The sequence below is a fragment of the Flavobacterium sp. J27 genome, assembly GCF_004303025.1.
Classification (GTDB): Bacteria; Bacteroidota; Bacteroidia; order Flavobacteriales; family Flavobacteriaceae; genus Flavobacterium.
In genome coordinates this window covers 198,185-305,089 of sequence record NZ_PJQW01000006.1, presented here as the reverse complement: position 1 = coordinate 305,089, position 106,905 = coordinate 198,185, and the positions used below count along the sequence as shown (strand labels likewise).

The following is a 106,905-nucleotide window of genomic DNA, read 5'->3' as shown; positions in this document are numbered from 1 at the left end:
CAACTGTATAATTTTGACCTGCTGTTACATTGGTAAAAGAATAGCTCCCTGAACTATTTGTGGTTGTCGTAGTGGATGTTCCATTTCCAGTTAAGGTAATTGTTATTCCAGATAATCCTGTAGTACCATTTTTAACAGAACCAGAAATAGCATACGTTGGATTAGTTTGATTTGAACCAGTAATACTAAAAGTAGTATTCGCTGATAAACTACCATTAGCAATTGTTGTAGTTTGTGGTGTAAAATTATAACTGTTTTTAGTATATGTAATTACATAACCAGAATTAGTTGCTGTATTAGGAAACTGTACATTTCCGTTAGCATCAGAAACTTGAGTTACACTAGTAGTTGTCCCTGCTTTTGTTAAAACCGTTGTAACTCCAGAAATAGGTGTATTCGCATTATCTTTAAATACAACAGCAACATTAACCGTTGCAGGAGGGTTTACATTCGTTGAGAAAGTCGTATTAATTTGTCCTAATAAAGCTGCTGGTTCAGGGCTTCCAGGTCTAGTATCCTGCGATAGTTCCCAAATCATAGCCCCTCCAAGGTTTCTTTGTTTTATGTATTTAGCTTTTTCATCGATTGACACCTTATCGTCATAAGTTACAAATTGATGTGTTGTAGCATTATATAAATAAGGTACTTTGGCAGTATTATCCCAATACCTTACCCAACCGGCACTTGTAGAAGCTGGTAAAACACTTGAAGAATTTGAAGGATTAAGAAAATGATGTCCTGTGGTTCCGCTATTTCCAGCTAAATCACAAAATTCGACACTTCCTGTAAATTCACAAAAAGCATTATCCCATGTTCCTTGAGGTGCTTGAGGGTTTACACAGCTTCCCGTTGTTCTTGGAGCTGCCACAAACAACCCAGGTAAAGAAGGAATGGTTCCATTATTAGCTACCGAATTAAAAATTTTCCCATAAAAAGGAATTCCCATGACCAATTTATCATTTGGAATAGCTAGTGTATTTAAATAAATATTAGTCAAATGATCTAACGATTCATTATTTGTATTTAAAGGGTCATTGGTATTTCCACTTCCATATAAAGGTGCGTTATAACATGTTTTATCGTACCAATTCCCTCCAAGGTCATAACCAAAAAAAGTAATAAAATCACAATAGGTTGTGATATCATCTTGCATCCCAAATTGTGCTTTATTTCCAGGCCCAATAAATTGATTAGGAACATGAACAACATTATTACCAGCAGCAATTGAGATAATCTTATTTGGCATAGCCAAACGCATTTCTTTTAAAAGATACACTAGATTTTTGTGATCATTAGGAGTATGAGGTTGTGCAGGTGGTGTTATTCCTCCAATTACTTCAGTTCCATCTATACCTCCTATAATTGGAAATTCCCAATCAATATCAAAACCATCAATAAAAGGATACGTTGTTAAAAAACTAGCCATATTTTGCGCAAAAGCAGTTCTTGCAACAGGAGAAGCTGCAATTCCAGGTAAATCTTGAGATTTTGTCCATCCTCCAATGGAAATTAAAATTTTTAAATGAGGATAGGCTTGTTTCAATTGCATTAAATCATAAAAGTTTCCTTTAGGAGTAGCATTCCAAGGTGCTCCACCTTCGGTGTGCTCAAAATCGGCATAAGTGTCTAATGATTTGATTTTAGCATTTTGTGGATTTGCTGGGTCAAATTCGGTTCCAAAAAAGGCATACATTAAATGGGTTAATTTATTCCCATCAATTTTGTTTACATTAAAATCTCTTGCATAAATTGCCCATTGTGCATAATAACCGACCACTTTCTTATTGTGATTGGGCTGTGCATGCATCAACAATGGGCAAATTAAGAAGAAACTTAATAGATAATACAGATTTCTTACCATTTTGTTTGTTTTTTGTTAGTATTTTGTTTGTTTGCTTCGATTGTAGACTATTACAATCAATGTGAATATACAATGGAATAAAATCTTGAAAAAAATTAATCAACCAAACGCATAAAAAATTAAACCAACAACAAAAAACAATCAATATTGTGTAATTCTGCTTTTTCTGAGTATTATTTTAGATTTTCTAGTAACTTTTTTAATCCAATACAAACAGCTAATTCTACATCGGCATGTTCTTTTGAATTGCATTTTTCATATAATTGATTTACATAAACTGAATCATATTTTTTATTATTATGAATAATTTGCAATAATTCCTCTGATAAAAGACTTAAACTTTCCGAAAGAGGCAGTATGGGTTGAATTAATGGTGCATTATCACTTAAAAGCAATAAATTTTGATGTGTTGCTTTCCATTTTTTTAAGAAATCGGTTATTTCTGTTATATGCTTAGGATTTTTATCATTTACATATTGGTTTACTGCCAAATTAAAAAGTATGGCTTCTGGAGCATCAACCGTACAAGCATCTGCAAATAAACTTAATGGAGAATACATTTGATATTCTGTTCCTCCCTTATTACGTGTATAAATTTTTAAAGGTTCGCAAAGATTTGAAAAACTTTCTAAGGCACTAATATTTTGATAGTTTGCAATATTTCTTAAAATGACTGTTTTATTTCTAATATGTGTAATCCCTAACTCTTCTAATCTATTCGAAACAGAGGTAAGTCTTTTATTCATATTTTGGATATCAGGATTACTTGGATAAGACCAAAACAATTCTGCAATGGCAATGGTTCTAGGCCAAATTCTAGAATCTATATTTTGAGCATTTACGAGTTCACTCCACATCGTTGCTTCACCTCCCAAAATATTTTCTCTCTCATTTTCGGTTAATTGAGCTTCTTTTGGAATAATCGGAGCTGTATAATGCTCATGTATACTTTGCATTAAATCGATATAAAAACCATTAGACAAAATGGTTCTATACCCATTTTTTACAGCATCTACCATAGATTTTCCAGCAGTTGAACCTTCATTTGACCCTTTCCAAGAATGAATTATGGTTGTTTTGGGCATTTTTTCGTTCATAATTTCTTCCCAACCCACAATTTCTTTGTTATGTTTTTTCAACAAAGGAACCAATTGTAAAGTAAAATAACTTTGCAATTCGTGATTGGTTTTAAAACCATTTTTCTTTTTAAATTTTTGAATCATTGGGTTATCATCCCAAGCTTTTCCTTCATTTTCATCTCCACCAATGTGAAAATATTTGCCTGGAAACAAAGTACAAACCTCATCAAAAATTTCGCCTAACACACGATACGTTTCTGGGTTAGAGGGATCGAGTGTAGGTCTAAATACTCCTGCATTTCTTTCAATACTATAGGTAGAACCATTTTGTTCTTTTGGGTCTTTTTTATAATTACTCCCTATTTCTGGATAAGCGGTTAAAATAGCACTCGCATGTCCTGGCACATCTATTTCAGGAACAATTAAAATACCTCTCTCATCTGCATATGCAATAATATTTTTTATTTCTTCTTGTGTATAATAAAAACCATCCGAAGCCAATTCAGAGAGTTTTTTTCTACTTTTTAATTCAATTCTCCAGCCTTGGTCGTCTACTAAATGCCAATGCAACACATTTAATTTTACAGCAGCCATGGCATCTAAATTTCTTTTAATTACAGCTACTGGTTGAAAATGTCTAGCAACATCAATCATTAACCCTCTCCATTTAAAAGTAGGTTTATCGGAAATAGAAAGAGTAGGAAAATAAAATGTAGTTTCAGTATTTTGAAGCAATTGCAATAAAGTTTCTAATGCATGTAATGCTCCTAAATCGGTTGTCGCATTTATTAGTATCTTTTCTGAAGTAATTTCTAATGAATAACTTTCGTCTTCATACAATCCTACTTGTCCTTTTTGCTTACAATTAATTTGCAACTGGGCTGTTGGTTCATGATTGATTTGAGTAATAAAGCCTTGTTTAAAAAACAGTCCTGTTCTTCCATCTAATCTTCTCAAAAAATTAGTAGAAGCTGTAAATAATCTAGGATGAATATCTCCAGATAGATTTATTTTAAAGTCTTTATCAATGGTAAATTGGCCTTGATTTAATTTTATTTTTTGTGGCCAAGGCATTAAGTTGAGTTGGTCAATTTGGGTTTGTGAAAAAACATTCCAACTGAATAAAACGAAAAGGATAATACGTGTTAAATTCATTTATTTTTTGTAATTTAAACTATTGGTATTCTTTTTAAAAGTAAGTAATTAAATTTCGGTTTTTATATATAAACTGTTAAAAATGAGAAAGAAGAGAATGAAATAAATCATCCTCTTCATCTCTCACCCTAACTCAAATAAAATATTAATAATCAAATTTTTTAAATGCTTCAATGGCCTCATACTCTGCTAATCCGAGTGCATCATATAGTTTGGCTGTGTTTTTATTTCTATCTTCTGCTCTCACCCAAAACTCCCTAGAATCATTCCCTTGGAACATTACCCGATCTTTTTGAGATTGATGAAAAAGAATAGCGTGTCTTTTTAAAAGTACCTCATCTGGACTTAAAGGTACTGCCATGTCTATTTCATGAATATCCCACTCATGCCAAGCTCCTCGATATAACCACAACCAACAATCACTCATATAACGTTCTGGTTTTAAAATTTTTAACGCAGTAAAAATAGCATTCAAACAAACTTCATGTGTACCATGAGGATCGGCTAAATCTCCAGCTGCAAAAACTTGGTGTGGCTTAATTTCTTGAATAATATTTTTCACAATAGCTATATCTTCCTGACCTAGCGGGTTCTTTTTTACCTGTCCTGTTTCATAAAACGGTAAGTCTAAAAAATGTACATTTTGATCTTTTAAACCAATATATCTTGTGGCTGCATATGATTCTCTTCTTCTGATTAATCCTTTTAATTTTCTAACTTCAGGAATATCTATTTGATCTTCATTTTTATGACGTAAAAAATTAATGATTTTAGAGAAGTCGACTGAACATTTTTCTTCGGTTACAAAATCATTACATACTTCCGCAAATTTCATAGCTTCCTCATCCGTAACAGCAATATTACCAGAAGTTTGGTATACCACATGAACATCATGCCCTTGTTTGATTAACTTAGAAAAAGTTCCTCCCATAGAAATAACATCATCATCTGGGTGTGGACTAAAAAGAATGACCCGTTTTTTTTCAGGAACTGCTCTTTCTGGTCTATGTGTATCATCTGTATTAGGTTTTCCGCCTGGCCAACCCGTAATAGTATGCTGTAAGACATTAAACATATTAATATTCAAATTGTAAGCAGAACCTTCTTGTGCTAACAAATCTGACATTCCATAATTGTTATAATCTCTATCTGTAAGTTTTAAAATAGATTGATTTGTTTTCTCACATAACCAAACGATAGCTTTACTTTTCAATTCTTGTGTCCAGATACATTCCCCTACCAACCAAGGTGTTTTAAATCGAGTTAAATCGGCTGCGGCAGATTGATCTAAGACAAAAGTAGCATTACTATGATTCTGTAAAAAAGTAGCTGGAACTTCTGAAGTGATATCACCTTGAACTGTTTCTTTAATAATAGAAGCTTTATTTTGCCCCCAAGCCATTAAAACAATACGTTTTGATCTTAAAATGGTTGAAACTCCCATTGTAATTGCTCGTTTAGGTACGTTATCTATACCATTAAAATCAGAAGAGGCATCTGAACGTGTAATATGATCTAAAGTAATGATTCTAGTTCCAGAATTCACATGAGAACCGGGTTCGTTAAAACCAACATGCCCTGTCCTACCAATACCTAATAACTGAAAATCAAGTCCACCTGATTGTTTAATTTTCATTTCATAATCAATACAATACTGATTTAATTCATCAAAAGGAACTGTTCCATCAGGAATATTGATATTTTCAGGTAAGATATCGATATGATTGAATAAATGTTGGTGCATAAAATAATGGTAGCTTTGCTTATTCTCTTTATTCATTGGATAATATTCGTCCAAATTAAAAGTAATTACATGGGAAAAACTCAAGCCTTCTTCTTTATGCATTCGTACCAATTCTTCATATACCTTTATGGGAGAAGAACCAGTTGCAAGACCTAAGACACAGGTCTTATTTTTTTCTTTTTTTGATCTAATTAATTGCGCTATTTCTTGAGCAACAATTTTAGATGCTTCCATAGAATTTTTAAAAATTTCGCAATGAATTTTTTCAAATCTTGTTTCTTCAAATTTTCCAGCGCTTTTATAGCTTATATCGCGACTAATTTCTATAGCACTTTTCATTATTTATTATATTTTATTAAAAAAATTATTGCTGTTGTAATCTGGTTTTTCAAACATTTAATCTCTTTTTCTTTAAAAATTTGGTCCTGTGGTATCCCACCAAAGTCTTGTTCCTCCATTATCGGCACCTCCTAATTGTGATACTCCGGTAGCCACACCTCCAGAATTATTACTAATTTCTGATTGCGCAAAATTAATTCTTCTTGGGCCTAGCTGAGAGTCTATAGTTCCTCCACTATAATTCACTAAGGCAGGGAATAATTTAGGATAACCGGTTCTTCTGTAATCAGTCCAAGCTTCTTGACCTTCTGGGAAACCTGCTATCCATTTTTGAGTAATAATTTTCTGTAATTTTATTTCATTGGTAGCTAAATCATCCCAAGCGACAGTTACATTATTTACTCCTAAAGCGTTATTCACAGGAAAATTAGGATCGACATAATCTTGTGCTGTTTTCACATTATCAGCGATGTAAGTTGCTGCTCCAGAAGCGCCATGCTGTTCAAAAGATAGAGCGATACCTTGTTCGTAAAAAGATTGTGCTGTTCCTCCCATTGCCCAACCTCTTAAAGCTCCTTCAGCTCTTAAGAAATAGGCTTCAGCTGCTGTCATTAATACAATTTCATTAGAACGAACCACATTACCTATTCCAGAAAAATCTTGATGATCTGCTTTCGCTACTAAATCTATGGCTGTTCTAACTCCTTTGTATTCGCCAGGAAATTCAGTAGATAAATCAAAATAAGACGGTAATCTTGGGTCGTCATATCCTCCCATGATAGATTCCATATCGGCAGACATTCGAATATCTAACCAAGAATCACTTATTGTTGCTATAGGATTAGTGTAAACAGGTGATACCACTTTAAAGATATCAGCATTAGTTGTCATTACTCCAAACTCGTGAGCTATTGCTTTTTCAGCTTCAATTTTAGCTAAAGCGGGATTAATTTTTACAATATGCATAGCTAATCGCAAGCGTAATGTATTGGCAAATTTTACCCATTGTTTATAATCTCCTCCATATCCAGACAAATCTGTAGCCACAAAAGTAGATGGTTCACCTGCATTATATCTGGTAGTTAATTCTGCTACTGCAAAATCTAATTCTTCAAACATTTGGTTGTAAACTTCCTCTTGAGAATCGTATTCAATAGTTGTATCTAAAGACCCAAAATCAGAATAAATAATTGGTCCAAAAATATCTGTTACACGATGCATCCCTTCTACCTTTAATATTAAAGAAAGTGCATAAAATTGATCGTACCTATTTTTTGATTTATTAGCAATATCATAGGCGTTAAACATCACATTTCTATAAGCATAATCCCAAATAAATCCGTTCCAACCATTCACTAAAGAATAGGTTGTATTATTAATATTTCCCGCAAAAGGAGTAGGTGTTGCCATATAACCAGACCAAATATCTGAGTTTAAACCTTGTTGTAATTGATATACCCAAACTGGATCTAATACCTGAAGATTATTAAACATAGGTATAAAACCACCTTTAATATGGTTAAAATCTTGTTCAAAAAGTAGTGGTGTAATTCCATTTGGATTAGTATTAATTTCTTCAAAATTACTAGTACATCCCACTACAGTAAGTAAGGATACCAATAGTGTTTTTTTTGTTATATTATAAAGTTTCATTGTGTTTGTTTTAGAAGGTTACATTTAAATTAATTCCTATACTTCTTGTAGAAGGTAAACCGTAAATATCCACACCTTGTAAACCTTCACCCGTACTTAAAGCAATATTAGGATCAAATGGTGCGTCTTTGTAAATGAAAAATAGATTTCTTGCGATTAATGAAACAGATGCTTTGTCTAAAAATGGCAGTAATTTTGTACCAATTGTATATCCTATAGATACTTCTCTAACACTTACATTTGTAGCATCATATACATATTCACCTGAAATACCAGCTCTACCACCTACTTGAGTATAATAGGACTGTGCACTCACACTTGTTACGGGAACACCGTCGCTAGCACGAACACCATTAATTTGTACACCACCTGCATTTCTTGCATCTCCAGAAGCTTTAGAAACCCCAAAAGCATCATTTTGAGCTTGTGTTAAACTCATCACTTCTCCTCCAAAACGTCCATCTAAAAGTATATTTGCTGTGAAATTTCCAAATTTGAAAGTATTAGAAAAACCTAACATAAAGTCTGGATTAGCATTCCCAACCTCTTCAAAATCAGTTCTCTGAAAAGTTCCATCATCATTTAATAAAATTCTTCCTTGACTATCTCTTTTAAAATTAATACCTTCTATAACTCCGAAAGGTCTTCCTTCTATTAAAGAATATCGATAACTATTTACTCCTGGATCGGTTAAATTTAATCTGTTTCCTAATACGGCAGGTATACCATTTACTTGATTTGTATTCTTTGAAAAGTTAATGGTAGTATCCCAAGAAAATCTATCATTTCGAACAATACCTCCTGTAATAATAGCTTCTACCCCTTTATTCTTAATATTACCTGCATTAAAACCATAAAATAAAACCCCTTCAACATTTGCAGCTGGAGCTACTACCTGTAGATATTGATTCTTAGTTTCTGAATTATAATAGGATACTTCAAATCCTAATCTGTTATTAAATAACCTCCACTCAGTTCCAATTTCAAACTCTGATTTAAGTTCTGGTTTTAAAGTAGTTCCTGTTTTAACGCCAGCAACTGGTGTATAGGTAGTACCACTTCCCGGAAAATAATAATTTGTTCTAGAATTAACAAAAGAATATACATCGTTTCCTACTTGAGCATAGGTGGCTCTTACTTTTCCAAAATTTATAAAGTCTGGCATTTCTGTCATTTCGCTTATTATTCCAGTTACTCCAACAGATGGATAGAAAAATCCAATTTTATCTGAATTTACTAAAGCTGAAGACCAATCATTTCTACCCGCTACATCTAAAAATAACATTTCTTTATAACCTAAAGTAGCGACAGCAAAAACGGATTGAATTTCTTTTCTTGAATCTATGGTTTGGTAGTTACCATTATTATTTACAAAATTGTGTAATGTAAACCAGTTCGCATATTGTAATCCTGCACTAATACCTGAATCTAAACCCGTTTTTTGATTTATCATCGTATTAGTAATACTAGTTCCTATGTTTGCATTTAAACTGAAATCTGGATTAAATTTGGTAGTAATTGTAGCAATTAAATCGGCATATCTTTGTGTACTAACGGCATTTTCATTGATATATCTACCATTAATATGTGATAAAGTTCCTTGTGTAGTAGCATAAATTCTTTTATCAAATTCGCTAGTAATTCTATTATAGCTATATCTAGAAGCAATACTCAACCAATCGTTTACTTTATAAGATAATGATAAAGCACCATTAAAAAAATGATTCTCATCTTCTGATTTATTTCGGTTAATTGCCCAATATGGGTTTTGCATGATATCTCTATTGGTCATCCAATTTTGAGCCATTAAATTTCTTGTAGGATCAAAAACTTCAAAATTATTTTTATAATAATTAAAGTCATATCCTCTTGGCATTAAGTATACTCCTGTAAGTGGATTAAAGTAAAAACCGTTAACAGGTTTATTTGTAATTTTTTGTGAAGTATAATTTGCATTAGCTGCAAAAGTAAGTTTCTCATTGAAAAATTTAGCTGTTTGTCGAATTCCGAAATTGTTTTTCTTTAAATTATTTTCTGGAATAATACCTGATGAATTCACATTAGCAAAAGAAAAAGCAGTAGAAGAGTTTTCGGAAGCCATACCATAGCCTACAGAAGTTGTTTGCGTAACAGCCGTTTCAAAGAAATCTTTTACATGGTCTCTTGTTTTTTGAGCTGCACCCCAAGTTTCATCTGCCCCTGGTGCTGCAATATAATCGGTTTGAAATTCTGGTAGATAAGCTGCCGTTTCAAAAGTAGTAACAGATGCAGCTGTAATATTTGCTTTACCAATTTGTGGTCTTTTTGAAGATAATAAAATAACACCATTAGCTCCTTGACTTCCATATAAAACGGAAGCGGCTGCGCCTTTAAGAACGGTCATTCCTTCATAATCATCTGGATTAATTAAAGAAACCACATCTCCACCATCTTTATTTCCTCCTGCTAAGCTTCCGAAAGTATCATTTGGTTGTCCTGCACCAGCATTTAACATGGGAATACCATCAATTACATATAAAGGCTGGTTATTACTTACCGAAGAGTTACCTCTGATCACAACTTTAGTAGAACCACCTGTTCCTCCTGAACTTTTACTAACGGTTACTCCAGCCACTTTACCCGCAATAGTGTTCACAATGTTAACATCTCTTACACGAGTAAGTTCTTCGGCCTTTATTTCTTGAGCCGCATAAGTCAATGATTTTCGAGTTTTTTTAATTCCAAGAGAAGTTACTACCACTTCTTTTAAATTATTAGCATTTGATTCTTTTAACTGAATTTTAATTTCGATTTGGTCTCCAACAATTACACTTTGTGTCTCATATCCAATATAAGAAACAAGCAATGTTTCTCCTACATTGACTTGAAGTGTAAATTTGCCATCAAAATCTGAATCAATTCCTCGAGAAGTTCCTTTAACAATAATATTTGCTGAAGGCAATGGAATGCCTTGCAAGTCGGTCACTATACCATTGATTGTTTTTGATTGTCCAAAAGAATATTGGGCAGTAAAAACAATCATAAAAAGTAGCACAATTTTTTTCATTAAGTTGATACGTTTATTTGTTAGTTAATACTGTAAATTTATTTGGATACATTCTACTAAAAAAATATATTAAACAAACGACAAATTACATTCAACAAACGACAAAATTTAATCAACAAAGTGTATTCCTTTTCTTTTTAAGAACACTAAAATTCAAGTTTTACAACTAAAAAAACATCTTTTTTTATTGTTTTTTAATCACAAATCAAAATATTTTTTTATAAAATATGCTGTTTTTTACAAAATTTTAACTAAAATTGTGAACTTCAACAAAACAAACAGATTTACAAACTATTACAGTGAATAAAATTAATTTTGACATTAAACCTTCCTATCATTTTTGGTTTTGGGGTTCTTATTTTGTTTTAAATACCTTTAGATGGGGAGCCTATTTTAATGATTATGAATATTCATTTAAATCTAATTTAATTGAATTTGCTTTACATATTCCTTTAGTGTATTTCAATCTTTTTTATTTAGTACCAAAATTTGTTATAAAATCAAAGTATTTACAATTTAGCATTTGTCTTTTAATTAGTTTGTTTGCCATTTATTTATTAAAAACGGGACTAACTTATTATCTGATTTCTGAAAATATTTGGCCTGAAGCCAATAGAGAATACCATCCCTTTGATACCAATCATATTTTAGCGGTTTGTATAGGCGAATTGTATGTTTTATCAATGGCTTCCTCAGTTTATTTTACATTAACTTGGTTAAAAGAAAGGGAGAGAAATAGAGCGTTAACAGAAAGTCAATTCAAAATCAAATTAAAATATTTAAAAACTCAAATTCAACCGCATTTCTTTTTCAATACATTAAATAATTTATATTCTTTGTCGTTAGCTTCTTCTGATAAAGTTCCTGTAGTTATTTTAAAACTTTCAAAATTAATGGAATATGTCCTTTATGATATTAAAGACACTAAATTTGTCCCCTTAATTAAAGAGATTGATTATATTGAAAATTATATAGAAATTGAAAAACTTCGTTTTGAAGAAGTAGATGTTACGATTAATATAGATTCGGATATAGAAAATGTGAAAGTTCCCCCTTTGTTATTCATTTCCCTCATAGAAAATGCTTTTAAACATGGCGGTGTAAATAACAAACATTTGAAGATTAAAATCAATTTTAGAATGGACAAAAATAATAGGCTTCATTTTGAAATAATAAATAATTTTGTATCTTCACAAGACCTCAACTCTAAGAAAGGAATTGGTTTACAGAACACCAAAAGTAGACTAAAATTACTATTTAAAGACGATTTTATTTTGGACCAAAAAGTAAAATTCAATTATTTTATTATTCTCTTACAAATACCTGTTTATGAAAATTAAATGTGTCTTAGTAGATGATGAACCCTTAGCAATTAAAGTACTTCAAAATTATTTTATTAATTTTCCTGAATTTGAAATTGTAGGTGTTTTTTATAACTCATTAGAAGCTTTAGAATATATTAGAAATAACCCCGTTGATGTGGCATTTTTAGATATTAACATGCCTGTTATGAGTGGTTTTGATTTGATTCGTTTAATAGATACTAAAGTGGTAATTACAACTGCTTTTAGAGAATTTGCTGCCGAAAGTTATGATTTAGATGTGGTTGATTATTTGGTTAAACCCATACCTTTATCTCGTTTTGTAAAGTCTATTGGCAAAATAACAACCGAATTAGATGCAAAAAATGGTATTAAACAAGAAACTTCAAAAACAGATCATCATATTTTTATTAAATCTGATAAAAAAATGATTAAAGTTTTAATTGAAGAAATTCTTTTTATTGAAGGAATGAAAGAATATATTAAAGTGGTTACAGCAGATAAATCATATATTACTTTAAAATCTTTAGCTTCTTTATCGGAAGAGTTACCAATGGATAAATTTATTCGTATACATAAATCTTTTATAATTGCAATAGATAAAATAAAATCGATTGAAGGAAATCGAATACAGATTTTAACTCATAAATTGCCTATTGGTAGAAATTATGGAAAGGATGTAAAAAATAAAATCTTAAATACTTAAAAATAAAAAGCAGTGTATTATATTGACACTGCTTTTTTATTGATTATGGTTTATTTTTTTATGAAACGTCTTTCTTCTTTTTTCTCTTCATTTTCTAACACAAGACTATAAACTCCTGGTTTCAAATGCGCTACATCAACTGTTTGCCCTTTAACATTTATATTCATTACGGTACCGTCTTGGACATTTGTAATTGTAATTTTTGAATTGGTTATATCTGTATTAAAATGGATTGTATTTTCCACTGGATTTGGATAAATAACTAATGCTTTTACATCATCTTCATTTGAAGAAAGATCAGTTCTAGAAGTAATGGCTCCTACTCTAGTAATTCGAATCCAATTTAAATTTACACCACTACTCTGAATATAAATTCCAAAATTATAAGTTCCTGCGTTAACATTTACTGTATGAGAAACCGTTTGCCAATTTTGCCAGCCTCCTGTATTAGGTACAGCTACACTTCCTAAGGGAATAGAGCCTGCATTTAAATCAGCAGATAAAGCGGCTCCATTTACTGCGCTTGCCACTCTGTATTCTATTAAATAGTTTCCTGAAGAAGGAAAAGTAATACCATTATAAGCCATCCAATCTCCTGTATCTGCATAACCTACATTTAGACCACCACCAGTATCTGTAGTTGGTTCAGTTTGAACCCCATTCATAGCACTATAATTTTCAGCCTGAATGAGTATAGAAGAACCTGAAGTGGTTGCTCTCACACGAACAGAAGTAGCCACATCGTTAAAATTATTATCCACCAAACACGTATCATCTGAACTTACAACTATTGAATTACCTGTAAAGTTATCATTCGCATAAAGTACTATTTCATAACCACTTTGGACTTTCACTGATGATATATCGTTATCTAAAATACCTCTAGCCTGTAATTGATTCAATGTATAATTTCCTTCTGGTAAAGCAATAGCATATCCACCATAATTACAATGTTTATAAACAGTTGCCACACCATTACTTGGTGGGCTTACTCCTTTTTGATACACTCTAACATAATCGATAAGCATTCTTGCTGGAAAACCATTATTATCGATGTTAAATCCTGGCCAGTTTCCACCAACTGCTAGGTTCAGTAAAATAAAAAAGTTATTATGAAATTCACTTGTCCCATTAACTCCACCAGCAATATTTACTTCATGATATTTAACACCATCAACAAACCATTTGATTAAATTTTCATCCCATTCCACTGTATATAAATGATAGGTCGTTATATTGGTATCGGTATAACCTGAATAAGAAGCATGACCATTTTGTTCCCAATGGACAGTTCCTACTACTTGACCGCCTCCATTAACATGCTCCATGATGTCAATTTCTCCGCAACTTGGCCAACCAACTGAGCTGATATTATCTCCTAACATCCAAAAAGCAGGCCAGATACCTTGAAAAGAAGGCATGGCAATTCGAGCTTCAATTTTACCATATTTCCAAGATTTTCTACCTTGAGTTTTCATTCTTGCAGAAGTATAGTTAGATCCTCCAAAAGATTCTCTCTTTGCAGTAATAACTAAATTACCATTTTCGACTGTTGCATTTTGTTGTCTATAATATTGTAATTCATTATTTCCCCAACCTCCATTTCCTGTTTCAAAAACCCAGTCTGGACCAATTCCATTTGTAAATTCGTCTTGCCAAACTAATTGCCAGTTTTGAGCATATAAAGCAGGTATAAAACAAAGGAATAATAAGGTATAGAAATTATTTATTTTTTTACATTTCATATTTAAAATTTTATATTTTTTGAAATAACAAAGCCCTAAAAAACAGTATTTAGGGCTTTTGTAAGATTATTTTTTCACAAACTTTTTAGTAATTCTGCTTTCTGGAGTATCAAAAACAATAACGTATATTCCTGAGGCTAATGCAGATACATCCAAATAATTCTCAACGGTTTCTGACATAATTATTGGTGTTCCAGCAAGGTTATAAACCGTTACTTTTACTTCTTTCATAGAAGTACTAAAATTCAATCCATTCTCTGTAGGATTTGGATAAAAGTTAAAATCAACTGGTTTTGCTTCTTCTTTTTCCTCTTGCATGACAACTGCTCTAGCGGCATTACTTACTTTAGTTATTCTAAACCAATTTAAGTTGACACCACTACTTTGAATATAGATACCAAAATTATAGGTTCCCGCGTTCACATTCACTGTATGAGAAATGGTTTGCCAATTTTGCCAACCACCCGTATTAGGAACAGCAACATTTCCTAATTGAATCGTTCCTGCATTTAAATCGGCAGACAACATCGCTCCATTTACAGCACTTGCAACACGATATTCTATTAAATAAGCACCAGAAGTTGGAAAAGTAATACTATTATATGCCATCCAATCTCCTGTATCAGCATAACCCACATTTAGACCTCCTCCTGAATCTGTAGTTGGCTCGGTTTGAATACCACTCATGTTAGAATAGTTTTCAGCTTGGACAAATATTGAAGAAGAATTTGTAGTGGTGCGCACTCTTATTGATGTTGTTGCATCGTTAAAATTATTATCTACCAAACAAGCATCATTTGCATTTATGGTTACCGCAGTACCTGTAAAATTATCATTTGCGTATAATACAATTTCGTAACCACTTTGCACTTTTACAGAAGAAACATCATTATCTAGAATTCCTTTGGCTTGCAATTGACTCAAAGTATAATTTCCAACAGGTAAAGACACAGCATATCCATCATAATTACAATGTTTATAAACCGTTGCAACTCCATTTTGAGGTTGGCCACCATTAATAACTTGGTCAATAGCCGTTAATAACGATTTTGAACCTACAGCATCTTGAGCCAATTGCCAAATCATAACTCCACCAGCGTTTTGTACTGCAAAAGTTGTTTTTTGCTTAATCGTTGGAATACCATTATAATAAATTGTATTGGCTACTTGATCTACATTTTCTGCACCTGGATAAGTATTTACAATATCGGCATAAGAAATACCTTGATTAGCAGAACTTCCAAAACCATAACCATAAAAAGGCACACCAATGATTGCTTTGTTACTTGGTAATCCTCTACCAGTCCAATAATTAAACTGATCTACCGCCATACTATAGGGAGAATGCTGTCCTGGATTGTTTGGATTCCATGGTCCTGTAGCATCATAAGCCATAATATTAATCCAATCAAAATAAGAAAAAGTATAAGAAGGTACATTGGCTCCACCATATCCTTGAGATAAAGCAGCTGTAATTTGTTTATTATTGGCATGCATACTATTAGCCAAATCAATAATAAAACTACCATAATCTCCATTAATAGCTGGACCTTCTAAATCTACATCTATGCCGTCAAAATTATGACTAATCACATAACTGGTTAATTTTTGTACGAATGAAGCTCTATTTCCAGCACTCATTTGATTGAAAAAATTATCACGAATAGCGCCTCCTTCAGAAATAGCTCCACCTCCAATAGAAACAAAAACTTTTACATTGTTAGCGTGAGCTTTTTGGATAATTGTATTATTAGCACTTTGAAAAGTTAGATAACCATTTGCATCTGGGTTTTCAAATGCAATATTAATATGGGTTAATTTACCGTATTGGATACTATTAGAAAAAGCATTTAAATCGATCCAATTAGGAACATAACCAATTACTTTTTTTTGTGCATAGGAAAAACTTATCATTCCTAACACTAAGATAAAAGCAAACTTATATACTAGTTGTTTTGATATTGCCATGATATTATGTATTGATTAAGAAATAAGAACCCCAGAAATCGAGGTTCTTATCTTATTTATTTTTTAATAAAACGTCTTTCCTCCATTTGACCATTGTTATCCACTAAAACGGAATAAATACCTGGTTTTAGGCTGGAAACGTCAATACTTTTACCATCACCTTTTCTAACAGGAATAAAAGTTCCTGTTTGCGCATCAACTAATGTTATTTTTGAATTTTGTACATCTGCAGTAAAGAATAATGTATTTTCTACCGGATTTGGATAAATCACAAACATTTCTTTAGGTTCTTCTGATGATTCAACTCTTGCAGCATTACCTACTTTAGTAATTTTAAACCAATTTAAATTTACACCACTACTTTGAATATAGATACCAAAATTATAGGTTCCTGCATTTACATTTACAGTTTGAGAAACCGTTTGCCAATTTTGCCATCCACCTGTATTTGGTATATTTACATTTCCTAAAATAATACTTCCTGCATTTAAATCTGAAGAAAGTACTGCACCATTAACAGCACTTGCTACTCTATATTCAATTAAATAAGATCCAGAAGTTGGAAAATTAATACTATTATAAGCCATCCAATCACCTGTATCTGCATAACCAACATTTAAACCACCACCAGCATCTGTAGTAGGTTCGGTTTGAATACCACTCATTGCCGAGTAATTTTCGGCTTGAATTGTAACACTAGAAGAACTGCTTGTTGCTCTCACTCGTAATGACGATGCTAAATCATTAAAATTATTATCTACTAAACAAGCATCATTACTTCCTACAACTATTGAAGAGCCATTAAAATTATCATCAACATATAGCACTATTTCATATCCACTATTTACTTTAAGAGAAGAAATATCATCATTTACAACTCCTTTAGCCTGTAATTGACTTAAAGTATAATTACCTGGTGCTAAACTTACTGCATAACCACCGTAATTACAATCTTTATAAACTGTTGCTACACCATTATTTGGAGGGATTGTTCCCGTAATGGTATAACTTCCTATTGATCCGTAAGCAGAATACCCTCCATAACCTGCATCACCAGCGCCTGTTCCATCAACACCAATATAATAGGTACCAGCCGCTAAATTTGCATTTAATGAAGCATTTAAAGCAAATGGATCTGAGTTCCAATACGTTCCAATTTGAGTTCCAGATGCATTAAACAGTCTTATTATTAAATGAAGATTTCCATTACTACTCACTGTATTGGCATTAATCACAACATTACCTCCTCCTGTAGTAAAAGTGAAAAAATCATAATCTGCTTCACTAGAGATAATTCCATTTTTTTGATTGATGCTTCCGTTTGAATTATAACTTAATGCTGCAGCACCGGAAATACCGTTACTGTAATCGTCACCTCTATAGCCAACACCAAATTTTGAACCTGCAATTGTAGCTACATCATCTTGTAAATTATTAGCATAATTATACTGTCCTTTACTCCATTGTACAACGGGTCTATAATATCCAGCTCCCATAATTGGTGCCCATGAAGTACCATTTATTCCAATAAAATAATCTTCTTGTGGATTTGTGCGTCCGTCGTGTCCTAAATCGAAAGTATGACCTATTTCATGAGAAGAAGCATCTCCACCCGATTTTCCAGAGGTAATAAATACCCAACAAGGTACATCGTTATCCCAGTTAAAAGAACCAATATAAGCCACACCTCCAGCACCTGGAGCAGCTGTATTTGTTGGTGTAACGACCACACGCATTCTTCTATTTCTAGGGTATGAATTAAATACAGATTCATTAGTGGTAACATTTAAATTAAAAGGTCTGTAGTCTTCAGAAACTACTTCCCAATGTTCTTGAACAGCAGCGTCACTCATTCCTGAAGGAGCGGCATTAATAGCGTTTCCATTATTCCATAAATTACCTGCAGGCATATAATATCCATCAAAATCTAATAATACACAACCAGCAGCACCAGGTAAACTTTGTAAATTAAGAAGTGCTTGAGTTATAGGTTCTGGTTCTGTAGCTTTATTAAAATTATTTGAGAGTTGTTCTCTATCTGGAAGATTTTGATAATTAACACAGATTAAACTATTAATATCTACTTCCTTTACAAAAGCATTTCCATTTTCAGAATAGTATTTATAGGCTTTATTAATTTCTTTAATAATAATATGTCCTTCTAATTCTTTTTTAGTAATATCGATATAAAAAGAGCCACCATTACTTATTATTTCTCCTATAATATATTCACTAGAAGCACTGGATTTTTGATAGTTAATTTTCCCGTTAAATGATTTATCGTTCGCAATTTTTAAAAGTATGTCCTTTTCATTTCCTTTTGCAGCATTAGTTGCTAAATTATTTTTTACATGGGATAGAAAAGTTTCATTTTTCCCTAATGAAGTTTGTGATATAGCCCAATTACAAAACGTAACCAAAGCTATAAAGCTAAAGTAAATTCTTTTTTTCATGTTTGTTTGTTTATTTGTTTATGTTAAGTTTTTTTAGATAGTTATTCTAAGAGAAGCATCATTTTTTACACATAGTTACACATTTAAAAAAGTTGAAAAATATTTTCTTGATTTAAAAAAAAAATCAATTATCTATATAAATTTATTGCAACAATTATTTTGAAAAAAATAAATTAAACGAACAGCATAATCTTTTCAACAAACAGCATTTTTCATTCAACAAAATGCTATTTATATTCAATTAAGGCTACTCAAAAAAAAAGACTTAAACTATTCATTTTCAAAACATTTTTCTTCTTCAAACAAAAGTATTATACGTTTAAAAATGATTCCTAATAAAAGCGCTCAAACTTACATTTAGTATCATTTGAGCGCTTATCAACCTTATTTTTTTATGAATTTCATTTCTGTTTTTACACCGTCTTTTTCAATAATAACTGCATAAATACCAGGTTGTAAATTTGAAATATCCAAACTATTTGCATCAGCTTTAGGTACTTTTAAATAAATACCTCTTTGAAAATCTGCCACCTGAATGGTTGCTTTATCTAAAGGTGTGCTAAAATGCAAAATATTTTCAGCAGGATTTGGATACATAGTTACTACTTCCTCTTTTTCATCAGAAGTAGATGCCATTCTAAGAGCGTTGCCTACTTTAGTTATTCTAAACCAATTTAAATTAACTCCAGAATTTTGAATAAAAATTCCAAAATTATACGTTCCAGCATTCACATTTACAGTTTGAGATACCGTTTGCCAATTCTGCCAACCTCCTGTATTTGGTATATTTATTGTACCTAATACAATAGAACCAGCGTTCAGGTCTGAAGAAATTTGAGCGCCATTCACGGCACTTGCCACTCGATATTCTATTAAATATGAGCCATTAGTTGGGAAAGTCACATTGTTATATGCCATCCAGTCTCCTGTGTCTGCATAACCAACATTTAAACCTCCTCCAGTATCTGTAGTCGGTTCCGTTTGAATACCATTCATTGCGGAATAATCTTCAGCTTGAATAAATACAGATGAAGTGTTTGTGGTTGTTCTAACTCTTACAGAAGTAGCTACATCATTAAAGTTATTATCTACTAAACAAGTATCATCTGAACCAACAATAATAGACGTTCCTGAGAAATTATCATTAGCATATAATACCACTTCATATCCATTTTGAACTTTTAAAGAAGAAATATCGTTATCTAAAACTCCTTTAGCTTGTAATTGTCCTAAAGTATAGTTACCCACATCTAATCCAATAGCATATCCACCATAATTACAATGTTTATATACCGTAGCTACACTTGGTACACCATATCCAAAACCACCAAAAACTGCTACAGCTTTAGTGGGCTGAGTAGTATGTAATGATGGCGAATGATCAGCTACATCATCATAAGCAAAACCATAAGAAAGGTTATCTACACTGATACCTGGTAAATGCCAAAATTTAGAATAATGATTCATTGGGTTAGCTTGATAAAAAGAAGGAATATTATGCCAATTTTGTTGACCAGGATTAGCAGTTGTTACATCTACAACATGTCTATTAATTGCAGCGGTAAGTTGGGCTTGAATTACTAAATCCAAATCACCATCAACTAATCTTCTGTCTAAAACCCCTTTACCTTCTAAAGCTTCCTGAGTGGATGGTCTATTTTGTACTCTTCCAGTTCTTCCGACAAAAGCTCCAGATTGCCCTACCATTTCTAATTGTTCACCAATAACTCTACCTTTGAATACACCGGCTTGTCCTGCATAAAAAATTAAATCTTGGGTTTTATATTTATTCCAAATGGCATCAATATAAGATTTTAAATAATTTGCATAAGGTCCAGGAGTTGTACCACCAGTTCCATCAGCAAAAGCTGGCGTTTTTGAAGGAGCAGTAATCTCTCCAGTTGTATTATTGACACATCCTTGAAATTCAGTAGGCACATTTGCTTTAAATGCGGCAACAATTTCGTCATGTTTTTTTAATTCACCTACTCTTTTATAGTAGCCATTACCATACAATTCTAATCCCATTGGGTATTTGTATGAATCAACACGTGTTGGATTACCAAAGAAGCCATATTGGTTATTTGTTAATTCAATCATTTCGTATAAAATGCCATTATTAGGATCGGTAGGATTTAATGGATTGTGACCAGCATAACCTGATGGAGCACCAGTTGATCCAAAGAAATAGAGATACATTTGGGAACCTTTGGAAATAAAGACTCTACATCCTGCTATAAGAGGTAGAGTAAATGTTTTATTAGGTATTTCGCTTAATTTAGTAAAACAATTAGCATACTTTCCGTTTCCTCCTGGTCCTTGATTTCCTCCTGGTGTAGGACCTTGAACTGTATTATAAGAAGAATTCATTGGGTAAACCTGACTGGTTTTAGCATCTACCCAAACATGAGCTCCTGTGTTGTAATTAATTCCGACAATGGCTACATACAAGTCGGAATCACTAAAAGTTGATGTGTTTTTAATTTCGAAGGGTATTGGACCTTGGCTATACCCTAAAGTAGTAATAAATAAGATGGAAAAAAGTTTCCAACTTAATAGATAAGTTTGTTTTGTTTTTTTCATGTTTTTGCTTGTTAACTGTTTATAAATAGTTTTGTTTACATATAAATTCTATTAATTAATAATGAATTTTTCTATTAAGAGGTTTCAAATTGAAACGTGACTTATCTTTAGAATAATAGCAATAATTCTTCTACAAAATCCTCCAAATCCAGCCTATTTATTTTATAAATAATTGGTTAAGCAAACACACACGAATTTATTGATATACCTTAATATAATCAATACGATATTCTTGTGGAAACACTGTATTATCAATTGCAGGTCCGCCAAAATTTCCTCCAATTGCCATATTTATCAAGAAATAAAAGGGTTGATTAAAAGGCCAAATGTTTTCGTCTTTCACATCTGGTTGAAATGTATATACCAAAGTATCATCTACATAAAAAGCAATTTTATCTTTATCCCAATCAATTGCATAAATGTGAAATCCTTCTTCTATATTGTCTATTTTTGTTTTCTTTGTATTAATTGTATTTCCATGACTATCTTGTGTGTGAAGAGAAGTAAACACATAATGTGGTTCTTTTCCGATATATTCTAAAATATCTATCTCACCACTTTTTGGCCAACCCACTTCCGAAATATTAGAACCTAGCATCCAAAATGCTGGCCATAAACCTGTTCCGATAGGTAACTTCGCTTTTGTTTCAATTCTACCGTATTGAAATTCTTTTTTATCTTTTGTAGTAATTCTGGTAGAAGTATACACTTTACCATCGAATTTGGCAGTAATTACCAAACATCCTTTCTCTAATTTATGATTCTCTTTAGTGTAAATTTGAGATTCATTATTTCCCCATCCGCAAATATTCGGGCAACCATTTCCTAATTCAAAATTCCAAACTGTAGTATCTAAAGCTTTCCCATTAAAATTTTCTTCCCAAACTAATTTTCTAGATTGTTTTTGAGCGAAAGCTATATTAAAAATGAACAGTATTAAACAAATTTTTTTCATTATGATATTACTTTAAAAATTGAATTTGATCTTCTAATGTATTGTCTGAACTACCCCCAATAAAAATTTTAAACGCTCCAGGTTCTGTCTCCCATTTTTTATTTTTGGTATAAAAAGAAAGAAGTTCTTCATTAATTTCAAAAGATATTCTTTTCGTCTCTTGAGGATTCAATTCTATCATTTTAAAATCTTTTAATTCTTTTACTGGTCTTGTATAACTAGCTACTAAATCTCTAATATATAGTTGTACCACTTCTTTTCCTTTTGTGTTACTATTATTTTTTAAAGTTATAGAGACGGTAATTTTTTCTCCATGTTGAAATGTTTTTTTACTTAATGTTAAGTTTGAATATTCAAATTTTGAATAGCTTAATCCATATCCAAAAGCATATAAAGGCGTATTTTTTTCATCTATATAATGTGACCAAAAAACACTTTCTGGTTCATTTAATACAGGTCTTCCTGTATTTTTGTAATTATAATATAATGGAACTTGCCCTACATTTCTTGGAAAAGTCATTGGTAATTTCCCGCTTGGATTATAATCACCATAAAGTACTTGAGCTATTGCATTACCAGATTGAGTACCTAAATGCCATGCTTCAACGATTGCTGGAACATTATCTTTAGCCCAAGGAATAGCTAACGGTCTTCCATTATTTAATACTAAAACAATATTTTTATTAACTTTATAAATAGCTTCTAGCAATTGTTGTTGCACACCAGGCAATCCTAAATCTGCTCTACTTCTTCCTTCACCAGTTTGTAAACCATGTTCACCCAAGACCATTACCACCACATCAGCATTTTTTGCAATAGTAATTGCTTTAGAAAATTCTGAGGTATCAGTTTCGTTAATTTTGGTTTCCCACATAAATTGTGTTCTACCCAAAGCAACATCAGCCCCTTTAGCGTAGGTAAGTTGGTTCCCCTCATAAGCATTCATTCCTTCTAAAACTGATACTGCAGTTTCATCATCTGCTCCAATTCTCCAACTCCCTAATGGACTTGTTTTATCGTTAGCTAAAGCACCAATTAATGCAATTTTTTTACCTGATTTTTGCAATGGTAAAAGATTATCATCATTTTTAAGTAAAACAATCGATTTTTTAGCGATATCTAAAACGCCTTCGTGGAATTCTTTTTTACCAACTGTTGCTTTTTCATACGCTTCATCACAATATTTATAAGGGTTTTCAAATAACCCTAATTCAAATTTTGTTCTTAAAATTCTTCTTGCTGCATCATCAACATCAGTTTCTTTTACCTTTCCTTCATCAATTAACTTTTTCAAGTAAGTAACATAAGCATAGGATTCCATATCCATATCGGAACCAGCATTCACAGCTATTTCAGCAGCGTTTTCGCTGTCTTTAGCATAACCATGTGCAATCATTTCATTAATAGATCCCCAATCGGAAACTATAAAACCATTAAAGTTCCAATCTCCTTTAAGAATATCTCTTTGCAACATTTTATTACCCGTTGCAGGAATTCCATTTAAATCATTAAATGAATTCATGAAAGTACGTACTCCTGCGTCAACAGATGCTTTAAATGGTGGTAAAATGATGTTTTGAAGTGTTTGCTCTCCTACATCTACTGTATTATAATCTCTTCCTGCTTCAGCAAAACCATAACCTGCAAAATGTTTTGCACAAGCTAAAACTGTTTTTTTAGAAGATAAATCTTCTCCTTGAAAACCTTTGATTCTAGCTTCAGCAATTTTACTTCCTAAAAATGGATCTTCCCCAGCACCTTCCATAACTCTTCCCCATCTTGCATCTCTAGATATATCAACCATTGGTGCAAAAGTCCAGTTAATGCCTACAGCTGCAGCTTCTTCAGCAGCAATAGCTGCCGAATTTTTAATAGCATCTAAATCCCAGCTGGCAGCTTCAGCTAGCGGAATAGGACTGATGGTTTTGTAGCCATGAATAACATCAAAACCAAATAATAAAGGAATACCTAATCTAGTTTCCTCTACAGCTATTTTTTGTAAAGTATAAACATCTTTAGCTCCTTTCACATTCAGCATAGAACCTACTAATCCTTTTTTTAAATCTTCATACTTTTTAGCAGCCTGACCATCTTTTGGAGCAGGACCAGTAATTTCCCAAAATCCATTATATTGATTCATTTGACCAATTTTTTCTTCTAAAGTCATTAATTTTAAAATAGAATCTACTTTTTGATCAATTAAATCACTTTCTTTAATAGTGGATGAAGATGTTTTATTAGTGGTAGTATTACAACCAACGAATAGTAAAAAAGAAACGATTAAAATACTATATGTAATAGGTTTGATTTTCATTAGAAATAGGTAATAATATTTCAATTCTTAAGAAAGCTAGTATAATACTAAACTCTCTTAAGATTGAAATGATAAAATATTTTTTATTATAAAGTTTAAATTATTGGTAAACTCTTACATAATCCACTTCCATAGAAGATTGCGTAAATGCTGGATCTATGGTTCCTCCAAATGTTCCTCCCATAGCTACATTTAAGATTAAGAAGAAGTCATGATTGAATGGTACTGAATTTGAGTTTGGCACTGAATGAAATAATACATCATCCACAAAAATTTGAATTGAAGTTGGACTCCAAATCGTTTTGTAAATATGGAATTCAGAACTAGCATTTGTGATAGTAGTTGTATTTCCATTTGCATTACCACCCGAATTACCAGGATAATGTAACGTTCCATGAATTACATTAGGAACATTACCTTTATGTTCCATAATATCAATTTCTCCACAAGCAGGCCATGAGAAACCAGCTTGATCGTAATTTGCACCTAGCATCCAGATAGCAGGCCAAGTACCGCCACCAACTGGAAGTTTAGCACGAACTTCGACTTTTCCATAAGTAAATTCAAATTTATTTTCTGATTTTAATCGTGCTGAATTATAGTCAGAACCCGATTTTATTGCAGTAATTACTAAATTTCCACCAGATACTACTGAGTTTGTAGCACTATTGGTATACGTTTGTGCCTCGGCATTTCCCCAGCCGCCAGCACCTAAATCATATCCCCATTTATTTGGATCTGGTGCTCCATCAACATCAAATTCATCAAACCAAACTAAATTAGTATAGTCTACCACTGGATTTTGTACAGGTTGTGTAGTTGTAAAAGTGTGATACCAAGCTAATGCTGGATCGTTCCCCATAATAGCTCTTACAACCATTCTATTTTCCGTAAGTGATAAAATTTCATAAGTACTTTGACCAATGTAATATCCCATAAATCCATTATCAGAAAAATTCATTAAAGTACCTCTTGTTTGAGTAGCGGCATTTGCATTCATTGTCACCACTGATTCAGAAGGACTTAAAGAAACGATTTTTACCCCTGAAGCATCATAATCATAACACATATCTGAACCAGCACTTCCTCCAACAACTCCTTCAAAAGCCGTATTAAAAAATGTCTTCCCTCCATTATCTAATTGATATTTTAATACATCACCATCTTTAGTAAATGTTAACACATTATCGTATAAACAACTAGAATCTGGACTAGCTGCTTTTTCCCAAGGGGCAGCTTGATACCAAAAACCAAAATAATTTTGAGTTTCATCAGTACTATTTGGTCCTACTCCTAAGTGACCAGGTTCAGAAGCTGACCAATACCAGTTTTTACTAGCTCCACCAGTTAAAAAGTCGATGGCTTCATCATCTGTAAAATCACTTCTAACTTCCACACTAATTGTTCCATTTGTTGCCACTCCACCTTTACCAGAAGCTACAACAGTTACATTATATACATTAATTCCTGTTTGAGTGAAACGCTTTTTATAAGTGCCGTTTGGTGCATTTTGTGAAGTTCCATCACTAAAAACAAATTTATAAGAAATAGCATTATTTGCATGAGCCGTAAAAGTAACTATTCCTGAACCATCACCATAAGGATTAGATGAGTCTTGCCCTTGTATTTCAGCTTGAATTACCAAATTTGTTGGAGCATTTATGTCTCCAAAACTTTTATCTTCTTCTTGACAACTAAAAGTTAAAATTAGTGTCAATGATAATAAAATATAATTTTTTAATTTGTTCATTTTAAGTCTTTTTTAGTTGGATAATTGTATATCATCAAAATAATAAGAAGCTCCAGTACCAGCATTTCCAAAATCGAAGAACACTACAACTCTTTGATAATTATTTGCATTATTGATACCTGTAAAATCATAAGTAAGTTCTTCCCATGTATTAGATTGGGTTGTAGTTGCATCTAATTCTGTATTAATGGTGGCACCGTTTGCTAAATTTTCTAGTTTTAATTTAACAACAATACCTGCTTGTGGTGACCAAACTTTCATTTTTATTTTTTGCATAGTTGCAAAATTGATTGGACTTCCTAACTCTATAAAAGAACCTGCCCATGTTTCTGCTCCATTAGCTTTTACAAGTTTTCCTACTTTTGAAGAGGCATTTATACCTGTAGCATCGGGATTATTATCGACTACCGTATTTGCTCCACCAAAATTATCAAAAGAATACGTTAAGGTTGCCGATTCAAAATCCAATGGTAATACAACTGATGGTGCTCCAGAGGTTAATTCGATATCATCAAAATAATAATCAGCTCCTGTTCCTGTGTTTCCAAAATCATAGAATATTACAACTCTTTGGTAATTATTTCCATTGTTAACTCCAGAAAAATCAAAAACTAATTCTTCCCATGCATTAGCAACTGTATTTGTGGCATCAACTTCTACATTAATATTTGAATCTAAAAGATTTTCTAATTTCATTTTAACAACAATACCTGCTTGTGGTGCCCAAGATTTTATTTTAATCTTTTGCATAGTTGAGAAATCGATAGGCTCTCCTAATTCGATTAAAGATCCAGCCCAAACCTCAGAACCATTACTTTTAGTTAAACGAGCCACAGTAGCACTACCGTTGTTTGCATCTACACTAGGATTAGCAACCACAACAGTATTAGCTCCTCCAAAACTTGCAAAATCATAACTTAAAGTAGCCGACTCAAACGTTATTGGTAATAAAACTGGATTAGTTATTGTAACATCTTCAGTATATTCTGTAGTAGCAACACCACCACTTAAAGCAACTACTCTAACAGTGTATGTTCCTACAGTTGCATAACTAAAATTTACTGTTTCACCTTGCATAAAATCTACAGGTACTTGATTTGGGTCTTCTCCAAAATAAACTTGAAAAAAGGTTTCATAATCTGCTGTAGCTTGTACAGTAATTGCTAAATTATTACCTGGTACATGAGCGATAACAACATCTAAATTTTCTGGTGCGATGAACGAAACTGTTAATTCTTGTGTTGTTTCAGTTCTTTTACCATCTAATGTTACACCTACAATTCTAACTTGATAAGTTCCTTCTGCATACACATGCTGTACAGAAGCGCCAGGATTAACATAAGCAGGGTCAGCGGTACCATCTCCAAAATAAATCTCATATTGAGAAACACCTTGTCCTGTAGGTAAAATAGTTACTTTACCCGAATTATCTTGCTTGATAGTCATTAAAGCAGCAATATTTTTAGGTGCGCTGATACTATCTAAATTTAGTGTATCATCATCGTTAGCACAACCTATAAAAAGTGCTAATACCAAAAGACCAATTACTATTTTTATTTTATTCATGTTAGTCAATTTTAATAGTTAGAATTTTGTTGCCAGTTTCCGTTAGAAAATTGAATTTCTTCAAAAGGGACAGGAAAAACTTCATTTTTATTAGCTGTAAATCCTGGAATAGTTCCTACTGCTCTATTCGTTCTTACTAAGTCGAAGAAGCGATGTCCTTCACCAACTAATTCTAATCTTCTTTCTTCCAAAATAAAATCAGTTAATGCAGCACCTGAAGCAGAAATATCATGATTTGTATCGCCAAAAGCTCTTCTTCTTACCATATTTAAATACAGTCTTGCTTTAGTATCGTCTATGCCTCCTCTATTAAAAGCTTCAGCTGCCATTAATAAAACATCAGCATAACGAATAGCTCTGTAATTATTTGGGTTCGTTAAATTTTGATCACCCACATTAGAATCTCCTTGACGTGGTAAATATTTACGATTAAAATAACCTGTATGCTTATATCCTTCACCGTAAGTAGCTCCAGTTGTGTTCGCCCAATCTACAATATTCAAAATGGCAATATCTCTTCTATTATCTCCTACTTCAAAGGCATTATAAACATCTGCTGTAGGCACATTAAAACTATAACCAGAGTCAAATAATGGCCCGTTATAATTTCTAATACCATTAAACCCAACAGCAACATTTCCTTCACTGCATTGTAAACATCCAAAACCTGCACCTTGACCATCAAAATATTGCACTTCAAAAACAGATTCTGGTCCATTTTCTGCATTATTTTCAAAAAGAGTTGAATAATCCGTAACTAGAGAATAGTTTCCATCTAAAATAACTTGTTCTAAAATAGTAGATGCATTTACAAATTTGTTTTGGTATAGATATACTTTTCCTAAAAGTGCTTGAGCTGCTCCTTTTGTCGCTCTTCCTTGTTGAGAAGCTACAGGATTTAAGTTATCAATTGCAAACAATAAATCACTTTCAATATTCGCATATACTTCTGAAACTGGAGAACGAGGAAGTGCTTCCACATCACTTGCATTAAATCTTTGATCCTCCTTAATCGGAATTGGACCAAACCATTTCACTAATTCAAAGTTATAGTATGCTTTTAAAAATCTTGCTTCTGCAATGATTTGTTCTTTACCGTCAAAATCGGTTTTATCTTTAAATTCTAGAATATAACTAGCTCTGTAAACTCCCGCAAACATCCAATTCCAAATATCCTTTAAATTTGAATTTACTGGAGTGTGAATCATTTCATCTATTTGTTGGAAACCAATTACATCCGTTGCACTTTCTCCTCCAGAAAGGGTATTATCTGAAGCAATTTCTCCTAATAATACATTTACATAAGACGATTGTAATATATCATATGCACCAATTAATGCTTTTTCATAGTCGTCTTTTGAATTGAAATAATTTTCCGAATCAATTGAATAAGGTGGTGCTTCATTTACAAATTCGTCCGAACATGCTGAAATTAATGACACTATTAATGTCAGAATAATTCCAATTTTTACTGTATATTTTTTCATAGTCATTTTTTTAAAAAGTAACATTTAATCCTAACATATAAGTTCTTGGAGTAGGATAAAAACCATAATCAATTCCCCCAGCAATTGGATCTCCACTATTCGCTGCAGGATCATACCCTCTATATTTTGTAAAAGTATAAACGTTATTTATAGAAGCATATAATCTTACTTTTGATAATTTAGAATGCTGAATAAAACTTGAGGGTAAAGAATATCCTAATTGTATGTTTTGAATTCTCAAGAAAGAAGCATCTTCCACAAAATAATCTGAAAAAACATTATTTGCAGAAGCTCCGGCTGTCACTCTTGGCACTTCATTAGAAGTTCCTTCACCTGTCCATCTATCTAAAACATAATTCAATTTATTTAATTTATTTTCCGTTCTTTCATAATTACGAATCATATCATTTCCTACAGAAGCATAAGAATAACCTACAAAATCAAAATTTTTGTAGCTTAAATTCAAATTAAATCCTAAAGTATAATCGGCAACTGGTTTACCAATAAAAGTTCTATCATCTAAATTAATTACTCCATCACCATTGATGTCTTTATAACGTATATCCCCAGGAACCGCTTCGGCACCTAATGCTACTTGTGATGGGTGTGCATTTACTTCTGCTTGGTTTTGAAAAATCCCATCGGTTTGATATCCATAAAACGCTCCAATAGTTTGTCCTACCTGCATTCTTGCTGGTGCTGGCTGTCCTACACCAAAAGCGCCTCTTTCAAGAAATCCAGAACCATTATTAACTTCTGTAACTTTATTGTTGATTGTAGTAATATTAAAACCAACAGCATAGTTAAAATCTTTAATATTGTCTTTATAGTTTAAAGCCAATTCAAAACCTTTATTTTCAACAGTACCAGCATTTATAGTTGGATTTCCAGAACCTGGTGCTGAACCACCTCCAATTCCTGAAACTGGTGTATTTGGAATCAATAAATCCTTTCTGGTATTATTATAGTAATCTGCTGTTATTTCTAATTTATTGTTAAACATTTTAGCATCTAATCCAATATCTAACTTAGTATCAGTTTCCCATTTAACATTTGGATTTGTAATCCCTCCTACTGCAACTCCAGTAGTTAAACTTCCATCAAAAATGTATTCCGCTTCACCATTTAATAAGGAACGAAATGCATCATTACCAATTGCATCATTTCCTAATGTTCCATAACTAGCTCTTAGTTTTAAGAAATTAATTTTTCCATCTTTATTAAAGAAATCTTCTTCAGATATAATCCATCCTCCCAAGATAGATTTGAAATAAGCCACACTATATTCTGGTCCAAACCTTGATGATTGATCTCTTCTAAAGATAAACGACAATAAATATTTTTCTCTGAAATTATAATCTAAAGTAGCAAACAATGAAGGTCTTTTGTATGGAGTAGCTTTATACGAACTATTTGTTTTTACAGGCTCCAACGGTAAACCATTAGCTAAAGCTATATCTGCATACTCCCAAGAATTATTAGGCACATCATAACCAGTAGCGAATAAACCTTCTCCATTGGCTTCATGTAATGTACCCCCTAAGGTTAATTTAAAATTATGATCCGTAAAAAGTGTTTTTTGATATTCAGCAAATACATCAAAAGTAAAATTACTAAATTTTTCTGCACTTTGATTTACATTACTCTGACTTACATTATTAAAAACTTTACCATCGCCATAGTCAACTAGCATATTAAAAGTCTTCCCTACACTATTTCCTCTTTGAAAACCATAACGTGAAGTTATTTTTAAATCACTAAATACTTTATATTCTAAGCTTATAGATCCATTTAAACGTTCTTGATTATAGCTATTGTAAGTGTTTTGAATTTGTGCCAATGGATTAATTACCTCTAAACCATAACCTGGTGTAGCTGGTACTAAAGTATAGTTACCACTAGCATCGTATACTGAAAATACTGAAGGTACATTAATTGCATTAAATAAAACAGAACCTAAGCCGTTTTCATTTAAGCCTTGTCTATTAAAATCGGTATAGATAAAGTTGGTTTTTAATTTTAAATTATCATATAAATCTACTCCAACAGCCACTCTTACAGTACCTCTATCAAATCCTGATTTATTTAAACCAACAATCCCTTCTTGATTAATTTTTGAAGCACTAAAAGCATAGGTAATTTTTTCAGAACCTCCTGAAATAGAAATATCATTATTGGTGATTGGAGCTCTATCAAATACTTCATCTTGCCAGTTAGTACCTACACCAAACCCACTAACATTAGGATAAGGCAATGTTAAACCAGCATTTGCATAACTTTCATTTAAAAGCAACGCATATTCAGTAGCATTTAAAACATTTAATTTTTTAGTGGTTTCTTGAAATCCTGTATAAGAATTGATAGAAATCTTTGTTTTAGAATTCTTTTTACCTTGTTTAGTAGTAATTAAGATAACTCCATTTGCTCCTTTAGCACCATAAACAGAAGCTTGCGCGTCTTTTAATACAGTATAAGATTCAATATCTGAAGGATTTAACAAATCCATGTTACCTTCATAACCATCTATAAGTACTAATGGTCCATTATCTCCATTTGAAGAAATACCTCTAATTCTAATATTTATACCTGCACCAGGAGCACCAGAACCAGAAGAAACATAAACACCTGCTACTGTTCCTTGTAAAGCCGATTCCGCTTTAATAGGTCGAAGATCTTCAATTACTTTACTATCAACAACAGCAACCGATCCAGTAACATCTTTTTTCGCTTTAGTTCCATAACCTACAACAATTATTTCTTCTAATGCTTTTAAGTCCTGAGTCATATTAATTTTTATAACTTCAGCTTTAGTTACTTTATATTCAAAATCTGAATAACCTACATAACTAAATAGTAAGGTAACACCTACTGGGACATTTGATAATGTAAAATTACCATCAAAATCAGTAGAAGTACCAATCTTATAGTCTTTAGCAAAGATGTTAACACTAGGTATAGGCTCTCCTGTACCCAAATCAAAAACAGTTCCAGAAACATCTACAGTTTGACTAAACCCAAAAGATGTTAATAACAGAAATGTAATTAGTAAAAAATTTGATCTCATAATTTGTTTCGGTTTATAAAAGCTAAAATTAAAAGAATGAATTAATAATAAATTTAAAATAACCTCAACAAAAAATATACACTACAAAAAAAATATATTTTTATTGCGTTATTGATAAAAAAACATCCTATTTTTAAGCATTCCGTAATCTTAAAAAAATCTTAAAAAAAGTAACGAAAACGTTGATGTTGTGGTAATGTATAGGTGTTTTTTTACTTGTATAGGTATTAAAAAGATAAGATGTACTCTACCAAACCTTGTTCATGTTCCAAATTCATCTTTTTACGCAACCTATACCTTTTTATTTCTACACTTCGTACAGAAATATTTAGCAACGGAGCTATTTCTTTAGATGATAAATTCAGTCTTAAATAAGCACATAAGCGCAAATCATTAGGAGTTAAAGTAGGATGATCTTGCTTTACTTTCTTTAAAAAATCGTTATCAGCATTATCAAAAGCTTCTTTAAAAATATTCCAAGAATCTTCTTTATTAATATTCTTTGTAATGGTTGTAATAACCGATTTTACACTTTTATTTGTAATTTCTGGAGCATTTTTTAAATCTTCTTTTATTAAAGACAGTAATTCATCTTTTTTAATCAAACTCATAGTAGAAACAGCCAATTCTCTATTCTTACTATCTACATCTTGCGCTAATTGTTCGTTTTTAATTTTCATCAATTGTTGCGCATTTTCTAATTCTTTTATTTCTAATAATAGATTGTTCTCTTCTATTAATTTTTGTTCTTTTTGTCGGTAATAATTTTTGTACGCTTTATTTATATAATAAGCCATAATTAACAATAACAAGGTATAAATAAGGAATGCTACATTGGTTAAATACCAAGGTTTTAAAATAGTAAATTTATACATAACAATGTCATCTGGTTCTGAATTTGCAATTTTAGCTCTTACTTTAAAAGTATAGTCACCCGGTGATAAATTTTTAAAACTGGAACTCGTTTTTGCAGACCATTCGCTCCATTCGTTTTGAAAGCCATCTAATAAAAATTGATATTCTGCGTTAATATATTTATTATATTCTGGAACCGAATAATTAAAAATAATATTATTCTCATTGTGTTTAAAAACACCATTTTCAACAATAGAGCAACTTATTAATTTTTCATTCAATTTATTAATAGCAATATTAGAAATGGAAAGTTTGTAATTTTTAAAAGTTAAATCATTCAAATTAATAGTATAATAACCATCTGTTGTACCTATTAAATAAGTAGAATTATAAAGTTGTGTAATATTTTCATAACCTAGCATGGAATTAGTTAACGAGGCTGGAATTGGAATTACATTCTCCTTTAATTGACTACTTAATTTACTCAATGAAAAATAATGGATGTAATTTTTTGAAAACAACCACAACCGGTTTGATTTATCTACAATTAATTTTCCAGAAGTATATTCATCTCTTTCAAAAACAGCACTTAAATTTTCATCTTTTACAAATTTTTTAGATTTTGGATTTAACTTATAAACACCTTCTTTATAAGCATAGTAAATGGAATTATTAAATTTAATTAAGCATGAATTCTTTCCTTTTGTAGGCGATGTATAGGTATAAAATGAAGTCGCTTCAGTATAATTTTTGTCTAATTGCAATCTAAAAACACCTTTATATTCATGACTAATATAAACTTCTAAAGCATTTGTAATTTCAAAATGTTTGGATGAATAATCAAACCCTTTTATTCTATGACTAAACCCCCATTGATTGTTTACCTTTTGTAAAATGGTTAAACCAATATAGTTTCCTTGTAATAACAAATCATTTCTATGAGGCACTTTTTCAAATTTCCAAGTACCTGAACCAGAATAAATAAGTTTTGCTGATTCATTTTCAATAATAAAAGTACCTATATTGTGTCCACAAAATAACGTATCATCGTTTTCAAACAAAGACCAAACCTGACCTTTAGTTCCTTCAATAAATTGAAAACCAGAAGTATCCTCGTTTTTTTTAACAAACAAACCTTGATTTGTACCAACATATAATTTGTCTTTAAAAACTATAGACGTATAAACAGTACCTAAAAAACCTGTATCATCTGAAAAACTTTTTATAGGAGATTGCAGATTTATACAGTTAATTCCATTATCTAAACCTATCCATAAATTTTTATCAATATCTTCATATAGAGACAAAGCCGTATTATTACTCAATCCTTTAGTTTGCGTAAGATGATATTTTATTTTTCCTTCACTATCTAGAATGAATACTCCATTAGAAACTGTACCAATTGCAAAATTACCATCAGATAACAACAAACTACTATATACGCTGCTAGACATTATTTCGTTATCAGAAGGCAAACTGTATTTGGTTATATTCCCTTGATCCAATTTAAAAAAACCTAAAAATTCGGTTTGAACCAATAATTGTTCATTAATAAAAAAGAGATTAACAATTTTATTCTTTAAAAAAACTGGATCGTCTGAAATTAATTTACTTTTTCCATTTTCTATTTCAAACAGTCCTTTATTGGCTACATGAAAATAGATAGCATGATTTACAATGTAGGATTTTATAATAGTTTCATTTTCTCTAATGACATTAAATTCTTCCGTTTTTGTATTATAAATATAGATCTGATTAAACGATTGAAAAATAATCCATTGCTCATAATTGAGTATATTCCAAAATTGCTCATCATCAATTAACTTCTCTTTTACTTTGGTACTCAAAGAAGTATAAACTAATTCATTTGTACTATTACGCGACCAATAACCAAACTCCATATAAGCTCCCGTATACACTTTATCATCTATAGCTGAAACTGAACGAATAATAGTTTCATTTGGAGAAGGGTATAAAACCCAATTAGCTCCATTAAATTCTAAAAGTCCTTCGTTATTCGCAAAAAAGACAGCATGATTACGATCTTGTGCAATCATCCAATTTTGGTTTCCAGCAGCATAAATGCTTTGTGGATATTTTACAATTGGAGGGAGCTCTTGCGAAAAAACAGATAGAAATGATAAAAAGAAGAGATATATTGTAACTTTCAAAATAGTATTTTTTAATCGTTTAAAATTGTAGTAATCAAATTAATTCATAAAAATATAAAAAAAGGCATGCTTTGCATACCTTTTTTAAAATTATTGATAAAGCACTTTACTTTTTAATAAATATTTTAGTAATTGATGTGTTTTCTGATAACAAATTAACAAAATACTGTCCTATTGGTAATGCGGTTACATCTAATGAAAAGGCACTACTTTCAACCTTTTTCACAAGTACACTCTGCCCTAATTGATTGTAGATTTTTACATCTTTTACAGGTGTTTCTAATTGAAAATTCAATGAATTTGTCCCTGGATTAGGATACATTTTTACTATAGATGATTCAAAGTCAGCAACATCTAACGCTGCTGATGTAAAATACACATTATCAAAATAAACAGTTCCAGGCGTTGCTGTTAAAACATCAAATTTATATTGAAACCAAGTGGTGGGATTAAAACCTAAATCTGTAAAATAAGACATCGGAATAGTAACACTTTTCCAAGTATTCTGAACAATTGCTTCTTGATCAGGTAATCTATAAACGTATTCTAAAACGGGACTATTAGAAATTAAATACAACCCAAAAGTAGTTGCATCACTAGTCCAATAATCAAAATGTACATATTGTGCTGTAGTAACATTTGTTTCATTATAACCGGCTCCAAAACCAGCTATAGCAAAATTAATTTTTAACGCATTATTTACATCAGGACCAGAATCTAAATCAACATCAGAAGCAGTTCCAAAAGAATATTGATAGGTATTAGGATAGCTTTCGCCATACATGCTAACTACAGTAGCTGGATCTGCTGTAGGTATTGGTGCTGGTCCTGAAGGCGTTGGTAATGGAGGTGGTGGAGCTACATTAGTTCCTCCTGCAAAATTATCTACCCAATAAGTATCGGTTTCATAGTTAGCAAAATCTGTAAAAAGAACCACCTTAGAATAATTTCCTAAACCACTTCCAAAATCTAAAGTAACTGATTGCCAAGAAGTCCCTGAAGTAGTAAAAGGTAATTCTACAGTAGATGGACCTCCTATACCTCCTTCAAATTTTAACAAATGATTTCCAGAAGTAGTACCATTCATTGGCTTAATCATAAAAGTGATGGTATTGTTAGCATCATCAGATAAATCCAAGTTTTCAGCCAGTTCTAATTGAGCAGTATCATAAAGTTGACCTCCACCCACTACTTGAGCTACCATATTACCAGAATCGTCTACTAAAGTAACATTACATCCTTCATAACCTGTCATTAAATCTAAAGGATCAGAAAAATCTAAAGGAAAAGATTGGGAATACCCTATAGTAATTCCTAAAATCATAATTAAAAGAGTAATTTTTTTCATAATATGTTTTTAAATTAGTTAAAAATTAAGAATAATTAAATTTAAAACTTAAGAGGTATGCTTTTACAAAATGATTGTTATAGAAACTATACAAAAAAACATTTATTTTTAACTCAACCTAAACCTTACAAAAATCTTGACAAATTGTGCTTTTATAGTGGCAAAAAAAAACAAAAAAAGCATACAACAACAAGTATTTACAACGGTTTCGTATAGGTATTGTATAGGTAGTTAAAACTTCGAAAGCTTCACATTATTTACATTTTTTTAAAATTTTGTTACTTCTAACAAAATGAACGCCATGCATGTTGAGAACTAATTATAGATTAATTATCTTTGCATTTCTTTACATTTTATCATGATAAAAACCGACTTTTCAAAACTAGAACCAAAGAAAAATATTCTTATTAAAGGAGCACAATTGCATAACCTAAAGAATTTGGATGTAGCAATACCAAGAAACAAACTAGTTGTAATTACTGGTTTATCTGGTTCAGGAAAATCTAGTTTGGCTTTTGACACCTTATATGCAGAAGGACAAAGACGATATGTAGAGAGCTTATCTTCTTATGCCAGACAATTTTTAGGTCGTTTAGACAAACCAAAAGTTGAATACATAAAAGGTATAGCTCCAGCTATTGCTATTGAACAGAAAGTAAACACCACTAATGCACGCTCTACAGTAGGTACTTCTACAGAAATATATGATTATTTAAAACTTTTATATGCAAGAATTGGTAAAACCTACTCTCCTATTTCAGGCAAAGAAGTAAAAAAAGACACTGTGACAGATGTAGTGCAAGACATTAAAACTTTTGAATTAGATTCAAAATGGCTATTGCTAGCTCCTATTCATTTAGAAAAAGGCAGACCTTTGGAAGATAAATTGAAGGTATTGCTTCAGCAAGGCTTTGCTCGTATTTTAGTAGATAATGAAATGGTTCGTTTGGACGAATTTACACCTACTACAAAAACCTTAGAAAAAGAACTATTTTTAATTATAGATCGTATTGTTGTAAAAGAAGAAGAAGAATTTTACAATCGATTAGCAGATGCCATTCAAACTGCTTTTTACGAAGGTAAAGGTGCCTGTTACTTACAAGAATTGGCCACTCAAAAAAGACATCATTACAGTTCAAACTTTGAATTGGATGGTATGACATTCTTAGAACCAAATGTTCATTTGTTCAGTTTCAACAATCCATACGGCGCGTGTCCAAAATGCGAGGGTTATGGAAATATAATTGGGATTGATGAAGATTTAGTCATACCAAACACCTCTTTATCTGTATATGAAAACGCTATTTTCCCTTGGAGAGGCGATAGCATGAGTTGGTTTAGAGATCAATTGGTAAACAATGCTTACAAATTTGATTTCCCAATTCACAAATCATTCTTTGAACTAACAAAAGAACAAAAGCAACTCATTTGGGATGGAAACAAATATTTTATAGGTTTACATGATTTCTTTACCGAATTAGAAGAAAAGAACTATAAAATTCAGAATCGTGTCTTATTATCTCGTTATAGAGGGAAAACCAAATGCACGCAGTGCAAAGGAAAAAGATTGCGTCCTGAAGCAAACAATATTAAAATTGCCAATCACACGATTACCGAATTAGTAGATTTACCTATCGTTAATTTAATTGAGTTCTTTAAAAAATTAGAACTTAATGAATACGATGCTAAAGTAGCCAAACGATTACTTATTGAAATCAACAATCGCTTAGGTTTTCTGGCAAATGTAGGTTTAAGCTATTTAACATTAAACCGAAATTCGGCTTCTCTTTCTGGAGGAGAATCGCAACGTATTAATTTGGCTACATCATTAGGAAGTAGTTTAGTGGGTTCCATGTATATTTTAGATGAACCAAGTATTGGATTACACCCAAAAGACACAGAGCGTTTAATAGATGTATTAAAGAATCTTCGCGATTTAGGAAATACCGTTATTGTAGTAGAACATGATGAAGATATTATGAAAGCGGCAGATATGATTATTGATATTGGTCCAGAAGCAGGTACTTTTGGAGGTCAATTAGTGGCGCAAGGTACTTATGAAGAAATCATAAGAGCAGATTCTTTAACAGCTAAATATTTAAATGGAAAAGAAGCCATTACTGTTCCTCAAAAACGCAGAAAGTTTAAAAATCATATAGATGTTATCGGAGCACGAGAAAACAATCTTAAAAATCAGGATTTTACTTTCCCATTAGATTGTCTTACCGTAATTACTGGTGTTTCTGGTAGTGGAAAAAGTACTTTGGTAAAGAAAATTTTATTCCCTGCTATTCAAAAAAAATTAGAAGGAGTAGGTGAAAAAGCAGGTCAGTTTACCGAGTTAAGTGGTAGTTTTGCAAACATTAAACATATTGAATATGTAGACCAAAATCCGATTGGTAGAAGTTCACGTTCTAATCCTGTTACTTACATAAAAGCCTATGACGACATCAGGGATTTATTTTCAAAGCAAAACATTTCCAAATTAAGAGGATATCAAGCCAAACATTTTTCATTTAACGTAGATGGAGGTCGTTGTGAAACCTGTAAAGGAGATGGTGAAGTAACTATAGAAATGCAATTTATGGCCGATGTTCACTTAGAATGTGAAACATGTAATGGAAAACGCTTCAAAAAAGAAATCTTAGAGGTTACTTTTGAAGGTAAAAATATAGATGATATTTTAAAAATGACAATTGATGATGCAGTAGCCTTTTTTACCCTTCACAAACAAACCAAAATTACTCAAAAACTACAACCATTACAAGATGTAGGTTTAGGTTATGTGCAATTAGGACAATCATCTTCCACTCTTTCTGGTGGTGAAGCCCAACGTATAAAATTAGCTTCCTTTTTGGTAAAAGGAACGATAAAAGATAAAGCCTTATTTGTTTTTGACGAACCAACGACAGGTTTACATTTCCATGATATTAAAAAATTGCTACAATCTTTTGAAGCTTTGCTAGAAAAAGGACATTCCATTATCGTCATTGAACACAATTTAGATTTGATAAAATGTGCCGATTATATTATTGATATTGGTCCAGAAGGGGGTGAAAACGGTGGTCAATTAATTGCTTTTGGTACACCCGAAGAAGTTGTTAAAAATAAGAATTCGGTTACAGGGAAATATTTGAAGGAGAAATTGTAATTTATAATAAATATTAATTCTAATGAAAACCCATATAATTTTCTTATATTTTTTATTCTTTTTAGTTAGTTGTAATAAATCAAAAGAAGATTTATCTGAAAAATTAATACAAAACTCTCAAAGAAAAAATTATATAGCGCTAGTTTGCGATGAGATTGAAAAAAACTCATTTGATTTAACAAAAAAAGAGGTTTTACAAACAGAAGAACTTTTGTCACAAGCAATAAAAGAATTAAACAAAAAGAGTAAAGAAAATGTTAATCCTTATGAAAAAGAATTTGAAATCGATTTAAGAAAATATAAAAGACAATTTTGTGCTTCAATCGATAAAAATGGAGATAAAACTGTATATGTATTAGGAATTAATGAGGATAACATTAAGAATAATAGTTGGGAGACAAAATGGTATAGAGTTGCTGGAGGAGGTAGTAATTATTTTCATGGTGGAATAAATTTAACCAAAAATAAATATTTTAGTTTTGGTATAAATGCTCCAAAATAAATAATTAAAATAAAAAAAGTAATATTAACCATTTGGAATTTAATGCTTTTCGAATTAACAAATTATCATATTGACAAATTGCTTTCATGAACATCAAATTACTAACCATCGGAAAAACAGATAATAAAAACTTACAAGCTTTAATTGATGAGTATACCAAGCGTTTAGGTTTTTATGTAAAATTTGATGTAGAAATTATTCCCGATATAAAAAACGTAAAGAATTTAAGTGAAGCCCAACAAAAAGAAAAAGAAGGCGAATTGATTCTTTCCAAAATTACAGCAACTGATCATTTGATTCTTTTAGATGAGAATGGGAAAACATTTTCAAGTGTAGGTTTCTCCGAATTTTTACAAAAAAAGATGAATGCAGGAATTAAAACTTTAGTCTTTGTCATTGGTGGTCCATATGGCTTTAGTGAAACTGTTTATAAACAATCGGTTGGAAAAGTCTCGTTATCAGAAATGACTTTTTCTCATCAGATGGTACGTTTATTTGTTATCGAACAAATTTACAGAGGATTTACAATTTTAAGAAATGAACCCTATCATCATCAATAAAAAAGTATCAAAGATAACTCCTTGATATCTATATTTTATTTTTTACAAATACATACTAATTGTCTATTTCACTCATTTTTTTTTTGCCAGTATTAATTTTTAACATATATTTAGCAAAAATAAATAACACTTAACCCAAACTGATAAAAGTTATGAAAAAAGTCATTATTGCCCTTGCATTAATCGCTAATTGTATTGCCTTTGCCCAAATTAAAGTGATTGAAACTACACCTGTAGTAAGATTAGGTTCCATTGGCCAAAATGATATGTTTATTCAAAATGAAGGTAATGAATATACGTTCTTCTACAAAAACGTAGAAAAAGAAGAAGAAACAAATACACGTTCTTTCTGGTTTAAAGATATTGATAATGATTTTGCTAAACTTCAAGAAATTATTGTTTCTGGTTTTAATGCTGATCCATTATTAGATATTAAACTAGAATTACCAAACCAGTTTGTTTGGTTACATTATTCTAAAAACTTAGATCGTACTTTTGTACAGTTTATGAGTAAAAACAAAAACAATGAAGTAACTGGTGTTTCTAAAGCATTTACTTTAAACCAAATCGATAAATTATTTGAAAAAAAAGCGGCTAATGGTAAAAACAAGAAAAAAGCTGACGATGTTATGTCGGAATTCAAATAAATAAAAATAGAATTTTAAATAAAAAAAAGGTATCAAAATTTTGATACCTTTTTTTATGTCTATAATCGACTTTTTACAATTTACAACCACACTCAGGCAACTGTTCTTCATCGTAAATGAATTCGTAAGAAGACAACTGAACCTTTTCTGAGGTTAATTGCCAAGCCAAAATCTTATTTTGCAAATAATCCTCATACGTTAGCCTTTTGTCAAAATTCAAATGAATAATAGTCGTTTTTCCACCACTCATAAAATCTGCAAAATCTTTAATAAAAGCAATAAATTCTTCTCTTTCAACATCATTTCCATCAACTGTTATTTGGTTATGCTTATTGAAATTAACCGTTAAGTTGAAATAGTTCAGATACAAATCACTATGCTCTTTAATATAAAATTTAGAAAAGTCTTTGTCATATTTATATTGTACATCGGTAAACGGTAAAAAGGCTAAATTTTTAGCAATACTATCAGAATAAGAAAACACATTCATCGCTTCCTCATTGGTATGACTTGCTCGTTTCTTTTTTGATTGTAGAACTTTAATTTCTGGAATAATTAAATACAACGGCAAACGCTTGTCAATGTTAAAAATCCAATTGGTTGTACTAATGCTGTTTTTAGCATTTACAGTTACCAAAGTATCCGTTTCATTAGTTTTATAAAAAAAATAAATCGGAGAATGGTCTTCAATAGTATTCATAACAGAAATATTCGCTTGTGGCAACAAAACGTCTTCTTTTTTACAAGAATACAAAAAAGTTATTATTCCAATAAGCAAGACACTTTTTATTACATTTGATTTCATAGGGTAATTGATTCTATTTTTAATATCTTTTTAGTTCTTCAAAAATGGTAATACATTCAATCGCTTCTTTAACATCGTGAACTCTTAAAATAGAAGCTCCTTTTTGTAAAGCAATAGTATTTATAACAGTCGTTCCGTTCAAAGCTTCTTTTGGACTAGTTTCTAATAATTTATACACCATTGATTTTCTAGAAATACCCACTAGAATAGGTAGTTCTAAGATACTAAAATAATTTAATTTTTTCACAATTTCATAATTGTGCGCCAGTGTTTTTGCGAAACCAAAACCTGGATCAATAACAAGATCATGAATGCCTAAACTTCTTGCTTTTTGTATCCGTTCTGAAAAATAAAACAACATATCTTTTACCACATCGTCATATTCTGTTAAAGATTGCATGGTTTGCGGATTACCTTTCATATGCATCATAATATAAGGCACTTGTAACTCCGCAACAGTTGATAACATATTTTCGTCTAACAATCCTGCTGCAATATCATTAACAAGTACAACACCGTTATTTACGGCTTTTTTGGCCACATTACTTCGAAATGTATCCACAGAGAGCACTATTTCAGGAAACTTTGCAAGTAACAAATCAATCATGGGTAACAAACGATTTATTTCCTCATTTTCAGATACAAAAGTAGCTCCAGGTTGAGTAGAATAAGCTCCTATATCTATAAAAGTAGCTCCGTCAAATAGCATTTTTTCTACCTGATCTAAAATAGCTTTATCATTTTTATACTTCCCGCCATCATAAAATGAATCGGGTGTTGTGTTTAAAATTCCCATTACTTTAGGAATACTTAAGTCTATTAAATTTCCTTTACAATTAATCGTCATAAAAGAGTTTACAGTTTATTATGAGGTTTTGTAACATAAAATAGAAAAATCTTTATATCGAATACTTCTATCTTAATACTATATTCTTTATTTTTGAAAAAATTTCATACAAATATACCGAATAAATGAAGAATACTTCACTACAATATGATACCATAATTACAATATGTCGCGATTTGTTTACCAAAAAAACAAAAGATTATGGAACGGCTTGGCGCATTTTACGATTACCTTCTTTAACAGATCAAATATTCATCAAAGCACAACGCATTAGAGGACTACAAGAAAATGAAGTTCGCAAAATTGATGAAGATGAAACTTCAGAATTTATTGGTATTATTAACTATTGTATCATGGCTTTAATCCAAATTGAGAAAGGCATTGCTACCCAACCTGATTTAAATTTTGAAGATGCCGTGCAATTATATGATACTAAAATTGCGCTTACCAAAAAATTAATGGAAGATAAAAATCATGATTATGGTGAAGCATGGAGAGATATGCGTGTGAGCAGTTTAACCGATTTAATTTTACAAAAATTATTACGTGTGAAACAAATTGAAGATAATCAAGGAAAAACGATTGTCTCAGAAGGTATCGATGCTAATTATCAAGACATGATTAACTATGCAGTTTTTGCTTTAATTCATCTAGGAAAAGCAGAATAATACTTCTTTTAAAGAGATTAACATCTTATTTACAAATTGCAACTTTGAAAAAAAGTAACTTTGAAAAAACACATTTCATGAAAAATATAATTACACAAACAGCCCGAATTTTAGTAGGCATATTATTTATAATTTCTGGTTTAATTAAATTAAATGATCCGTTAGGGTTTTCATATAAATTAGAAGAATACTTCAACGCAAACGTGCTAAATATGGAGTTTTTAATTCCGTTTGCATTAATAATAGCTTGTTTCATAGTCGTTTTTGAAGTCGTTTTAGGAGTCATGTTACTCATTGGATTTAAAACAAAATTTACGGTTTGGAGTTTACTTTTAATGATTGTTTTTTTTACATTTCTAACATTTTATTCATGGTATTTCGATAAAGTAAAAGATTGTGGCTGTTTTGGAGATGCTTTAAAATTAACTCCATTTGAATCATTTATCAAAGATTTAATTTTATTGTTTCTTGTTATTATCCTTTTCTTTGGACAAAAGTTTATCAAACCACTATTCGGTAAGTCCGCTTTAAATTTAACCGTTTTAGGAGCTTATTCATTATGTTTATTTATGGCTTTCTATGTATTACAGCACTTACCCATAAAAGATTTCAGAGCTTATAAAGTAGGAAACAATATTCAAAAAGGAATGGAAATTCCGGAAGGCGCTCCAAAAAGTGAATATGAAATGGTATTTATTTATAAAATAAACGGAGTAGAAACCGAAATTCCATATGCAGATGTAATGGACAATAAAGTGCCAGAAGGTGCCGAATTTGTGGACAGAAAAGATAAAGTCATTGTAGAAGGATACATTCCACCTATTCATGATTTTACAATTGAAAAAGACGGTGCAAATTATGTTGAAAGTATTTTGGAAGAACCAAAAGTAGTGCTACTAATTACTTATGATTTGAATAAATCAAAAGAAAAAGGTATGAAAAAATTAGAGGCTTTTAATCAAAAAGCAACCGCTAAAGGCTATCAAGTAATTGGTTTAACTGCTTCTGATGATGCCTTAAAAGAGGGGTTTAAAAAAGAATTTAACCTTACCTTTGACTATTATTTTTGTGATCCTACCACTTTAAAAACCATTGTAAGAGCAAATCCTGGAATCGTAGTTTTGGAAAAAGGAACAATTGTTCAAAAAGTTCATTTTAATGATATTGATAATATAAATTTATAATAATGAAATCCTTTATTTTTTTTATCTCTTCTTTCTTTTTCCTTTTAAGCTGTGAATCATCTACTTCAGATTGCACAAGCGATAGACATCCTTATATTATTGAAGAAAGGAATCTAACTAACGGTTTTGCAACGATGACCTATTCTGATACAATATCAGTTGGAGTAACAAATTCTGGTTATAGTATATACTCAATAAGTTCAGTCAAAACTACTGGTAATTTTCCTCCAGGTATTACTGTGACGTTTTCAGATACTAATATCTATTTTAATGGTACTCCAACCTCTTTTGGTGTATATGATTTTACAATTATTACAACTGTAAAATCAAACAGCAATGATACTAATACTATATTATGCAATAATTCAGTTAGCAGATCATATCAAATTACAATTTTTTCACCATGAAAAAGTTGGCCCTCTAACAAAATGATTGCTTTTTACTTTTAATTAACAAAAATAAAAAACGGAAACCTTACATTTGATTAAATAAAAATTTAAAATGAAAAAAATAATCGCATTATTAAGCTTAGCATTATTCATTACTTCTTGCTCAAATGCTCAAGATACTGAATTTAAAAAAGAAGCTTTAGAAAATGTAATGACAACCACTTCAAAAGAAACAATTACATTTAAAGAAATCTTAGAAAAATATAAAGGCAAAACAATAGTAATAGATGTTTGGGCTTCTTGGTGTCCAGATTGCATTAAAGGAATGCCAAAAGTAAAAACATTGCAAAAAGAATTTCCTGAAGCTACTTACGTATTTATTTCAATGGATAAAAATTATGACTCATGGCTAAAAGGCATTGAAAAATACGAGGTTAAAGGAGAACATTATCTTACTTCTGACGGTATGAAAGGGGTTTTTGGAACAGCAATACAATTAGATTGGATTCCTAGATATATGATTGTTAATAAGGAAGGGAAGATTGTCTTGTTTAAAGCCATTGAAGCCGATGACAATAAATTAATCAACACATTAAAAAAAGCAGTAATATAATTTTTACTCTACAATTTATAATACAAACTAAACTAAAAATAATGAGAAAAAATATTGTAGCTGGTAATTGGAAAATGCATAAAACACATACCGAAACCCTAGCTTTATTAGAAGAAATACTAAATAAAAAACAAGAAACAAAAGCAGAAATTATTGTTGCGCCTACATTTGTAAACCTAAAAGCAGCACAAGATAAAGTAGCAAATAAAGGGATTACAGTTGCTGCTCAAAATATGCATCAAGCAGAAGGTGGTGCTTATACAGGTGAAATTGCAGCAAGTATGCTAACAGATATTGGTATAAAAACAGTTATTTTAGGTCATAGTGAAAGACGTGCTTATTTCCATGAAACGGATGCTTTATTAGCCAATAAAGTAGATACCGCTTTAAAACATGACATGCGTGTTATTTTTTGCTTTGGAGAAGAATTAAAAGATCGTCAGGCTAACAATCATTTTAATATTGTAGAATATCAATTAAGAGACGGACTTTTTCATTTAGAGAAAAAAGACTGGATTTCAATTGTTTTGGCATACGAACCTGTTTGGGCTATTGGTACTGGGGAAACTGCTTCCCCTGAACAAGCACAAGAAATGCATGCTTTTATTAGAAATTTAGTGGCTAAAGTATATGGAAATGAGATTGCAGAAAACTTGACTATTTTATATGGTGGAAGCGTAAAACCAGAAAATGCAAAAGAAATTTTTTCAAAACCAGACGTTGATGGTGGATTAATAGGTGGCGCTTCTTTAAAAGCAGATGATTTCTTAACTATTGCAAACGGATTTTAAATCAATTATTTTTTATAAAAAATAAACCCTTGTTATGAGTAAATAATGAGGGTTTGTTTTTTACAACTTATAGCAAAACTTTTCTATATTGTAACAAAGCAAAAGCAAAAAAGTCTTATAAGAAACAACAAATATCATGAAAATTTCAAATGCAGTATTTCTCATATTTTGTATGCTTAGCTTTTCTAGCCTTTTAAGTCAAAATGATACGTTTACGGGTTATGCCATTGCTCAAGTGAATCAAGACAGCATTATCAACATAAAAACCTTTGGTTACGCTAATGTAGATGAAAAAAAACAATATAGCGAAAAAACTATTCAGCCCATTGGTTCGGTAAGTAAAACTTTTATTGGACTTGCACTACTTATCGCTCAAGAAAAAGGTATCCTCGATTTAGACACTAATATTAATACTTATTTGGATTTTAAAATTCAAAATCCACATCTCAAAGGTAACAATAGTATTACCTTACGCCATTTAGCAACTCATACTTCTGGAATAGTTGATAATGAAGCTATATATGATAGTATTTATTCTTTTACAACAATGCCCAAACACACTTTACAGGATTTTTATTACACTTATTTTTATAAAAATAAAAAAACAACCGCTACATTATTTAGCCATTATAAAGCAGGAAAAAATTATTCTTATAGTAATATTGGTGCCGCTCTTGCGGCTTACATACTTGAAAAAGCAAGTGGAATACCTTTTAATGAGTTTACCAAAGAACATATTTTTACTCCGCTACAAATGAAAAATACAGGTTGGTTTCATCATGAGATATCCTTAGATCAATTCGCTACTTTATATGATGAGCAAGACAAACCTTTAGCCTTGTATTCATATGACACTTATCCAGATGGTGGTTTAAAAACTACAATAACCGATTTATCTCTTTATCTTATCGAACTTATTAAAGGATATCATGGAAAAAGTAATTTATTAAGTGAGAAAGGATGGAAAACCTATTTTTCAAAAAACTTCACTCCTACTCAACTGCAACCAAAAAACATCACAGCAAAAGAACCTAATATCGGTATCTTTATTGTGTATTTCAAATCTGGGAAAGTAGGACACACCGGTTCCGATTTAGGAGCATCATGTATCATGCAATTTGACCCCAAAGACAATACAGGAAGACTTTTCATGGCAAATGAAGATATTACTTCACATAATTTGGATACTTTTAAAAAGCTTTGGAAAACAAATTAAAATGATTCTTTTTTGCATAAAAACAAAGATTATACTTAATTTTAGGCAAAACATTTACGCATGAAAAATCTATTTTTATTAATTACAATAGCCTGTACACTAACCGCTTGCCAATCTAAAAAAGAAAAAGAAACACCTATTATAGAAACAAAAGACACACTTACTACTACAATTACAACTCCTGAAATAACAGATACGCTAGAACTATTTTGGAAAGGCTATATTAACCAATCTATTCCAGTTTATTTACATTATCAGATAGAAAACGAAATTGTCGTAGGCGAAATTATATATCTTAATACGAAAGAAAAAAAGCCTATAAAAGTTATTGGTAACCTTAATTCAAATGGTAATTTTCGTTTATTAGAATTTGAACCTACAGGAAATATTACTGGAATTATAACGGGAAATATTACTTCTGAAAATCATTTTAAAGGCGAATGGTTTTCACCCAAAAGTCGTAAAAATTTCCCTTTAGATTTAACAGTAAAAGACACCAATCTAATCGCACAGAATATTAAAGCCAATACCAAAGAAATATTTGGCAATTACAGTTATGGTTACAGTGAAGCGGGTGCTCAAGGTAATTTTTCGATTGAAAAAATAAATGAGAATCAAGCTACATTTGAAATAAATTGCTTCACAAGCGAACCTGCTCGAAATATGGCTATCGTGGATAAAGATACTATCGCTCTTCCAAAATTAAGTTTTGCATATGCATTTCCTAATTCAGAGGAATGTGACTTTGAAGTTCAGTTTTATAAGGATTTTGTTCATATTACCTATACAAATGGCTATTGCACAGGTCAATTTGGTCACAATGCCACTATTGAAGGTATCTTTTTAAAAACAAAATAAAAACATGGAAAAAAATCTTACCTCATCAGTTATTTTACCTAAAAGTTTAAGGATTATTAAAGAAAAACTTTACGACGCAAATGATTTATAAATAACTAATCTTTCCCTAAATACTGAAGGAATAGATTATGGTGCTTGCACTTTTGAATTAAATGACAAAAAAATACAACACCGAGTAGCTAAAATTACTCCAACTAAAGTAGGTCAATTTGTAACTATTTGGAAAAGAAACCAACAAGGAATAACCGAGCCCTATCATGTTACTGATGCTTTAGATTTTATTTTTATAACTACAATTGAAAATGAAAAAATAGGTCAGTTTATTTTTCCAAAATCGGTTTTGGCTGAAAATGCCATTATATCTTCAGACCAAAAAGAAGGAAAACGGGGCATTCGTGTATATCCACCTTGGGGAGAAGTAACTAGTAAACAAGCTCTAAAAACACAGTCTTGGCAAACAAAATATTTTGTAACTATTAGAGAAAATAAAATAGATAACGCAACATTATTAACCCAACTTATCCCGAAAATAGGACAAGAATAACTGTTTTTTTTAAATTCAATAATTGATAATACATGTTAATTATACCTTTAAAAAAAGCATTTACGCCAATTTATTTGAATAAAACATATTGAAAATCAACAAAAAGTGTAACAAATTCGTTTTTTTGACGTCGTATAAGAGTACATTCATCAACAAAAAAACAAGCATGTTTCAATCTCTTTTATTTCCATTATTCTTTACTTTCTTTGGCAACCCAAATAGCGATACGATAAATACTTATTTGGAAAACTTACATAAAGAAGGTAAATTAAACGGAAACGTATTAGTTATAAAAAATAATAAAACCGTTTATGAAAAATCCTTTGGTTATACAGATGGAACCAAAACAAAACTTTTAAATAACAAATACAGTTTTAATGTGGGTTCTGTTTACAAAGAATTTCCAGCTGTAGCAATCATGCAATTAGAAGAACAAAACCAGTTAAAAGTAGATGATAAAATAGCACAATATATTCCAAATCTTCCCAAATGGTCTGAAGAAATTACAATAAAAAACCTTTTACAGTATTCTAGTGGATTACCTTTAATTAATTGGAATCGCTTTTTTAGTCAAGGTATTAATGTAAATTATGATGATGTCTTTAATGATTTACAACAACTAGACTCATTACAATTTCAACCTGGGACCAATTATTTATATTCTAACAACAACCCTATTCTATTGATAAAAATAATTGAGAATGTATCTAAAATGAGTTACGAAAATTACTTACAGAAAAACATTTTCAAACCTTATCATTTTAAAAATATTAAACTAAACGAACAATTTCCCTTTTCACGTAAATCAGAAATAGCCTTACCTTTTGATGCCAATTATAAAGAAGACAATTATAAAATTGCGATTAAAAACATCATCCTTACTGCAACAGCAAGAGATTTAGCCGATTGGTTTAAAAAATTAGATTCCTATGAAATTATTTCTCAAAAGTCGGTACAATTACTTTCTGAAATAGCCATTTTCGGAGATAATATTCAATCGCCATTAGGAAGTTGCGAATGGAGTAAAAATAAAATAATCTCTCATATGCATCATGGTTCTTCAGGAAATTATGAATGTATTGCCAAAAGATACAAACAAGATGATATTACCATCGTAATCTTAACCAATCAAAAGAACGGAAACGTTCATGATATTGCCGATTTTATTTACCAAAATCTAACGCATGACAATTAACCTTATTGTTATTAAAACCCATTTACTGCATCAAATTAAAGACCAATATGAAGCTTTAGGTATGTCGTTTTCATACCATAATCATGGCAAAGGTCCTTATCATTATGCTTCCGAGTTAAATGGTGTTATATTTGAAATTTATCCTATAACAAAACCAGAAGAAAAAACAGATATTTCTACTAGATTAGGTTTTGAAGTATCTCATTTAAATGAAATATTGCCACAATTGGAAAACGCTAATTGGAAGATATTATCTCTTCCAAAAGCAACTCCTTATGGTTACACCGCGACTATTCAGGATGTCGATGGAAGAAAAGTTGCACTTACAGAAAGTCATTCCTAATATCTCATTTTATACTTTTAGAGTAGAATAATTCTTATTTTCGCGATACAATTAATAGGTAAGCGTATGAAAAACCAGAATATATTTGAATCAAGCTATAAAAAAATAGGATTAGAACCTATTAACGAAACTACATTTACTAAAATTAATACCGAAGAGCAATACAAATCGCTAATTAAAATACTTTTTTTACCCAAAGGCTATACTTTAACAATAGATTTTACAACATATAAAACCTCTCAAGAATCTTTATTTTTTGTGAATACCAATCAATTCCTACAAATTCAAAAAACAGGAAAAGAAGCTGGCTATTTTCTTTTTTACAACCGTGACTTTTATTGTGTCCAAATTCACGATGCAGAAGTAGCTTGCGATGGCTTGTTATTCAATAATATTTATAACATGCCTATGACCGTTTTATCAGAAACTACACAAAAAAGAATTGTAAGTTTATTACAACAAATTGAAGAAGAACTAGAACTACAAGATAGTTCTGAAGAAGAAATGATTCGTATTTGTTTAAAACAAATACTACTTCGAGCAGCAAGAGCCTGGAAAAAACAACAATTAGGTCAAGAAATGATTAGTAATGATGTAGAAATGGAGTTTTTTAGACAATTTAGTTTATTGGTTGAAATTCATTTTAAAGAAAAACATACAGTTGCCGATTATGCTGATATATTACATATTGCTCCAAAAACCATTACAAATAAATTTAAAAAATTAGGCTTGGCACAACCTAATGAAATTATCAAAGATAGAATTATACTAGAAGCTAAAAGATTACTCATTCACACCACTATGACAGCAAAAGAAATAGCCTATCAGTTAGGTTATGAAGATCCTGCCTATTTCAACCGTCTTTTTACGCTTAAAGCTGGTGACAGTCCTGTTACCTTCAGAAAAAAATACAGTAACTCTATTTAAAAAAAACAATTTAATCAACAAAAAGAACCTTAAAAGGATATATTTTTCCATAAAAAGGAAAAATGTACAATTTAAAAGGAAATACAATGCTGTCTTTGTACCTCAAACTGTTAGATCTTTGTAGTGTTAAAATTAATCATTTAAAAACACACATTATGAACAGATTTGCAAAAGCCATTTGGAATGGTACAATTAAAGAAGGTAAAGGACATTTAACTTCACAAAGCACAACTTTAAATCAAACCCCTTATTCCTTTGTTTCCCGTTTTGATAATGGAACTGGAACCAATCCAGAAGAATTAATGGCAGCAGCACATGCAGGCTGCTTTACAATGAAACTAAGTTTAGACTTAACCACTGCTGGTTATCATCCTGATCAATTAGAAACTACAGCAGTAATAACTTTAGATAATGGTGTTATCACAAAATCAGCACTAACACTTCAAGCAAAAATTAAAGATATTTCAGAAGCAAGCTTTTTAGAAATTGCTCAAAAAGCAAAAGAAACCTGTCCGGTAAGTCAGGCTTATAATATGGAAATCAGTTTAGAGGCACATTTAAACTCTCAAAATTAATCGTAGTACAATTTAAAATTTAAAAAATGAAAACAACAATTATAGCAATAGCAAGCATGTTATCTTTAAGCACATTGTCGAGTGCACAAGAAAGAACCTTCAAAGGAGAAAATGACCCTTTAATTTTTACTTCGGTACAATCATTTCTAAAAGCAGTCAATTCTGGAACAGGGAAACCAATTGAAGCGTTAAGTCCTAACGACGCAAGACAAGTTTTAGTAGGCGCTCAACAATCGGTAACAGTAGATTATTCAGGCATTGAAGAAACAACGCGTACTATTTCACAAAATGGTTACCAAGTTCCTATTCACATTACAAAACCAAAAGGAGTGGCTAAAAATGCGCCTGTTTTTATTTTCATACATGGTGGTGGTTGGGTTTTAGGAGATTATCCAACACATCGAAGATTGGTACGCGACTTAGTGGTTCATAGTGGTGCTGTTGCTGTTTTTCCAGATTATACTCCATCTCCAGAAGCTAAATATCCAACGGCAATTAATGAAATTTATGCTGTAACCGAATGGGTTTCAAAAAATGGAAAAGACATTGGTGTGAACGGAAACAATTTAGCAGTTGTAGGAAATAGCGTGGGTGGCAACATGGCTGCAGTAACCGCATTAATGGCAAAAGATAAAAAAGGTCCAGAAATTAAATTACAAGTATTATTATGGCCTGTTACCGATGCAAATTTTGATAACGAATCCTATAATTTATTCGCAAACGGTCGTTTCTTAACTAGAAATATGATGCTTTGGTTTTGGGATAATTATCTTCCAGATGTGGCTAAGAGAAAAGAAAAATATGCTTCACCCTTGCAAGCTAGCATTAATGAATTAAAAGGCTTACCAAAAACACTCGTACAAACCGCTGAAAATGATGTCTTAAGAGAGGAAGGGGAAGATTATGCTAGGAAATTAGAACAAGCTGGTGTTGCTGTAACTTTAACTCGCTATAATGGACTTATTCACGATTATGGCTTATTAAATCCTTTAGCTGAAATTCCAGCAGTACAAACAGCCATTTTACAAGCAGCAACCGTAATAAAAGAAACTTTAAAATAAATACGGATAAAAAGGACAATGAGAATTGTCCTTTTTTTATTATTTTTTAATGAAACAGTGTAACTTAAAAATACATTATGATTTGAATTTCTTAACTTTGCACTATGCAAAGAAGTATATCTCAATATAATAGTGAATTAAAACTCAAAGGTTTCAATGTTTTTCAAATTGAAAAAGATGCCAATGCAACCAAAGTCTACAGTCGAAAAGATTTTTATAAAATCTGTTTAACTACTGGTAAGAGTCGCATCCATTATGCAGATAGAAGTTTTGAAGCCGAAGGAACTATTTTATTCTTAGGTAATCCCAATATTCCATATTCTTGGGAAACGCTTTCAACAAAATATGTTGGTTATACTATTTTATTTTCAGAGGATTTCTTTATCTCTGGAAAACACTCCATTAATCTACAAAAATCGCCTTTGTTTAGCGTAGGCGGCACTCCTATATTGGAAATATCAGAAACACAACGATTGTTTTTAAATGGTTTATTTGAAAAAATGATTGAAGAACAACAATCTGATTATAAGTTCAAAGATGATTTAATCCGTAATTATATCGACTTGATTTTACACGAATCTTTAAAATTAAAACCATCTGAGAATTTCAATCAAGAAAAAAGTAGCGCTGCTCGACTTACTAGAGTATTTATGGAACTTTTGGAAAGACAATTCCCTATTGAAAATCCAGAAAACCCTTTATTACTCAAAACAGCTAAAGATTATGCTGATGTACTCTCTGTTCATGTAAATTCATTAAACAGAGCGGTAAAAGAAGTTACTGGAAAAACTACAACAACCCATATTTCAGAACGAATTATAAATGAAGCTAAAGCTATTTTACAACATACCGATTGGAATATCTCAGAAATAGCCTATGCCTTAGGATTTGATTATCCAACTTATTTTAATAATTTCTTCAAAAAACAAACGGGTTTAAATCCTACTACTGTTAGAACTTCTTCTGTTTGATTTTCTTAATTATTAGATTGATTTCTATTATATAGTACATTGTTAACAAAAGTAGCTTTGCATTGTACAATTAATACCATACAAAATGAAAAAAGAACTATGGATAACAACATTATTTGTATTTGTTATTATAGCTTGTAATAATGGAAAAAATCAAGAAAAAATGGAAAATCAAGACACAGCTGTCCTCTATCCAAAAGGGCAAAAATTACCAAACAACTGGTTTAGCGGAAACGCTTTTATACATCCGCTATTGACGAAAGACAAAAACAATGAGTTTTCAATAGGAAGTGTCACTTTTGAAGTCGACGCAAGAACTCATTGGCATACACATCCAAAAGGACAAGTATTACTTGTTACTGAAGGCATAGGTCTATATCAAGAGAAAGGAAAATCAGCTCAAATTATAAAAAAAGGTGACGTTATTGTGATTCCTGAAAATATTGAGCATTGGCATGGTGCAACTGCAAACTCTTCCATGAAACATATTGCTATAACCAACTTCAAAGAAGAGGAACAAGTAACTTGGCTATCACCAGTATTAGATTCTGAGTTTAACACAGCAAACAAACAACTTTAATCTTATGAAAACGTATTGCTACTTACTCTTTACTTTTTTTTCACTTGTAACTATCTCATGTAATAAAAATGATAAAGAAAAACTAAATCAAAATAAAACAACAGAACCCATGAATACAATTAAAGAACACTATACTTTCGAATTAAACGAAAACGTATCCCGTAAAAAAGTAACGTTCAAAAATCGTTACGGAATTGAATTAGTTGGAGATTTATACTTTCCCAAAAATCAAGGAACAGATTTACCTGCGTTAGCAATTAGTGGTCCTTTTGGTGCTGTAAAAGAACAAGCATCTGGCTTATATGCTAACCAAATGGCACAACGTGGTTTTATAGTATTAGCCTTTGACCCTTCATATACAGGAGAAAGCGGAGGAGAACCTCGTCATGTATCATCTCCAGAGATTAACACTGAAGATTTTAGTGCTGCTATTGATTTTTTAGGAATACAAGAAAATGTTAATCGTGAAAAAGTTGGAATTATTGGAATTTGTGGCTTTGGCGGTTTTGCATTAAATGCTACAGCTGTCGACAAACGGGTTAAAGCTGTGGCTACGACAAGTATGTATGACATGTCTAGAGTAACCGCAAAAGGGTATTACGATTCAACAACTCCAGAACAACGTACACAAATGTTAGAGCAGATAAGTCAGCAACGTTGGGTAGATGCAAAAAATGGGAAAACAGCTTTATCTGGTTTAGGATTACCAGAAAAGATTGAAGGTGGAGAGCCCGAATTTGTAAAAGGATATTTTGATTATTATAAAACAGAAAGAGGATTTCACTCTAGATCCATCAATTCTAATAGCTCTTGGACCATAACGTCGCCTATTGCTCTAATGAATATGCCAATTATGACTTACATTAAAGAAATTTCTCCAAGACCGATTTTACTAATTGCTGGTGAAAATGCACATTCAAAATATTTTAGTGAAGATGCTTACAAAGCTGCTAACGAACCTAAAGAATTACTCATTATTCCTGGAAAAGTGCATACCGATTTATACGATCAAGTTGATGTAATTCCATTTGATAAATTGGAAACATTTTTTAAAAATAATCTTAAGTAAGAACCACACTTTTTCCCCTAAAATCAAAAACTCATTATTTTAATGAGTTTTTTTGTTTAAAAACAAAAAACAGATTTACTACAGATTGATTTTTGAAATTTGAAAAAAATTCAAGAATAATGTATTTCAAAATCAAAACCTTTCTACTATTTCTATTTACTGTTTCAACTGTTTTTTCACAACAGAATACTACAACCACTCTATCAGGAAAAATAATTGATACTAATAAAAATGAATTACCATATGTAAACGTCACTTTACATAGTGTTCCTAGCAATGATTTTATATCTGGAACAATTACAGATGATAACGGTGCTTTTTCAATTACTCCAGTTAAAAAAGGAACTTATAAAATTAAATTTACTTATATAGGTTTTAAAACCAAAGAAGAAACAATCTACATTGGTGAAGTTTCCGATTTTTTGGACTTAGGTAAAATTACACTAGAAGAAGATATTTCTCAATTACAAGAGGTTGAAGTAACCTATAAAAAAGATTAGTCAAAGTAATTGGTAATATTTAAAAAACACAAAAAATGAATCAATTTTACGCAATCGTATTTTCCTTTTTGTTTTTGATTTCTTGTAAAAACGAAGTTCAAACAAAAGAATATCAATTAGATACACAAAAAGATTCACTAACTAATGAAATCACTGAATTAAGCAAAAGTGGAATTTTCAATGGTTTTGCAGTAGCAATTGTTGATGAAAAAGGAGTTTTGTATCAAAATGGATTTGGATTTTCAGACATAAAACAAAATAAAAAATACACTGATTCAACGCTACAAAACATTGGTTCAATATCAAAAACTTTTGTAGGTATAGCATTACTCAAAGCTCAAGAATTAGGAAAACTAAAATTAGATGACCCAATCAATAAATATCTACCATTCAAAGTGGTTAACCCAAACTTTCCAGATAACGAAATAACCATCAGACATTTAGCTACACACACCTCAAGTATAGTTGACAACGACTTTTATTTAACGAAAAATTATTTTTTGAAAGAACATCAAGATTTAGATGGCGTTAGTTTAGTTTTTGATGAAATGCAAATGTTTAATCCTGCAGACTCTATTGTATCGATGGAAACCTTTCTCAAAAATACATTAATTAAAAACGGAAAATGGAATACAAATGAAACGTATTTAAAAAATAAACCTGGAGAAATCTACGAATATTCCAATACTGGAACTAGTTTGGCAGCATTTGTTTTGGAAAAAGCTACTGGAATACCTTTTGATAAATTTACCAAAGACTATATACTTGACCCTTTAAAAATGGAGGCTTCAGGTTGGCATTTTAGTGATGTTGATTTTAAAAATTATTCTAAACTCTATTCGAATCCAAAAACTGTTTTACCTTTTTATAGTATAGCTACTTATCCTGATGGAAATTTCATTACTTCTGTACATGATTTGAGTTTGTACCTCACCGAACTCATAAAAGGATACAATGAAAATGGAACAATTTTAAGTAAAGAAAGCTATAAAGAATTTTACCAACCTCAATTAGAAGCCCACAACTTTACCGAAAGAAACGAAAGAAACCCTTACAATGAAAGTTACAATGTTGGGATTTATATGGGGTTTGGCTATTCGGGATATATTGGTCATACAGGAGGAGATCCAGGAATCGCTTCCATGTTATTTTTTGATCCTAAAAATAATATAGGCCGCATTTTAATAGTAAACACCTCCTTTTCAGGTAAAGAAGGAAGTCAGGCGTTTTTCGGAATATGGGATGTATTAGAAAAGTATCAATCTAAATTAAAAAATTAAAAAAGAATAATCATAGTTTTATTAAATTCTAAGAACAAAAAAAGCTCCACAAAATGGAGCCTTTAAAAGTGAGTTATCTAATCACTATGATAATTTTGTCTAGTTAAGTTAATTGATTAACAGTTCAAAATTAACATCTACTCGAAATTGTATTGTCTAAAAATCTTAAAAATGTTATTCCATCTGTTTCCCTAAATTTACAAAGGAATAACATCGATTAAATAAGAAACACTTTTTCAAATCAAACTTTTAACTATCTGTATTCCAAATATATGAAATTATTTTATATGATTTACAAAATATGTAAGAAAAGTAAGGTTGTTGTTTTCTTAAAAAGATTTAATTTAAAAACTAATTTTTAAATGATAAAAAGATATAAACACCTATAATTATTCAAAAAAATAAATGCAAATATGTGCTAAAGAGCGTAAAAATTAATTCTTTAATTTAGGAATCGACTTTTTAAATGCACTTGGACTAACTCCTTTATATTTTTTAAAGGTTTTATTCAAATGACTGATGTCGTTGAAACCAAATTCATTAGCAATTTCTTGAATGGAAAGCGATGGCACTAACAAACGTTTTTCTATTAATTTAGCTCGATATTTATTGATATAACTTCTATAACTTATTTCAAAATTTCGTTTGAAATAAGCACTAAAATAACCTGGAGCAATATGAAAATGAGTAGCAATATTTTGAGCAAATAACAATTCAGGATTGTAAATATTTTCATGAATATAGGAAATTAACTCTTTCTTATCGGGATTTGTTTTATCTAAACGAATGCTAAACTTTTGGGCTGCTTCACGAATTAATCCTAAAATTGATAAGATTTGGTAATAAACTAACGGTGAGGAAGCAATATCGTTTCGGCAATTATAAGCTACAATATTTTCTACTGTATTTCGTAAAATGGAAACACAGGGTTCGTCCATTTTTAGCTTCACTTCTTTCAGCATTTTATTTCGCATAATATCTTCGGGAGAAGACAATAACAATGCATCTGGTCGATGCATTTTATGTTCTGAGAAATAACTGTCGGTAAATTTTATAAATGTAAAATGCGTTTGCTTTTTAATTTCAAAATAGTGCTGGTCTTCTGGACTTATAATAAAAATATCACCTATGTTATAACTAAATACGTTGTTATTTAAATGATGCAAACCACTTCCTTTTCTAATATACACTAATTCATAATAAGTGTGTCGATGACTTGGTAATGGAAAAATAGCAGCTTCAAAGTCATGAATTTCTATAGGTTCAAATAATGTTTTTCTCATAAAAATGTATCAAAAATATACAATTATTTATCGTAAAAGTACAAAAAAAATCTTGTTTTATTTTACAATTTTGCATTATAAAACTTTAAAAAAATGGATCAAACTGCCTATTTTTTTCTACATCTCCTAAAAGGTTTATTACTACTAGAACAAGGTTAGATTCACTAGCCTAAATTATAAAATGGTTGCTTTTCAACCTAATGATTATTCATTAGACAAAAATTTAATATTAAAAATTTAAAATGATAGATAAAAGAATTTTACCACTAGCTGTTGGTGGTTTAGGAATTGGTACTACCGAATTTACCATTATGGGATTACTACCTGATATCGCAAATGCATTACACATTAGTATTCCAGAAGCAGGACATTTTATTTCTGCTTATGCGCTTGGAGTGGTTGTTGGCGCACCTTTACTGGTAGGCTATTCTGTAAAATTTCCTCCCAAAAAAGTACTTCTTTGGTTAATGGTTTTGTTTACCATTTTTAATGGTCTATCTGCCATTGCGCCTAATTACATCACAATGATGTTCGCTCGCTTCTTATCTGGTTTACCTCACGGAGCATTTTTTGGTGTCAGTACAGTAGTAGCCACTCGTCTTGCTCAAAAAGGAAAAGAAGCTCGATTCATTTCTTTTGTATTTTCAGGACTTACACTTGCTAATTTAGCCATGGTTCCATTGGTAACATACATTGGACAAACCTTCCATTGGAGTTGGTATTTTGTTATTGTCGCTCTTATAGGCATCATTACGATGTTACTTATTTATCGCTACCTTCCTGAAATTAAAAATAAGGAAAACACCCAATTTGCAGAGGAATTACAATTTTTAAAAAATCCGCAAAGTTGGTATGTTCTATTAATTACAGCAATCGGTTTTGGTGGATTGTTTACTTGGCTGAGTTATATTTCTCCACTAATGACAAACATTTCTAATATTTCGGAAAGCAATGTAGCATATGTAATGATTTTAGCAGGTGGTGGTATGGTTATAGGAAACTTATTGGGTGGTTATCTAACAGATAAAATTGGCGTAGGCAAAGCGAGTATATTCTTATTATTTGCGATGATGCTGTCTTTGCTGTGTGTTTTCTTTTTATCCGAAAATACGACGATATCATTACTACTTACTTTTCTATGCGGTGGATTGTCTATGTCTTTGGCTGCGCCTGTAAATATCATGATGTTAAAAGCGGCACCCAATGCAGAAATGATGAGTGCAGCATTTATGCAAGCTGCGTTTAATGTAGCCAATGCTACAGGCGCTTATTTAGGAGGAATACCTTTAACTTTCGGATTTTCTTACGCATATCCTTCGCTTGTAGGTGTGGGTATGACTTTAACAGGATTACTCATTTGCATTATTTATGTTTTAAAATACAAACCCACACAAGTTGTACTTATCAAAAAATAAAATTATGACACAAAAAAATACTAAATACTACTGATTTAAAGGTTAATCAATAAAAAGAAACTGAATGAAAATGGATTGGCGATGTAGATTACATCGCCTTTCTTTTCCTATTATTTTCAGACTTAATTTGAACTTTTTTTGGTACAAAAATGAATCCTAAAAAGGGCTATTTTAAAATATAGAATATAACATTTAATATCGTGGTATAAAAATCAAAATTCGAAAATTTGCTATCTTTACAATTCATAGCAAATCTGTTCACAATTATAAAAGGCTAAACGTGAAAAGAAAAACCAAACAACATAAGAATGTTTTTTGATAATTTAGAATACATAAGCATAGAAAACCAAACCACTGATTTCCCAAAACATTTTCATGAAACGTTTTGCATTTCACTTATACACAACGGAATAGAACAAATAGAGTTTGAAAATCATAGTCTTTTTAGCGAAAAAGGAAGTATTTCAATTACCAATCCTTATGAAATACACGCAAACCCTTTGATAGATAAACATAATAACTTAAAATTTGATACAATTTATCTATCAAAAGATTTAATGAAATACCTCCTCAATGGAAAAAACATTACTTTTTTCGATAGAAAAATTAACAATGAAAATACCAACCTATTATTTCTAGAACTCAAAAAGGCGATGAATATTGGTAATCCTGAAATAATTGCATTTTTTCTAAAAAAATTCGTCAAGGCAATTCAATTACATTCATTAGAAAATGAAAATGACTATCCCGAAAACCTTTTTAGCGACTTCAACGAAATCAACCAGTATATTGAAGACCATATTAATCATAAATTTTGTCTAAACGAATTGTCTAAAATGGCAAACATTAACAAATATGGATTTGTAAAAAAATTTAAAGCTTCAACTGGAATGACACCCATGAATTATATTTTAATGAAGAAAATTTTTTCTAGTAAAATGTACATTACTCCTACTTCAGAACTTACCGAATTAGCTTACGAATACAATTTTGCTGATTTAGCACACTTTTCCAAAACCTTTAAACGGTTTATAGGTATTTCACCAAAAAAATATCAAGAAAATCTCATTAAAATTTAGTAATTGCCAAGATTATACAAGTGTCCTTTTAAACATACACCTACATTTGAAGAACATTCTATCCAAATGAAAAAAACAATTTACTTGTCAATCCTTTTTGTTATCTTATCTCATATCCTATTCGCCCAATCTATAGACAACTCTTTTTCGCAAAAAAAAATGCAAAAAGATCTAGAAGTGTTTAAAAACATTCGCATTTCAGCAAATTCAGGTTTATATAAATATCGAACAAAACAAGAAATAGATAGTATTTATCAATGGGCTGAAAAGCAAATTAGTCATTCCACAACCTATCGAGAATTTTATACTATTATTTGTCAACTAACCGATTTTGAAGGTAGTTTACATAATGACACTAAATTACCAGAAAAATATTTAAAAAACCTAAGAAAAGAAAGTTATGGATATTTTCCATATCCTATAAAATGGATTAATGGCAAATGGTTAATCAATTACGAAAAAGGTGAAATTCCACTTGGCTCAGAAATTATTGAAATTAACGGAATATCAATAGCAGAAATCATTCAATCTCTTTACAAATATTACACTACTGATGGTGAGAATACCACTGGAAAAAGAATTGGCTTGAGAACTCATTTTTCAAAATTCTACAGAATTAATTTTGGACAACAGGAAAAATTTAAGATTACCTTTAAAAGGCATCAAGCTAATATAGAAGAAAAAATAGATTTAAAAAGTTGTAGTTATTCAGAGTATTATAAACATTTTAACGAAAGATATTCAAAACCATATGATCAAATTTATTATGCTAACTTAAAAGAAAATCAAAAATATAAGTACAAACAAGTAGATAATTCAACTGGCATTTTAACGGTTCATACTTTTAATATGGGAAATGAAACAACGAATACGCATAAAAACTACCTAACCTTTCTGGATAGTATTTTTTATAAGATTAAAACCGAAAAAACACAAAACTTAATTATAGATATTCGTCAGAATGGTGGAGGTACCGATCCTAACGATTTAGTTACATATTCCTATTTAACCCAAAGGAAGTTCCAAGAAAACAAACAAGCTTGGATTAGCTTTAAAAAAATACCATATCTAAAATATATTTACACAAAAATTCCTCGTTTTTTAAGACCATTTGGTGTTATTGGATACAATAAAACGTTTCAAGAAGACTTTTATTTAGAAAAAGGGAATCATTTTTACCAAGGTCCGTTAAGTAGCGATCATCAAATAAGAGAACCTAATGAAAATGCTTTTACTGGAAACTGCTACCTTTTAACAAGTCCAGCTATCGCTTCAGCAGGAAGTTTATTTGCTGCAATGGTTACAGGAAATGAAAACACAACTGTAGTTGGAGAAGAAACAATGGGCGGTTATTATGGTCATAATGGACATACTCCTTTGGGATATATTCTACCAGAATCTAAAATTGAAACATTTTTTTCGGTTGTTAATTTAGAACAAGATGTTTCAAAAGATTCAAATCAAATATACAATAGAGGTATTATTCCTGACTACGAAGTTTCACAAACTTATGAAGACTTTCTTGAACAAAAAGACACCCAAATGGAGTTTGTTCTTAAACAAATAAAAGAAAAACTCGCAAAATAAAAATCCTTATCGAACAAAGCGTAATAGTATTCTCGCAGCCTTTGCCAATTTTAAATTAAAATGTATGGCAAAAAAGGAAAATAATAAAGTGAAAGCAACTTTTTACACCCATCTAAACTTCGACAGATTAGTACTTCATCTTACCATATATCAATGAGTTAATGCTAACTTTAACACTCCTATGCTGTAACGAACTCTCTTTGTAAAAGTCTAATAGAGTAAAAGATAAAATGAAAAATAGTAGAAGACTTTGGTTAAAACAAATAGGATTTGGAATTGCAGGTATTGGATTGGCAAATGTAAATTCTTATGCATCTCCTAGTGTATCAAAAGAAATTATTGATGCTTTTGAAAACCATAATAACTTAATTCATTTACGTTCAAATGAAAACCCTTATGGTCCTTCACCCTTGGCTAGAAAAATTTTAGCAAACAATTCAAATATCAGTAATAGATATAATTGGGATTTAGGAACACAATTAATTTCTGATATTGCTCTAAAAAACAACATCAAAAATGATACTATTTTATTGGGCGCTGGTTCTACCGAAATTTTAGATCTTGTTGCAAAATTTGCTTCTTTAGAAAAAGGAAACTATGTAATAGCCAACCCGAGTTATAATTATTGGACAGAACCATTAGCAAATTTAGGTTTACAAGAAAAAAAAGTACCTCTTACAGTTGATATGAAAACAGACTTAAACGCTATGATAGCAGCTGTAAATAAAGACACTAGACTGGTTTATGTCTGTAATCCTAATAATCCAACTAGTACCATATGTGAAAGAAATGAGTTAGTAGATTTCGTTGGCCAAATTCCATCTACTTCAATTATTTTAATTGATGAAGCTTATTTAGATTTTACAAATCAACAGTCTCTTTGCCCTCTTGTTGACAAATACCCTAATTTGATTATTGCAAAAACATTTTCAAAAATGTATGGATTGGCTGGAGCAAGAATTGGTTATGCTATCGCAAATAACAAAATGATTGCCAATTTAATAGCAATGCAATCCAATACAAATAATAGTGTGAGCGCTCTTTCAAAATTAGCTGCTATTGCGTCTTTGAAAGATGATCAATTTGTTTCCGATTGTCTTTCTTTAAATAAAACAGCAAGAGATTATACCATTTTTGAACTAACCAAACTTAACTGTAAATGCATGGCTTCAAATACCAATTTCATTTATTTTTCATTAGAAAATTATCCTCAGGATTATTTTAAAAATTTAGAAGAAAATAACATTGAAGGCACAAGAATATACGAACAAAATGGAAAGTGGACTAGAATAACTGTAGGTACTTTAGACGAAATGAAAAAATTTATCAAAGCATTACAATAAAAAACTACCATCAATATCTATTATAAACAGTAACTTTATTAATAATCTCTTTAAATTGAATTATTGCAATCCTTTTTTCGAAAAAATACCCTAATAACAGTCTAACTTATTCTATATTCTTCTCAGACTTACAATAATAAAATTAAAAAGAAAAAAGAAACATTAGTTTAGAAATATTTTCGTGTAAATGTAAATTTGGTTACTTATAATTAAATCATAAGTATAATTTTTATCTTTGTTTTTCATTCCAATTAATGAGAAAAATTAACTTCTATTTCAAAAAGGTAAAAACAACACATGCTTCTCGACACCATACTCGATACAATTTACCCATTATCTTCAACTTCAAAATTATTGTTCAAACAAATTAGTACCGAAGTTTCTTTTCCAAAAGGACACATCGTACTTAGAGCAAATAAAATGGAAAGTAGTATTTATTTCATCAAAAAAGGAATTGTAAGAATCTATACAACAACACTAGATAATGAAATTACATTTTTATTTTGTAAAGAAGGAGACCCTATCATTTCTATGAAAAGCTATGTTTTAAATGAAAAAGGTTACGAAGATATCGAATTGCTAGAAGAGAGTACCTTATACGAAATTAACGCAATAAAATTACAAGAATTATTTGAAAAAGACATTCAAATAGCCAATTGGGGTAGAAAATTTGCAGAAATCGAACTTATAAAAACGGAAGAAAGGCTATTGGCACAACAATTTAAAACAGCAACTGAGCGCTACAAAGAACTCTTAAAAAATAACCCTGAAGTAATTCAAAGAGTACAACTCGGTTATATTGCTTCCTATTTAGGTATTACGCAAGTAACTTTAAGTAGAATTAGAGCCGAACTAAAATAAATTATTTTTTAACATTTGTAAAATAACAATAGCTATCAAATAACAATCTTTGCAAAAAAAAGAAATGAACTGGGTCATTTTAATCATTGCAGGCTTATTTGAAGTGGGTTTTGCTTATTGCTTAGGTAAGGCCAAACAAACCACAGGAAATGAAATGTATTTTTGGTACATTGGCTTCCTTTTCGCTCTTTTTTTAAGTATGACTTTACTTATCAAAGCGACTCAAACTTTACCAATTGGAACTGCTTATGCGATTTGGACTGGTATTGGTGCAGTTGGTACAGTCTTAATTGGTATCTTTGTTTTTAAAGAACCTGCTACCGCTCTACGTATTTTTTTTCTTTGTACATTAATAGTCTCAATAATTGGGCTCAAAATGGTAACTGTTGAATAACTTACATCTAGAATGAATGTAAAGTATAGTAAAACAATTATTTTTCTTTTAAAATTAGAAATTTATAAATTTTAATTTCTTTACTATATACCAAAAAACAAAGTAAAAACAAAAATGTTGAATAAATAAAATGAATGCAACAGTAAAACAATATCTAGTAAGGACTAAAAACGCCTATTTTGAAAATAACGGTCAATCTATTGGAGAATGTTTTGAAAAAGTAATACACAGTGCTAAAAAAGAAGACATAGCAAAAGTAAAATTATATACATCGATCCATTATCAATTAAAAAACAGATAAAAAAATTAAAAAATAATGATAGAAATTGAAGAATATATAGATGGTTATGAAAAGACATTTTTAAAAAAAAATAATTTACAACCATGGGAGTTAATTAACGATTTGGACAACATATTACGTGAATGTTTAAAAACATTAAGTGACGAATATGTAATTGAAAATAACATTGCCATACACAAAACAGCGACAATTGAACAAGGCGTAGTTATGAAAGGCTCTATCATTGTTTCTAAAAATAGTTTTATTGGTGCAAATGCATACTTAAGAGGCCCACTTTTTTTAAGCCAACATGTTAAAATTGGACCAAGTTCAGAAATAAAACAATCTATACTTTTTGACAATACAACTGTTGCTCATTTTAACTATATTGGAAATAGTATCCTTGGTAAAAACATAAATTTTGAAGCAGGTTCCATTTGTGCTAATCATTATAACGAGAGAGAAAATAAACAAATTAAAATATTACATGACAGCAAAATAATAGAAACCAAGAGTGATAAATTTGGCTCATTAGTTGGAGATAATTCAAAAATTGGAGCCAATGCAGTATTATCACCTGGAACCTTGTTGAAAAAGAATAGCATTGTAAAGCGACTAGAACTTGTTGAACAGATTAAATAAATTCATTTTTTTTTGACAAAAGACAAATACAGGGTTAAAAATTCATATTACTTTAGCTGAATGAAAAAATTTTTTGACTATATCTTGCAATTTGGCAATTTAAACCAGCAACAAATAGATTTGATATCAAATAAGGCAAAACAAATACAACTTAAACGAGATGATTACTATTTAGAAGCTGGAAAGATTTCGCAACAATTTGGTTTTATAATTGAAGGGATTGCAAGGGTAACATACTATAATAATAAAAGTGAAGAAATTACTAAATATTTTATTGAAGAAAATAATATAGTTGTTGACTTAGAAAGTTTTGAAAATCAAATACCGTCTATAGCTTATGTGCAAGCTGTAACTGATTGTAAAATTATAGTATTCTATAAAAAAGACTGGCAAGAATTACTCAACACTATTGTGGGATGGGATTTAATTGTTCATAAAATAATTTCAAAAGCATTACTTCAAAAAGTGGAAAGAATTAGTTCGATTGTTGCACACGATGCCACAACAAGTTATTTGATTTTTTTAGAAAAATATCCAAATCTTGCCAATAGAATTCCTCTATCTTATTTAGCATCTTATCTAGGAATTACTCAATCTTCTTTAAGCAGAATTAGAAAAAATATAAGATAAAATGCTTTTTGCCAAATGGCAAATGTTATCATTTTTTTGCTTTTTAATTTTGTTTTTATAATTTAAAAAAAGAAATATGAAAACAGTATTAATTACAGGAGCAAATAGAAGTATTGGTCTTGAAACAGCGAAACAACTTTCTAAAAAAGGTTTATTTGTTTACTTAGGGAGCAGAAATATTGAAAAAGGAAATATCGTTGTGAAAGAATTATTAAAAAATGGATTTCATAATGTAAAAGCAATTAAAATTGATGTTACTAATGAAGAAACAATTTTAGAGGCTAAAAATATTATAGAAAATGAACAGGGTAAATTAGATGTTTTAATAAATAATGCAGGGATTAGTAAAGGATTTCCAGAAAGTGTTTTAACTACAGAAATTGGCGATATTCAAGAAGTTTTTGATACTAATTATTTTGGTACAATAAGAGTTACTCAGATATTTATGGATTTACTAAGAAAATCTGAAGCCCCAAGGATAAGTAATATTACGTCTGGTCTTGGTTCTTTAAATTTACATTCTAATCCCAATTGGAAATATTATAATGTAAAATTAGCAAGTTATGTTCCTTCTAAGGCACTTGTAAACACTTATACAATTTTACTAGCCTATGAACTTAAAGATTTACCTTTTAAAGTAAATGCTATTGATCCAGGTTATACTGCTACGGATTTTAATAATTATAGTGGTCCTGGTACGGTAGAAAGTGCAGCTAATTTTATTATAAAACATACTTTAACAAGCTATGACGCCCCAACTGGATTTTTCTTTAGTAATGATTTTGAAACAGAAATTAGTCCTTGGTAACATAAAATTTATAATTAATTATTCCCAAAAAGCATCTTCTTGTTTTGAATATTTTTTTGATAAAAAAACTGAATTGATACTTTTTGGGATATTACTTTGAGAAAAGTATTTAAAAATAAAGCTTAGCAATATTAATTAATGTTTTAATACGAAATAAATTTTTAAATTAATAATTAGCTTGTCCAATTTCTAGTCTATAAATTTTGTCATCTTTGTTAAGATAGAATTTAAAATAGGTTCTAAAATCGCCCCAAGTATCACTATGGAATTGTCCATAAATGTCCAATCCATTATTCTCTACTTTATCAATACTTGTAAAATATTCTCTGCCAATTGTCTTAGTTGAAAATTTAATAAAATCTCTAGGATTGCCATCATCTAGCAATTTTGCATCTGAAATAAAAAATGCCAACCAATTAATAGTATCCGCTTTTTTGCCAAGCTTCAAATGCTTCTTTAACTGTTTTATTTGTCAATTTTGTAGTATCCATTGCAGTTAATTGAATTTGATTTGAATTTTTTTTTTGACCACAGGCTAGGAATAAACCTGTAGTCAAAAAGAAGATTATATTTTTAATTTTCATGTAAATTAATTATTGAGTTGCACCACCATTAACTAACAAATGTTGACCATTTACAAATGATGATAAATCGCTCGCGAAAAATTCAGCAATATTTGCTACATCTTCCACTTCAGCTAATCGATTCATAGGACAACTATCTATCAACGATTTTCTTAGCTCTGGATAACTACCTGCTTCAGCAAATATACCGGAGTGATCAACGGCAAAAGGGATAATAGAATTTACTGTTACACCACGATGCCCAATCTCTTTTGACAATACATCAACCATATATCTCGGAGTTATTTTACTACCACCATATACTGCCATACCTTGTACGGGAAATGCAGTAGTACTTGAAGCTATGTAAATAATACGACCTTTATCTTCAACAGTTTTAGCAGCTTGCTGCATTGTAAAATAAGCTCCTTTAGTGTTGATAGAAAACAAACGGTCAAACTGTTCTTCGGTAAACGCTGTAACAGGAGTTTCTACCATTTCAATTCCTGCATTTGCCACAACAATATCAATTTTACCAAACGCATTAATAGCTTCATCAAAAAGTTTTTGAATATCTGCTACTTTACTAACATCAGCTTGAACAGCAATAACTTTAACACCCATGGCAGAAATGTTCGATACTACTTCATCAGCAGAAGCTTTATCTCTTGAATAATTGATTACTATATTAGCTCCTAGCGAAGCATAACGTTCTGCTATTGCCTTTCCTAAACCTCTTGCAGAACCCGTAATTAATGCTACTTTATTATTTAGTATTTTCATTTTTTTATCTATTAATTTTTGAAATATTTTTTGAAACAATTTTGAGAGAGGTATCATTTAACCAAGCAAATGTAAATCCTGCTACTATGGTTATGAGAAGTACAATCATAGATTCTATTTCAATTTTTGGATGAGCTCCAAATAGTATTATAAGTCCAATAAACCAAGCTGGAATATTGTTTAATCCCTTTATTTTTGTGAGAAATGCAAGAGAACCAATAAAAAGGAATACAGCCAATTGAAAACCAATACTCCCAAACCAATCTACAAAGATTTTACTTGATGTTTGTATAGCTATTCCCATTACGATTCCTAAGATTATCTGAATTAAAATTGGAATAGAATTTTTAATGGATTTTCCGAATAGGTAATAACTTACCCAAGCCAAAAATAAAACCCAAGTTTGCCATTGAAAAAGAAAAGAAATGGTAACTGCAACCGCTCCAAATAATCCTAAAATTATGGCGTTTATAAATGTTTTCATAACTAAATAAATTAAGACATTCCACCATTAACACCAATATTCTGAGCGTTAATCCATTTCGCTTCATCAGTCGCTAAGAATAATACAACGTTGGCAATATCATCGGTTTCACCAATTCTATTGAATGAAGAAAGAGCGGCTAATCTATTGATTACTTCTTCTGATTTTCCATTTGTAAAAAGTTCAGTATTTGTAGGACCTGGAGAAACAGAATTTACAGTAATCCCTCTGGAACCAATTTCTTTAGAAAAAACTCTAGTTAATTGCTCTACAGCTGATTTTGTAGCTACATAAGTACCATAAGTAGGAAGCATAATTCTATTTACAGAAGTCGAAAAATTAATAATACTACCATTCTCTGAAAGTTTGGTTGCCGCTTCTCTCAAGGTATTGAATACTCCTTTCACGTTAATATTGAAATGACGGTCAAAATCCTCATCGGTAGTATCTTTGATGAGTTTGTTAATCATTATACCCGCATTGTTTACCAAAACATCAATTTTACCATAATGAGCGATGCCTTCTTCAAAAAGACGTTTTACCTCTTCCGATTTACTTACATCAGCTTGGATAGCTAATGCCTGTCCTCCATTTGTTTTAATTTCATTGACAAGCTTCTCAGCAGGCTCTTTACTTCCAGCATAATTGATAATTACTTTTGCTCCAACAGTTGAAGCTTTTAGGGCAATTGCTGCTCCAATTCCTCTAGATGATCCTGTTATAAGGATAACTTTGTTTTTTAAATTATTCATATCTATTTGAATTTTATTAGGTCATTATCGACAGTACAAAATTGCAAATAGCCTATAAGGTAATCGTTGTAAGAATTAAAGATAAGATTGCAAAAATCAAAGATTATGATTAATTATCTGATTTTCTGTATTCTTCAGGAGTATTTTGGGTGTGTTTTTTAAAGTAATTACTAAAATGAGAGAGTTCTAAAAAACCTAATTTAAAAGCAATTTCTTTTACAGATAGTTCTGAATTTTTCAGAAGAGATTTGGACTCGATAATAATTTTATCTGAAATCCAATTACTTACAGACTTTCCTGTTTTACTTTTAATTACATTGTTTAAGTAGTTTTCATGCAGGTTTTGAAGATTAGCAAAATCTTTTACACGGTTTTGTTTATCTACTTTATCCGAAAGTAACTCTCTAAAATGCTGTTCTAAATCTTTTTTAAACTGCTTAACTATTCTTGAACTTTTATTTCCTTCGTATATTGGATTATAATTATTCCAAAAGGATTCTTTAATTTTTAATAACAAGATAACCAAAAAGTTACCTATAATCTTATTTTTAAAGGTAGAATTTGAAAGAAATTCCTTTTCAATCTGAAGATATATAGTTTCAAATTCATTGAAATCTTTTTCCTTTAAAGTTTGTGGATAAACAGTTTCAGATAGTAAAAAAGGAAACTCTTTAAAAATACTAGCATGTACATGTTCTTTTAAAAAACTTTCAGTAACTGTAATTAGATAAACCTCATCAATTTCATACCATTCAAACGATTTAAAATGTCCAGGATTAGTAAAATAAATTGTTCCAGGTTCGGTATTAAAAGAAACATCATCTGTGGTGTATTTTCCTTTCGCTTTTTTTACAAATAGAAAAGAAAAATAATTAGGTCTATATCCTATAGATTTAAATGGCAAATTAGGATGCAATTTTTGAAGATTATTTATTGTAAAACCTTCATTGTCAGAAACAGTAACTACAGGTAAACCCATTGATGAATAAGTATCATAAAGGTTTTTAAATGAGACTATTTCTGATTTCATATCTTAGAATTTAATAATTACAAATGTAAAATATATTTTTGATTGGAATAAATGACCCTTCCAAAGTTCTTATAATAAAAATTTTATTAAACCAATTAGTTTAGATTTAAAATCTGACTAAACGGTATAGATTCCTATAGTCTGAATAAGATTAAAAATACAATTATTATACTTTAATTTCATCTCATTAAAAAAAGCAAATCTTATAATTTTTACAAGTTTTGGAAAAATATAAAATAATAGTAAAATAGTATGGAAAACACTTAGGCAAAAAATATTTAAACTGATAAAATCTAACAATCTCAAATAAAAACTAAGGAAAAAAATACTAGAAATAAATGCTAAATAAAAGTGAGAACACAACAATACACAATCATAAATAGCTATAAAATGACCGTTTAAACAAAGTAATTTGACTGTTTAAACAAAATACATTATCCTAAGGCAACCTACATTTGCTATATCACTTATAAATATAAAAAAATGGAAGCAAACAATTATGGTGGCACATTACAAAAACCTATAAATAGTGGGTTTAATGCAAATACAACAGCCAGTGAAGTAATGGAAAAAGTTAACCTAACAGGTAAAATTGCTATCGTTACTGGTGGCAATTCGGGGATTGGTTTAGAAACTACAAAATGGTTAGCCTCAGCAGGAGCAACGGTAATTGTTCCAGCTAGGAATATCGAAAAAGCGAAAAAAAACCTAAAAAACATACCTAGGATAGAAATTCAAGAAATGGATATTATGAATCCACAATCAATAGCAGCATTTACGCAAACTTTTTTAGCTTCAAATAGACCATTACACTTACTCATCAACAACGCCGGTATCATGTGGGTACCATTACGTAGAGTCTATAATGGAATTGAATCTCAATTGGCTACAAATTTCTTAGGGCCATTTCAATTAACCGCCCAATTATTTCCAGCGCTGCAAAAAGCAAAAGGAGCCAGAGTTATCAATGTTTCTTCTCAAGGACATCAATTCTCACCGTTTCATGATAAAGACCCAAACTATATCAATAGAAAATATGAAACCCTCGAAGCATACGGACAATCTAAAACAGCACTCAATCTTTTTACGGTAGCACTAGACCATAAAGCAAAAAAACATCATATTAGAGCTTTTTCCTTGCATCCTGGTGCCATCGCTGGAACCGAACTAGGTAGAGAAGCTTCTTTAGATTTATGGATACAAATGGGACTTTGCGACACAAAAGGGAATATTCTACCCGAAGTGGCTGCTACATTAAAAACAATTCCACAAGGAGCAACAACAACGCTATGGTGTGCCACCAGCAAATCGCTAAATAATCTAGGAGGTGTATATTGTGAAGATGTAGAAGTAGCTGAAATGGCAAACACAAACGAAATCACAAAAGGAATAAAACCTTATGCCTTAGACATAGAAAATGCCAAAAAAGTATGGAAAATTGCAGAAGAACTTACAGGTATTCGCTTCCCAATATAAAAACAAGCCAAATAAAATAGCCTGCTTATCAAAAATAAGTAGGCTAAATGCTTTAATAAAAACAAATGATAAGAATCATTTAATTAATTATTTTTGTAAAACACAAATTTACGACAGCAAATTCATGGAGTATCAGGCTAAATACATAACACAAGATATTAAGCTTTCGAGCTATGAAGATAAATTTTTCAAATCAGATATCATTTTTGAACAACACATGCTAATTTGGTTTATTTCTGGCAAAACAAAAATTATTCAGGCAGATGCGACCTATCATTTTAAAACAGGAGATATTTTCTTAATTCCAAGAAATCAATTAGCTACTATAATTAATTATCCTACTAATGGACAACCACATAAAACAGTAGTTATGCATCTATCAGTAGAAAGGTTAAAACAGTTTTACGAAAACAAAGAAACAACGAAAATAGGAATTCCCGAACAAAAAGTATACAGTTTCAAAAATCATCCTTTACTTAAAAGTTGTCTTTCTTCCGTAATTCCATATTTTGAAATGGAAGGAGTTTTCCCAGAAAATATTGCCAACATAAAAATAACGGAAGCAATTAGCATTCTAAGGGAAATAGATCAAAATATAGACAAGGTTTTAGCCCATTTTGATAAGCCTGGAAAAATAGACTTACTTCATTTTATGGAAAAAAATTTCATGTTCAACATGTCATTAGAGCGCTTGGGGTATTTAACAGGTAGAAGTGTATCAACCTTTAATAGAGATTTTAAAAAGCTTTTTAAAACAACCCCTCAAAAATGGCTAACAAAAAAAAGATTAGAGTTAGCCCATTATCATTTAACCCAAAAGAATAAAAAACCCATAGAAATCTATTTAGAAGTAGGCTTTGAAGACCTTTCTCATTTTTCTTTTGCGTTTAAAAAACAATATGGCTTTCCACCCACAAAATTAATACAATAAAACTACTACTCTTCTCTTTTAATTCATCCTTTTAAAATCATTAGGGGTCATCCCTACTTTTTGTTTAAACAAACGAGTAAAATGCTGTGGGTATTTAAAACCTAATTCGTAAGCAATTTCACTAATTGTCTTTGAATCGTCAAAAATTCTTTCTTTGGCTAGATCAATCATTTTAAACTGAATATATTCTTGAGCCGATTTTCCCGTTTCTTTTTTAACTAAATCTCCAAAGTAATTTGATGATAAATGCAAAACTTCAGCACAAAAGGCTACAGAAGGAAAACCAATAACTTGTGGTTTATCTGAAGAAAAATAATCTTTTAATAAATCTTCAAATCTTTCTAAAAGACCTACATTAACTTGTTCACGAGTAATAAATTGTCTGTCATAAAAACGATCACAATAATTTAAAAGTAATTCAATATTAGACGCAATTAATTTTTTACTGTGTTTATCTATACTTCGACTGAGTTCAATTTGTATGTTTTCAAAACAATCTAAAACGGTTTTTTTTTCTCTTTCTGAAAGATGTAATGCTTCATGTGTTTGATAAGAGAAAAAATGATAATCCTGAATAATTTTCCCCAAAGAAGTACCATGAATTAAATCGGGATGAAATAACAACGCATACCCTGTAGGCTGATAATATGAAATTTCATAAGCAACATCCCAAACTTGTCCTGGTCCAATAAAAACTAAAGTACCTTCTTGATAATCATAGTAGTTTTTTCCGTATCGAATATCACCACATTTTACCTCTTTTAAAAACATGGCATAAATACTAAAATTCATTTTTACAGTCGTTCCAGCTTGCCATTTTTTTGGAGGACATTTTGATAAATCCAATATACTAATTAAAGGATGCAATGTTTCTACTCCACAAGAATCATTGTAATCACTTACCGAATTAAAAAATAAAACCTCATTCATAGTGTGTATTTTTTTAACAAATTTAATCATTAAACCTTTAGTAACTTTATATCAATCTAACATCAGTAATAATGGTAAGTAATTCTGTAATCTATATAACCATAACTTTAAGAGCTATTCGGAAATTTGTAACATTAAGCTGAAATAAGAAAAAATAAAAAACAGATTCTTATGAAAATAAAAACAGGTTTATTGGCTTATGGAGCTTCAGGAAAATTATTTCATGCGCCTTTTATTGAAGCACACCATAATTATGAATTAGTTGGTGCTTGGGAAAGAAGTAACCAAAATATTGAACATGATTATCCAAAGACCGTAAGTTTTAATACGTTTGAGGCTATTTTAAACAGTGATGCTGAATTAATTGTAGTGAATACTCCTATAGATACACACTATGAATTCACCAAAAAAGTTTTAGAAGCGGGTAAACATGCTTTGGTTGAAAAAGCCTTTACAACTACTTCTCAAGAAGCAGAAGAACTACATAAGCTAGCCCAAAAAAACAACGTCAAACTTTGTGTCTATCAAAACAGAAGGTATGACAGCGATTTTACCACAGTAAAGAAAGTTTTGGATGAACAACATTTAGGAGACATTGTTGAAGCAGAAATTAGATTTGAAAGATACAATCCGCAACTTAGTGCAAAAGCTTGGAAAGAAAACGGTAATCCTGGAACTGGGCTTTTAATGGATTTAGGTTCACATATTATTGATCAAGCTTTGGTATTATTTGGGTTACCCAAAAAATTGTTTGCCGATGTTAGAAAAACAAGAGACAATTCAAAAATTGACGATTATTTTGATATCCTATTGTTTTATCCGGAAAAACGCGTACGACTGAAAGCTAGTTTATTGGTAAAAGAACTAGCACCTTCTTATGTTCTTCATGGCAAAAAGGGTAGTTTTTTAAAACATCGTGGTGATATTCAAGAAGACCAATTAAAATTAGGTAAAAAACCAAATCGCGCAGATTGGGGAACTGAACCAAATGAATTAGATGGTCTTTTAGTAACCCATAATTTAAAAGGAATCTACCCAACGCTTGCAGGAAATTATCTCCATTTTTATGATGATTTATACGAAGCCATTTCTAAAGATAAAAAAGTTCCTGCTACTGCTTTGGAAGCTTTCAATACCACAAGAATAATTGAACTAGCCAAAGAAAGTTCTCAAAATCAAAAAGTTGTTTTAGTATAACATAAAAAATAAAACTATGAAATCAAGAATATTAGGACAAGGACTAGAAGTTTCCGAATTAGGATTAGGATGCATGGGATTAACTTTTGCTTATGGAAGAGCAACGGAAGAAAAAACAGCAATAGAATTAATCCAAAAAGCGTATGATTTAGGAATCACTTTTTATGACACTGCGGAAGCATATAGTAAAGGTGGTAACGAACAATTATTAGGCAAAGCGGTAAAACCATTTAGGGATAAAGTAGTTTTAGCTACTAAATTTGGTTTTAAAGAAGGTGATCCAAAATTAGGTTTAGATAGCAGACCAGAACGAATTAGGACGGTAGTTGAAAATTCATTAAAATACCTTCAAACAGATGTTATCGATTTATTGTACCAACATCGAGTAGATCCAAATACACCCATTGAAGAGGTTGCTGGAACGATAAAAGAGCTAATCCAAGAAGGAAAAGTAAAACATTTTGGAATGAGCGAAGCTAGTGTGGAAAGCATAAGAAAAGCACATGCAGTCTTACCCGTAACAGCCTTACAAAGTGAGTATTCTATGTTTTGGCGCGAACCTGAAAATGAAATCCTACCATTTCTTCAAGAATTAGGTATTGGTTTTGTACCTTTTAGTCCACTAGGAAGAGGCTTTTTAACAGGCGCAATTGATGAAAACACCCAATTTGAAAGTACTGATTTTAGAAATACTTTACCTCGATTTAGTGAAGAAAATAGAAAGGCTAACCAAGCACTTATCTCTTTGATAAAACAAATAGCAACAAATCTAAAAACTTCACCAGCACAAATTGCTTTAGCTTGGTTATTGTCTCAAAAACCGTGGATTGCTCCTATTCCTGGAACTACAAAAATTCACCGATTACAAGAAAATATTGGCAGTACTACTATTCACTTATCAGAAACAAATATAACACAAATTACAGTTGCTTTAGAAAATATTAAAATCGTTGGGGAACGATATCCTATAGAGTATACAAAATTTGTAAACAAATAAAAGTGTTTTACCAAAACTATTATAGCATAAAACTAATCAAATAGGATATAATCTAGAAAAGGAAAGTCAATTCAATTCATTCAAAAAGGCGATGTCGTAAAACACTAAAAAATGGTAACCATTGGCACAGAGCCTTACATAATAATTTAATGAAACATATTACTATGATAATCGATTATAATCAAGATAAAACCGAACAGTTTGACTCCATAAACGACACTATGTACAACAAATGTAAAACACCAGTTTATGAAGTTGAAAACACACTAACTCCTAAAGCTATTATGCATCACGAGCAATTATGGCCCAATTATCCTTCTTCATTAAAAGATACAGATCCTGATTTAATTGAAATATTTGACAATTTTGCTTATGATGAAGTGATTTCGCACGATAACATGAAAACCAAAACCCGAGTGCTAGTAATTTTAGCTTCAACTATTGGAAGTCAAGCCCTAACAGAATATAAAATGTATGTACAAGCGGCTTTAAACATTGGAATTACACCTATCGAAATTAAAGAGGTTTTATATCAATCTGTTCCTTATGTAGGTATGTCTAAAGTAATTGATTTTATTTTTAGTACCAATGCGATTTTCAACGAAAATAATATTTCCTTACCTTTAAAAAGTCAAGCTACAACAATTCCAGAAACGAGATTAGAGGAAGGTTTAGCCATTCAAAAAGAAATTTTTGGTAAAAAAATAGACGATTTTTGCAAAAATGTCCCAAAAGATCTCCTTCATATCCAGCACTATTTAGCAGATAATTGTTTTGGAGATTACATTACTCGCAAAGGTTTGGATACCAAGACTAGAGAAATGATAACACTTTCTTTCCTTATTGCATTAGGAGGAACTGAAAGCCAAATAAAAGACCATATTAAAGGAAATGCTAACGTAGGAAATTCACGTCAAGATTTAATCAATCTAATGACCCAATTATTACCTTATGTAGGGTATTCTCGAACAATCCATGCCATCAATTGCTTAAATGAGGTATTCCCGTCAAAATAAAAATAAAATTTAATTTGAATTAAAATAAACAAAAACTAGTATGAACACAACAATTGTTAAGGCTTATGGTACAGAAGCTATAGAAGCCGATTTAAAACAAATGAACATAGAGCGTAGAGAAGTAACGCTAAAAGATGTAGAAATAACTATTTTATATTGTGGTGTATGTCATTCCGATTTGCATACGGCAAGAAACGATTGGGGAGGAACTATTTATCCAGCTGTTCCTGGACATGAAATTGTAGGACGAGTTACAAAAGTGGGAGATGGTGTAACCAAATTTAAAATAGGCGATCTTGCTGCTGTGGGTTGTATGGTAGATAGTTGTCATACTTGTGATAGTTGTAAAAAAGATTTAGAACAATATTGTTTAAATGGTTTTACTGGAACCTATAATGGTCGTGATAAACATTTAAACAGTCAAACCTTTGGGGGGTATTCTGAAAAAGTAGTTGTAGACGAACATTTTGTACTTAGAGTCCCAGAAAATCTAAATTTAGCAGCCGTAGCACCCTTATTATGTGCTGGAATTACAACTTGGTCACCATTAAGACATTGGAATGTGGGGCCAAATTCTAAAGTAGCTGTAGTTGGTTTAGGAGGATTAGGACACATGGCTATTAAATTAGCCAAAGGATTAGGAGCAGAAGTAACCTTGTTTTCTAGAACACCAAACAAAACAAATGATGCCTTAGAACTTGGGGCAGACGCTGTGGTTATTTCTACAGATGAAAATCAAATGAAAGCTGTTTCAGGAAAATTTGATGTTATTATTGATACAGTTCCTTATGTACATGATGTAAATCCTTATATAACCACTCTAAATATTAGCGGAACATTAGTTTTAGTAGGGTATTTAGGAGGATTAGAACCAATATTAAATACCGTACCAATGATTTTAGGAAGAAAGTCTGTTGCTGGTTCGGTTATTGGAGGCATAGCAGAAACACAAGAATTATTAGACTTTTGTGGAGAAAAAGGCATTGTTTCCGAAATTGAGTTAATTAAAATGCAAGATATCAACGAAGCATATGAACGCATGTTAAAAAGTGACGTTCGTTATCGTTTTGTAATTGATATGAAGTCACTACAATAATTCATTGAAAAAGCCAAATCGTAAGATTTGGCTTTTTCTTTAAAAACTTTGCAGACTAAAAAAATCTTTATTTTATAGCCAAATTTGTGTATATACACAGTCTTTTATAAGCTAAGCTATTCATACATAATAAGCAAAACTTATTTTTTACAGTTCTAGATATATCACTTGTAACTATAGAGACTTGTTACTTCTTTTTTGCTTTATAAATTGAAATACAGACCCAAAAATAAATAAAATTAAAAAAACGAGTAAAGTTTTCGCAATTAAAGGATCAGTAGGCCCTTTAGCTAAAGGATGTCCAACAGGTACACGGTTAAAAGTCTCATTAATGGTTGGCACCCAAGATAAGAAGAAACTAAAAGACAGAAAAAAATTCTCAAAATAGCGAAATTTATTATTTCCTTGTTTTTTGAAATGCAAATAATAGGCGATTACTACCAAGAATACAATAAACAAAGCAAATATATGACCTCGGTTAAAACCACCATGATTAAATATCCCCAATGAGGTTAATGAAGTTATAATGGTTCCGTAAAAATAAATTTTTCCCGTACTGTGAGCTAAGTATATTTTGCCAAATTTTATATAAGAAATAATTGCAGCAACAATAGCAACTATACCTATAAGGGTATGAAATATGCCTAAGTTTGATAATCCCATAATTTTAATTTTTTAAATGTTATTTGATACTACAAAGTTGCAATACAAAAACAGGAATGTTTTTTTAAAAAAGTTCAATTATTATAAAATTTGGGTCAAAATTAAAGTATGTTTGATTTCAGAATTATAAAAATAAGACTATTGCAATTTTAAATTGTGTAACTAATTCACCTTTAACGGATTTAATCTTTGATAGTTTATTATTTCATTATTTCATTAAATAGTTAAACCTATAGCAGGTTTTTGAAAATTAAGCAACAATATAAGGGGAAAGCTCTTTTCTTTTACTCCAAAAGTATATAGCTAAAAACACAGTTACAAAAGGTAGAGCAGCACCAAATTCATCTATATACCATGGAGAAAGTGAATTTTGTTCTGTAATGGGTGTAAAAAAAGATTGTATAAAAAGATTGTGGCTAGCATGCAACATAACGCCAGTCCATAAACTTCCAGATTTAATCTGGTACCATGTATAAATAAAGCTTGTACTAACAACCAAAAAAGTAAAGCAAATTAATCCGAACCAAAAAGGTGTCCCATTATTATAAGTGCCAAAAATTAATAAGGGATAGTGCCATAATGCCCAAATACCTCCAACAATTAAAGAAACACTTGTATAATTAAATTTTTTACTCAATTCAGGAACCAAAAAACCACGCCATCCTATCTCTTCACCTAATGCTGTAGATATGCTAGAAAACATACCAATTATACCATTAACAATAAAGAAGATAATAATTACAACCCAATTGGGTAAGACCGTCCAACCCAGTTCATGAGCAACATTTGTAATGAAACTTTTATTATAAAATTCACCCCATCCAACAGTCCAAACAATTAGATAAGCAACTAAAGAATATAGTAACGGGATAAAATAGCTGGTTGCAAGATATTTTGAATTTCCCCATTTCCAACTTAAACTTGATATTTTGCGTTTAGTAATTAAGCAAGTAACGACAGTTGCTAAAGTTGGACACCACATAATACCATAACCATACATCCTATTTGCAATTCTTCCAGCATCTTTAGCATGCAAAGTAAGTATCCACACCACACTGCTAAAAATTAATGTAAAGAAAAGGTACATAAAAACAGGATATTTATTTAGCTTCATTTTATGTTTTGAATAAATTTAGTTTTATTTATGAAATTAATTATTTTTTTATCAACAACAGATTTTTTTAAAAGGTTAGGACAGACAAACCTGCATTTATATAAAAACTACCCTTAGTATCACTTGTTATAGAAGCAGTATTATAGCGTTCTCCATCTTTGAAAATTTTGGAAGAGAAAAAGCTATTATATCCACCACTTAAACTAAACATAATGTTTTTAGCAAACAAATATTCAAAACTAGCTCCATTTTTCAACTCAATAGTATTGTAACTTACTTTACCATTTAAAAGTCCAGTATATCGATTGTAAAACGTAGAATAAGAATGTTGATTAGAACCAACTATAAACCAAGCATTTTTTGCAACTTCTTTTTTTACATTGATTCCGTTTGGAAGATCTACTATTAACTCAATTCCTGATGCCATAAATTTATGATAATAATTCACAATAGGCTCTACAGGAACTGGAGAAGAAGGATCTATCAATACTAAAAGTCCTACTGAGAATGAAGTATTTTGTGTCTTCTTAATCGGTAAATTGAAGCTTCCATTAAAATTAAAACGTCTAAAACTGTTAAAACCATCTGAAATACCTCTAGCTACCAACGAATAAATTATAGGATGATTAAAAATTTTATCTGATCGAGAATAGTTCAATGCCAAGTCGAAAGTGCTTTTGTTTGAAGTTAAAGGTTCTAAACTTGTATTGGGTAATGTGTTTATACTATCTTTTAATTCAAGAGCAGTATAAGTATAATAAACACTTGCCGATAAAGAATTCTTATGCCATTTAATAGCTGGTGAATTAAAAAAAGTACTTATACGTTGAGTCTTTATTTTTCCACTAGCAACATCATTATCATCTAATGAAGCATCAAAATCACCGTATCCAAAATCATTTACTGTAACGCTGAATTGTCTTAAATCAGGATAACGGATAGCAAGTTCTTTCTTTCCAGCACTGAGTGTGTCTGCTTCAGGATGTATAGACGACATGCTGACCATATTCTGAGCCTGAAGCCCGTAAGAACAAAGAATTAAACCGAAGAATAAAAGTTTTAATTTCATATAGTATATACTATTTAGTAGGATTATAAATTTTAGGAGTTAGTAACTTTTTATGTGTAAAATAAAAAAGCTACATTATTATTTTTTAGAAGAATGATTATCTGGTTCAAAATCAAGACTAATAGAATTCATGCAAAATCTATTGTAGGTTGGTGGAGGACCATCATTAAAAATATGACCTAAATGAGAATCACAACGTCCACATAGCACCTCCGTACGAACCATTCCATGTGAATCATCTTCTACATATTTAACACAGTTTTTTCTAATAGGTTCATAAAAACTAGGCCAACCACAACTACTGGCAAATTTGGCATCTGATTTAAAAAGAACATTGCCACAAACGGCACAATAATAAGTTCCTTTGGTATCGCTTTTCCAATATTTACCTGTGAAAGGTTGCTCGGTATCTTTTTTTCGAGCTACTAAATATAGTGTTCTAGGTAATATTTTTTTCCATTCTGCATCAGATACATTCACTTTTGTTGTATCCGTAGTGGAATAATAAGGGTTATTTTCATGTCCTTTATCAGACTTCATGTTTTGTGCATAACTCCCAATAGCCATAAAAGTTACTAGGATGCTAAAAATTTTTCTTTTCATTTTCATTTTCATTAAATTATTCTTTCAGTTTATTATTAAATATCTTTTTGAATTTTTCCAGTTCAGGTTGAATTACATAGCGACAATAATTTTGATTCGAATTATTCTTGTAGTATTCTTGATGATACTTTTCTGCTTTATAAAATATCGTAAAGGGTTTTACTTCTGTTACTATAGGTTTAGTATATATCTCTTGTTCAGTTAATTTACGGATATAATAATCGGCTTTTTCTTTTTGTTCCTCATTGTGATAAAAAATAGCCGAACGATATTGTGTGCCTATATCATTTCCTTGACGATTTAATTGTGTAGGATCATGAGATAAAAAAAAGGCTTCTAACAATTCATCATAAGAAATGACCTTAGGATCATAGATAATATTGCACGCTTCAGCATGACCTGTATTTCCGGTACAAACTTCTTTATAACTTGGATTAGCTACATGTCCACCGGTATAGCCAGATATAACCTTTAGCACTCCTTTCAATTGAGAAAATTTTGCTTCTTCACACCAAAAACAACCCGAAGCAAATGTGACTGTATCGGTTTCAATCACTACTTCTTCATTTAGTGTAAGTTTATTTATATAAGATTTACGTACTGCAGAAAATCCAGAAAAGGAATAAAATAACAATACATAAAATAAAAAATATTTTTTCATAAACTTGATTTATATGTTTTACGGACGTTATGTGATAATTATAACTTTGTTGAAAACCTACTTCTTAGGCTTAAAACAGTTATTTACTTGAAACTTCTTTGGCAAACTCAAGTAACCCATTACCATCTACATATCCCACATGTTTACCGATGATTTCTCCATCTTCGTTTAAAATAAGTAAAGTAGGCAGACCTTCTATAGCCCATGTCTTAGCAAGATTTAAACCTTCGCCTTTTTCAACATCAATACTTATATTTATGAAATTTTTATTGAAATAAGCAGCAGCTTTTGCATCTTTAAACGTTGTTTTTTGTAGTTGTTTACAAGGAGCACACCATGTGGCATAGGCGTCTACAAATATTTTTTTATGATTTGCTTTGGCTATTTCCAGCACTTGTACATATGTTTTTTCGCTAAAGTTTATATCTGTTTTCGTTGAAGTTTTATTTTGAGCAACACTTTCAAAGGATGAAAAAGCAACAATAAAACAAAAACTAAAAAAAGAAATAAGCGAATTGATTTTTAATTTTTTCATAACATTTAAATTAGACTAAACGAAATCTAAAAAGTATTTAGAAATACTAATAACAGCGATATTTTTAAATTTATTCCTGTTTATAATATTAGTTTAGTTTCCAAATACTTTTTCAGAGTTCATTAGAATTAGATTTTAGTGTTATTATTTATTTTTTAAATAAGATAACACCATTTTAGAATGATCAACCCCATTCATAAAGTCTCGGAAACTATAAGCAATAACGCCATCTTTTCCTATAACAAAAGTTTCTCTTCCGCTTAGCTTCATTTTTCCCAAATCTTCTTCTTTTACACCAAACATATTCAACACTTTATTCCCTGGATCACTTAATAAATCAAATTGTAAGTGTTCTTTGGTTTGAAAAGCTTTATGACTTTCAATAGTTCCTTGATTGATTCCCACAACTACAGCATTAGCATCTTTAAACTTTTCATAAGCATCACGAAATGCACACGCTTCAGCTGTACAGACAGCACTTTCATCTTTTGGGTAGAAAAAAACAATCACGTTTTGCTTTCCAACATAATCGGCTAATTTAAAATCATGACCGTCTTGATTTTTTAAGGTAAATAAAGGTGCTTTATCTCCTTTTTTTAATGTTTCCTGAGCAAAAGCGTTAGAATTTGTTAAGAACATTGCTGTTACTAGTAGCAAGAATGTACCTGCCATTTTTTTTAATCTTTTCATAGTTTTATATTTTAAATTACACACTAGTATTAGAATGTAAAGGTGCAATACAAATAAGAGACTGATTTTGTAAATCGGTTCAATTATTTGGTTAATAGGTTCAAGATTGAAGAATGAAATTTTGAACTATTTAAAGTTTTCAATTCCAGCCTGTAAAAAGGCAGCATACTTAGTTACATTAGGTTCGTAAGCTACAGGTTCACTTAATTTTTCCCCATTGGTATCGATAATAACATAATAAGGTTGTGAGTTTGTTTGAAATTTTTCCGTTTGGAAATCACTCCATTTATTACCTATTGTTTTTATCTTTTTACCTGTCGTTTTGGAAATCATTTGTTCATTTTCTGGTAAGACAGTTGTATCATCAACATATAATGAAATCAATACATAGTCATTGTTTAATTTCTCCCATACTAAAGGATCACTCCACACATTATCTTCCATTTTACGACAATTGACACAACTCCATCCTGTAAAGTCAAGCAAAATAGGTTTATTTTCCTTTTTTGCATAGGCTAAACCTTCTTCGTAATCATGAAAACAATTCAGATTTTGTGGGCATGGTTGCGAATGTGTATCGGCTATGGTAGTAACAGTGCTACTATTGGAATTCATAGGGCCCGTGTTCTGATTCCATTCTTTATAAAATGAAGGCGGTAAAAAACCACTCACTAGTTTTATAGGTGCTCCCCACAAACCAGGAATCAGATAGACAACGAAACTGAATATCAAAATGGATGAAATTAATCCGCTTATAGAAGTTTTTGATTCATTTTCGTATTCTTCAAATTTTAATTTCCCCAACATATAAAATCCAAAAAGAGAAAAAATAACAATCCACACTGCGATGAAAATTTCACGTTTTAGGATACCTAACTGATAAACCAAATCAAAAGTAGATAAGAATTTCATAGCTAGAGCTAATTCTAAGAATCCTAAAATTACTTTTACTTTACTAAGCCAACCTCCTGATTTAGGTAGTTTTTTCAACATTGTCGGGAAAGCCGCAAAAACCATAAATGGTATCGATAAGGCAAGGGCAAATCCAAACATTCCAATAGCAGGTCCTATAATATTTCCATTAACAGCTGCTTCTACTAAAAGACTCCCAATGATAGGACCAGTACAAGAAAAAGACACTAATGCCAATGTAAAGGCCATAAAGAATATTCCAATTAATCCTCCTTTATCGGTCATTTGATCAGATTTATTCAACCAACTGCTTGGCAGTGTTATCTCGAAAGCTCCTAGAAATGAGATAGCAAATAGTACAAAAATCAAAAAGAAAATAAGGTTTACAATACCATTACTAGCTAAGGCATTCAAAGCATCAGGCCCTAATGTCAAAGTGATGGTTAATCCTAATGTTACATATATGACAACAATAGATATGGCATATATAATAGCTTTCTTTACTCCTCCATTTTTAGTAAAATAACTTACGGTAAGCGGTATCATTGAAAACACACATGGAGTAAGTAATGCTAAAAATCCTCCAAAAAACCCTCCAAAAAATAACCACCATACATTCGAATCTTGTGTAGTTGAACCATGTAACGGTTGGTATTTTAATGTTATTTCTTCCGTTTCAGGTGGTAGACACATATTCTGGCTACAGGACATGTAAGTTACTGTTCCTTTTATCGTAATGCTGTCTGTTGTTTTGGGGATTATTTTTTGAACAAAATTGACTTCCTTTTCAAAATAATACAAGGTCTGATTATCATAGATTTTTTCTATTTTATTCAGTGGTGTTGGTTCAATGACCTTATTTACTACACTGTATTGATCTGTATTTTTAAAATCAAATACAGTAGGTAATGGTCCGTCAGGTATAGCATTGAATTGACTATTAATATGCCAACCTTCTTTTATAGTGGCTTTCAAATTGACTAGCAATGTATCACCTTTTCCTTGTTCAATAGTTGTTTTCCATTGTACCGGATTTTCTTGTATTTGTCCGAAACTCATGAATACTGAAAAACACATACACACTATTGAAAAAAGAACTATTCTTTTCTTTATAGACATATTCTGATATATTTTAAGGTTATAAAAACCTTGTGAATTAGAAATTTGTACTAAATGACTCTTTGTTGTAATGCAACAAAAAGATCATTTAATCATTAAGAATGGTTTTGATAATTTGAACCAATTCATTTGGTTTCGCTATAAAAGGACTATGTCCAGATTGAATTTGGTACGTTTTTGAAATATTAGCTTCATTAGCCATTTGTTGTTGAAATGGATAGCTAATAGCTGTATCTTCTGTAGTATATATATAGTATTTATTATTTATGGAACTGTATACTTCTTCACTATAATTTAAGGGTGTTCCTGCAGCCACAACGGGTTCTGGTCTAAGTTTTTCTACCAATAACTCAATATCTTGATCTGAGCCATCCTGACAGAATATGTCTCGCATATTTACTTCTGGATTACCAATAGTTACGGTACTACCATCGGCAGAAAATTCTAGTGCTGTAGGAATTAATGTTCCTTGATCCATAGCTGAATATTCAAAGACACTACTACCACTTTGTGGTATAAAACCTGCTACATAAATTAATTTCTCTATTTTTTGTGGGACTAAAGTCGCTGCTTGGGTAACTATGGCTCCACCAAGACTATGACCTACTAATACTACAGGTGTATTTAAGCTATTAATCACATCGGTAACTTGTTGAACATAACCATCAAAAGTTATATCAGCAACTGGAGTTTGATCATTTCCATGACCCAATAATTCAACTGTGACTACAGTGTTTCCTTCTGCTTCTAAATTGGCTTTAACTTTATCCCATACAAAAGAAGCTTGCCATGCACCATGTACTAATACAAAAGTTGATTTATTTTCATTAGTGTTTGAATTATCATCATCTGAACATGAATTTAGGGTTAACATCAATACCAATAAAAAGGCTATATTTTTTATTATTTTCATTTTTTTCTTTTTTAAAATTTATATGTAATTATCTTAAGGAGAGAAGATTTTTGTAAATAGAAATTCCAATTAGACAAAATTAACTTAGGGCTAAATGCCTAATTGGAATACTTATTTAATCTATTTCCTTGTTTTTAGATATGCCATTGCCTTACCAATATCTTCCGTTGTGAGTGACATTAATAATTGGTTAATCGGTTTTTTGGTTTTAGCATCAAACAAACAAACTATTCCAGTTGCTTTGTAAGGTTCCATTACTTTTGTAAGTCCTAATTTACTGATTTCCGCTGCAGATTTTTTTGAAGTCTCAGCATTGGAAATATCATTAATTACAAATTGATAAGCACCATCTTTGTTGTTTGCTTCAAAAGCTGCCATTGCTCTTTCTTCGTTTGCTTTACAAACACTACACCAATTAGCTTTGTTGATGACTGCAATAATTTTTGGTGAAGTTTGTGCAAAAGTACTTGACGAAAATAAAATGGTAAATAAGGTGAATACCATCATTGATTTTAAATTTTTCATTGTCTAAAAATAATTTTGTTATATGTCACTATTGACAATACAAAATTGCATTACTATTGAGACATTTATTTTATGAAAAAGGTCAATGATTTGGGAATTTGGGCCAAAGATTCTTTTTTATTCTTTAGCATTGAATTTTGATCGATAATCGGTAGGAGTTAGCTCATATTTAGTATGAAAGCTTTTGGTAAAGTTTGCTAAATCGTTGAACCCACAATCAAAAGCAATGTCGGTGATACGTTCGTCAGAAACTAGGAGTAATTTAGCTGCTCTCTCTAATCGTTTATTTTTTATATAATTAGCAGGAGAATCATTATATATTTTTTTAAACTCTCTTTTAAAAGAAGAAACACTTAAATTCGTTTTTTGAGCGAGTTCTTCAATATTTACTTGCGAAAAAAGGTTGGCTTCTATAATTTGTTTAAAAGTATATGTATTGGATGAAAAAAGTTGCGACAATATGACTTGTATAATTTCAACATCTTGTGTCTGTGACAATAGGAGAACAATTTCCTTTAATTTTAAAATTAAAATTTCATCATTTACTAGCGATGGATTTTCAAAATAAAAAATAAGACTTTCAATATATTTTTGAATTAAAAAGTCATTATTGATTACTCCTCTGGATTGATTGGTAACTTGTTTGTTGGGTTGAAAAATTAATGGAATTTCTCTATCATAAACCTTTTTTAAAATATCTGGATGAAAAGTAACGATTACAATTTCACCCTTTTCATTTGAATTATTATGTATTTGTTTTCCTGAGTTTATACAGTTTAGCAATAAGGAATGATTAGTAGAAATTTCCAAATGATCATCTTGAGATTGGTATTGCATATTACCTTTTACCATATATAAAAAGCAGGCTTGTTTTTCAACAGGAAAATCAAACTCAAAAGGAGGTTCCAAATCTACTTTTTGGATAAATGTTTTGCCAAATAAATCTATTTTTTTATAATCAAGTACCATGTGATAATGCATTTGGATTTTTTATAATATCTGATAATCAAATAATAATTTGAATGAGTTGTAAAATTAAAAATAAAATGCTCATTTAACAATAATCAAATTTAGTCAGATATGTTGAATGAGCATTAGTATAAGTTTCATTAAAACGAACCTATGATAAAAGTAACGCTTCTGACGTTACAGGAATTTTCAATACTTTTGAAATTAAACAATTTTGTTCGGCATTTTTGGTAATGGCTACAAAATCTTCTGCTTTAATTCCTTCGATATTTCCTGTAATAGAAAGGTGTACAGAAGTAATATCAAAACCTTCCATAGATACAATTGCTTCAGTGTCTAATGAAGTTGGTGTTAAACCCATTTCCATTAAGGCAAAACTAACGGCCATTGTAAAACATCCAGCGTGTGCTGCAGCTAATAGTTCTTCAGGATTAGTTCCTTTTTCATCACCTACAAAACGAGTTTTAAAACTATAATTTGTTTGATCTAAAATTCCACTTTGAGTAGTTAAATTACCTTTACCTTCTTTAGCATTACCTTCCCAATGTGCTTTTGCTGTTCTTTTCATTTTTTTACTTTTAAAATTAATTGTCCTTATTAACGATACAAAATTGTAAAATAAATAACAGAAAGGTTTTATAAATCAGGTCAATTAATAGGTAAATTGGTTCAGATAAACTTAGATATAAGATTAATAAAAAAATTTTGAACCAATAGGTTTAATATAATATATTTGTACTATGGCAAGACCAATAGAATTCGATTATAATAAAAAGCTAAATATAGCCCGAGAACTTTTTTGGGAAAAAGGATACTCTAGAACTTCAATGAATGATCTGGAGGAAAGGCTACAATTAAACAGAAGTAGTATATACAGAAGTTTTGGGAACAAACAGGAACTTTTTATAAAATGCCTCCAAAGTTACATTTCCTTCAAAGAAGACGAATATTCATTAGCAGCGAGTAAAGGGAAATCTCCCTTAAATTCTGTTATAGCCATCATAAACGATATTGAACAAAATATCATACTGGACACAAAAACCTGTTTATCAATTTATACCACTTTTGAATTGGGAAGATTGGATGTTGATGTATATAAAGTATTGCAAAAACAATCTGAAAAAACAGTAGGTCTTTTTGAGACATTAGTAGAGCAAGCACAGAAAATAGGTGAAATACCCAAGGATAAATCTCCTCAAGATTTGGCCTACTATATAGTTTCATGTTTAGCTGCTATTTGGCATGCAGACATATTGTTTAAAAATTCTGCCATAACTAAAAAAGTAAGTAAGATGATTATTGATAGCATAACTAAATAATTTTTTTGCATTATTTTAAAACGATAGGTTTAATATTATTTTTTAACTAATTAGAAAAAGCAATGTAATAATATGAACAAAGTAAAAGAAAAAATAAATAAATTTTGGGAGCGTGGAACACTGCGTACCTCAAGAAGAGGTGAATTTTGGATTACAGGAAACCCAATTGAAAAAAATAACGAAAAATACCAAGATGCTCCTATGTTTGTATCATGGGAATCACCTGAAAAAATTAAACATCCTTATCCAGTTGTATTGATTCATGGGGGCCTATTCCAATCTACAGAATGGATGGATACTCCTGATGGAAGACCAGGTTGGGCACAACGCTTAGTAGAAGCAGGATTTACTGTATTTAATGTCGACCGCACGGGACATGGTAGATCACACTCTCATCCTGAATTATCCTCTGGTACATTAGGCACTCCCTTTTCATACAAAACTGGTAGAAGTGTGTTTTTTCCTCAAGAATTAGCTGACCAACATACCCAATGGGTTTTTGATCCCGAAGACCATGATGCCTATGATGCATTTATAGCTGGATTTAGTGCCTTACCTACAGACCTTGAGCAAGCGCAAATTACTGATGTTGATCGCTTGTCAAAATTACTTGAAAAAATTGGACCTGCCATTATTTTCACACATTCTGCATCAGGACCTTTAGGATGGCTTCTTGCTGAACAGAAAAAGAATTTTATAAAGGGAATTGTGACTGTAGAACCTATGGGACCTGCATTTGGAACTATACATGGTTTAGGATATTTAAAGTACGGATGGACCGCTGCGGAAATTACATACAACAAATCGATAGCGAGTTTTGAAGATTTACAGAAAAACTTTGACCATTACTTTATTCCAGCTTTGAAAGAATTACCTATAGCTGTCATTACTGGGGAAGCATCACCATTTACTTATTATGTGCCAGAACTGATTGCATTAATAAAACGATCAGCTGCTAAGGTACACCATTTACATTTACCTGATTATGGGGTACTAGGGAATGGTCACGGACTTATTTATGAGAAAAATTCTGATGAAGCACTACAACCAGTCCTTCAATGGATTGAAAACAATATAGAATCATAAAATTTATAGTCCATTAAAAAGCAAAATAATATTTTTTAAAATTCATTTGGACTAATCAGTACATAATTATATCTTTGTGGACTAATCAGTACATATTTATTTTGTACCTATAAAAATTTTAAAAAATGAAAAAATTAATGAACAAAGTAGCATTAATTACTGGCGGTACTAGTGGAATTGGTAAAGCAACGGCTATAGACTTTATCGAACAAGGTGCAACTGTAATCATTACAGGAAGACACCAAAAAACAGTTGACCAAACCGTTAGTGAATTAGGAGAAAATGCTTTGGGAATCGTAGCTGATTCAGGTAATATCTCAGACTTAAAATCATTAGCCGAGAAAGTTAAATCTTTAAAAGGAACAGTTGATATTCTTTATGTGAATGCTGGATACGGTAAATTTGCAACAATTGAAGAAATAGACGAAGTACACTATGATGAACTATTTAATGTGATGGTAAAAGGAACCATTTTTACAGTTCAATCCATTTTACCTTTAATGAATGAAGGCAGTTCTATAATTCTTAATACATCTATAGTAACTGAGATAGGAATGCAAGGTGCTTCTGTATATTCTGCATGTAAAGGTGCCGTTAAGTCTTTTGTAAAAACATTTGCCTCTGAATTATCCAATAGAAAAATACGAGTAAATGCAGTAAGTCCGGGACCTATTGAAACAGGATTTTTTAACAAAACAGGAATGAACGAAGAAGAAATCGACGGTTTTGTAGACGAGATATTAGTACCTCAAGTACCACTAGGCAGAATTGGAAGGGCACAGGAAGTGGCAAAAGCTATAACATATTTAGCATCTGAAGATTCATCATATGTTCACGGAACTGAAATTTATGTAGATGGAGGAATGGTTCAATTTTAAATTTGGACGATCCAGTTAACAATTATTATATTTACAGGGTAATAATCCTTTTATCCTGTAATTTCACTTATATGGCAAGACAACGCGAATTTGATGAGACTAAAGTTATTGAAACAGCTATAAATCTTTTTTGGAAAAAAGGATATAATGCAGTATCAACACAAGATATGCTAGAAGCATTTAATATTAGTCGTTCAAGCATGTATAGTGCCTATAAAACTAAGAGAAATTTATTCATATTGGCCTTACAAGAATACAGAAATACATCAGCAGAAAAAATGATAACAACTTTGAATGAGGGAACCTCATTTAAAGCAACCATCAAAAAAATTTTATCTCAATTTATAGAAGAAACTATTTCAGACATTGACAACAAAGGTTGTTTTATAGTCAATACAGCAATAGAACTTGCGGCACATGACGATGAAATTTTAGAAATAATAAGAGAGCATAGAAAAGATATTATTTCAGCCCTAACAAATGCTATAGAAAAAGGAATTAATAAAGGTGAAATAGTAACGAAACAAAGTCCAATATCTATTGCAAACTACTTCTACAGTTTTATAAATGGATTGAGAGTAGATGGAAAAATATACAAAGATGTAAATGAACATATGAAAGTTCTAGATATAGTAATGAGCTTGTTAGACAATTAGAGAACCTTTTTATTAATGATGTTTGTAACCATGATGGCAGTTTAAATTATTCATAGTTATCTCAATACATCTTTAATCAATTGTTCTTTTGAATACTAATTTCGTATTCAAATTTAGTTTATATAAAAATTCAAGAGTTAAGTTTTAAAAAGTATACCTTAACTCTTGAACTTTTACCCTTTCTTTAAAATTCCTTTTTCAACACTTTCATTTAAAAGATTTTCAGCGTATTTCCAAATAGTTTCAGAGCCTTTTTGTATGACTTTTTTCTTCTCATATACTTTTTCATACTTTACATCAAATTCCTTCCATGTGCCTCCATTATTAGATGTATTTTGTAATAAAGGTTCTAACCTATCCATTGATTTTGCAAATTTAGCTTCTTTAGTCTCCCCTGCTTCAAATTCTTCCCAAATTGCAAGCAACTCATGAGCCTGTTCTTGGGGTAAAATCCCAAAAATTCGATTAGCCGCTATTCTCTCCTCATCCGTATTACTGTGCGATTTTTTTGTATCATAAATAAATGTATCTCCAGCATCAATTTCAACTATGTCATGAATCAACACCATTTTTAATACCTTAAGAAGATCAATAGAAGTATTAGAATGTTCCGCAAGAATAATCGCCATTACTGCCAAATGCCAACTATGTTCAGCATCATTCTCATTTCGATCGCTATGAAATAGTTTGGTCTTTCTTTGAATATATTTTATTTTATCAATTTCCTTGATGAAAGCAATTTGTTTGAATAATTTTGATTCCTCCATTAGATTTTTTTTTAATACAAAGATAAAGGTAAAGTTGCTTAAAATAGAGGAATAGAAGGAATATCTATCAGTTAATCTATTTTAGTTTTCATTAAGATTTTTGAAATAATCCTTTATAAAAATTGTATTTAAATTTAGTTGTTGAGCGCTTAGCATATATCCTAATTCTATATTTCCATCTTTTAATTGTTCAAATATGGAATCAAGAAATTCACTTACAGGAGGGGCATCATCATGTAAGCCTTTTCCCCCTAAATCTGTGTTCAATTTAGGCGGTATAATTTCGATTATTTCTATATCAGTATTCTGCAATTGCTGTCTTACTGATAGCGTAAACGAACGAAAAAAGGCTTTAGTGGCACTATAAACAGGCACTTTAGTCAAAGGTACAAATGCCAATCCCGAAGTAACATTGATAATAGTTGTAAGAGATGTAAGTTGTATAAAAAGACTCGTCAGATGAAGTGGGGCAAGAACATTAATGTTAATTTCTTGTTTTGCTCTTTCAAAGAAGTTGTTCTCCGTAATTTTCATCCAGTTTTGAATTCCTGCGTTATTAACTAAAACGTTTATATCAGGATGTTTTTCGGAGACCCATTCAAATAAAGCTATTCTTTCTTCTTCGATTTCCAGATTACAGGAACGAGTAATTACATTCGGAAATTTTTTAGTCACTTCATCAAGAGCTTCCTGTCTTCTGCCACAAATGATTACAGTATTATTTTCTTTTACAAATCGTTCCGTTAATCCAAGCCCGATGCCACTTGCACCACCTGTGATTAAAATTTTATTGTTTGAAATCTGCATAATTTTAAAATTAATAATCCGTTGATTTTGTTAATGATTTTAATTGCTCGTAATTATTTCTTAATAACTCTATTTTAGTAATGGCGCGTTCATAAGCATCACTTCCTAAAAGAAGATATACTGGCGGTTCCGGCATTTCAGTAAGTTCGATTATTGCCTTAGCTGCTTTTTTTGGATCACCACCTTGTTTTCCGCTAATTCCTTCAAATCGTTTTTGAGCAGCATGAATTTCTGCATAAGCTTCAATCTTATTTTCTGCCAAAACAAGAGAGTCTGGATTATTGAAATTGGTACGGAAACCACCTGGAGCGATAACAGTAGCTTTGATGCCAAAGGGTTTTACATCATCTGCCAATACTTCAGTAAGACCAATTACTGCATGTTTGGTCGCACCGTATACAGACCAACCAGTACTAGGAGCAATACCTGCTATTGATGAAATAGTAATGATATGTCCATTATTTTGTTGTCGCATAATAGGTAATACATGTCGAATAACATTTATGATACCGAATACGTTGATATCAAAACTATCACGTACTTCTTTATCTGTCAACTCTTCCATCGTACCTCCAATACCATATCCTGCATTGTTGACAACTACATCTATTTTCCCAAATTTTTTATGTGTTTGCTCAATAGCAATAGCAACACTTTTTTCATCTCCAAGTTCTACTTGAAGTGGTAAAAACGAATCCTCGTTATAGTTTAAGACAGTACTTAGACTTGCTGTATTCCTTGAAGTTGCTGCTACGATATGACCTGCTTCTAAAATTTCTTTGGCTAAGGCTAATCCCAAACCTTTGGAAGCCCCTGTTATAAACCATACTTTTCTGTTTTCCATTTTTTTATAATTTTAATAGAGCAAAGGTATGGAGTAAGGTAGAGTAGGTGTTTTCTCAAATCAAACGGATACTATCGAAATTCAAACAAGTCGTACAGAGGTAGGTGTACTGTTGGTATGTTTTTTAAAAAAATGAGTAAAGTGAGCGGGTTGCGTAAATCCTAGACAATAGCTAATATCTGCTATATTCCAATTGGTGTGTTTTAGCAAAGCAATAGCTTCAGCCACAAGCCTTTCGTTGATGTGATTTGTAGTTGTTTTTCCTGTTGTCGATCGTATAGCTCTATTCAAATGATTAACATGTACTGCAAGTTTTTCTGCAAAATCACTTGCCGTTCTTAAATTTATGGATTGCTCTACTGTTTCAATAGGAAATTGTTGCTCAAGTAATTCCGTAAATATAGAAGTTATACGCGAATTGGTATCTGGATGATGATAAATATGTTCGTTCGGCTCCATTTTTATAGCATAATGTATCAATTCATTGACTAAGTTAAATAGGAGTTGATATTTGAATTTATATTGAGAATTTGATTCGGTTATTATTTTCTCAAATAATATAGCTATTTCATTGTCTTGTTCATCATTTAAATGATATACCGTTTTTCCTCCTAAGGAAAACATAGGTAAATCATGATTTCCATGTCTATGGTTTTCTATAAAAAAAGATTCTTTAAAAACACAAAAGAAACCAGTAGCCTCTTTATCTATTCGTTCAAATTTATAAGGAATTGATGGATTAAAAAAAATAAGTGTGCTGCCGTTAAGGTTAATACTCTTATCCGCGTAATGACATCGGTGATTTCCACGAATTAGCATAATTTTAAAAAAATCGTAACGCGCATAAGGCAGTGGCGTTCTTTGACTAGTTGTTTCAGTCAAATTAAAAACTTTAAAACCTCCAGCATCTACAGGTGGTAATGATGGAATATCATTAAATTTATGCTTGTAAAATGCTTCTAAATTTTCTATTTTAGACATATTGCAAATTTAATATTTTTTTGCGAACTAATTTCTAGTTAAAAAAACTTAAAAAGTTACCTCAAAGTATTTTTCATTACATACTCCTTTTTTGTTTTTCTGAATAGACATGACTATTTAAAAACGGACGCAGATTTTTTTTATTTTTTCGGAACAATGTATAAGAAACATAAATATAAGTGGTTCAAAAGAAACTCAAACCACTAGTATATTTATAATAGGATTATTGTTTTTAAAAGATTACCAAGGAATTTCAACTGTATCAGGATTGGTTTCTTCGCTAAAGAATTTTCCAGTTGGTCCATCTTGCCCAATAGTTGCATATTTTACTATTCTGGCTGCAGCTGTATCTACATCTCCTCCATTGCCAAAAGTAAAATCGGTAGCGGTTAATCCTGGACAAACAGCATTAATTTTAAAATTTGTATCCCTTAGTTCATAAGCCAAATGTACCGTATACATATTTAAAGCGGCTTTAGAAACGGCATAAACAGCATATTTAGCATAAGGGTATGCAGGCCAGTTTGGATCACTTTGTAATGTTATAGAGCCAACACTTGTACTTAAATTTACAATTCTTGGTTCATTAGATTTTTTAAGCAAATCGATAAATGCATTTGTAACTCTAGATATGCCTATCACATTAACATCAAATGCAGCAAAAAATTCTTCAGGTTTTGATTGTAAGGCCGTGTAGGGATTACGTCCCCCATTGATACCTGCATTATTAATCAAAACATCTAAGACTTCGGTCTTGTTACCGATTTCTTTACGTGCTGCCTCAACTGAATGACTGTCTGTTACATCCAATTGAATGTTTTCTACATGAATTAAACCTGCTGCTTTCAATTTTTCAACAGCGATTTTCCCGTTTTCAGTATTTCTGCTTCCAATATAAACATAATACCCTTTTTGCAATAAAAGTTTTGCAGTGGCAAAGCCAATTCCTTTATTGGCTCCCGTAATTAATACTTTCTCCATTCTCTATTTTTTTATAATGAAGCAAAATTATATGGAAGAAAAATGGATAAATTTACCAAATGGTAAAAATAAATTAAATAATGTTTTTTCTAATTCTACTTAAAGATTGTTGCGTTACTCCTAAATAAGAGGCTATGTATGTTAAAGGAATGCGATTAACCAAAGTGGGATAATTTTTCATAAATTCTAAATATCGAGCTGTAGCATCTTGAGAAATTACAGGGTGTTTTCTAGATTTTTGATACATACAAACCTGCACCATTTTATTTTTAATATCATCCCAACCTACCATGATTTGAGAAAGTTCATTCCATGTTTGTCTTGAAAAAACGATAAGTTTACAATTTGTACAAGCCTGTAAATAATCGGTAGAAATAGTGTTGGATTCAAAATTAATATAATCACACATTAAACTATTTTCACTAATAAAACAACGCGTAATTTCTTCACCTTTAGCATTGTAGTAACAACCTCTAAAAACACCTTCGACTACAAATGCAACTTGTTTTGGAATTTTTCCAGCTTCAGAAAAACATTCTTCTTTCTCAAGATTTATTTCTGTTACTTTACTTTTAATTAAATTAGTTTGTTGAGAATTTAGATTTCCAAATTGTAAAATATATTCAATAAATTGTTCCATTAAACAAAGTTACAATAATACTACAATTTAGTTTTTGCTATTGGATAAAATGATCGCAAAAGGGTTCGTATTTTTGTACATAAAAACAAGAAGCTTCTTCAGCAAGTATAGAAAACGCTAAAAAGTATTTCAGATAAATGTATTCGGAACCATTGAAGTAACACAACAATTTTTATCATTGCAGGTTTATTCGAAGCTGGGTTTACTTATTGTTTAAGTAAAGCTAACAACCAAAAAACAATTCGTCCATAAAAATCGACAATTGGGATACTGCTAATTGAAAAACAATTCCTTTCATCATAGTTTTACTGAAAAATAAAACAATCATGGAAGCAACAATTCAAATCTTAATTTACAGTCACGCATTTTTAGGAGCAATAGGGTTACTAGCTGGGTTAGCTAGCATTATATTAAAAAAAGGCAGTAAACCGCATCAAAAAATGGGCAAACTTTTCTCTGTAAGTATGTTTGGAAGTTGTTTATTATCTTTATTCATTGCATGCATGCCTAAACATGAAAATCCCTTTTTATTTTTAATTGGTTTTTTTACTATTTATTTAGTGATTTCAGGGAACAGAGTATTAACTTTTAAAACAAAATCTAAAGCAGATTTTATAGATAAAATAATTTCTGGAACTATGTTTTTAGCAGCAATTGTAATGCTACTTTTTGGTATCTATGGTATGATTAACGCACTATCACAAAGTTTTTTATTTGTATTCTTTGGTGCATTTGGTCTTTTTATGTCTACCAAAGATTTTATCTTTTTTAATTTACTACATAAGAAGAATTGGCTAGCCCAACATATTGGTAAAATGGTAGGTGCGTTCATTGCATCGGTAACAGCATTTATTGTGGCAGGTTTAAGCTTAGGGTCTATACTAAGTTGGATTGTTCCTTCAATTGTAGGCACTTTGTATATTATCTATTGGAATAGAAAAATGAAACCTAAAACAAGATTAATAGCAAAATAATTAATAAAAAGAAGAACAGTTGCTTTCATTTTGCAACAGATAAAGTATAAAAAAGAAGATTTTAACTAAAAAAAATTAAATAGGAATACAATAGTATAGACAAAAACACTAAAAAAAAGCATAAAAACGACAAATTACATCTAAAAATCAATCATTTACAAAAAAAATATCTTACAAATAAAAATGCGCTCAACCCTTATTATAACTGGTATAACGCATTTTTTTTGAAGCAATTTTAACATTTTAATAGGTCATTTTTTATCTTAACTTACATTTAATCGATTTTTTTATTGCGTTTATCGATTTTTTTATTACATTAGCAGAGAAACTAAAACTCTGATTATGAATATACTACTACAAGGCATTACCTTCGTTAAAGAAGCGAAGTGTAAAGTATTTGGTCATAAGCTAGTGACTACCAAGAATGTAACCGAATACATTAAAGAATACCAATGCAAATGCTGTGGTTTAGAATTAACAAACAACTATAAAGGCGTAAAAAGTATTCTAACTCCAGAATTAAAAGACGTAAATGTTACGGTAATGGATTTTTGCCACAGAAGACATCAACGCCAAACTGCTTAAAAAAAATTATTCTCGTAATGCAAATTGGACAAATAACCGTCCAAAAACAACACCTGCGATAAAAATTACTATCTCTTTATCGCATAACAATACCCTTGCGCTCAAAATCAAAGAAAACACTGCTATTAACCCAAAAAATATAGTTATCTTATCAAAACTATAACACGAGCTACCGCTGGTATTCCATTACAAATTTAACCTAACCATCCGTCTCTATCCAAACTTCGATATTGTATGGCTTCCGCTATATGTTGTGATTGTATATTTTCGGAATCATCTAAATCAGCAATAGTACGCGAAACTTTTAAAATGCGATCATAAGCTCTAGCTGATAAATTCAACCGTTCCATAGCTGTTTTTAAGAGTTGTAAAGACACTTCATCTAACACACAATACATCCGAATCAATTTACTACTCAATTGCGCATTATAATGAATATGAGTATAATCATGAAATCGTTCGGTTTGAATACTTCTCGCTCGTGTGACTCTTGCTCTAATTTCTGCACTGCTTTCCGCTTTCCTTGTATCTGATAGTTTTTCAAAAGGAACAGGAGTTACTTCTATATGAATATCAATCCGATCTAACAACGGACCCGAAATTTTACTCAAATAACGTTGCATTTCCATGGGATTCGTAGCTACTGGAGCATCGGGATCATTAAAATAACCACCCGGACTTGGATTCATACTAGCCACTAACATAAAGGAAGACGGATACGTAATAGTAAATTTAGCTCTCGAAATAGTGACTTCTCTATCTTCTAAAGGTTGTCGCATTACTTCTAAAACTTCCCGTTTAAATTCGGGTAATTCATCTAAAAACAAAACCCCATTATGTGCCAAAGATATTTCTCCAGGTTGCGGATAACTACCGCCTCCTACCAAAGAAACCGAACTAGCACTATGATGGGGTGAACGAAAAGGCCTTTGAGTTAGCAAACCTGTTTCTTTTACTTTTCCTGCTACCGAATGAATTTTAGTCGTTTCCAATGCTTCCTGCATGCTCATAGGTGGCAAAATACTAGGTAATCGTTTCGCAAGCATCGTTTTTCCTGAACCAGGCGGACCGATTAAAATAATATTATGCCCACCAGCAGCGGCAATTTCCATACATCTTTTAATACTTTCTTGTCCTTTAACATCTGAAAAATCAAATTCGGGGAAAGCCAAGGTTTTATGAAATTCTTCCTGACAATCAATTACTGTAGGCAACAAACCTTCTTTCCCATCAAAGAAATCAATCACTTGCACTACATTTTCCACACCATACACTTCTATCCCATCGACAACTGCCGCTTCTTTTACATTTTGTATGGGTAAAATTACGCCTTTAAACCCTTCTTCTTTTGCCTTAATAGCGATAGACAAAGCCCCTTTTATAGGTTGTAAACCACCATCGAGCGACAGTTCTCCCATAATGATATAATCTGTGATAAAGTCGGTTTTTATTTGTCCAGAAGCAGCTAAAATACCTACTGTTAAGGTTAAATCATAGGCTGAACCTTCCTTGCGTAAATCGGCAGGTGCCATATTAATGGTAATCTTTTTTCCAGGTAACGAATAGTTGTTGTTTTTAAGAGCTGCAGCAATGCGATAACTACTTTCTTTTATCGCAGAATCGGGTAATCCTACCAAGTGGTAGCCTATTCCTTTATCAATATTTACCTCAACGGTAATGGTGGTAGCTTCGACACCGAAAACGGCACTACCGAATACTTTTACTAACATGGCGTGTACTTTTAATTTTGGCTTATAATAGATACAAATATAGAAAAGATTTTAAAAGTTACTACATTAGTATTTAATATTAAGTCAAACAAAAAATAATTTTATATTTGTAAATAACTATATCATAATAAATATGTTAGACTATAATAAACTAACCCCCTCAGATCTTGCTAAAATTATAAATGATCAGAAAACTGTTGTTATTCAAACAAATCAATTACTAACAAACACTGTTAAAAATGAAATAAATAAATGGGTAGAATATTCAATCCCTGTTATTTCTAATGATGAGTTAGTAAGTGTCCTAGCAACTACATTTAACTCTAGTAATATGGACGAAAACTGGAATCCTTTTATATTAACTGCTTATAACCTTAATGCTAAAATTAAATTTAAAAACACTAATCAAGTTGACTGTATAGTAGAAATAAGTTTTGAAAATTAATTATGCATAAAAGAAGTGTTATCAAAGAAAGTCTACTTATAGAATATAAAATGTTGCATCATACATTAACGAATTTTGAAGAAACTGTAGACAATTATAATTTAGAACTAGATAAATATGTTGAATTTACAAAAGCTAAATATGGAAGACCTCCTATAAGTTACTATTCAAAAACATTTATAGATGATATTTATTCAGATTTTGTAATTAATAAAAGACCAAAGATTGAAACAATTGAACGTTTAGATAAAGCTTTTTTCAAAAATAAAAGTAAATTTTCTGAGGGCGATATTTTATTAAATAAATTTACTTTTCAAAGAGTTATCTTACTAAGAAGACATGATGTAAATCTTCTGCAAAGTTGTGCTTGGTGGGTTAGAACTCATCCAGATGGAATTGAAGAATTTGCTCTTCCAGAAGATGAATTAAAAACAATTAACTAATTATGAATTCAAAATTTTATATTTCAACAGTTGTTGATAGGGTATTAATTTATTTAATATTAGTTTTTAAATGAAAAATTTTTTTGATTTAATAAAAGATAATTTTAATTTATTAGTCTCTGTTCCTCCATTATTGGGAGCGATATGGCAACTAATAGAATTAAGTCGAATATCATTATCATATATTAGATTTTTCTCGATTTCACAATTAATTGCTGATGGTGCATTATTTTTAATTGTTATTCTATTATTACTGGCAAGCACAATTTGGTTTAATTTAATAACAAAAAAAAATAATGAAGATGAAGAAAATAAAAAATTAAGCGAATTTCTTGAAGTTAAAAAACCAAATTTAATTCATTCATTTTTATTTTCTTTAATTGGATTAGGGGTAATTATTTGTGGATTAATATTTGCAAATAATTATTTTATAAAAAACATTAATTCAATAGTTGTAATTTGGTTTATCCTACCAGTTAACATTATTATTGTTGCTATTGGTTATACATCGTATTTAAAAGGTATGAAACACGTTGAAAATATTTTTTCTATAAATAGAAAGAGTAGATTAAAAATATATACATATATGATAATAACTGTGTTATTCATTCATTACTTAAAAATCTATTACAATGAATTTAATAAGCAGATGTTGTTACCGAAAAATTTGGTTAATATAAAAGATATTGAAAAAGATATCAAAACAAACTATCCAAATACTACCATATCTTTAAAATACTTAAATGATAAATATATATTTTATTCGATTATAGATAAAAAAGGTAATGAAAAAATAAAGATTATAAAGTTCGATAATTTGTTTGAATAGATTAATTATTCACAATTTTCTTTATTAAGCAACTCTTCAAACTTTATAATCTCAACTTGTTGCGAATTAACAACTTTAACAAAAATGTAATTATCGTTTAAATAAAGTATTTCAAATTCATTCTTCTTTTTACCCAAGTAACATTCTATGTTTTCTATATTTTTAAGATCGTCTGGTATAAAATAAGTCTTGTGGAACATTTTACCGAAGTTATCAATATTAGATGCAAAAATTAATATTAAAGAAGATGAAAACAAAGTTAAAGCAAATTTAGATATACTTCTTTTAAAGTGGTAATATACTATATCACCTAATACTTTAAATAAGATCATAATTAATATAATTGATACAATAAATAAGATTGTACTATAATTATCATGAATTATAATCTCATATAACATATAGATTATAAATATTAAAATAACTAAAAATGATAATATTTTCAACCATAATTTCCCATATAAATCTTTGGAATTTGGTTTAGCAAAACTCTCAGAAAAAATTACTAAATATGAAAATGTTAGTATTCCAAGTATAAACAAAATTATAATACCATCAGCTACAACTTGAGTAAGTGAAAAGAATCTCACATAAGAAGTATTAATAATCATTAATTCAATTAATTGCCAAAAACCACCTAATACAGTTGGAACAAGTAATATTACATTTAAATGATTTTGTATGTACTCTAACGATTGTTTAATTTTATCCATAACTCAAATTTAATTGAATCATTGATAAAACATTTAAAATCTAATCATTAGTTATCCCAACATTATTAACATAAGAAGTAACATAAAGATTTACAAATCACGACTTTAGTTAATCATAGTCTCCTAACTTTAAGCAATATAACAACCTACCAAAATCTATACGCATCTTCAACGAAATGTAACAACACAGTGTACACCTGCAACCTACTCAAAATGCAATGTTTTAGTACCAACTAAACCTGCTACCAACACCAAACGCAGTGTTTTACTACCAACTACAGCTGCTACCTACACGAAACGCATTGTTTTACTATCAACTACACCTGCTACCTGCACAAAACGCACTGTTTTAGTAGCAACTACACGTGCTTTTTCCGAGGATTTTATACAAGCAGAAACGGTAGCTACTTGTTACCATCTTACTCTAATTTTTTGGGGTAATTTTAAATAGCTTTTTGGCATTGTTATTGTTATTATCTCAAAATATAACTTAGTATTACGTTAATTTAAAATTAAATACAGTATTTATGGAAACAAATGCAAACAATTTCAAAAATGAAAAACCGAGTAAAACTAGAAACGTTCCAGTAGCCGATATTAACTTCGGTAATGTCATTACAACAGTAAGTGAAAAATGGGCAGCTTCTAGTTGGTTAGCATTAAAATGGTTAACCGTTGCACAATTTCAGGCAGATGCAGCAAGTTACAACAACACACTATCCATTAGATTATCTAAAGGTGCTACGCGACCACAAATTACACAAACTTTAGAAGCCTTAGAAAAAACTATGGATACGCATTTGTCTTATGTAAAGGGTTACATTACAGATAAATATAAAAAAGAAAACAGTACTAGCTATTTTGCAGCTTTTGGTATTGAACACAAAGGCAATCGCTACCTGTTACCAACAGATAAAAACAAAAGAGTGGAAGCCTTAAAATTAATGATTAGCGCACTAACAGAGCACGGGTTTGAAGACAAAGAATTTGGATTGGCTTTCTGGACTTCCTTACAACAACAATATAGTGTTTTAGTAAAAGAAGCTACAACAACAGATGGTCAGGTTTCGGTTAAAGTAGGTGATAAAAACATCTTAAAGAAAAATCTAAATAAAGGATTAAATGCCATTATTTATACTATAAAAGCCAATTATCCTGATACATACAAACAAGAATTAAGAGATTGGGGCTTTCAAAAAGAGAAATATTAAGCTTTAACGAGTCATTTTAGTAAACAAAAGTGTTTGCAAACTCAATTCCTATTATGAAATATAATAGGAATTTTTATGATGTGTTGTCAGGTTGCCTTTTCTTTAGTATTAACATATAAATAAAATGGTCTATTTTTAAATTAGTTTTCATCTAAATTTACTTTTGCAATGAACTTATATTAGGGATTTACATGCGGTCAACCAACAACCATCAACCATCAACCATCAATCACCAACCAACAACCAACAACCAACAACCAACAACCAACCAACAACCATCAACCATCAACCAACAACCATCAACCATCAACCAACAACCACCAACCACCAACTCAATTAGGCATTTCCATTCCTTTTTCGTACCTTTGCACTTTGTGATTTTGTTTATTTCGTATAAACATCTATTAAGATTCTATATGTAGAATCTTTCTTTTTAATCATTCGATTTGTAGTAGTTTACTGCATCTGGCCTTAGGAAAATCCTAAACAGGCAACAAAATTTGAAATTGAGAATATAATGCACACGATAGATTATTTAATCTTTGTGGTTTACATGCTAGTGATGCTAGGTGTAGGCTTTTATTTTTACAAAAAAAACACCTCTTCAGAAGATTTTTACGTTAGTGGACGCAACATGAGTAGTTGGCACATTGGTTTATCGGTAGTGGCAACCGATGTAGGTGGTGGCTTCTCTATTGGTTTGGGAGGTTTAGGTTTTACTATGGGGATTTCGGGCTCTTGGATGTTGTTCACTGGATTAATTGGAGCTTGGCTAAGTGCAGTTCTTTTAATACCTAAAGTCAGTAAACTAGGACATCAACACAAATTTTTCACATTTCCTCAAATTTTCAATCATTTTTACACTCCAAAAGTAGCTTTATTAGCTGGAATTATCTCTGCAATTGGTTACATTGGTTTTACCAGTTCACAAGTTTTGGCAGGAGCCAAATTAGCTTCTGCAACTATTGCTGGTTTGGATTTGCAATGGGCACTTCTTATTATGGGAGCTATTGCAGTTATTTATACAGCTGTAGGTGGTTTAAAAGCGGTAATTTATACCGATACCATTCAATGGATTATTTTAATTTCAGGTTTGGTTTTTATTGGTATACCAATGGCATATCATGCTGTAGGAGGGTATGAAGCCATTCAATCAACTTTGGCTCCTGAATTTTTATCGCTAACCAATGTAAGTTGGCACCAACTTCTAAACTGGGCGGTAACCA

Annotated in this window: 97 protein-coding genes; 51 read left to right on the top strand and 46 right to left on the bottom strand. The window is 30.8% G+C overall.

Translation table 11 applies throughout. The features are described 5' to 3' along the window. The 5 genes from CX675_RS10730 to CX675_RS10710 all read right to left on the bottom strand — a co-directional run. Positions 1–1,861: glycosyl hydrolase family 18 protein (locus tag CX675_RS10730; RefSeq protein ID WP_240723628.1), on the bottom strand; the 1,861-nt coding region annotated here is incomplete at its 3' end. Between the two features lie 173 nt (positions 1,862–2,034). Next, positions 2,035–4,095, bottom strand: a complete 2,061-nt coding sequence (locus CX675_RS10725) for a beta-N-acetylhexosaminidase (protein WP_240723627.1) — start codon at positions 4,093–4,095, stop codon at positions 2,035–2,037. A gap of 145 nt (positions 4,096–4,240) precedes the next feature. Then, entirely contained in the window at positions 4,241–6,178 is a 1,938-nt protein-coding gene (nagB, locus tag CX675_RS10720) for a glucosamine-6-phosphate deaminase (RefSeq protein ID WP_130735227.1), read from the bottom strand. Between the two features lie 72 nt (positions 6,179–6,250). Then, positions 6,251–7,831 carry a RagB/SusD family nutrient uptake outer membrane protein gene (locus CX675_RS10715; RefSeq protein WP_130735226.1) on the bottom strand — a complete coding sequence of 527 codons (1,581 nt, stop codon included), beginning with the start codon at positions 7,829–7,831 and terminating at the stop codon, positions 6,251–6,253. Positions 7,832–7,841: 10 nt separating this feature from the next. Continuing rightward, entirely contained in the window at positions 7,842–10,877 is a 3,036-nt protein-coding gene (locus tag CX675_RS10710) for a SusC/RagA family TonB-linked outer membrane protein (protein WP_130735225.1), read from the bottom strand. Between the two features lie 299 nt (positions 10,878–11,176). On the opposite strand from CX675_RS10710, the gene CX675_RS10705 reads away from it, so the two are divergent. Together CX675_RS10705 and CX675_RS10700 are read left to right on the top strand one after the other, a co-directional pair. Beyond that, a complete protein-coding gene (locus CX675_RS10705; protein ID WP_240723626.1) occupies positions 11,177–12,217 on the top strand; it encodes a sensor histidine kinase in 1,041 nt (346 codons plus the stop codon). Continuing rightward, positions 12,207–12,905: a LytTR family DNA-binding domain-containing protein gene (locus tag CX675_RS10700; RefSeq protein ID WP_130735223.1), complete on the top strand. Its 699-nt coding sequence runs from the start codon at positions 12,207–12,209 to the stop codon at positions 12,903–12,905. The genes CX675_RS10705 and CX675_RS10700 overlap by 11 nt, the downstream gene beginning before the upstream one ends. A gap of 50 nt (positions 12,906–12,955) precedes the next feature. Here the strand turns inward: CX675_RS10700 and CX675_RS10695 are convergent, their stop codons facing one another. From CX675_RS10695 to CX675_RS10640, 12 genes are all read right to left on the bottom strand, one after another. Next, a complete protein-coding gene (locus tag CX675_RS10695; protein WP_130735222.1) occupies positions 12,956–14,650 on the bottom strand; it encodes a carbohydrate-binding protein in 1,695 nt (564 codons plus the stop codon). Positions 14,651–14,716: 66 nt separating this feature from the next. Next, a complete protein-coding gene (locus tag CX675_RS10690; RefSeq protein ID WP_130735221.1) occupies positions 14,717–16,618 on the bottom strand; it encodes a glycosyl hydrolase family 18 protein in 1,902 nt (633 codons plus the stop codon). 56 nt (positions 16,619–16,674) lie between these two features. After that, complete coding sequence (locus tag CX675_RS20145) at positions 16,675–19,071, bottom strand: carbohydrate-binding protein (protein ID WP_240723625.1); 2,397 nt, start codon at positions 19,069–19,071, stop codon at positions 16,675–16,677. 384 nt (positions 19,072–19,455) lie between these two features. Continuing rightward, positions 19,456–21,654, bottom strand: a complete 2,199-nt coding sequence (locus CX675_RS10680) for a beta-1,3-glucanase family protein (protein WP_130735220.1) — start codon at positions 21,652–21,654, stop codon at positions 19,456–19,458. Between the two features lie 196 nt (positions 21,655–21,850). Continuing rightward, on the bottom strand, positions 21,851–22,609 hold the full coding sequence (locus CX675_RS10675; RefSeq protein ID WP_130735219.1) for a family 16 glycosylhydrolase: 759 nt from the start codon (positions 22,607–22,609) through the stop codon (positions 21,851–21,853). A 7-nt stretch (positions 22,610–22,616) separates the two neighbouring features. After that, complete coding sequence (bglX, locus tag CX675_RS10670) at positions 22,617–24,923, bottom strand: beta-glucosidase BglX (protein WP_130735218.1); 2,307 nt, start codon at positions 24,921–24,923, stop codon at positions 22,617–22,619. Between the two features lie 100 nt (positions 24,924–25,023). Then, positions 25,024–26,673, bottom strand: a complete 1,650-nt coding sequence (locus CX675_RS10665; RefSeq protein ID WP_130735217.1) for a family 16 glycosylhydrolase — start codon at positions 26,671–26,673, stop codon at positions 25,024–25,026. 12 nt (positions 26,674–26,685) lie between these two features. Beyond that, the gene (locus tag CX675_RS10660; protein ID WP_130735216.1) at positions 26,686–28,239 is read right to left on the bottom strand and encodes a hypothetical protein; all 1,554 of its coding nucleotides are present in this window, start codon (positions 28,237–28,239) and stop codon (positions 26,686–26,688) included. Positions 28,240–28,250: 11 nt separating this feature from the next. Then, positions 28,251–29,726: a RagB/SusD family nutrient uptake outer membrane protein gene (locus CX675_RS10655; protein ID WP_130735215.1), complete on the bottom strand. Its 1,476-nt coding sequence runs from the start codon at positions 29,724–29,726 to the stop codon at positions 28,251–28,253. Between the two features lie 10 nt (positions 29,727–29,736). Beyond that, positions 29,737–32,790, bottom strand: coding sequence for a TonB-dependent receptor (locus tag CX675_RS10650; protein WP_130735214.1), 3,054 nt, complete (start codon positions 32,788–32,790; stop codon positions 29,737–29,739). Between the two features lie 227 nt (positions 32,791–33,017). Then, on the bottom strand, positions 33,018–35,816 hold the full coding sequence (locus CX675_RS10645) for a triple tyrosine motif-containing protein (RefSeq protein WP_304988709.1): 2,799 nt from the start codon (positions 35,814–35,816) through the stop codon (positions 33,018–33,020). A gap of 106 nt (positions 35,817–35,922) precedes the next feature. Then, positions 35,923–37,164 (bottom strand): T9SS type A sorting domain-containing protein, encoded by a 1,242-nt coding sequence (locus CX675_RS10640; protein WP_130735213.1) that lies wholly within the window; start codon positions 37,162–37,164, stop codon positions 35,923–35,925. 358 nt (positions 37,165–37,522) lie between these two features. Here CX675_RS10640 and uvrA point away from each other — a divergent pair, with 358 nt between their 5' ends. The 4 genes from uvrA (at position 37,523) to CX675_RS10620 (ending at position 42,024) form a co-directional block, all read left to right on the top strand. Then, positions 37,523–40,315 (top strand): excinuclease ABC subunit UvrA, encoded by a 2,793-nt coding sequence (gene uvrA / locus CX675_RS10635; RefSeq protein ID WP_130735212.1) that lies wholly within the window; start codon positions 37,523–37,525, stop codon positions 40,313–40,315. A 22-nt stretch (positions 40,316–40,337) separates the two neighbouring features. Continuing rightward, the gene (locus CX675_RS10630) at positions 40,338–40,817 is read left to right on the top strand and encodes a hypothetical protein (protein ID WP_130735211.1); all 480 of its coding nucleotides are present in this window, start codon (positions 40,338–40,340) and stop codon (positions 40,815–40,817) included. 86 nt (positions 40,818–40,903) lie between these two features. Further along, positions 40,904–41,377, top strand: coding sequence for a 23S rRNA (pseudouridine(1915)-N(3))-methyltransferase RlmH (gene rlmH / locus CX675_RS10625; RefSeq protein WP_130735210.1), 474 nt, complete (start codon positions 40,904–40,906; stop codon positions 41,375–41,377). A gap of 152 nt (positions 41,378–41,529) precedes the next feature. Further along, complete coding sequence (locus tag CX675_RS10620; protein ID WP_130735209.1) at positions 41,530–42,024, top strand: hypothetical protein; 495 nt, start codon at positions 41,530–41,532, stop codon at positions 42,022–42,024. Between the two features lie 73 nt (positions 42,025–42,097). Here the strand turns inward: CX675_RS10620 and CX675_RS10615 are convergent, their stop codons facing one another. Further along, positions 42,098–42,829, bottom strand: a complete 732-nt coding sequence (locus CX675_RS10615; RefSeq protein WP_240723624.1) for a hypothetical protein — start codon at positions 42,827–42,829, stop codon at positions 42,098–42,100. Between the two features lie 19 nt (positions 42,830–42,848). Next, positions 42,849–43,676: a dihydropteroate synthase gene (folP, locus tag CX675_RS10610; protein WP_130735208.1), complete on the bottom strand. Its 828-nt coding sequence runs from the start codon at positions 43,674–43,676 to the stop codon at positions 42,849–42,851. A 125-nt stretch (positions 43,677–43,801) separates the two neighbouring features. Here folP and CX675_RS10605 point away from each other — a divergent pair, with 125 nt between their 5' ends. From CX675_RS10605 to CX675_RS10520, 18 genes are all read left to right on the top strand, one after another. Continuing rightward, complete coding sequence (locus CX675_RS10605; RefSeq protein ID WP_130735207.1) at positions 43,802–44,344, top strand: DUF1599 domain-containing protein; 543 nt, start codon at positions 43,802–43,804, stop codon at positions 44,342–44,344. Between the two features lie 77 nt (positions 44,345–44,421). Then, the gene (locus CX675_RS10600) at positions 44,422–45,528 is read left to right on the top strand and encodes a BT_3928 family protein (RefSeq protein WP_130735206.1); all 1,107 of its coding nucleotides are present in this window, start codon (positions 44,422–44,424) and stop codon (positions 45,526–45,528) included. A 2-nt stretch (positions 45,529–45,530) separates the two neighbouring features. After that, a complete protein-coding gene (locus tag CX675_RS10595) occupies positions 45,531–45,935 on the top strand; it encodes a hypothetical protein (RefSeq protein ID WP_130735205.1) in 405 nt (134 codons plus the stop codon). A gap of 94 nt (positions 45,936–46,029) precedes the next feature. Further along, the gene (locus CX675_RS10590) at positions 46,030–46,530 is read left to right on the top strand and encodes a TlpA family protein disulfide reductase (protein ID WP_130735204.1); all 501 of its coding nucleotides are present in this window, start codon (positions 46,030–46,032) and stop codon (positions 46,528–46,530) included. A gap of 41 nt (positions 46,531–46,571) precedes the next feature. Then, positions 46,572–47,321 (top strand): triose-phosphate isomerase, encoded by a 750-nt coding sequence (gene tpiA / locus CX675_RS10585; protein WP_130735203.1) that lies wholly within the window; start codon positions 46,572–46,574, stop codon positions 47,319–47,321. Between the two features lie 136 nt (positions 47,322–47,457). After that, positions 47,458–48,537, top strand: a complete 1,080-nt coding sequence (locus CX675_RS10580) for a serine hydrolase (RefSeq protein ID WP_130735202.1) — start codon at positions 47,458–47,460, stop codon at positions 48,535–48,537. A gap of 60 nt (positions 48,538–48,597) precedes the next feature. After that, the gene (locus CX675_RS10575) at positions 48,598–49,395 is read left to right on the top strand and encodes a hypothetical protein (RefSeq protein ID WP_130735201.1); all 798 of its coding nucleotides are present in this window, start codon (positions 48,598–48,600) and stop codon (positions 49,393–49,395) included. Between the two features lie 91 nt (positions 49,396–49,486). Continuing rightward, entirely contained in the window at positions 49,487–49,939 is a 453-nt protein-coding gene (locus CX675_RS10570) for a MepB family protein (RefSeq protein ID WP_370277701.1), read from the top strand. 166 nt (positions 49,940–50,105) lie between these two features. Then, complete coding sequence (locus CX675_RS10565) at positions 50,106–51,134, top strand: serine hydrolase (RefSeq protein WP_130735200.1); 1,029 nt, start codon at positions 50,106–50,108, stop codon at positions 51,132–51,134. Next, on the top strand, positions 51,124–51,477 hold the full coding sequence (locus CX675_RS10560) for a glyoxalase/bleomycin resistance/extradiol dioxygenase family protein (protein WP_130735199.1): 354 nt from the start codon (positions 51,124–51,126) through the stop codon (positions 51,475–51,477). Before CX675_RS10565 ends, CX675_RS10560 begins: the two co-directional genes overlap by 11 nt. Positions 51,478–51,543: 66 nt before the next feature. Continuing rightward, entirely contained in the window at positions 51,544–52,404 is an 861-nt protein-coding gene (locus CX675_RS10555; protein ID WP_130735198.1) for an AraC family transcriptional regulator, read from the top strand. 155 nt (positions 52,405–52,559) lie between these two features. Next, positions 52,560–52,979: an OsmC family protein gene (locus CX675_RS10550; protein ID WP_130735197.1), complete on the top strand. Its 420-nt coding sequence runs from the start codon at positions 52,560–52,562 to the stop codon at positions 52,977–52,979. Positions 52,980–53,005: 26 nt separating this feature from the next. Then, positions 53,006–54,040: an alpha/beta hydrolase gene (locus CX675_RS10545; RefSeq protein WP_130735196.1), complete on the top strand. Its 1,035-nt coding sequence runs from the start codon at positions 53,006–53,008 to the stop codon at positions 54,038–54,040. A gap of 104 nt (positions 54,041–54,144) precedes the next feature. Beyond that, the gene (locus tag CX675_RS10540) at positions 54,145–55,011 is read left to right on the top strand and encodes an AraC family transcriptional regulator (RefSeq protein WP_130735195.1); all 867 of its coding nucleotides are present in this window, start codon (positions 54,145–54,147) and stop codon (positions 55,009–55,011) included. Between the two features lie 85 nt (positions 55,012–55,096). Further along, positions 55,097–55,591 carry a cupin domain-containing protein gene (locus tag CX675_RS10535; RefSeq protein WP_240723623.1) on the top strand — a complete coding sequence of 165 codons (495 nt, stop codon included), beginning with the start codon at positions 55,097–55,099 and terminating at the stop codon, positions 55,589–55,591. Positions 55,592–55,700: 109 nt separating this feature from the next. Further along, complete coding sequence (locus CX675_RS10530; RefSeq protein WP_205728629.1) at positions 55,701–56,660, top strand: alpha/beta hydrolase; 960 nt, start codon at positions 55,701–55,703, stop codon at positions 56,658–56,660. Between the two features lie 119 nt (positions 56,661–56,779). Continuing rightward, positions 56,780–57,160 carry a carboxypeptidase-like regulatory domain-containing protein gene (locus CX675_RS10525; protein WP_130735193.1) on the top strand — a complete coding sequence of 127 codons (381 nt, stop codon included), beginning with the start codon at positions 56,780–56,782 and terminating at the stop codon, positions 57,158–57,160. Between the two features lie 35 nt (positions 57,161–57,195). Further along, entirely contained in the window at positions 57,196–58,440 is a 1,245-nt protein-coding gene (locus CX675_RS10520; protein WP_130735192.1) for a serine hydrolase, read from the top strand. 434 nt (positions 58,441–58,874) lie between these two features. Here CX675_RS10520 and CX675_RS10515 read toward each other — a convergent pair whose 3' ends face one another. Continuing rightward, a complete protein-coding gene (locus tag CX675_RS10515; RefSeq protein WP_130735191.1) occupies positions 58,875–59,723 on the bottom strand; it encodes a helix-turn-helix transcriptional regulator in 849 nt (282 codons plus the stop codon). A gap of 242 nt (positions 59,724–59,965) precedes the next feature. On the opposite strand from CX675_RS10515, the gene CX675_RS10510 reads away from it, so the two are divergent. From CX675_RS10510 to CX675_RS10470, 10 genes are all read left to right on the top strand, one after another. Then, positions 59,966–61,138: an MFS transporter gene (locus CX675_RS10510; RefSeq protein WP_370277694.1), complete on the top strand. Its 1,173-nt coding sequence runs from the start codon at positions 59,966–59,968 to the stop codon at positions 61,136–61,138. Positions 61,139–61,446: 308 nt separating this feature from the next. Then, complete coding sequence (locus tag CX675_RS10505; protein WP_130735190.1) at positions 61,447–62,217, top strand: AraC family transcriptional regulator; 771 nt, start codon at positions 61,447–61,449, stop codon at positions 62,215–62,217. Between the two features lie 159 nt (positions 62,218–62,376). Then, a complete protein-coding gene (locus CX675_RS10500) occupies positions 62,377–63,804 on the top strand; it encodes a S41 family peptidase (protein WP_240723622.1) in 1,428 nt (475 codons plus the stop codon). A 230-nt stretch (positions 63,805–64,034) separates the two neighbouring features. Beyond that, the gene (locus CX675_RS10495; protein WP_130735188.1) at positions 64,035–65,147 is read left to right on the top strand and encodes a histidinol-phosphate transaminase; all 1,113 of its coding nucleotides are present in this window, start codon (positions 64,035–64,037) and stop codon (positions 65,145–65,147) included. A gap of 297 nt (positions 65,148–65,444) precedes the next feature. Next, positions 65,445–66,008: a Crp/Fnr family transcriptional regulator gene (locus tag CX675_RS10490; protein WP_130735187.1), complete on the top strand. Its 564-nt coding sequence runs from the start codon at positions 65,445–65,447 to the stop codon at positions 66,006–66,008. A gap of 64 nt (positions 66,009–66,072) precedes the next feature. Further along, entirely contained in the window at positions 66,073–66,402 is a 330-nt protein-coding gene (locus CX675_RS10485; RefSeq protein ID WP_130735186.1) for a multidrug efflux SMR transporter, read from the top strand. Positions 66,403–66,532: 130 nt separating this feature from the next. Further along, positions 66,533–66,703 carry a hypothetical protein gene (locus tag CX675_RS19790; protein WP_165396021.1) on the top strand — a complete coding sequence of 57 codons (171 nt, stop codon included), beginning with the start codon at positions 66,533–66,535 and terminating at the stop codon, positions 66,701–66,703. A 15-nt stretch (positions 66,704–66,718) separates the two neighbouring features. Beyond that, entirely contained in the window at positions 66,719–67,324 is a 606-nt protein-coding gene (locus CX675_RS10480; RefSeq protein WP_130735185.1) for a DapH/DapD/GlmU-related protein, read from the top strand. A gap of 60 nt (positions 67,325–67,384) precedes the next feature. Then, a complete protein-coding gene (locus CX675_RS10475; protein ID WP_130735184.1) occupies positions 67,385–67,954 on the top strand; it encodes a Crp/Fnr family transcriptional regulator in 570 nt (189 codons plus the stop codon). A gap of 76 nt (positions 67,955–68,030) precedes the next feature. Beyond that, positions 68,031–68,762: an SDR family NAD(P)-dependent oxidoreductase gene (locus tag CX675_RS10470; protein ID WP_130735183.1), complete on the top strand. Its 732-nt coding sequence runs from the start codon at positions 68,031–68,033 to the stop codon at positions 68,760–68,762. Between the two features lie 166 nt (positions 68,763–68,928). Here the strand turns inward: CX675_RS10470 and CX675_RS10465 are convergent, their stop codons facing one another. From CX675_RS10465 to CX675_RS10445, 5 genes are all read right to left on the bottom strand, one after another. Further along, positions 68,929–69,210, bottom strand: a complete 282-nt coding sequence (locus tag CX675_RS10465) for a hypothetical protein (protein ID WP_205728627.1) — start codon at positions 69,208–69,210, stop codon at positions 68,929–68,931. A gap of 145 nt (positions 69,211–69,355) precedes the next feature. After that, positions 69,356–70,108, bottom strand: coding sequence for an SDR family oxidoreductase (locus CX675_RS10460; RefSeq protein ID WP_130735182.1), 753 nt, complete (start codon positions 70,106–70,108; stop codon positions 69,356–69,358). A gap of 4 nt (positions 70,109–70,112) precedes the next feature. After that, positions 70,113–70,592 (bottom strand): DUF1097 domain-containing protein, encoded by a 480-nt coding sequence (locus tag CX675_RS10455; RefSeq protein ID WP_130735181.1) that lies wholly within the window; start codon positions 70,590–70,592, stop codon positions 70,113–70,115. Between the two features lie 11 nt (positions 70,593–70,603). Continuing rightward, complete coding sequence (locus tag CX675_RS10450) at positions 70,604–71,344, bottom strand: SDR family oxidoreductase (protein ID WP_130735180.1); 741 nt, start codon at positions 71,342–71,344, stop codon at positions 70,604–70,606. A gap of 109 nt (positions 71,345–71,453) precedes the next feature. Continuing rightward, positions 71,454–72,374, bottom strand: a complete 921-nt coding sequence (locus CX675_RS10445) for an AraC family transcriptional regulator (protein WP_130735179.1) — start codon at positions 72,372–72,374, stop codon at positions 71,454–71,456. Between the two features lie 483 nt (positions 72,375–72,857). Between CX675_RS10445 and CX675_RS10440 the strand changes: the two genes are divergently transcribed. Both CX675_RS10440 and CX675_RS10435 read left to right on the top strand, forming a co-directional pair. Continuing rightward, a complete protein-coding gene (locus tag CX675_RS10440; RefSeq protein WP_130735178.1) occupies positions 72,858–73,850 on the top strand; it encodes an SDR family NAD(P)-dependent oxidoreductase in 993 nt (330 codons plus the stop codon). Positions 73,851–73,974: 124 nt separating this feature from the next. Continuing rightward, positions 73,975–74,781: an AraC family transcriptional regulator gene (locus CX675_RS10435; RefSeq protein WP_130735235.1), complete on the top strand. Its 807-nt coding sequence runs from the start codon at positions 73,975–73,977 to the stop codon at positions 74,779–74,781. A gap of 18 nt (positions 74,782–74,799) precedes the next feature. Here the strand turns inward: CX675_RS10435 and CX675_RS10430 are convergent, their stop codons facing one another. Then, positions 74,800–75,711, bottom strand: a complete 912-nt coding sequence (locus CX675_RS10430; RefSeq protein ID WP_130735177.1) for an AraC family transcriptional regulator — start codon at positions 75,709–75,711, stop codon at positions 74,800–74,802. A gap of 171 nt (positions 75,712–75,882) precedes the next feature. Here CX675_RS10430 and CX675_RS10425 point away from each other — a divergent pair, with 171 nt between their 5' ends. From CX675_RS10425 to CX675_RS10410, 4 genes are all read left to right on the top strand, one after another. Continuing rightward, positions 75,883–76,908 carry a Gfo/Idh/MocA family oxidoreductase gene (locus CX675_RS10425; protein WP_130735176.1) on the top strand — a complete coding sequence of 342 codons (1,026 nt, stop codon included), beginning with the start codon at positions 75,883–75,885 and terminating at the stop codon, positions 76,906–76,908. 16 nt (positions 76,909–76,924) lie between these two features. Continuing rightward, positions 76,925–77,905 carry an aldo/keto reductase gene (locus CX675_RS10420; protein ID WP_130735175.1) on the top strand — a complete coding sequence of 327 codons (981 nt, stop codon included), beginning with the start codon at positions 76,925–76,927 and terminating at the stop codon, positions 77,903–77,905. A gap of 149 nt (positions 77,906–78,054) precedes the next feature. Next, positions 78,055–78,921 (top strand): carboxymuconolactone decarboxylase family protein, encoded by an 867-nt coding sequence (locus CX675_RS10415; protein WP_130735174.1) that lies wholly within the window; start codon positions 78,055–78,057, stop codon positions 78,919–78,921. Between the two features lie 40 nt (positions 78,922–78,961). Then, positions 78,962–80,017 carry an NAD(P)-dependent alcohol dehydrogenase gene (locus CX675_RS10410; RefSeq protein ID WP_130735173.1) on the top strand — a complete coding sequence of 352 codons (1,056 nt, stop codon included), beginning with the start codon at positions 78,962–78,964 and terminating at the stop codon, positions 80,015–80,017. A gap of 174 nt (positions 80,018–80,191) precedes the next feature. Here the strand turns inward: CX675_RS10410 and CX675_RS10405 are convergent, their stop codons facing one another. The 12 genes from CX675_RS10405 to CX675_RS10350 all read right to left on the bottom strand — a co-directional run bounded on the left by CX675_RS10405 (position 80,192) and on the right by CX675_RS10350 (position 90,358). Next, a complete protein-coding gene (locus CX675_RS10405) occupies positions 80,192–80,680 on the bottom strand; it encodes a hypothetical protein (protein ID WP_130735172.1) in 489 nt (162 codons plus the stop codon). A 250-nt stretch (positions 80,681–80,930) separates the two neighbouring features. Next, positions 80,931–81,794, bottom strand: a complete 864-nt coding sequence (locus CX675_RS10400) for a CPBP family intramembrane glutamic endopeptidase (RefSeq protein WP_130735171.1) — start codon at positions 81,792–81,794, stop codon at positions 80,931–80,933. Positions 81,795–81,861: 67 nt separating this feature from the next. Beyond that, positions 81,862–82,863, bottom strand: coding sequence for a hypothetical protein (locus tag CX675_RS10395; RefSeq protein WP_130735170.1), 1,002 nt, complete (start codon positions 82,861–82,863; stop codon positions 81,862–81,864). A gap of 78 nt (positions 82,864–82,941) precedes the next feature. Next, positions 82,942–83,430 (bottom strand): peptide-methionine (R)-S-oxide reductase MsrB, encoded by a 489-nt coding sequence (gene msrB / locus CX675_RS10390; protein WP_240723630.1) that lies wholly within the window; start codon positions 83,428–83,430, stop codon positions 82,942–82,944. Positions 83,431–83,482: 52 nt separating this feature from the next. Further along, entirely contained in the window at positions 83,483–84,127 is a 645-nt protein-coding gene (gene msrA / locus CX675_RS10385) for a peptide-methionine (S)-S-oxide reductase MsrA (RefSeq protein ID WP_130735169.1), read from the bottom strand. A 79-nt stretch (positions 84,128–84,206) separates the two neighbouring features. Further along, positions 84,207–84,662 carry a thioredoxin fold domain-containing protein gene (locus CX675_RS10380; RefSeq protein WP_130735168.1) on the bottom strand — a complete coding sequence of 152 codons (456 nt, stop codon included), beginning with the start codon at positions 84,660–84,662 and terminating at the stop codon, positions 84,207–84,209. 144 nt (positions 84,663–84,806) lie between these two features. Then, positions 84,807–85,352: a peroxiredoxin gene (locus CX675_RS10375; RefSeq protein WP_130735167.1), complete on the bottom strand. Its 546-nt coding sequence runs from the start codon at positions 85,350–85,352 to the stop codon at positions 84,807–84,809. A 126-nt stretch (positions 85,353–85,478) separates the two neighbouring features. Further along, positions 85,479–87,341, bottom strand: a complete 1,863-nt coding sequence (locus tag CX675_RS10370) for a cytochrome c biogenesis protein CcdA (protein WP_240723621.1) — start codon at positions 87,339–87,341, stop codon at positions 85,479–85,481. A gap of 130 nt (positions 87,342–87,471) precedes the next feature. After that, the gene (locus CX675_RS10365) at positions 87,472–88,296 is read right to left on the bottom strand and encodes an alpha/beta fold hydrolase (protein WP_130735165.1); all 825 of its coding nucleotides are present in this window, start codon (positions 88,294–88,296) and stop codon (positions 87,472–87,474) included. Positions 88,297–88,416: 120 nt separating this feature from the next. Further along, positions 88,417–88,821 (bottom strand): hypothetical protein, encoded by a 405-nt coding sequence (locus tag CX675_RS10360; RefSeq protein ID WP_130735164.1) that lies wholly within the window; start codon positions 88,819–88,821, stop codon positions 88,417–88,419. 117 nt (positions 88,822–88,938) lie between these two features. Then, positions 88,939–89,802 carry an AraC family transcriptional regulator gene (locus CX675_RS10355; RefSeq protein WP_240723620.1) on the bottom strand — a complete coding sequence of 288 codons (864 nt, stop codon included), beginning with the start codon at positions 89,800–89,802 and terminating at the stop codon, positions 88,939–88,941. Positions 89,803–89,941: 139 nt separating this feature from the next. Continuing rightward, positions 89,942–90,358 carry an OsmC family peroxiredoxin gene (locus tag CX675_RS10350; RefSeq protein ID WP_130735163.1) on the bottom strand — a complete coding sequence of 139 codons (417 nt, stop codon included), beginning with the start codon at positions 90,356–90,358 and terminating at the stop codon, positions 89,942–89,944. 172 nt (positions 90,359–90,530) lie between these two features. Between CX675_RS10350 and CX675_RS10345 the strand changes: the two genes are divergently transcribed. The 4 genes from CX675_RS10345 (at position 90,531) to CX675_RS10330 (ending at position 93,729) form a co-directional block, all read left to right on the top strand. Then, positions 90,531–91,109: a TetR/AcrR family transcriptional regulator gene (locus tag CX675_RS10345; protein ID WP_130735162.1), complete on the top strand. Its 579-nt coding sequence runs from the start codon at positions 90,531–90,533 to the stop codon at positions 91,107–91,109. 72 nt (positions 91,110–91,181) lie between these two features. Continuing rightward, entirely contained in the window at positions 91,182–92,195 is a 1,014-nt protein-coding gene (locus tag CX675_RS10340; protein ID WP_130735161.1) for an alpha/beta fold hydrolase, read from the top strand. Between the two features lie 125 nt (positions 92,196–92,320). Further along, positions 92,321–93,073 carry an SDR family oxidoreductase gene (locus CX675_RS10335; protein ID WP_130735160.1) on the top strand — a complete coding sequence of 251 codons (753 nt, stop codon included), beginning with the start codon at positions 92,321–92,323 and terminating at the stop codon, positions 93,071–93,073. A gap of 71 nt (positions 93,074–93,144) precedes the next feature. Continuing rightward, positions 93,145–93,729, top strand: a complete 585-nt coding sequence (locus tag CX675_RS10330; RefSeq protein WP_130735159.1) for a TetR/AcrR family transcriptional regulator — start codon at positions 93,145–93,147, stop codon at positions 93,727–93,729. Positions 93,730–93,902: 173 nt separating this feature from the next. Here the strand turns inward: CX675_RS10330 and CX675_RS10325 are convergent, their stop codons facing one another. The 6 genes from CX675_RS10325 to CX675_RS10300 form a co-directional block, all read right to left on the bottom strand. Beyond that, positions 93,903–94,496 (bottom strand): HD family hydrolase, encoded by a 594-nt coding sequence (locus CX675_RS10325; protein WP_130735158.1) that lies wholly within the window; start codon positions 94,494–94,496, stop codon positions 93,903–93,905. An 81-nt stretch (positions 94,497–94,577) separates the two neighbouring features. Continuing rightward, positions 94,578–95,303: an SDR family oxidoreductase gene (locus CX675_RS10320; protein WP_130735157.1), complete on the bottom strand. Its 726-nt coding sequence runs from the start codon at positions 95,301–95,303 to the stop codon at positions 94,578–94,580. 10 nt (positions 95,304–95,313) lie between these two features. After that, on the bottom strand, positions 95,314–96,147 hold the full coding sequence (locus CX675_RS10315) for an oxidoreductase (RefSeq protein WP_130735156.1): 834 nt from the start codon (positions 96,145–96,147) through the stop codon (positions 95,314–95,316). Between the two features lie 81 nt (positions 96,148–96,228). After that, on the bottom strand, positions 96,229–97,128 hold the full coding sequence (locus CX675_RS10310; RefSeq protein WP_130735155.1) for an AraC family transcriptional regulator: 900 nt from the start codon (positions 97,126–97,128) through the stop codon (positions 96,229–96,231). A gap of 240 nt (positions 97,129–97,368) precedes the next feature. Beyond that, a complete protein-coding gene (locus CX675_RS10305) occupies positions 97,369–98,109 on the bottom strand; it encodes an SDR family NAD(P)-dependent oxidoreductase (protein ID WP_130735154.1) in 741 nt (246 codons plus the stop codon). Positions 98,110–98,182: 73 nt separating this feature from the next. Continuing rightward, positions 98,183–98,749 (bottom strand): Crp/Fnr family transcriptional regulator, encoded by a 567-nt coding sequence (locus CX675_RS10300; protein ID WP_130735153.1) that lies wholly within the window; start codon positions 98,747–98,749, stop codon positions 98,183–98,185. Positions 98,750–99,075: 326 nt separating this feature from the next. Between CX675_RS10300 and CX675_RS10295 the strand changes: the two genes are divergently transcribed. Together CX675_RS10295 and CX675_RS10290 are read left to right on the top strand one after the other, a co-directional pair. Next, positions 99,076–99,723, top strand: coding sequence for a hypothetical protein (locus CX675_RS10295; protein ID WP_130735152.1), 648 nt, complete (start codon positions 99,076–99,078; stop codon positions 99,721–99,723). Between the two features lie 342 nt (positions 99,724–100,065). Then, on the top strand, positions 100,066–100,308 hold the full coding sequence (locus CX675_RS10290) for a hypothetical protein (RefSeq protein WP_130735151.1): 243 nt from the start codon (positions 100,066–100,068) through the stop codon (positions 100,306–100,308). 194 nt (positions 100,309–100,502) lie between these two features. Here CX675_RS10290 and CX675_RS10285 read toward each other — a convergent pair whose 3' ends face one another. Continuing rightward, a complete protein-coding gene (locus CX675_RS10285; RefSeq protein ID WP_130735150.1) occupies positions 100,503–102,038 on the bottom strand; it encodes a YifB family Mg chelatase-like AAA ATPase in 1,536 nt (511 codons plus the stop codon). A 133-nt stretch (positions 102,039–102,171) separates the two neighbouring features. Here CX675_RS10285 and CX675_RS10280 point away from each other — a divergent pair, with 133 nt between their 5' ends. The 3 genes from CX675_RS10280 (at position 102,172) to CX675_RS10270 (ending at position 103,755) form a co-directional block, all read left to right on the top strand. Continuing rightward, positions 102,172–102,483, top strand: a complete 312-nt coding sequence (locus CX675_RS10280; RefSeq protein ID WP_130735149.1) for a hypothetical protein — start codon at positions 102,172–102,174, stop codon at positions 102,481–102,483. Between the two features lie 2 nt (positions 102,484–102,485). Next, complete coding sequence (locus tag CX675_RS10275; RefSeq protein WP_130735148.1) at positions 102,486–102,926, top strand: hypothetical protein; 441 nt, start codon at positions 102,486–102,488, stop codon at positions 102,924–102,926. Positions 102,927–102,996: 70 nt separating this feature from the next. Further along, complete coding sequence (locus CX675_RS10270; RefSeq protein ID WP_130735147.1) at positions 102,997–103,755, top strand: hypothetical protein; 759 nt, start codon at positions 102,997–102,999, stop codon at positions 103,753–103,755. Positions 103,756–103,760: 5 nt separating this feature from the next. On the opposite strand, the gene CX675_RS10265 is transcribed toward CX675_RS10270, so the two are convergent. After that, a complete protein-coding gene (locus CX675_RS10265; RefSeq protein WP_130735146.1) occupies positions 103,761–104,468 on the bottom strand; it encodes a hypothetical protein in 708 nt (235 codons plus the stop codon). A 527-nt stretch (positions 104,469–104,995) separates the two neighbouring features. On the opposite strand from CX675_RS10265, the gene CX675_RS10260 reads away from it, so the two are divergent. Then, positions 104,996–105,679, top strand: a complete 684-nt coding sequence (locus CX675_RS10260) for a hypothetical protein (protein WP_130735145.1) — start codon at positions 104,996–104,998, stop codon at positions 105,677–105,679. A gap of 517 nt (positions 105,680–106,196) precedes the next feature. Continuing rightward, positions 106,197–106,905: sodium:solute symporter (locus tag CX675_RS20140; RefSeq protein WP_370277687.1), on the top strand; the 709-nt coding region annotated here is incomplete at its 3' end.

Excerpts from the sequence above, each read along its gene's own strand:
- CX675_RS10485 (WP_130735186.1), top strand. The coding sequence starts at position 66,073 with ATGAACTGGGTCATTTTAATCATTGCAGGCTTATTTGAAGTGGGTTTT.
- folP (WP_130735208.1), bottom strand. The coding sequence starts at position 43,676 with ATGACGATTAATTGTAAAGGAAATTTAATAGACTTAAGTATTCCTAAA.
- CX675_RS10535 (WP_240723623.1), top strand. The coding sequence starts at position 55,097 with ATGAAAAAAGAACTATGGATAACAACATTATTTGTATTTGTTATTATA.
- CX675_RS10580 (WP_130735202.1), top strand. The coding sequence starts at position 47,458 with ATGAAAATTTCAAATGCAGTATTTCTCATATTTTGTATGCTTAGCTTT.
- CX675_RS10690 (WP_130735221.1), bottom strand. The coding sequence starts at position 16,618 with ATGGCAATATCAAAACAACTAGTATATAAGTTTGCTTTTATCTTAGTG.
- CX675_RS10650 (WP_130735214.1), bottom strand. The coding sequence starts at position 32,790 with ATGAGATCAAATTTTTTACTAATTACATTTCTGTTATTAACATCTTTT.
- CX675_RS10595 (WP_130735205.1), top strand. The coding sequence starts at position 45,531 with ATGAAATCCTTTATTTTTTTTATCTCTTCTTTCTTTTTCCTTTTAAGC.
- CX675_RS10665 (WP_130735217.1), bottom strand. The coding sequence starts at position 26,673 with ATGAACAAATTAAAAAATTATATTTTATTATCATTGACACTAATTTTA.
- tpiA (WP_130735203.1), top strand. The coding sequence starts at position 46,572 with ATGAGAAAAAATATTGTAGCTGGTAATTGGAAAATGCATAAAACACAT.
- CX675_RS10280 (WP_130735149.1), top strand. The coding sequence starts at position 102,172 with ATGTTAGACTATAATAAACTAACCCCCTCAGATCTTGCTAAAATTATA.
- CX675_RS10440 (WP_130735178.1), top strand. The coding sequence starts at position 72,858 with ATGGAAGCAAACAATTATGGTGGCACATTACAAAAACCTATAAATAGT.
- rlmH (WP_130735210.1), top strand. The coding sequence starts at position 40,904 with ATGAACATCAAATTACTAACCATCGGAAAAACAGATAATAAAAACTTA.
- CX675_RS10445 (WP_130735179.1), bottom strand. The coding sequence starts at position 72,374 with ATGAAATCAGAAATAGTCTCATTTAAAAACCTTTATGATACTTATTCA.
- CX675_RS10640 (WP_130735213.1), bottom strand. The coding sequence starts at position 37,164 with ATGAAAAAAATTACTCTTTTAATTATGATTTTAGGAATTACTATAGGG.
- CX675_RS10375 (WP_130735167.1), bottom strand. The coding sequence starts at position 85,352 with ATGAAAAGATTAAAAAAAATGGCAGGTACATTCTTGCTACTAGTAACA.
- CX675_RS10630 (WP_130735211.1), top strand. The coding sequence starts at position 40,338 with ATGAAAACCCATATAATTTTCTTATATTTTTTATTCTTTTTAGTTAGT.
- CX675_RS10455 (WP_130735181.1), bottom strand. The coding sequence starts at position 70,592 with ATGAAAACATTTATAAACGCCATAATTTTAGGATTATTTGGAGCGGTT.
- CX675_RS10425 (WP_130735176.1), top strand. The coding sequence starts at position 75,883 with ATGAAAATAAAAACAGGTTTATTGGCTTATGGAGCTTCAGGAAAATTA.
- uvrA (WP_130735212.1), top strand. The coding sequence starts at position 37,523 with ATGATAAAAACCGACTTTTCAAAACTAGAACCAAAGAAAAATATTCTT.
- CX675_RS10450 (WP_130735180.1), bottom strand. The coding sequence starts at position 71,344 with ATGAATAATTTAAAAAACAAAGTTATCCTTATAACAGGATCATCTAGA.
- CX675_RS10475 (WP_130735184.1), top strand. The coding sequence starts at position 67,385 with ATGAAAAAATTTTTTGACTATATCTTGCAATTTGGCAATTTAAACCAG.
- CX675_RS10565 (WP_130735200.1), top strand. The coding sequence starts at position 50,106 with ATGTTTCAATCTCTTTTATTTCCATTATTCTTTACTTTCTTTGGCAAC.
- CX675_RS10400 (WP_130735171.1), bottom strand. The coding sequence starts at position 81,794 with ATGAAGCTAAATAAATATCCTGTTTTTATGTACCTTTTCTTTACATTA.
- CX675_RS10615 (WP_240723624.1), bottom strand. The coding sequence starts at position 42,829 with ATGAAATCAAATGTAATAAAAAGTGTCTTGCTTATTGGAATAATAACT.
- CX675_RS10605 (WP_130735207.1), top strand. The coding sequence starts at position 43,802 with ATGAAGAATACTTCACTACAATATGATACCATAATTACAATATGTCGC.
- CX675_RS10700 (WP_130735223.1), top strand. The coding sequence starts at position 12,207 with ATGAAAATTAAATGTGTCTTAGTAGATGATGAACCCTTAGCAATTAAA.
- CX675_RS10655 (WP_130735215.1), bottom strand. The coding sequence starts at position 29,726 with ATGAAAAAATATACAGTAAAAATTGGAATTATTCTGACATTAATAGTG.
- CX675_RS10320 (WP_130735157.1), bottom strand. The coding sequence starts at position 95,303 with ATGCAGATTTCAAACAATAAAATTTTAATCACAGGTGGTGCAAGTGGC.
- CX675_RS10330 (WP_130735159.1), top strand. The coding sequence starts at position 93,145 with ATGGCAAGACAACGCGAATTTGATGAGACTAAAGTTATTGAAACAGCT.
- bglX (WP_130735218.1), bottom strand. The coding sequence starts at position 24,923 with ATGAAAATCAAACCTATTACATATAGTATTTTAATCGTTTCTTTTTTA.
- CX675_RS10575 (WP_130735201.1), top strand. The coding sequence starts at position 48,598 with ATGAAAAATCTATTTTTATTAATTACAATAGCCTGTACACTAACCGCT.
- CX675_RS10325 (WP_130735158.1), bottom strand. The coding sequence starts at position 94,496 with ATGGAGGAATCAAAATTATTCAAACAAATTGCTTTCATCAAGGAAATT.
- CX675_RS10495 (WP_130735188.1), top strand. The coding sequence starts at position 64,035 with ATGAAAAATAGTAGAAGACTTTGGTTAAAACAAATAGGATTTGGAATT.
- CX675_RS10555 (WP_130735198.1), top strand. The coding sequence starts at position 51,544 with ATGAAAAACCAGAATATATTTGAATCAAGCTATAAAAAAATAGGATTA.
- CX675_RS10460 (WP_130735182.1), bottom strand. The coding sequence starts at position 70,108 with ATGAAAATACTAAATAATAAAGTAGCATTAATTACGGGTTCTGCAAGA.
- CX675_RS10410 (WP_130735173.1), top strand. The coding sequence starts at position 78,962 with ATGAACACAACAATTGTTAAGGCTTATGGTACAGAAGCTATAGAAGCC.
- CX675_RS10710 (WP_130735225.1), bottom strand. The coding sequence starts at position 10,877 with ATGAAAAAAATTGTGCTACTTTTTATGATTGTTTTTACTGCCCAATAT.
- CX675_RS10695 (WP_130735222.1), bottom strand. The coding sequence starts at position 14,650 with ATGAAATGTAAAAAAATAAATAATTTCTATACCTTATTATTCCTTTGT.
- CX675_RS10340 (WP_130735161.1), top strand. The coding sequence starts at position 91,182 with ATGAACAAAGTAAAAGAAAAAATAAATAAATTTTGGGAGCGTGGAACA.
- CX675_RS10275 (WP_130735148.1), top strand. The coding sequence starts at position 102,486 with ATGCATAAAAGAAGTGTTATCAAAGAAAGTCTACTTATAGAATATAAA.
- CX675_RS10355 (WP_240723620.1), bottom strand. The coding sequence starts at position 89,802 with ATGCATTATCACATGGTACTTGATTATAAAAAAATAGATTTATTTGGC.
- CX675_RS10500 (WP_240723622.1), top strand. The coding sequence starts at position 62,377 with ATGCAAAAAGATCTAGAAGTGTTTAAAAACATTCGCATTTCAGCAAAT.
- msrB (WP_240723630.1), bottom strand. The coding sequence starts at position 83,430 with ATGGCTATTGGGAGTTATGCACAAAACATGAAGTCTGATAAAGGACAT.
- CX675_RS10265 (WP_130735146.1), bottom strand. The coding sequence starts at position 104,468 with ATGGATAAAATTAAACAATCGTTAGAGTACATACAAAATCATTTAAAT.
- CX675_RS10365 (WP_130735165.1), bottom strand. The coding sequence starts at position 88,296 with ATGAAAATAATAAAAAATATAGCCTTTTTATTGGTATTGATGTTAACC.
- CX675_RS10545 (WP_130735196.1), top strand. The coding sequence starts at position 53,006 with ATGAAAACAACAATTATAGCAATAGCAAGCATGTTATCTTTAAGCACA.
- CX675_RS10680 (WP_130735220.1), bottom strand. The coding sequence starts at position 21,654 with ATGAAAAAAACAAAACAAACTTATCTATTAAGTTGGAAACTTTTTTCC.
- CX675_RS10345 (WP_130735162.1), top strand. The coding sequence starts at position 90,531 with ATGGCAAGACCAATAGAATTCGATTATAATAAAAAGCTAAATATAGCC.
- CX675_RS10490 (WP_130735187.1), top strand. The coding sequence starts at position 65,445 with ATGCTTCTCGACACCATACTCGATACAATTTACCCATTATCTTCAACT.
- CX675_RS10405 (WP_130735172.1), bottom strand. The coding sequence starts at position 80,680 with ATGGGATTATCAAACTTAGGCATATTTCATACCCTTATAGGTATAGTT.
- CX675_RS10725 (WP_240723627.1), bottom strand. The coding sequence starts at position 4,095 with ATGAATTTAACACGTATTATCCTTTTCGTTTTATTCAGTTGGAATGTT.
- CX675_RS10530 (WP_205728629.1), top strand. The coding sequence starts at position 55,701 with ATGAATACAATTAAAGAACACTATACTTTCGAATTAAACGAAAACGTA.
- CX675_RS10295 (WP_130735152.1), top strand. The coding sequence starts at position 99,076 with ATGGAAGCAACAATTCAAATCTTAATTTACAGTCACGCATTTTTAGGA.
- CX675_RS10505 (WP_130735190.1), top strand. The coding sequence starts at position 61,447 with ATGTTTTTTGATAATTTAGAATACATAAGCATAGAAAACCAAACCACT.
- CX675_RS10715 (WP_130735226.1), bottom strand. The coding sequence starts at position 7,831 with ATGAAACTTTATAATATAACAAAAAAAACACTATTGGTATCCTTACTT.
- CX675_RS10510 (WP_370277694.1), top strand. The coding sequence starts at position 59,966 with ATGATAGATAAAAGAATTTTACCACTAGCTGTTGGTGGTTTAGGAATT.
- CX675_RS10305 (WP_130735154.1), bottom strand. The coding sequence starts at position 98,109 with ATGGAGAAAGTATTAATTACGGGAGCCAATAAAGGAATTGGCTTTGCC.
- CX675_RS10590 (WP_130735204.1), top strand. The coding sequence starts at position 46,030 with ATGAAAAAAATAATCGCATTATTAAGCTTAGCATTATTCATTACTTCT.
- CX675_RS10600 (WP_130735206.1), top strand. The coding sequence starts at position 44,422 with ATGAAAAATATAATTACACAAACAGCCCGAATTTTAGTAGGCATATTA.
- CX675_RS19790 (WP_165396021.1), top strand. The coding sequence starts at position 66,533 with ATGAATGCAACAGTAAAACAATATCTAGTAAGGACTAAAAACGCCTAT.
- CX675_RS10315 (WP_130735156.1), bottom strand. The coding sequence starts at position 96,147 with ATGGAAAACAGAAAAGTATGGTTTATAACAGGGGCTTCCAAAGGTTTG.
- CX675_RS10270 (WP_130735147.1), top strand. The coding sequence starts at position 102,997 with ATGAAAAATTTTTTTGATTTAATAAAAGATAATTTTAATTTATTAGTC.
- CX675_RS10675 (WP_130735219.1), bottom strand. The coding sequence starts at position 22,609 with ATGAAAAAAATTTGTTTAATACTGTTCATTTTTAATATAGCTTTCGCT.
- msrA (WP_130735169.1), bottom strand. The coding sequence starts at position 84,127 with ATGAAAAAATATTTTTTATTTTATGTATTGTTATTTTATTCCTTTTCT.
- CX675_RS20145 (WP_240723625.1), bottom strand. The coding sequence starts at position 19,071 with ATGAAAAAAAGAATTTACTTTAGCTTTATAGCTTTGGTTACGTTTTGT.
- CX675_RS10260 (WP_130735145.1), top strand. The coding sequence starts at position 104,996 with ATGGAAACAAATGCAAACAATTTCAAAAATGAAAAACCGAGTAAAACT.
- CX675_RS10620 (WP_130735209.1), top strand. The coding sequence starts at position 41,530 with ATGAAAAAAGTCATTATTGCCCTTGCATTAATCGCTAATTGTATTGCC.
- CX675_RS10435 (WP_130735235.1), top strand. The coding sequence starts at position 73,975 with ATGGAGTATCAGGCTAAATACATAACACAAGATATTAAGCTTTCGAGC.
- CX675_RS10370 (WP_240723621.1), bottom strand. The coding sequence starts at position 87,341 with ATGTGTTTTTCAGTATTCATGAGTTTCGGACAAATACAAGAAAATCCG.
- CX675_RS10360 (WP_130735164.1), bottom strand. The coding sequence starts at position 88,821 with ATGAAAAATTTAAAATCAATGATGGTATTCACCTTATTTACCATTTTA.
- CX675_RS10300 (WP_130735153.1), bottom strand. The coding sequence starts at position 98,749 with ATGGAACAATTTATTGAATATATTTTACAATTTGGAAATCTAAATTCT.
- CX675_RS10350 (WP_130735163.1), bottom strand. The coding sequence starts at position 90,358 with ATGAAAAGAACAGCAAAAGCACATTGGGAAGGTAATGCTAAAGAAGGT.
- CX675_RS10395 (WP_130735170.1), bottom strand. The coding sequence starts at position 82,863 with ATGAAATTAAAACTTTTATTCTTCGGTTTAATTCTTTGTTCTTACGGG.
- nagB (WP_130735227.1), bottom strand. The coding sequence starts at position 6,178 with ATGAAAAGTGCTATAGAAATTAGTCGCGATATAAGCTATAAAAGCGCT.
- CX675_RS10290 (WP_130735151.1), top strand. The coding sequence starts at position 100,066 with ATGAATATACTACTACAAGGCATTACCTTCGTTAAAGAAGCGAAGTGT.
- CX675_RS10470 (WP_130735183.1), top strand. The coding sequence starts at position 68,031 with ATGAAAACAGTATTAATTACAGGAGCAAATAGAAGTATTGGTCTTGAA.
- CX675_RS10480 (WP_130735185.1), top strand. The coding sequence starts at position 66,719 with ATGATAGAAATTGAAGAATATATAGATGGTTATGAAAAGACATTTTTA.
- CX675_RS10560 (WP_130735199.1), top strand. The coding sequence starts at position 51,124 with ATGACAATTAACCTTATTGTTATTAAAACCCATTTACTGCATCAAATT.
- CX675_RS10520 (WP_130735192.1), top strand. The coding sequence starts at position 57,196 with ATGAATCAATTTTACGCAATCGTATTTTCCTTTTTGTTTTTGATTTCT.
- CX675_RS10335 (WP_130735160.1), top strand. The coding sequence starts at position 92,321 with ATGAAAAAATTAATGAACAAAGTAGCATTAATTACTGGCGGTACTAGT.
- CX675_RS10525 (WP_130735193.1), top strand. The coding sequence starts at position 56,780 with ATGTATTTCAAAATCAAAACCTTTCTACTATTTCTATTTACTGTTTCA.
- CX675_RS10415 (WP_130735174.1), top strand. The coding sequence starts at position 78,055 with ATGAAACATATTACTATGATAATCGATTATAATCAAGATAAAACCGAA.
- CX675_RS10310 (WP_130735155.1), bottom strand. The coding sequence starts at position 97,128 with ATGTCTAAAATAGAAAATTTAGAAGCATTTTACAAGCATAAATTTAAT.
- CX675_RS10380 (WP_130735168.1), bottom strand. The coding sequence starts at position 84,662 with ATGAAAAAATTAAAAATCAATTCGCTTATTTCTTTTTTTAGTTTTTGT.
- CX675_RS10550 (WP_130735197.1), top strand. The coding sequence starts at position 52,560 with ATGAACAGATTTGCAAAAGCCATTTGGAATGGTACAATTAAAGAAGGT.
- CX675_RS10515 (WP_130735191.1), bottom strand. The coding sequence starts at position 59,723 with ATGAGAAAAACATTATTTGAACCTATAGAAATTCATGACTTTGAAGCT.
- CX675_RS10430 (WP_130735177.1), bottom strand. The coding sequence starts at position 75,711 with ATGAATGAGGTTTTATTTTTTAATTCGGTAAGTGATTACAATGATTCT.
- CX675_RS10660 (WP_130735216.1), bottom strand. The coding sequence starts at position 28,239 with ATGAATAAAATAAAAATAGTAATTGGTCTTTTGGTATTAGCACTTTTT.
- CX675_RS10420 (WP_130735175.1), top strand. The coding sequence starts at position 76,925 with ATGAAATCAAGAATATTAGGACAAGGACTAGAAGTTTCCGAATTAGGA.
- CX675_RS10540 (WP_130735195.1), top strand. The coding sequence starts at position 54,145 with ATGCAAAGAAGTATATCTCAATATAATAGTGAATTAAAACTCAAAGGT.
- CX675_RS10285 (WP_130735150.1), bottom strand. The coding sequence starts at position 102,038 with ATGTTAGTAAAAGTATTCGGTAGTGCCGTTTTCGGTGTCGAAGCTACC.